The 113,817-nt window shown below is 69.7% G+C and carries 105 protein-coding genes (2 of these 105 cut by a window edge); 33 read left to right on the top strand and 72 right to left on the bottom strand.

Features of this window, described 5'->3' with window-relative positions:
- The 5 genes from OG984_RS23020 to OG984_RS23000 all read right to left on the bottom strand — a co-directional run.
- Positions 1-770: the 5' portion of an acyl-CoA dehydrogenase family protein gene (locus OG984_RS23020; RefSeq protein ID WP_008354678.1), read on the bottom strand. It extends 379 nt beyond the left edge of the window; 770 of the gene's 1,149 nt are visible here — the first part of the coding sequence; it begins with the start codon at positions 768-770; its stop codon lies off the left edge, out of view.
- Positions 771-831: 61 nt separating this feature from the next.
- Entirely contained in the window at positions 832-2,277 is a 1,446-nt protein-coding gene (locus OG984_RS23015) for an MDR family MFS transporter (protein WP_328528508.1), read from the bottom strand.
- Positions 2,278-2,320: 43 nt separating this feature from the next.
- Positions 2,321-3,514, bottom strand: coding sequence for a Fic family protein (locus OG984_RS23010; RefSeq protein ID WP_328528507.1), 1,194 nt, complete (start codon positions 3,512-3,514; stop codon positions 2,321-2,323).
- Between the two features lie 62 nt (positions 3,515-3,576).
- Complete coding sequence (locus tag OG984_RS23005; protein WP_328528506.1) at positions 3,577-4,293, bottom strand: hypothetical protein; 717 nt, start codon at positions 4,291-4,293, stop codon at positions 3,577-3,579.
- A 30-nt stretch (positions 4,294-4,323) separates the two neighbouring features.
- On the bottom strand, positions 4,324-5,025 hold the full coding sequence (locus OG984_RS23000) for an NAD-dependent deacylase (protein WP_328528505.1): 702 nt from the start codon (positions 5,023-5,025) through the stop codon (positions 4,324-4,326).
- A 178-nt stretch (positions 5,026-5,203) separates the two neighbouring features.
- Here OG984_RS23000 and OG984_RS22995 point away from each other — a divergent pair, with 178 nt between their 5' ends.
- Together OG984_RS22995 and OG984_RS22990 are read left to right on the top strand one after the other, a co-directional pair.
- On the top strand, positions 5,204-6,364 hold the full coding sequence (locus tag OG984_RS22995; RefSeq protein ID WP_328528504.1) for a beta-1,3-glucanase family protein: 1,161 nt from the start codon (positions 5,204-5,206) through the stop codon (positions 6,362-6,364).
- A gap of 75 nt (positions 6,365-6,439) precedes the next feature.
- Positions 6,440-6,850: a hypothetical protein gene (locus tag OG984_RS22990; RefSeq protein WP_328528503.1), complete on the top strand. Its 411-nt coding sequence runs from the start codon at positions 6,440-6,442 to the stop codon at positions 6,848-6,850.
- Positions 6,851-6,905: 55 nt separating this feature from the next.
- On the opposite strand, the gene OG984_RS22985 is transcribed toward OG984_RS22990, so the two are convergent.
- Positions 6,906-7,271 carry a DUF1330 domain-containing protein gene (locus OG984_RS22985; RefSeq protein WP_328528502.1) on the bottom strand — a complete coding sequence of 122 codons (366 nt, stop codon included), beginning with the start codon at positions 7,269-7,271 and terminating at the stop codon, positions 6,906-6,908.
- A 134-nt stretch (positions 7,272-7,405) separates the two neighbouring features.
- Between OG984_RS22985 and OG984_RS22980 the strand changes: the two genes are divergently transcribed.
- Entirely contained in the window at positions 7,406-7,963 is a 558-nt protein-coding gene (locus OG984_RS22980; protein ID WP_328528501.1) for a hypothetical protein, read from the top strand.
- A gap of 11 nt (positions 7,964-7,974) precedes the next feature.
- Here the strand turns inward: OG984_RS22980 and OG984_RS22975 are convergent, their stop codons facing one another.
- The 6 genes from OG984_RS22975 to OG984_RS22950 form a co-directional block, all read right to left on the bottom strand.
- Entirely contained in the window at positions 7,975-9,036 is a 1,062-nt protein-coding gene (locus OG984_RS22975) for a fatty acid desaturase family protein (RefSeq protein WP_328528500.1), read from the bottom strand.
- A gap of 5 nt (positions 9,037-9,041) precedes the next feature.
- Positions 9,042-9,872: an ABC transporter permease gene (locus OG984_RS22970; RefSeq protein WP_328528499.1), complete on the bottom strand. Its 831-nt coding sequence runs from the start codon at positions 9,870-9,872 to the stop codon at positions 9,042-9,044.
- 1 nt (position 9,873) lies between these two features.
- A complete protein-coding gene (locus OG984_RS22965; RefSeq protein ID WP_328528498.1) occupies positions 9,874-10,614 on the bottom strand; it encodes an ABC transporter ATP-binding protein in 741 nt (246 codons plus the stop codon).
- Positions 10,611-11,447: an alpha/beta hydrolase gene (locus OG984_RS22960; protein ID WP_328528497.1), complete on the bottom strand. Its 837-nt coding sequence runs from the start codon at positions 11,445-11,447 to the stop codon at positions 10,611-10,613. The genes OG984_RS22965 and OG984_RS22960 overlap by 4 nt, the downstream gene beginning before the upstream one ends.
- Positions 11,448-11,548: 101 nt before the next feature.
- Positions 11,549-12,211 carry a response regulator transcription factor gene (locus OG984_RS22955; protein WP_328528496.1) on the bottom strand — a complete coding sequence of 221 codons (663 nt, stop codon included), beginning with the start codon at positions 12,209-12,211 and terminating at the stop codon, positions 11,549-11,551.
- Complete coding sequence (locus OG984_RS22950) at positions 12,208-13,392, bottom strand: sensor histidine kinase (RefSeq protein WP_328528495.1); 1,185 nt, start codon at positions 13,390-13,392, stop codon at positions 12,208-12,210. The genes OG984_RS22955 and OG984_RS22950 overlap by 4 nt, the downstream gene beginning before the upstream one ends.
- Positions 13,393-13,531: 139 nt before the next feature.
- On the opposite strand from OG984_RS22950, the gene OG984_RS22945 reads away from it, so the two are divergent.
- The gene (locus OG984_RS22945) at positions 13,532-13,978 is read left to right on the top strand and encodes a hypothetical protein (protein ID WP_328528494.1); all 447 of its coding nucleotides are present in this window, start codon (positions 13,532-13,534) and stop codon (positions 13,976-13,978) included.
- Positions 13,979-13,981: 3 nt separating this feature from the next.
- Here the strand turns inward: OG984_RS22945 and OG984_RS22940 are convergent, their stop codons facing one another.
- Complete coding sequence (locus OG984_RS22940) at positions 13,982-14,446, bottom strand: SRPBCC family protein (RefSeq protein WP_328528493.1); 465 nt, start codon at positions 14,444-14,446, stop codon at positions 13,982-13,984.
- Positions 14,447-14,540: 94 nt separating this feature from the next.
- Between OG984_RS22940 and OG984_RS22935 the strand changes: the two genes are divergently transcribed.
- Positions 14,541-15,011, top strand: a complete 471-nt coding sequence (locus OG984_RS22935; protein WP_196872507.1) for a winged helix-turn-helix transcriptional regulator — start codon at positions 14,541-14,543, stop codon at positions 15,009-15,011.
- 51 nt (positions 15,012-15,062) lie between these two features.
- On the opposite strand, the gene OG984_RS22930 is transcribed toward OG984_RS22935, so the two are convergent.
- From OG984_RS22930 to OG984_RS22885, 10 genes are all read right to left on the bottom strand, one after another.
- Positions 15,063-16,364 carry an MFS transporter gene (locus tag OG984_RS22930; protein WP_328528492.1) on the bottom strand — a complete coding sequence of 434 codons (1,302 nt, stop codon included), beginning with the start codon at positions 16,362-16,364 and terminating at the stop codon, positions 15,063-15,065.
- A gap of 104 nt (positions 16,365-16,468) precedes the next feature.
- Positions 16,469-17,575 carry an NAD(P)-dependent alcohol dehydrogenase gene (locus tag OG984_RS22925; protein WP_328528491.1) on the bottom strand — a complete coding sequence of 369 codons (1,107 nt, stop codon included), beginning with the start codon at positions 17,573-17,575 and terminating at the stop codon, positions 16,469-16,471.
- Positions 17,572-19,056, bottom strand: coding sequence for an aldehyde dehydrogenase family protein (locus tag OG984_RS22920; protein WP_328528490.1), 1,485 nt, complete (start codon positions 19,054-19,056; stop codon positions 17,572-17,574). Before OG984_RS22920 ends, OG984_RS22925 begins: the two co-directional genes overlap by 4 nt.
- A 1-nt stretch (position 19,057) precedes the next feature.
- A complete protein-coding gene (locus tag OG984_RS22915) occupies positions 19,058-20,647 on the bottom strand; it encodes an FAD-binding oxidoreductase (protein ID WP_328528489.1) in 1,590 nt (529 codons plus the stop codon).
- Positions 20,648-20,778: 131 nt separating this feature from the next.
- Positions 20,779-21,777, bottom strand: coding sequence for an AraC family transcriptional regulator (locus tag OG984_RS22910; RefSeq protein WP_328528488.1), 999 nt, complete (start codon positions 21,775-21,777; stop codon positions 20,779-20,781).
- 16 nt (positions 21,778-21,793) lie between these two features.
- Positions 21,794-22,687 (bottom strand): 4-hydroxyphenyl-beta-ketoacyl-CoA hydrolase, encoded by an 894-nt coding sequence (gene couO, locus OG984_RS22905; RefSeq protein ID WP_328528487.1) that lies wholly within the window; start codon positions 22,685-22,687, stop codon positions 21,794-21,796.
- 7 nt (positions 22,688-22,694) lie between these two features.
- The gene (locus OG984_RS22900; protein WP_328528486.1) at positions 22,695-24,239 is read right to left on the bottom strand and encodes an acyl-CoA synthetase; all 1,545 of its coding nucleotides are present in this window, start codon (positions 24,237-24,239) and stop codon (positions 22,695-22,697) included.
- 35 nt (positions 24,240-24,274) lie between these two features.
- On the bottom strand, positions 24,275-25,174 hold the full coding sequence (locus OG984_RS22895) for a 3-hydroxyacyl-CoA dehydrogenase NAD-binding domain-containing protein (RefSeq protein ID WP_328528485.1): 900 nt from the start codon (positions 25,172-25,174) through the stop codon (positions 24,275-24,277).
- Positions 25,171-27,150 (bottom strand): acetoacetate--CoA ligase, encoded by a 1,980-nt coding sequence (locus tag OG984_RS22890; RefSeq protein WP_328528484.1) that lies wholly within the window; start codon positions 27,148-27,150, stop codon positions 25,171-25,173. Before OG984_RS22890 ends, OG984_RS22895 begins: the two co-directional genes overlap by 4 nt.
- Positions 27,147-27,932 carry a crotonase/enoyl-CoA hydratase family protein gene (locus OG984_RS22885; protein ID WP_328528483.1) on the bottom strand — a complete coding sequence of 262 codons (786 nt, stop codon included), beginning with the start codon at positions 27,930-27,932 and terminating at the stop codon, positions 27,147-27,149. The genes OG984_RS22890 and OG984_RS22885 overlap by 4 nt, the downstream gene beginning before the upstream one ends.
- Before the next feature lie 84 nt (positions 27,933-28,016).
- On the opposite strand from OG984_RS22885, the gene OG984_RS22880 reads away from it, so the two are divergent.
- The gene (locus OG984_RS22880; protein ID WP_328528482.1) at positions 28,017-28,436 is read left to right on the top strand and encodes a MarR family winged helix-turn-helix transcriptional regulator; all 420 of its coding nucleotides are present in this window, start codon (positions 28,017-28,019) and stop codon (positions 28,434-28,436) included.
- Between the two features lie 100 nt (positions 28,437-28,536).
- Here the strand turns inward: OG984_RS22880 and OG984_RS22875 are convergent, their stop codons facing one another.
- Positions 28,537-29,514 carry an EamA family transporter gene (locus tag OG984_RS22875; protein ID WP_328528481.1) on the bottom strand — a complete coding sequence of 326 codons (978 nt, stop codon included), beginning with the start codon at positions 29,512-29,514 and terminating at the stop codon, positions 28,537-28,539.
- A gap of 83 nt (positions 29,515-29,597) precedes the next feature.
- On the opposite strand from OG984_RS22875, the gene OG984_RS22870 reads away from it, so the two are divergent.
- On the top strand, positions 29,598-30,062 hold the full coding sequence (locus OG984_RS22870; protein ID WP_328528480.1) for an Lrp/AsnC family transcriptional regulator: 465 nt from the start codon (positions 29,598-29,600) through the stop codon (positions 30,060-30,062).
- 10 nt (positions 30,063-30,072) lie between these two features.
- On the opposite strand, the gene OG984_RS22865 is transcribed toward OG984_RS22870, so the two are convergent.
- Complete coding sequence (locus OG984_RS22865; protein ID WP_328528479.1) at positions 30,073-30,468, bottom strand: hypothetical protein; 396 nt, start codon at positions 30,466-30,468, stop codon at positions 30,073-30,075.
- A 140-nt stretch (positions 30,469-30,608) separates the two neighbouring features.
- Here OG984_RS22865 and OG984_RS22860 point away from each other — a divergent pair, with 140 nt between their 5' ends.
- On the top strand, positions 30,609-31,271 hold the full coding sequence (locus OG984_RS22860) for a TetR/AcrR family transcriptional regulator (protein ID WP_328528478.1): 663 nt from the start codon (positions 30,609-30,611) through the stop codon (positions 31,269-31,271).
- Here the strand turns inward: OG984_RS22860 and OG984_RS22855 are convergent.
- On the bottom strand, positions 31,247-32,014 hold the full coding sequence (locus tag OG984_RS22855) for a crotonase/enoyl-CoA hydratase family protein (RefSeq protein ID WP_328528477.1): 768 nt from the start codon (positions 32,012-32,014) through the stop codon (positions 31,247-31,249). The genes OG984_RS22860 and OG984_RS22855 overlap by 25 nt on opposite strands.
- Positions 32,011-33,636, bottom strand: a complete 1,626-nt coding sequence (locus OG984_RS22850; RefSeq protein WP_328528476.1) for an acyl-CoA dehydrogenase family protein — start codon at positions 33,634-33,636, stop codon at positions 32,011-32,013. Before OG984_RS22850 ends, OG984_RS22855 begins: the two co-directional genes overlap by 4 nt.
- A 91-nt stretch (positions 33,637-33,727) precedes the next feature.
- Between OG984_RS22850 and OG984_RS22845 the strand changes: the two genes are divergently transcribed.
- Positions 33,728-34,453: a PaaX domain-containing protein, C- domain protein gene (locus OG984_RS22845; protein ID WP_328528475.1), complete on the top strand. Its 726-nt coding sequence runs from the start codon at positions 33,728-33,730 to the stop codon at positions 34,451-34,453.
- 346 nt (positions 34,454-34,799) lie between these two features.
- Here the strand turns inward: OG984_RS22845 and OG984_RS22840 are convergent, their stop codons facing one another.
- The 3 genes from OG984_RS22840 to OG984_RS22830 form a co-directional block, all read right to left on the bottom strand.
- Positions 34,800-35,237, bottom strand: a complete 438-nt coding sequence (locus tag OG984_RS22840; RefSeq protein WP_328528474.1) for a nucleotide-binding protein — start codon at positions 35,235-35,237, stop codon at positions 34,800-34,802.
- Between the two features lie 107 nt (positions 35,238-35,344).
- Entirely contained in the window at positions 35,345-36,481 is a 1,137-nt protein-coding gene (locus OG984_RS22835; RefSeq protein ID WP_328528473.1) for a helix-turn-helix domain-containing protein, read from the bottom strand.
- A gap of 200 nt (positions 36,482-36,681) precedes the next feature.
- A complete protein-coding gene (locus OG984_RS22830) occupies positions 36,682-37,629 on the bottom strand; it encodes a 1,4-dihydroxy-2-naphthoyl-CoA synthase (protein WP_328528472.1) in 948 nt (315 codons plus the stop codon).
- 72 nt (positions 37,630-37,701) lie between these two features.
- On the opposite strand from OG984_RS22830, the gene OG984_RS22825 reads away from it, so the two are divergent.
- Genes OG984_RS22825 through OG984_RS22810 form a run of 4 tightly spaced genes read left to right on the top strand, consistent with a single transcriptional unit; the run spans position 37,702 to position 39,587 of the window.
- Positions 37,702-38,076, top strand: a complete 375-nt coding sequence (locus OG984_RS22825) for a MerR family transcriptional regulator (RefSeq protein ID WP_328528471.1) — start codon at positions 37,702-37,704, stop codon at positions 38,074-38,076.
- Entirely contained in the window at positions 38,073-38,408 is a 336-nt protein-coding gene (trxA, locus tag OG984_RS22820; RefSeq protein ID WP_328528470.1) for a thioredoxin, read from the top strand. Before OG984_RS22825 ends, trxA begins: the two co-directional genes overlap by 4 nt.
- A gap of 46 nt (positions 38,409-38,454) precedes the next feature.
- On the top strand, positions 38,455-38,916 hold the full coding sequence (locus tag OG984_RS22815) for a nitroreductase family deazaflavin-dependent oxidoreductase (protein WP_328528469.1): 462 nt from the start codon (positions 38,455-38,457) through the stop codon (positions 38,914-38,916).
- Between the two features lie 59 nt (positions 38,917-38,975).
- On the top strand, positions 38,976-39,587 hold the full coding sequence (locus OG984_RS22810) for an amino acid-binding protein (protein WP_328528468.1): 612 nt from the start codon (positions 38,976-38,978) through the stop codon (positions 39,585-39,587).
- 105 nt (positions 39,588-39,692) lie between these two features.
- On the opposite strand, the gene recD is transcribed toward OG984_RS22810, so the two are convergent.
- The 4 genes from recD to OG984_RS22790 form a co-directional block, all read right to left on the bottom strand.
- Positions 39,693-41,447 carry an exodeoxyribonuclease V subunit alpha gene (recD, locus tag OG984_RS22805; RefSeq protein ID WP_328528467.1) on the bottom strand — a complete coding sequence of 585 codons (1,755 nt, stop codon included), beginning with the start codon at positions 41,445-41,447 and terminating at the stop codon, positions 39,693-39,695.
- Complete coding sequence (locus tag OG984_RS22800) at positions 41,444-44,734, bottom strand: UvrD-helicase domain-containing protein (protein ID WP_328528466.1); 3,291 nt, start codon at positions 44,732-44,734, stop codon at positions 41,444-41,446. Before OG984_RS22800 ends, recD begins: the two co-directional genes overlap by 4 nt.
- Positions 44,735-44,736: 2 nt before the next feature.
- A complete protein-coding gene (gene recC, locus OG984_RS22795; protein WP_328528465.1) occupies positions 44,737-48,102 on the bottom strand; it encodes an exodeoxyribonuclease V subunit gamma in 3,366 nt (1,121 codons plus the stop codon).
- Between the two features lie 115 nt (positions 48,103-48,217).
- Complete coding sequence (locus tag OG984_RS22790; protein ID WP_328528464.1) at positions 48,218-48,637, bottom strand: hypothetical protein; 420 nt, start codon at positions 48,635-48,637, stop codon at positions 48,218-48,220.
- A 187-nt stretch (positions 48,638-48,824) separates the two neighbouring features.
- Between OG984_RS22790 and OG984_RS22785 the strand changes: the two genes are divergently transcribed.
- Positions 48,825-49,394 (top strand): hypothetical protein, encoded by a 570-nt coding sequence (locus OG984_RS22785; RefSeq protein WP_328528463.1) that lies wholly within the window; start codon positions 48,825-48,827, stop codon positions 49,392-49,394.
- A 26-nt stretch (positions 49,395-49,420) separates the two neighbouring features.
- A complete protein-coding gene (locus OG984_RS22780) occupies positions 49,421-50,764 on the top strand; it encodes a hypothetical protein (RefSeq protein ID WP_328528462.1) in 1,344 nt (447 codons plus the stop codon).
- A 55-nt stretch (positions 50,765-50,819) separates the two neighbouring features.
- On the opposite strand, the gene OG984_RS22775 is transcribed toward OG984_RS22780, so the two are convergent.
- The 3 genes from OG984_RS22775 to OG984_RS22765 form a co-directional block, all read right to left on the bottom strand.
- Positions 50,820-51,317: a PGPGW domain-containing protein gene (locus OG984_RS22775; protein WP_328528461.1), complete on the bottom strand. Its 498-nt coding sequence runs from the start codon at positions 51,315-51,317 to the stop codon at positions 50,820-50,822.
- A gap of 59 nt (positions 51,318-51,376) precedes the next feature.
- The gene (locus OG984_RS22770; protein WP_328528460.1) at positions 51,377-51,751 is read right to left on the bottom strand and encodes a DUF805 domain-containing protein; all 375 of its coding nucleotides are present in this window, start codon (positions 51,749-51,751) and stop codon (positions 51,377-51,379) included.
- A 167-nt stretch (positions 51,752-51,918) separates the two neighbouring features.
- The gene (locus tag OG984_RS22765) at positions 51,919-53,760 is read right to left on the bottom strand and encodes a phosphoenolpyruvate carboxykinase (GTP) (RefSeq protein WP_328528459.1); all 1,842 of its coding nucleotides are present in this window, start codon (positions 53,758-53,760) and stop codon (positions 51,919-51,921) included.
- Positions 53,761-54,092: 332 nt separating this feature from the next.
- On the opposite strand from OG984_RS22765, the gene OG984_RS22760 reads away from it, so the two are divergent.
- Together OG984_RS22760 and argJ are read left to right on the top strand one after the other, a co-directional pair.
- On the top strand, positions 54,093-54,554 hold the full coding sequence (locus OG984_RS22760; RefSeq protein ID WP_328528458.1) for a hypothetical protein: 462 nt from the start codon (positions 54,093-54,095) through the stop codon (positions 54,552-54,554).
- A 173-nt stretch (positions 54,555-54,727) separates the two neighbouring features.
- Complete coding sequence (argJ, locus tag OG984_RS22755; RefSeq protein ID WP_328528457.1) at positions 54,728-55,876, top strand: bifunctional glutamate N-acetyltransferase/amino-acid acetyltransferase ArgJ; 1,149 nt, start codon at positions 54,728-54,730, stop codon at positions 55,874-55,876.
- A gap of 63 nt (positions 55,877-55,939) precedes the next feature.
- Here argJ and OG984_RS22750 read toward each other — a convergent pair whose 3' ends face one another.
- The 10 genes from OG984_RS22750 to OG984_RS22705 form a co-directional block, all read right to left on the bottom strand.
- A complete protein-coding gene (locus OG984_RS22750) occupies positions 55,940-56,620 on the bottom strand; it encodes a sirohydrochlorin chelatase (RefSeq protein ID WP_328528456.1) in 681 nt (226 codons plus the stop codon).
- Positions 56,617-57,771 carry a uroporphyrinogen-III synthase gene (locus tag OG984_RS22745; RefSeq protein WP_328528455.1) on the bottom strand — a complete coding sequence of 385 codons (1,155 nt, stop codon included), beginning with the start codon at positions 57,769-57,771 and terminating at the stop codon, positions 56,617-56,619. The genes OG984_RS22750 and OG984_RS22745 overlap by 4 nt, the downstream gene beginning before the upstream one ends.
- Before the next feature lie 88 nt (positions 57,772-57,859).
- A complete protein-coding gene (gene nirD, locus OG984_RS22740) occupies positions 57,860-58,207 on the bottom strand; it encodes a nitrite reductase small subunit NirD (protein ID WP_328528454.1) in 348 nt (115 codons plus the stop codon).
- Positions 58,204-60,831: a nitrite reductase large subunit NirB gene (gene nirB / locus OG984_RS22735; protein ID WP_328528453.1), complete on the bottom strand. Its 2,628-nt coding sequence runs from the start codon at positions 60,829-60,831 to the stop codon at positions 58,204-58,206. Before nirB ends, nirD begins: the two co-directional genes overlap by 4 nt.
- Positions 60,828-62,363, bottom strand: a complete 1,536-nt coding sequence (locus tag OG984_RS22730) for an FAD-dependent oxidoreductase (RefSeq protein ID WP_328528452.1) — start codon at positions 62,361-62,363, stop codon at positions 60,828-60,830. Before OG984_RS22730 ends, nirB begins: the two co-directional genes overlap by 4 nt.
- Positions 62,360-64,459: a molybdopterin oxidoreductase family protein gene (locus OG984_RS22725; protein WP_328528451.1), complete on the bottom strand. Its 2,100-nt coding sequence runs from the start codon at positions 64,457-64,459 to the stop codon at positions 62,360-62,362. Before OG984_RS22725 ends, OG984_RS22730 begins: the two co-directional genes overlap by 4 nt.
- A 139-nt stretch (positions 64,460-64,598) precedes the next feature.
- Positions 64,599-65,336, bottom strand: a complete 738-nt coding sequence (locus tag OG984_RS22720) for an ABC transporter permease (RefSeq protein WP_328528450.1) — start codon at positions 65,334-65,336, stop codon at positions 64,599-64,601.
- Entirely contained in the window at positions 65,333-66,046 is a 714-nt protein-coding gene (gene ccmA / locus OG984_RS22715; RefSeq protein ID WP_328528449.1) for a heme ABC exporter ATP-binding protein CcmA, read from the bottom strand. The genes OG984_RS22720 and ccmA overlap by 4 nt, the downstream gene beginning before the upstream one ends.
- A 44-nt stretch (positions 66,047-66,090) precedes the next feature.
- The gene (locus OG984_RS22710; RefSeq protein ID WP_328528448.1) at positions 66,091-66,687 is read right to left on the bottom strand and encodes a TetR/AcrR family transcriptional regulator; all 597 of its coding nucleotides are present in this window, start codon (positions 66,685-66,687) and stop codon (positions 66,091-66,093) included.
- Positions 66,688-66,779: 92 nt separating this feature from the next.
- A complete protein-coding gene (locus OG984_RS22705) occupies positions 66,780-67,967 on the bottom strand; it encodes a heparan-alpha-glucosaminide N-acetyltransferase domain-containing protein (RefSeq protein ID WP_328528447.1) in 1,188 nt (395 codons plus the stop codon).
- Positions 67,968-68,041: 74 nt separating this feature from the next.
- Between OG984_RS22705 and OG984_RS22700 the strand changes: the two genes are divergently transcribed.
- On the top strand, positions 68,042-69,247 hold the full coding sequence (locus OG984_RS22700; RefSeq protein ID WP_328528446.1) for an MFS transporter: 1,206 nt from the start codon (positions 68,042-68,044) through the stop codon (positions 69,245-69,247).
- Between the two features lie 124 nt (positions 69,248-69,371).
- On the opposite strand, the gene OG984_RS22695 is transcribed toward OG984_RS22700, so the two are convergent.
- The 5 genes from OG984_RS22695 to OG984_RS22675 all read right to left on the bottom strand — a co-directional run bounded on the left by OG984_RS22695 (position 69,372) and on the right by OG984_RS22675 (position 73,625).
- Positions 69,372-70,142, bottom strand: a complete 771-nt coding sequence (locus OG984_RS22695) for a sugar phosphate isomerase/epimerase family protein (protein ID WP_328528445.1) — start codon at positions 70,140-70,142, stop codon at positions 69,372-69,374.
- Between the two features lie 9 nt (positions 70,143-70,151).
- Positions 70,152-71,108 (bottom strand): Ppx/GppA phosphatase family protein, encoded by a 957-nt coding sequence (locus tag OG984_RS22690; RefSeq protein WP_328528444.1) that lies wholly within the window; start codon positions 71,106-71,108, stop codon positions 70,152-70,154.
- 69 nt (positions 71,109-71,177) lie between these two features.
- Entirely contained in the window at positions 71,178-72,440 is a 1,263-nt protein-coding gene (locus tag OG984_RS22685) for an MFS transporter (RefSeq protein WP_328528443.1), read from the bottom strand.
- A gap of 163 nt (positions 72,441-72,603) precedes the next feature.
- On the bottom strand, positions 72,604-73,035 hold the full coding sequence (locus OG984_RS22680) for a YybH family protein (protein ID WP_328528442.1): 432 nt from the start codon (positions 73,033-73,035) through the stop codon (positions 72,604-72,606).
- Positions 73,032-73,625 (bottom strand): NADPH-dependent FMN reductase, encoded by a 594-nt coding sequence (locus tag OG984_RS22675; protein ID WP_328528441.1) that lies wholly within the window; start codon positions 73,623-73,625, stop codon positions 73,032-73,034. Before OG984_RS22675 ends, OG984_RS22680 begins: the two co-directional genes overlap by 4 nt.
- A gap of 138 nt (positions 73,626-73,763) precedes the next feature.
- Here OG984_RS22675 and sigJ point away from each other — a divergent pair, with 138 nt between their 5' ends.
- Positions 73,764-74,654, top strand: a complete 891-nt coding sequence (sigJ, locus tag OG984_RS22670; protein WP_328528440.1) for an RNA polymerase sigma factor SigJ — start codon at positions 73,764-73,766, stop codon at positions 74,652-74,654.
- A gap of 49 nt (positions 74,655-74,703) precedes the next feature.
- On the opposite strand, the gene OG984_RS22665 is transcribed toward sigJ, so the two are convergent.
- The gene (locus OG984_RS22665; protein ID WP_328528439.1) at positions 74,704-75,018 is read right to left on the bottom strand and encodes a hypothetical protein; all 315 of its coding nucleotides are present in this window, start codon (positions 75,016-75,018) and stop codon (positions 74,704-74,706) included.
- 9 nt (positions 75,019-75,027) lie between these two features.
- Entirely contained in the window at positions 75,028-76,452 is a 1,425-nt protein-coding gene (locus OG984_RS22660; protein ID WP_328528438.1) for an ATP-binding protein, read from the bottom strand.
- Positions 76,453-76,603: 151 nt separating this feature from the next.
- Here OG984_RS22660 and OG984_RS22655 point away from each other — a divergent pair, with 151 nt between their 5' ends.
- From OG984_RS22655 to OG984_RS22640, 4 genes are all read left to right on the top strand, one after another.
- Positions 76,604-77,365: a hypothetical protein gene (locus tag OG984_RS22655; RefSeq protein ID WP_328528437.1), complete on the top strand. Its 762-nt coding sequence runs from the start codon at positions 76,604-76,606 to the stop codon at positions 77,363-77,365.
- A gap of 78 nt (positions 77,366-77,443) precedes the next feature.
- Positions 77,444-78,100, top strand: coding sequence for a VOC family protein (locus tag OG984_RS22650; RefSeq protein ID WP_008354842.1), 657 nt, complete (start codon positions 77,444-77,446; stop codon positions 78,098-78,100).
- Positions 78,101-78,146: 46 nt separating this feature from the next.
- A complete protein-coding gene (locus tag OG984_RS22645) occupies positions 78,147-78,860 on the top strand; it encodes a class I SAM-dependent methyltransferase (RefSeq protein WP_328528436.1) in 714 nt (237 codons plus the stop codon).
- Positions 78,861-78,980: 120 nt separating this feature from the next.
- Positions 78,981-79,955 (top strand): IS481 family transposase, encoded by a 975-nt coding sequence (locus OG984_RS22640; protein ID WP_328528435.1) that lies wholly within the window; start codon positions 78,981-78,983, stop codon positions 79,953-79,955.
- Between the two features lie 13 nt (positions 79,956-79,968).
- Here OG984_RS22640 and OG984_RS22635 read toward each other — a convergent pair whose 3' ends face one another.
- A complete protein-coding gene (locus OG984_RS22635) occupies positions 79,969-80,811 on the bottom strand; it encodes a LysR family transcriptional regulator (protein WP_328528434.1) in 843 nt (280 codons plus the stop codon).
- A 101-nt stretch (positions 80,812-80,912) separates the two neighbouring features.
- On the opposite strand from OG984_RS22635, the gene OG984_RS22630 reads away from it, so the two are divergent.
- Positions 80,913-81,644 (top strand): SDR family oxidoreductase, encoded by a 732-nt coding sequence (locus OG984_RS22630; RefSeq protein ID WP_328528433.1) that lies wholly within the window; start codon positions 80,913-80,915, stop codon positions 81,642-81,644.
- A 99-nt stretch (positions 81,645-81,743) separates the two neighbouring features.
- Positions 81,744-82,499: a M15 family metallopeptidase gene (locus OG984_RS22625; RefSeq protein WP_328528432.1), complete on the top strand. Its 756-nt coding sequence runs from the start codon at positions 81,744-81,746 to the stop codon at positions 82,497-82,499.
- A 5-nt stretch (positions 82,500-82,504) separates the two neighbouring features.
- Here the strand turns inward: OG984_RS22625 and OG984_RS22620 are convergent, their stop codons facing one another.
- Positions 82,505-83,665, bottom strand: coding sequence for an NAD(P)/FAD-dependent oxidoreductase (locus OG984_RS22620; protein WP_328528431.1), 1,161 nt, complete (start codon positions 83,663-83,665; stop codon positions 82,505-82,507).
- 28 nt (positions 83,666-83,693) lie between these two features.
- Positions 83,694-84,731, bottom strand: a complete 1,038-nt coding sequence (locus tag OG984_RS22615) for a LacI family DNA-binding transcriptional regulator (RefSeq protein WP_328528430.1) — start codon at positions 84,729-84,731, stop codon at positions 83,694-83,696.
- A 123-nt stretch (positions 84,732-84,854) separates the two neighbouring features.
- Here OG984_RS22615 and radA point away from each other — a divergent pair, with 123 nt between their 5' ends.
- Both radA and disA read left to right on the top strand, forming a co-directional pair.
- On the top strand, positions 84,855-86,240 hold the full coding sequence (radA, locus tag OG984_RS22610; RefSeq protein ID WP_328528429.1) for a DNA repair protein RadA: 1,386 nt from the start codon (positions 84,855-84,857) through the stop codon (positions 86,238-86,240).
- An 88-nt stretch (positions 86,241-86,328) separates the two neighbouring features.
- A complete protein-coding gene (gene disA, locus OG984_RS22605; protein ID WP_328528428.1) occupies positions 86,329-87,411 on the top strand; it encodes a DNA integrity scanning diadenylate cyclase DisA in 1,083 nt (360 codons plus the stop codon).
- A 97-nt stretch (positions 87,412-87,508) separates the two neighbouring features.
- Here the strand turns inward: disA and OG984_RS22600 are convergent, their stop codons facing one another.
- The gene (locus OG984_RS22600; protein ID WP_328528427.1) at positions 87,509-88,231 is read right to left on the bottom strand and encodes a hypothetical protein; all 723 of its coding nucleotides are present in this window, start codon (positions 88,229-88,231) and stop codon (positions 87,509-87,511) included.
- Positions 88,232-88,311: 80 nt separating this feature from the next.
- On the opposite strand from OG984_RS22600, the gene OG984_RS22595 reads away from it, so the two are divergent.
- Positions 88,312-89,178, top strand: coding sequence for an A/G-specific adenine glycosylase (locus OG984_RS22595; protein ID WP_328528426.1), 867 nt, complete (start codon positions 88,312-88,314; stop codon positions 89,176-89,178).
- Between the two features lie 195 nt (positions 89,179-89,373).
- Here the strand turns inward: OG984_RS22595 and OG984_RS22590 are convergent, their stop codons facing one another.
- From OG984_RS22590 to OG984_RS22555, 8 genes are all read right to left on the bottom strand, one after another.
- Positions 89,374-91,959 (bottom strand): ATP-dependent Clp protease ATP-binding subunit, encoded by a 2,586-nt coding sequence (locus tag OG984_RS22590; RefSeq protein WP_008354870.1) that lies wholly within the window; start codon positions 91,957-91,959, stop codon positions 89,374-89,376.
- A gap of 214 nt (positions 91,960-92,173) precedes the next feature.
- Positions 92,174-92,497, bottom strand: coding sequence for a histone-like nucleoid-structuring protein Lsr2 (locus OG984_RS22585; RefSeq protein WP_328528425.1), 324 nt, complete (start codon positions 92,495-92,497; stop codon positions 92,174-92,176).
- Positions 92,498-92,618: 121 nt separating this feature from the next.
- Entirely contained in the window at positions 92,619-93,401 is a 783-nt protein-coding gene (locus OG984_RS22580) for a type III pantothenate kinase (RefSeq protein ID WP_328528424.1), read from the bottom strand.
- 11 nt (positions 93,402-93,412) lie between these two features.
- Entirely contained in the window at positions 93,413-94,342 is a 930-nt protein-coding gene (gene nadC, locus OG984_RS22575) for a carboxylating nicotinate-nucleotide diphosphorylase (protein WP_328528423.1), read from the bottom strand.
- Positions 94,342-96,054, bottom strand: coding sequence for an L-aspartate oxidase (locus tag OG984_RS22570; RefSeq protein ID WP_328528422.1), 1,713 nt, complete (start codon positions 96,052-96,054; stop codon positions 94,342-94,344). Before OG984_RS22570 ends, nadC begins: the two co-directional genes overlap by 1 nt.
- 9 nt (positions 96,055-96,063) lie before the next feature.
- Positions 96,064-96,489, bottom strand: coding sequence for an aspartate 1-decarboxylase (panD, locus tag OG984_RS22565; RefSeq protein ID WP_008354878.1), 426 nt, complete (start codon positions 96,487-96,489; stop codon positions 96,064-96,066).
- Positions 96,486-97,382, bottom strand: coding sequence for a pantoate--beta-alanine ligase (panC, locus tag OG984_RS22560; RefSeq protein ID WP_328528421.1), 897 nt, complete (start codon positions 97,380-97,382; stop codon positions 96,486-96,488). Before panC ends, panD begins: the two co-directional genes overlap by 4 nt.
- On the bottom strand, positions 97,382-98,302 hold the full coding sequence (locus OG984_RS22555) for a Rossmann-like and DUF2520 domain-containing protein (RefSeq protein WP_328528420.1): 921 nt from the start codon (positions 98,300-98,302) through the stop codon (positions 97,382-97,384). The genes panC and OG984_RS22555 overlap by 1 nt, the downstream gene beginning before the upstream one ends.
- 333 nt (positions 98,303-98,635) lie before the next feature.
- On the opposite strand from OG984_RS22555, the gene OG984_RS22550 reads away from it, so the two are divergent.
- From OG984_RS22550 to OG984_RS22540, 3 genes are read left to right on the top strand one after another with little or no spacing between them, the layout of a single operon-like run.
- Positions 98,636-100,051: a bifunctional cytidylyltransferase/SDR family oxidoreductase gene (locus OG984_RS22550; RefSeq protein ID WP_328528419.1), complete on the top strand. Its 1,416-nt coding sequence runs from the start codon at positions 98,636-98,638 to the stop codon at positions 100,049-100,051.
- A gap of 4 nt (positions 100,052-100,055) precedes the next feature.
- Positions 100,056-101,186, top strand: coding sequence for an acyltransferase family protein (locus OG984_RS22545; protein ID WP_328528418.1), 1,131 nt, complete (start codon positions 100,056-100,058; stop codon positions 101,184-101,186).
- Between the two features lie 9 nt (positions 101,187-101,195).
- The gene (locus tag OG984_RS22540; RefSeq protein WP_328528417.1) at positions 101,196-102,749 is read left to right on the top strand and encodes a class I SAM-dependent methyltransferase; all 1,554 of its coding nucleotides are present in this window, start codon (positions 101,196-101,198) and stop codon (positions 102,747-102,749) included.
- A 45-nt stretch (positions 102,750-102,794) separates the two neighbouring features.
- Here the strand turns inward: OG984_RS22540 and OG984_RS22535 are convergent, their stop codons facing one another.
- Positions 102,795-104,732 (bottom strand): glycosyltransferase, encoded by a 1,938-nt coding sequence (locus OG984_RS22535; RefSeq protein ID WP_328528416.1) that lies wholly within the window; start codon positions 104,730-104,732, stop codon positions 102,795-102,797.
- Between the two features lie 147 nt (positions 104,733-104,879).
- Between OG984_RS22535 and OG984_RS22530 the strand changes: the two genes are divergently transcribed.
- Entirely contained in the window at positions 104,880-107,225 is a 2,346-nt protein-coding gene (locus OG984_RS22530; RefSeq protein ID WP_328528415.1) for a hypothetical protein, read from the top strand.
- An 83-nt stretch (positions 107,226-107,308) separates the two neighbouring features.
- Here OG984_RS22530 and OG984_RS22525 read toward each other — a convergent pair whose 3' ends face one another.
- From OG984_RS22525 to OG984_RS22505, 5 genes are all read right to left on the bottom strand, one after another.
- Positions 107,309-110,863 (bottom strand): bifunctional glycosyltransferase/CDP-glycerol:glycerophosphate glycerophosphotransferase, encoded by a 3,555-nt coding sequence (locus OG984_RS22525; protein ID WP_328528414.1) that lies wholly within the window; start codon positions 110,861-110,863, stop codon positions 107,309-107,311.
- 164 nt (positions 110,864-111,027) lie between these two features.
- A complete protein-coding gene (locus OG984_RS22520; protein ID WP_328528413.1) occupies positions 111,028-111,414 on the bottom strand; it encodes a hypothetical protein in 387 nt (128 codons plus the stop codon).
- Entirely contained in the window at positions 111,414-112,160 is a 747-nt protein-coding gene (locus OG984_RS22515; protein ID WP_328528412.1) for an SDR family NAD(P)-dependent oxidoreductase, read from the bottom strand. Before OG984_RS22515 ends, OG984_RS22520 begins: the two co-directional genes overlap by 1 nt.
- Entirely contained in the window at positions 112,153-113,385 is a 1,233-nt protein-coding gene (locus OG984_RS22510) for an AMP-binding protein (RefSeq protein WP_328528411.1), read from the bottom strand. The genes OG984_RS22515 and OG984_RS22510 overlap by 8 nt, the downstream gene beginning before the upstream one ends.
- On the bottom strand, positions 113,382-113,633 hold the full coding sequence (locus tag OG984_RS22505) for a phosphopantetheine-binding protein (RefSeq protein ID WP_328528410.1): 252 nt from the start codon (positions 113,631-113,633) through the stop codon (positions 113,382-113,384). Before OG984_RS22505 ends, OG984_RS22510 begins: the two co-directional genes overlap by 4 nt.
- A 52-nt stretch (positions 113,634-113,685) precedes the next feature.
- Between OG984_RS22505 and OG984_RS22500 the strand changes: the two genes are divergently transcribed.
- A protein-coding gene (locus OG984_RS22500; protein ID WP_328528409.1) for a GNAT family N-acetyltransferase crosses the window boundary here: on the top strand, positions 113,686-113,817 show its 5' end (the start). It continues 405 nt past the right edge of the window; 132 of the gene's 537 nt are visible here — the first part of the coding sequence; it begins with the start codon at positions 113,686-113,688; the stop codon falls past the right edge of the window.

Genomic DNA, 113,817 nt, shown 5'->3' with positions numbered 1-113,817 from the left:
GCCTGCGCGATGTTGGCGACCGCGCACGAGACACGCTCCTGCGGGAGCTCCTCCATCATGTGGATGAAGCCGCGGTTGAGCTCGCCGATGATCTCGGCGTCGGTGACGCGTACGTTCTCGAAGAACAGCTCGGCGGTGTCGGACTCCTCCATGCCGACCTTGTCGAGCTTGCGGCCGCGGGAGAAGCCCTCCTTGGTCGCCTCGATCGCGAAGAGGGTGATGCCCTTGGCGCCCTTCTCCGGGTCGGTGCGGACCGCGGTGATGACCAGGTCGCAGGAGTAGCCGTTGGTGATGAAGGTCTTGGAGCCGTTGATGACCCACTCGTCGCCGTCACGGACCGCGGTGGTCTTCAGCGCGGCCAGGTCGGAGCCACCCGAGGGCTCGGTCATGCCGATGGCGAGCAGGATCTCACCGGAGGCCACGCCCGGCAGCCAGCGCTGCTTCTGCTCCTCGGTGCCGAGACGGACCAGGTAGGGAGCGGTGATGTCGGAGTGGATGCCGACGCAGGTCGGGTAGGCCGCGCCGATCTTGGCGAGCTCCTCGGCGAGGACCGCGTTGAAGCGGAAGTCGTCGGCACCGGCGCCGCCGTACTCCTCCGGGATCGCGAGCCCGAGGAAGCCGTTCTCGCCAGCCTCCAGCCAGAACTCGCGGGGCAGCGCCTTGTCGGCGATGTGCTTGTCGGTGTGGGGCTTGACCGAACGCTCCAGCCACTGCTGGACGGAGGCTCGGAAGTCCTCGTGGTCTTCCTCATAGTGGTCGCGCTTCAGCATGCATCGGAGTCTACGACGCAGTGGTTACTCGGTGGTAACCCTCTCAGGATGCAATCTGGACTCAGTCCTGCCGGATCCGAACCGGCGTACGCCAGGCCACCACCAGCAGCGGCACCGAGACGACCAGGCCGACGACGAAGACGACGTGCAGCGCCGGCGCGAGGACGTCAGCAGGCAGGGCTTCGAGCGGCGGCACCTCTCCCCCGGCGTACTCGCTCCTGACCAGCCCGTTCGCGACCGCACCGAAGAGCGCGACGCCCAGCGCCGAGCCGACCGAGCGGGCGAACATGTTGGACCCGGTGGCCACCCCGCGCACCTCCCAGTCGACCGCCGACCCGGCGGCGACGACGCCCGGGTTGACGGACCAGCCGAAGCCGAGACCGAGCACGAAGCAGGGGATCGCCAGGTGCCAGAACGACGAGTTCTCGCCGACCGTGACCAGCACGAACCCGCCGACGACGACCAGCAGCGCGCCGAGCCCCACCGCGACCCGGAAGCCCCTCACGAGGTAGATCCGGCCGGCCGTGGCAGCCGCGATCGGCCAGCCGATGCTCATCCCGGCGAGCGCGAAACCGGCCACCACCGCCGAGTGACCGAGCACGCTCTGGGCATAGAGCGGGACGTACGTCGTCAGCCCGAGCATCACGACCCCGACGATCAGGCTCGCGGCGTTGGCCGGCGCGAGGACTCGGTGGCCGAGGACCCACGGCGGCAGCACCGGGTCGGCGGCACGCCGCTCGACGAACCCGAAGGCGACGAGGGCGACGATGCCGACCGCGAAGATCAGGTAGGAGGGCGCGGACGACCAGGCCCAGGCGTGACCGCCCTCGAGCAGGCCGAGCAGCAGCGCGATGCCACCGACCGTCAGCAGCCCGGCACCGGCCCAGTCGATGGCGGTCGTCGCGGCCGGCCGGCGGTTCTCGTGGAAGTGGCGCAGGAGCCACAGCGCGACCGCCCCGATCGGAAGGTTGATCAGGAAGATCAGCCGCCAGTCGAGGTAGTCGGCGAAGACACCGCCGAGCGTTGGCCCGACGATGGCGGCGGTGGCCCAGACCGAGGCGACGTACGACGTCGCGACCGCTCGCTCCTCCAGCGTGTAGATGTCGGAGACGATCGTCATCGCCATCGGCTGGATCGCCCCGGCGCCGATGCCCTGGATCGCCCGGAAGACGATGAGCGCGGTCAGCGACCACGCCAGGCCGCACAGCAGCGAGCCGACCAGGAACGCCACGATCCCGGCGATCATCACCGGCTTGCGCCCGAGCCGGTCGGCGACCTTGGCGTAGAGCGGCGTGGTCACCGCGGTCGCCAGCACGTAGATCGAGAAGAGCCACGGGAACTGCTCGAAGCCGCCGAGATCCTTCACCACGCTCGGCACCGCCGTCGCCAGGATCGTCATGTCGATCGCGACCAGACTGAGCGACACCATCACCGCGAGCAGGATCGGCCCGCGTTCGCTACGAAGTCCTACCGAGCTGCGCGTTGGTCTGGTCGTCGAGGTGGGCACATTACTTAGCAATCCTCACGACCACCCATTCATTCCGAGGGGTTCATTCCTCCCGCGCGCGGGCCCCGATCCGTACGTCCAGATCGGCCAGCTCGTCGAGAATGTCGCCCGCGCCCCAGACCTGGTTGCGCGTGCGATTGGTGAGCGGTCGAATGACTCCTGCGCCACGGAGCCGGTCGATGACCCGATGGGTCGTCGCAACGGAGAGACCTAGATCCTCCTCGACATCCTCTGTGGTGACAACGGGTTCTGCCGCCAGCTTCTCCAGCAGCGACTCGGCCGCGCTGCCCCTGCTCGGCTCCACGCGCTCACGCCAGTCATTCGGCAGTTCGGCAAGCCTGGACGCCGTCACCTTCGCTTCCTCAGCGGCGGCGGTCGAAGAGGTCGCGATGATGCTGATGATCGACTCCGCGTCGCCTGCATGGAAGTCGTCCAGCGCCTGGAAGTAGGCGCTGCGCCGAGCCGCCAACGCAGAGGCAACGGGGACGGTCACCGAGCGAGCGATGCGGCGACGACGTACGACTGCCGCGGCAAGCGCTCGGCCGATGCGGCCGTTGCCGTCGGTGAACGGATGGATCGCCTCCAGTTGTGCGTGCGCGATCGCGGCCTGCGGAATCACGGCGAGGTCGTCGCGGGTCGCGAAAGCAATCAGATCTTCCATCAGACCGCCCACTCGGTCCGGGGGCGGCGGCACATAGATCGCGCCCCGGGGGGAGTGGTCACTACCGCCGATCCAGTTCTGCATGTCACGCCAGCGCCCGGCGTAGGGGCCGTCGATGGGGTCGTCACGCATCAGTCGTCGATGCGCATCCAACAGCGTCTCGAGCTCGAGCGGGCCCGAGACGAGCCGATCCAGAGCCCCGGTGGCACGGACCATCGAGAGCGCCGACGAGTTCGACTTCGCGCCATGGAGAGCGCGAACGTAGTCCTCGACCGAGGCGATCTCGTGCTCGATCTTCGACGACGCGATCGACTCGGCCCGCAGGAGCATCGTCGCCAGCGGGCGGAGCTGAGGGCCGTGTGTGGCATCCAGCGACGCGATCGCCCGAACAGCCTCGTCGCACTCAGCAGCCAGGCCGGGCGGAACGCTCAGGCTGATTCCGGAAATGCGCGCAGGAATGCTGACCGTCACCTCTGCCAGTCGACGGTCGTCGATGGTGCCGCCCTTGATGCTCTGGCGCCACGGCACGACGACACGCTCCGCTGCCGGAATCAGTGCCACACCGCGTTCGGTCATGAGACGAGCGTACTCACTATTCTCACATTTCTATGAAAAGTGAGAATAACGGCGGGCCGTTCTCACTTTTCCAGCTCGGCGAGGTCGAAGACCTCGCGCGGGGCGGGCTCCTCGACCTGGAACTCCTTGTCGAAGTCGGAGAAGGTGAGCTCGCCGGAGCTGCCCTGGGTCCACTTCACGATCCGGTGGGGCTCGGAGGCCAGCACGTACGTCCGGCTCTCGGTCTCGCCGTGGGTGACATCGAGGCGCACGGCAGGGCCGTCGGCGGCCATCGCCGGGCCGATCGCCTGGGCCTCGGCCTCGGCCGGGACCATCTGGGCGGTGAGACTGTCGATGCTGCAGAAGGCGCGCAGGCTGGCCATCTCGCCCTCGAGCTTCACCCACTTCTTGCCGACCCGCTTGGCGATGCGCTCACCCTCGCCCTTGGCCGGCGCGATCGCCTTCCAGAACTCCACGTCGCCCTGGTACCAGGCCGATCCGGCGATGGAGCGCAGCGAGATCTCGCCGTCGCCGATGCTGACCTTGCCGACGCAGCTGTCCTCGGCGGAGACGTCGAGGTCGACGGTGATCTTGGTGCCCTCCGGATCGAGCACGTCACCCTCGACATGGACGGTGCGGATGTCGTGCATCGCGGCGCGGGCGTCCTCGGCGATCTGGTTCCCGGGCTCCTTCGCGTAGTCGCGCGCCTGGGACAGTGTTCCCTCCCCCTCGCCACAGCCGGCGAGAGCGCTGGTCAGCGCGACGATGAGGGCGGTCGTGAGCACGGCTTGGCGAAACACCGGCCTATCGTGACAGAAATTACCTAGGGGTCAACGCGAGAGGGCCTGGACGTCGGCGACCCACTCCGGAACGAGCTTGCCGGCCGGCCCCTGACGGGCGTCGTGGAAGAGGTGCGAGGTCTCGGACGGGTCCAGGTTGAGCTCGAGCGTCTTGGCCCCGGCGAGGGCGGCCATGCGTACGAAACCGGCGGCCGGGTAGACGGCGCCGCTGGTGCCGATGGCGACGAAGAGGTCGGCCGCGACGAGTGCGCGCTCGATCAGATCGAGGTCGTAGGGCATCTCGCCGAACCACACCACGTCGGGCCTCAGGGCGTCGTTGCCGCAGCCCGGACAGGCGGGCGCATCGGCGAGGTCGTCGTCCCAGGCGAACCGGCCCTGACACGAGTCGCAGAGGGCCGAGAGCAGCTCGCCGTGCATGTGCACGACCCGGCGGGAGCCGGCTCGCTCATGGAGATCGTCGACGTTCTGCGTGACCACCAGCAACTCGTCGCCGAGGACCTGCTCGAGCCTGGCCAGCGCGATATGCGCCGGATTGGGCGCCACGGACCGCAGCTCCCGGCGGCGGTCGTCGTAGAACCGGTGGACCGTCGCCGGATCGCGGCGGAACGCCTCGGGGGTGGCCACCTCGTCGACGTGGTGCCCCTGCCAGAGCCCATCGGCGTCCCGGAAGGTGGCGAGACCGCTCTCAGCCGAGATCCCGGCTCCGGTGAGCACGACAACTTTCACAAGCATTCAGGCTAGCGAGGTTGACGAAACATCCGCTGCCCCCGAACCGCCGTTTTGGTCACTCGATCAGCCTTTGTGATCGAACCGACGCCGGCCCGATGCCGTCCGGCAGAGGTATGGACTTTTACTGTAAAGGCCCCTTACTGTAATTCGGGTTCCTACAGTTCCCCACTCGGGAGGTCCCATGCTGACCAGACGATCTGTACTAGCCGCCACCTCTGCCGCCTTCACCGTGCCGCTCCTCGGCGGGATCCCACGGCAGGCCCATGCCATGCGCCCACAGGGCGTGAGCGCGCAGGCCACGATCCAGCTCCGCTTCGTCAACCGGACCGGCGCCTACGACAACGCCTCCATCCACTTCTACGTCGTCGGCACCAACCTGGCGACGGGCGAGCAGTCCCGGGTCACCCCCGAGGGGGCGCTCGTGCCCGTCTCCCTCGCCGACAACGGCGCCGACGGCTACGCCGACTACGCGATCCCGTTCACCGGCAGCGGCGACACGCTCTCCCAGATCCCCGCCGACATGTCGGGTCGGATCTACTTCTCGCTCGGCGACAAGCTGAAGTTCAAGGTCAACGAGGGCAACGCGCTCGCCTACCCGGCGGCCTGGGTCGAGTCCGACCCCAGCTACGGCGTGCTGCACGACTGCGTCGAGTTCACCTACAAGAGCGGCCGGATCTACTGCAACACCACCATGGTCGACATGTTCAGCGTCCCGCTCTCGATCGCGCTGACCGGCGAGGAGTCGCCGACCACCGGCACCCTCGTCGAGGGCGGCCGCGAGAAGATCTTCTCGGCGGTCTCGGCCTCCCCCGACTTCGGCTCCCTCGTCGTCGACGACCGCCGGATCATCGCGCCGGGGCACGGGCTGGACGCCGGGAAGTTCTCCTCGACGTTCTTCGACTCCTACATCGACCAGGTGTGGTCGAAGTACGCCGGCGAGGACCTGATCGTCAATGCCAACAACACCACCTTCCGGGGCAGGGTCAGCGGCGACCAGTTCGTCTTCGACGGCGGCGTCAAGGCGTTCAGCCGGCCCTCGACCCGGGACGTCCTCTTCTGTGACGGCGCCCTGGCCGCCCCCAACGACGGGATCACCGGCCCGGTCGCCGCCGTGCTCGGCGCCAGCTTCAACCGGACAACGCTGCTCGCCTCCTCCGATCAGCCCACCGGCGACCCGGGCGGGTTCTACCAGGGCTCACGGGTCCATGCGTACTGCAAGGCGATGCACGACAACACGGTCGACGGGAAGGCCTACGGGTTCGCCTTCGACGACGTCGGCGGCTTCGCCTCGTACGTCGAGGACAACGCCTCCGAGATGACGGTGACGCTGACGCCGTTCTGACCGGCTTCCTCCCCTCTATCGGGGATCGTCGACTCGGCACCCCCAGCCCGCCACGAGGGCCCGTACGGTCGCTCCATGACGTACGTCGTCCTCGTGGCGTGGCTCGTCCAGGCAGCGGTCGGGGTTCTGCTGCTGACGGGCTGGCTCCGACGCGGCCGCGGCCGTGCACGGGTCGCCGTCACCCATGCGACGCTCTCCGTCCTCGGAGCGGCGTCCTGGATCGCGTACGTCCTGTCCGGACCGGTCCTGTGGGCCTGGGCCGCGTTCGCCCTCATCAGCATCGGCAACATCTTCGGCGACAGCATGCTGCTGCGGCGTACGCGGGCGATGGGCGGCAGCCACCTCTCGACGGTCAACGCCTACAAGCTCGCGCTGCGCTCGATCTTCGACGGCCGGCTGCCGGTCCGGGTCGGCTTCCATGCGCTGTTCGCCGGCGTCGTCTACTTCTCCACCCTGGCGATCTGCATCGTCGACACCGTCTCCTAGAAGCTGGGCCGAGCGACGCATTCGCCTACATGGCGCATCGCCGCGGTCGCGACACTCAGCCCCAGGGCACCGTCGCCTGGAGCACGGCCTCGCTCAACGCACGGGTACGCAGCTCGGTGACCTGCTGATACTCGGGGTCGGCGACCATCTGGCAGAACGCCTCCCGCGAGGGGTAACGCACGATCAGCACCGCATCCCAGGCCTGGCCGTCCTCAGCCACGAGAGCGGTCGAGCCGTCACCGGAGTACAACACCTCGCCGCCGTAGCGTGGCAGGAACGTCTTCCCGACGGCTTCCGCGTACTGGGCATAGAGCGCGCGCCCGCCCTCGGCGAAGCGGAGCAGGTTGAGCATCACCACCGGCCCGCCCGGGTCCTCCTCGACGTACCTCTTCAGGTCGCTACCACCTGGATCGACTGCCATGGGCGGATCGTCGCACGCGCGGGGTCCTGCCGCATCGGTCCGAGTGCACAGTCTCCTTCGGCGGCCATCGGAGCATCTGGCCAGAGCGCCGAATTCGGCCGCGCGGCGCGGGCCGCGGCCGGGATACTGATCCCATGGGTGCGGGCGGCGCGGTGCTGATCATCGTCGTCGGGGCGGTTTTGCTGTTCCTGGTTGTGGTCGCGCTCGTCCTGCTGGGGGCGGCCGCCGTGGTGCGGATGTCCGGAAAGAACCCGAAGTCGCTGGCCTGGACCGGGGTCGGCGTGCTCGCGGTCCCGGTGCTGTTCGTCGCCACGCTGGTCGCGTGGGCTCAGCTCGTCCGCGACCCCGACACCATCGAGCTCGACCTGCGCGAGCCGGTCCTGCTCTCCAGCCTGCCCGAGGACAACGAGGACTTCCCCGGGATGCGCGACTACGACAGCGAGCACATCGACCTGGTGCTGCCCGACGGCGAGCGGTTCGAGGCCGAGGTCGACGGGGTGCTGGTCTGGTCCGACGACGGATACGTCATCGGGGTCACCTTCGACCGGCGGGCCCGTGAGGAGGGCGAGATCGAGTCCCTCACCCGGAGGTGGGAGAGGGAGCTCGGTGGCGCCGGGACAGTCGAGGTCGATGCGGACTACTCCGATCACGGACGAGTCCGGGCAGCGGTGCCCGCCGATCCGACCCCATAGGGCCCAGCCGGTCAGCCCGTCCTGTTGGCCACGACGAACGGGCAGGCGAAGGGGTCGCGGTCGCCGAGGCCCACGCGGTTGAGGTAACGGACGACGATGGCGTACGACTCCAGGAGACCGGCCTCGGTGTAGGGGACGCCCTGCTCGGCGCAGTAGGCACGGACCAGGGGCTGGGCGCGGCGAAGGCTGCTGCTCGGCATGCTCGGGAAGAGGTGGTGCTCGATCTGCAGGTTGAGGCCACCCATGAGCAGGTCGACCCAGCGTCCCCCGCGGATGTTGCGGGAGGTCAGGACCTGGCGGGAGAGGAAGTCGATCCGGGTGTCGCGCGGGACCAGCGGCATGCCCTTGTGGTTGGGGGCGAAGCTGGCGCCCATGTAGACACCGAAGACGGCCAGCTGCACGCCCAAGAACGCCGCGCCGAGGCCGAGGCCCAGCACCGAGCAGACCAGCACCGGCCACCCGATCAGCCGCACTGCCAGAAGCGCTGCCTCCGTACGGCGATGCTTGAGGTCACGGTCCTTGACCACCGTGAGGACGGCGCCGAGGTGGAGGTTGACGCCCTCGAGGGTCAGCAGCGGGAAGAACAGCCATCCCTGCCGGGCGGTGAGCCACCGCTTGAGACCCTTGCGTCGCTCGACGTCCTCGGTGGTGAACAGCAGGACCGAGGGGCGGATGTCCTCGTCGGCGTCGACCTTGTTCGGGTTGGCGTGGTGGCGCGTGTGCTTCCGCATCCACCAGCCGTAGCTCAGCCCGACGACCAGGTTTCCGAGGAGGCGGGAGGCCCACTCGTTCTTCGGGCCCGAGGCGAAGATCTGGCGATGGGCGCCGTCGTGGGCGAGGAACGCGGTCTGGGTGAACAGGACCCCGAAGGCCGCCGCGACCAGCAGCTGCCACCAGGTCTGCCCGAGGGCGAGCAGGGCGACCAGGGCGAGCGCGAAGCCGGTGCCGAGGAGAGCCACCCGCCGGGCGTACGTCCTCGGGGACCGCTCCAGGAGACCCACCTGCCTGACGCGACTCATCAGCTCGGTGTAGGCGTTGACCTGACGGTGCGCCTGGGTGGGGAGCGTGGTCATCGTGGTCACCGCCCCAGCCGGCGCAGCCGGGCCATGGCCAGGGGCAGGCAGATCGCGATGATGGCGACCGGCCAGAGGACGGCCATGGTGAGGGCGTGCTCGCCGACCCAGGAGGCCGCCGGGACGGCCGTGTTGCCGAAGAGCTCGCGGGTGGCGATGACGGTCGAGGAGAGCGGGTTCCACTCGGCGGGGAGGGCCAGCCAGCCCGGCATCAGGTCGGTCGGCACGATCGTGTCGGCGACCATGGCGAGCGGGAAGACGAGCGCGAAGTACTTCATCGCCGCCTCGGGGCCGCTGACCAGCAGGCCGAGCAGGATGCCGACCCAGGAGAACGCCATCCTGAGGAGGATCAGCAGCCCGAGCGCGGCGATCACCGCACCGATCCCGAGGTGGGCCTGCCAGCCGAACAGCGTCCCGAGCGCGAGCAGGATGCTGAGCTCGACGACCGCCAGGATCACGTCGGCCAGGGCGCGCCCGGCCAGCACGGCCACCGGCGACATGGGGAGTGATCTCATCCGGTCCAGCACCCCGCCGCGTACGTCCTCGGCGACCGAGATCGTGGTGTTGCCGATGCCGAACGCCATGGTGAGCGCGAAGAGGCCGGGGAGCAGGAACTCGCGGTACTCCTCCCCCGGCACGTTCATCGCGACGCCGAAGGCCTCGCCGAAGACGAAGCCGAACATGGCCACGGCCATCACCGGGATCATCAGGGTGCCGAGGAGCTCGTCGGGGCGGCGTACGAGATGGAGGAGGTGGCGCTTGGCCACCACCCAGGTGTCGACCGTCGCCCACGTGATGCGTGATCCGTGGACGGTGGGTTCGGTCAATGTGGTCATCTCAGGCCCCCTCGGTGATCAGCAGGAACGCCTCGTCGAGGTCGCGGCCGCCGACGCTGGACTTGAGCTCGGCCGGCGTCCCCTCGGCCACGACCCGTCCGCGGTCGACCATCGTGATGCGTGAACACAGCCGGTCGGCCTCCTCCAGGTACTGGGTGGTGAGCAGCACGGTCGTGCCGGAGTCGGCCAGCTCGCGGACCGCGTCCCAGACCTCGATCCGGCTGCGCGGGTCGAGACCGGTGGTGGGCTCGTCGAGGAAGAGCACCCGGGGGCTGCGGATCAGGCTGACGGCCAGGTCGAGCCGCCTCCGCATGCCACCGGAGTAGCCGCGCACCGGTCGGCCGGCGGCCTCGACGAGGTCGAAGCGCTCGAGCAGCTCGTCGGCGCGGGCGCGGGCTTCCCGGGCGCGCATCCGGTACAGGCGGGCGAACATCTCCAGGTTCTGGCGGCCGGTCAGGACACCGTCGACCGCCGCGTACTGGCCGGCGATGCCGATCCGCGCCCGCACGCCGGCCCGGTCGCGGGCGACGTTGCGGCCGGCGACCCACGCCTGGCCGGAGTCGAAGCCGGCGAGCGTGGCCAGGATGCGTACGGTCGTGGTCTTGCCGGCTCCGTTGGGGCCGAGCAGGCCGTGGACGGTGCCGGCGGGGACGGCGAGGTCGATGCCGTCCAGGGCGGCGCCGCGGCCGGGGTAGCTCTTGCGCAGCCCCTGGGTCCAGATGGCGGGTTCGTCGGTGATCATGCTGCTGCCTCCATGTCCTTGGTGGGGATGCGTCGGGCGGCGACCCGGCCATCGGTGGTCGAGCTTGTCGAGACCGTGCTGGCCGGGGTCACCTCGTCGTAGCGGCCCAGAGCGATCCGGGCGATGTTGAGCAGCGACTCGCTGCCCTCGGCGTAGTAGCCGCAGTGGCCGGGGATGTCGCCGGTCCCGAAGCGGGTCGCGCCCAGCTCGGGGTGCAGCGGGCCGCGGCCCAGACCGAGGCGGCCGAGGCGTACCTGCGGGATCAGTCGGATCCGGTCGGTCTCGCCGTACGCCGCCCAGAGCCGGGTGCGTGACCCGAGCTCGGAGCGGTGCACCACGCCCATCCCGGGGCTGCCGAGCGCTACGCAGTCCTCGGCGCGGGCGCTGGCGAGGGCGAGGCCGGCGACGGTCGAGCCGTAGCTGTGGCCGACCAGGGTGAGATGGGCGGCGCGCGGCAGGTAGTGGGTGAGGGCGGCCAGGTCGCTGGCGCCAGCGTAGGCAGGCCCGTTGGTGATCGCGTTGTACCACTCCGGCGGCGAGTGGTAGCCCAGCCAGACCACCACTGCCGACCGGCTCTCGGGCGCGATCTCCTGCATCGTACGCAGCAGCAGCTGCCCCCGGGAGCGCGGACTGTGGGCCTCGGTGCTGGTGAAGTAGTTGCCGAGGTGGTGGCCGTTGCCGGGCACCAGGACCGCGATGTGGTCGGCGGTCACGACATCCCCGAAGACCTCCACGACCCGCGCCCCTCCGGGCGGGTCGCAGGCGAGGAGGCGGGGTCCGATGGTTCCATCGGCCTCGTTGAGGCCGTATCTGAGCGGCGTCACAACTGTCATGGCTGTGACGCTAGGTTTCAGGTTCCCCGCCGCACGTCACTCTGGGGAGCCAATCGACCCCCTACCGGGGTAGTGCGGGATGACCCTGAGGGCCGGTCAGGCTAGACGTGCGGCGCGACCAGGCCGCTCTCGTAGGCGAAGACGACGGCTTGGGCGCGGTCGCGGAGGCCGAGCTTGGCGAGGATGCGGCTGACATGGGTCTTCACGGTCTGCTCGGCGAGGAAGAGCTCGGCGGCGATCTCGCTGTTGGAGCTGCCGCGGGCGATGTTCTCCAGCACCTCGCGCTCACGCTCAGTGAGCTGCTTGAGGCGCGGGTCCTGCTTGCGCTTGCGCGGGGCGCGGGCGAACTGCGCGATCACCTGCCGGGTCACCGAGGGCGAGAGCAGGGCCTCGCCGGCGTGGACGACCCGGATCGCGGAGGCGAGCTCGTCGGGCGAGGCGTCCTTGAGGAGGAACCCGCTGGCGCCGAGACGCAGCGACTCGTGGACGTACTCGTCGGCGTCGAAGGTGGTCAGCATGACCACCTTGGTCTGGGCTGTGGCCGGGTTCTCGGAGAGCTGCCGGAGCGCCTCGATGCCGTCCATCACCGGCATCCGGACGTCCATCAGCACCACGTCGGGATGCGTACGCCGCACCACCTGCAACGCCTCGGAGCCGTCCGCCGCGGTGCCGACGACCTCGATGTCCGAATGGGTGCTGAGCAGCGCCACGAAGCCGGAGCGCACCATCTCCTGGTCGTCCACCACCACGATCTTCACCGTCACGGGGTCTTCCTACCGCGTTTGGCGGGCGTACGCACCGCGGTTTGGGCCGGGAGCCGGGCCGCGACGACGAACTCGCCGTCGATCGCTCCCGCGGTGAGGCTGCCGCCGACGGCGGCGGCTCGTTCGCGCATCCCGATCAGCCCGTGACCGCCGCCTGTGGACTCACCGGAGGCGGCGGCGCCGTCGAGCGGGTTGGCGATGCGTACGGTCAGGTCTTCTGCCTGGTCGATGTCGACGCTCACCGCCTCGTTGGGAGCGTGACGGCGGGCGTTGCTGAGCGCCTCCTGCACGATCCGGTAGGCCGCGGTGCCGACCTCGGGCGCCACGTCGGCGAGCTCCGGGAGGTCACCGCGCACCTCGACCCGCTGCCCGGTCCCGCGAGCAGACTCGAAGAGCTCACCCAGGCCGTCGATGCCCGGCACCGGGACCCGTCCCGACTGCCCCTCCTCGGTACGCAGCACGTCGAGCACCCCGCGCATCTGCCGCAGCGCCGAGGCCGCCAGGTCGGCGATCTCGGCGAACTCGGCCTCTGCCGCTGGGCTGACGTCGTCGACCCGGTGCGGCGCCGATCTGGCCTGCACGGTGATCAGCGACATGTTGTGGGCGATCACGTCGTGGAGCTCGCGGGCGATGCGTGCTTTCTCTTCGACCACCGAGCGGCGCTCGTGCTCCTCGCGCAGTGCGCTGCGGCTCTCCGAAAGCCGGCGGGCGACGGTGGCCAGCGCGCCGATCAGCAGCGCGAGCGAGGCGAAGTTGGCCACCTCCACGACCGAGGGGACGAAGTCGTTCCACGCCAGCCCGACCACGGCCAGAACGAGTCCCGCGGCGACCTGGATGCCCAGGGTGATCGCAGCCAACCGCCAGCCGGCGACCAGAGTCAGCACCAGCAGTACCAGCAGCTGGGTCAGCGTCGGCGGTGGCACCATCCACGGCCATCCTGGCGGGCTCTCCCTCGCGACCGCCAGCGCGGCCACGGTGACCGCGACCAGGGAGAGCCCTGCCGCCTCCACCGGACGCCGGAGCGCCAACGGGATCGAGCCGGCGTGCGTGACCCCGATCAGCAGGGCGACCCCACCCGCGACGTCCCAGGCGTCGGTCAGGATTGCCGCCTCCACGATCGCCAGCACGGTCGCGGCGACGTACAACGCCAGACGACCGCGGCCGAGCCAGGTCTTCAGCATGTTCAAGTAATACCAGGCACGAGAGCGCGGCCGGCGCGCGATTGACCGCTCGAGGAGTGGTCACTGTGGGCTCTCCCGAGTAGCTCCGGAGGGCCCATATCGACCACTCCTCGCCAGCGGATGTGGTGGACTACCCGCCGTGCTGCTGCTCATCCTGATCGTGATCGCCCTGCTGGCCGGCCTGGCGGCCCTCGTCGCGTACGGCGCCCTGACCGTCCGCGGACAGCGCAGGACGCTCGCGACGTTCCGGGCGACGGCCCACGCCTATTTCACCCGGCCGCAGATGGGGATGTGGAAGCTCGCCGCGACGATCCTCGTGGTGAGCCCCGATGAGGTGTCCGTCTGGAAGAGCGGCCCGGGACAGCCCACGCGACTGATCGCGCTCCCCGGACGGGGCGCGACCGTCACTGCCGCCGAGGTCAGGATCAACACCGCGCGGGTCGTCGAGGGATTCGTCATCACCTCTGCCGACGGCCGGAGCGTCCCCCTCACCCTGTGGCCCGAGCCGACGATGGGCGTCGCGAAGCCGCACACCGGCGCGCTGCTCGTCCGGACGATCGAGGAGATCCGGGGCATCCTCGCCTGAGCGTCACCGGCCGACGGCGGCCTTGTCCTCGTCCTGCGTCCGGATGGTGCCCTGACCGGACTCGATCCGGCCCTTGAGGCTGACGGTGATGTAGTGGGTCCAGGCGTCGTAGCAGACGTCGAAGCACTCGTCTCCACGCCCGAGTCCCTCGTGGGTGAAGGTCACGCGGGTCTGATCGCCATCGACGGCGATGTCGAAGCGTCCGGTCGTGCCGATCCACTCCTTCTTGTCGGCGATGAAGTCGAGGTAGCCGTCGGTGAACTCCCACACGACGCGCTCGCCCGGGACCAGCTCCTTGACGAGCTGCTTGGAGTAGTGGATGTCCGGCACCAGGTAGAACCACTCGGCCCCGACCTGGTCGGTGGGGCCGGCGATGTGGTGCCCCCACCAGGAACGTACGTCGTTGATGGCCTCGTACGCCTCCTGCGGCGTGGCATCGACGGTGAAGGTTGCGGTCAGGTCGCTCATGGTCTCCCCTTGGGATCGGCTGTGACTTGCATCATGCAAGCCCACCGTAGACACGACGACTTTCATCATGCAAGTGGTTTGTTAGAGTCGTCCCGTGCTCGGAAAGACGTACGACGGCCAGATCTGCTCCATCGCCCGCTCCCTCGAGGTCGTGGGCGAGCGATGGACCCTGCTGATCCTGCGGGACGCGATCTTCGCCGGCGTCACGCGCTACGGGGACTTCCAGCACAACCTCGGCATCGCCACCAACATCCTGAAGACGCGCCTCGCCACCCTCGTCGAGGCCGGGCTGATGACGCGCGACGACGCCGGCGACTACCGGCCCACCGCGATGGCCCAGGGCCTGCGGCCGGCGCTGATCGCGCTCACGGAGTGGGGCGACACCTGGTTCGCCCCCGACGGGCGGCCCATCGACTACCTGCACGCCGACTGCGGCGAACCGGTCCACGTCGAGACGACGTGCGAGCGGCACGGTGACGTCCCGCCCGAGCAGGTCGTGGTGCGTCCAGGGCCGGGCATGCCCGCCGAATACCTGGCGGCTCGCCGGCCGGCCCGGGACAGATGAGACAGCAGAGCCCGCCGCGACTCGCACGGCGGGCTCTGCTGCATGGGGACCTCAGGCGTCGACGAGCTCGCGGGAGCTGGTCTCCCCGAGCCGGGCCAGCGAGAACACGCTCAGCAGGCAGAAGGCTGCGATGACCGTGGAGAGCATGACGGTGCTCGCGCCGGCCTTCTGCAACGATGCGAACAGGAGCGGGGAGAGACCCGCGCCCATGCCGGCGAGCTGGTAGCCCAGCGAGGCACCGGTGTAGCGCGAGGAGGTCTTGAAGACCTCGCTCATCAGCGCGGCGAGCGGGCCGTAGAAGGCGGCATGGATGACCGACTGGCCGAGGACGACCGCCAGCACCAGCAGCGCGACCGACCCGCTGTCGAGCATCGGGAAGAGCAGGTAGGCGAAGACCGCAGTCGCGACGGCGGCAGTGAGCACGACAGGCCGACGGCCGACACGGTCACTGAGCGCGGACCAGCCGAGGATGCCGATGACCGCTCCGGCCGAGGAGACCGTGAGCGCGTTGAGCACCGTGGGTCGCTCGAAGCCGGCCCCGAGCGCATAGGCGATCAGGAAAGTGGTCAAGGTGCCCTGCACCACGAACGCACCGAGGCCGACCCCGACAGCCAGTAGGAGCGTACGCGGGTGCTCGCGGAGGACCTCCAGCAGCGGCGCCTTCGCCTCTGCCCTACGGTCCTTCATCGCCTCGAAGGCCGGCGACTCGGTGACGCTGAGCCGGATCCAGAGACCGACCCCGAGCAGGACGATGCTGAGCAGGAACGGCACCCGCCAGCCCCACGCGGTGAACTGCTCGGGCGTGGTGACCGAGGCCATCACCGCCATCACCGCGGTCGAGAGGACCATGCCGGCCGGGGCGCCGGCATTGGTGAACGAGGCCCACAGCCCGCGCCGGGAGGTGGCGTGCTCGGCGGTGATCAGCACCGCGCCGCCCCACTCGCCGCCGATCGCGACGCCCTGGACGACCCGGAGCAGGACCAGGAGAACCGGCGCAGCCGCCCCGATCTGGCCGTACGTCGGCAGGCAGCCGATCAAGAAGCTGACCACACCCATGATCAGCATGGTCAGGACCAGCATCTTCTTCCGGCCGAGCCGGTCGCCGAAGTGGCCGAAGACCACGCCTCCGAGCGGCCGCGCCAGGTAACCGGCGGCGAACGTGCCGAAGGACGCGATCGTGCCGGTGACCGGGTCGAGGTTGGAGAAGAAGACCTCGTTGAAGACCACCGCCGAGGCGGTGGAGTAGAGCAGGAAGTCGTAGTACTCGATCAGGCTGCCCGTGAAGCTGCTGGCGACGATCCGGCCCATCTGCGTGCGTGGACCGGTCGTGCTACCACCGGAGGTGAGGGTCATTGTGGGGGCTCCATTCAGGATTCCTGTTTATCAGGATTCCTGTCGATTCTGAGTGACCCACGTCACTCCTGTCAAGGAGCCCCCGCGACCGAATCGCGACCTGACTAGAAGGTGAGCACCGGCTTCACGGTGGCGCCCGAGACCATGTCGGCGACGGCCGTCTGGATCTCCTCGAACGGGTAGTGCCGAACCAGTCGTTCCAGCGGCATCCGACCGTCCGCGACCAGTCGCGCCAGCGCCGGGATCAGCGTGCGGGTCTCGGCGTCCCCGAGGGTGAGCCCGGTGACCCGCTTGCCGGGCAGCATCGTGTTGACGTCGACCCCGACCTCGGTGCCGAACGCAGGCGCCCCGACGATGACCGCGGTGCCTCTGGCCGCCAGGGCGTCGATGCCCTGCCGGAGCACCCCCGGGTTGCCGGTCGTCTCCACGACGCCGTCGGCGCCACCGCCCGTCAGCTCCGTGATGGCCGCGGTCAGGTCGCCGACCTGACCGGCTTCGACGACGTCGGTCGCGCCCAGCTCGCGCGCCAACTCGAGCCTCTCGGGCACGAGGTCGACGGCGACGATCCGGGTGGCCGGGGTCAGCCGCGCGGCCATGACCGCCGACAGGCCGACGGCACCCGCGCCGAGAACCACCACGGAGGAGCCGGGCCGCGGCGCGAGCACGTTCCAGACCGCCCCGACCCCGGTCTGCACACCGCACCCGAGCGGCGCGAGCAGGAACAGGTCGGCCTCCGGCCCGACACGTACGGCGCTGCGCTCGTCGACCACCGCGAGCCGGGAGAACGAGGACTGCCCGAAGAAGTGGCCGCCGATCGGCTCGCCGTCCCGCCGCACCGGCGAGGTGCCGTCCATCCGGGCGCCGCCGATGAGATTGGCGGGAAGCCAGACGTCGCAGTAGGCCGGGTGGCCGTCACGGCACTGGGCACAGCTCCCGCAGGAGCTGAACGACAGCAGCACCTGGTCGCCGGGTGCGAGGCTGCGTACGCCGGATCCGACCTCCTCGACCACACCGGCGCCCTCGTGCCCGAGCACGCCGTGGAGCGGGAACGGCAGTCCGCCGCTCGCCACGCCGAGGTCGGTGTGGCAGAGCCCGGCGGCGACCATCCGCACCAGTATCTCGTCGGGGCGGAGCGCGTCGAGCTCGACGTCTCCGACGGTGAAGGGCGCGCCGGCGGCCTCGACCACCGCGGCCTGGGTGGTGGTGTTCATGACTCCTCCTGGGCTGGGGTCGGAAGGGAGATGACGACAGATCGGGTCTTCGTGTACGCCTCGAGCGCCTCCGGGCCGTACTCACGGCCGAACCCGGACTGCTTGACGCCGCCGAACGGCACGGCCGGGTCGAGCATCGCCCAGTCGTTGACCCAGACGATGCCGGCGTCGAGCCGCTCAGCGACCCGGTGCGCCCGGGCGAGGTCCCGGGTGTGCAGGCCCGCGGCGAGGCCGTACGCCGTGGAGTTGGCGAGCGTGACGGCCTCGTCCTCGCCGGCGAAGGACTGCACGGTGAGCACCGGCCCGAAGACCTCCTCGTTGACGACCCGGGAGTCGGCGGGCAACCCGGTGATCACGGTCGGCTCGACGTAGAACCCGCCGGCGAGGTCGCCGGTCAGCTCGGGACGGCCGCCGCCGGTGACGATGCGGCCGCCTTCCTGACGGGCCAGGGCGACGTACTCCTCGACCTTCTTGCGGTGCTGATCGCCGGCCATCGGACCGATGACCGTGACCGGGTCCTGCGGGTCACCCAGAGGTACGCCGGGGACCGCCTGCCGCAGCACCTCGACCACCGCGTCGTGGACCTCGGCCGCGACGAGCAGCCGGGGACCGGCCATGCAGAACTGGCCGGTGTTGAACACGAACGCCTTGATGACGGCGCCCACGGCCGCCTCGATGTCGGCGTCCGCGAACACCAGGTGCGCGCCGTTGCCACCGAGCTCCATCGTGACCGGCTTCAGGTGCTCGCCGGCGACGCTCGCGGCCAGGCGTCCGACGGCCGTCGAGCCCGTGAACGCGATCTTGTCGACGCCGGGATGGCGCAGCAGCGCGTCGCCGGCCTCCGGGCCGGTCCCGGTCACGACGTTGAGCACGCCCGCGGGCACACCGGCGTCGACGAGCAGCCGGGCCATGAACAGGGCGCTCAGCGGGGTGTCGTCGGCCGGCTTGTGCACGACGGTGTTGCCGGCGGCCAGCGCGGCCGCGATCTTGCTGCTCGACAGGATGAGCGGGAAGTTGAACGGGGTGATCGCGCCGACCACGCCCAGCGGCTCGCGGCGGGTGTAGGCGAGCACGGGGATCGGGGTGTCCCGCACCGAGCCGTCGAGGGTCTGCGCCAGCGCGGAGCAGTACTCGAACTGCTGGGCCGCGGTCTCGACGTCGACGTGCCGCGCCAGCGTCACCGGCTTGCCGACGTCGCGGCTCTCGAGCTCGACCAGCTCGTCGGCCCGCTCCCGGATCAGGTCCGCGACCCGGTGCAGGATCCGGCCCCGCTCACGTCCGCTCATCCGCGGCCACGGGCCCTCGTCGAAGGCGCGGCGAGCCGCCGCCACGGCGGCGTCGATGTCGGTCGCGTCGCCGAGCGGCGCGGTGGTCAGCACGTTGCCCGTGCTCGGGTCGATGACGTCCATCCGGCGCTCGGCCGCCGAGGCGGTGTCGCGGCCATCGATGAACAGCTGCCGGTCCTCGTACGTCGCGGGCATCTCAGAGCCCCCTGCCGCGGTACTTCGCCGGCCAGACGCCGGACTTGCCGGGCGCGATCACACCCTGGGGGTCGAGTGCGTCCTTGATCGCCTCGTGGAACTTCAGCAGAGCGCCGTCGTTCCAGTCGAAGGTCGCCATCACGTCGTCCATCAGCGCGTTGTGGGTGCGGTACTCGCCGTAGCCCTCGGCGGCCGCCTCCTTGATCAGCAGGCGGGTCAGGTCGAGCGTCTCCTGGCGGGCGTCGGCGTCGTGGGTGTCGTAGAGGAACAGGCAGATGTGGTGCATCTCCCGCAGGCCGATGATGAACTGCGCGGCGTAGTCCTTGACGTACTCGTCGGCGCGGGCCTTGACCATCGCCGCCTGCCGCATCGCGTCCTTGCCCTCGGGAGCCGACACCGGCGAGAAGCCGATGTGGCCGCCGTGCGGGACGAAGTCGAGGACGGCGAGCTCGTCGAGGCTCGGGCGACCGTTGTTGATCTTGTGCCGGTCCTGCAGCACGTGCGCGCCGCGGTCGGTCGGGTCGTTGCGGTCCTCGTCGGTGAAGAACCGGGCCCCGGGGATCTGGAGGAAGGCCTCCTTGATCATGCCGAGATACAACTCGATCATCGCCGGCGGGCCGTAGACGGTGCCGTAGAAGTTCCAGTAGCCGAGGTCGAGCTCGGACTTCATCCGCTCGATCGCCTCCGCGGGCAGCGGGCCCTCGCCGTCGTACCACTCGCTGCGCTTCGAGACGGCCGCTGCGTCCAGGATGATGTTGCGGATGACCGGCACGTTCTGGATCGGCGCCATGTTGATCCGCAGCGGCAGCATCGTATCGACGATCTGCTCGAGGTCCGACTCGTTCTCGAACGTGATCAGGTACGTCGCCGAGGCCGGCGGGCGCTGCATCAGCGCGATCCCCATCTTGGTGACGATGCCCAGGTTGCTCTGCGTGAACAGGCCGTCGGGGAAGGGTCCGAAGCCGTAGGGGAACAGCTGCCAGGTGTTGCTGTCGGGCACGGCACCCATCCCGGTGCGCATCACCTCGCCCTGCGGCAGCACGACCTCGAGGCCGGTCTGCCACATCAGGTGGTCGCCGTACGGTGTGTAGCCCACGCCCCGGTCCAGGGTGTTGCCCACGACGCTGCCCCAGCCGAGGTCGGGGCAGTCGAGCATCAGGCTCGGCGCGTGCTCCTCGAGGTGGTCGTAGAGATCGAAGTACGTCACACCCGGCTCGACCAGCGCGTAGCCGTACTTCTCGTCGACCTCGATGATCTTGTTCATCCGGGCGCCGGTGTTCACCACGACCGATCCGGCGAGCCGGGGCGAGGCGCCGCCGTAGCCGTTGTTCTTGCCGGTCGAGATCGGCATCAGCGGGATGCCGTGCTCGTTCGCGACCCGGACGACCGCCTGGACCTGCTCCACGTCGGCCGGGGAGACGACCGCCGACGGCGCCTGGCCGTGGCCTTCGCCGACGGGGTAGGGATCGGCGTACGTCGCGAGCTCGGCGGGATCGGAGATCACCCACTCCGCTCCGACGACCGCCGCGAAGGCGTCGAGCGCGCGAGCGAAGTCCTGTTCGGAGACGTCGGGTGGCAAGGTGCGGGACATCGGGTCCTCCTAGTCGGTGTGACGGCTGTCACTCCGACGCTAGAGACCCTCCGGCCCGCCAGAAATGCGGAAGACGAACGGCTCTGTTCGCGATGCGAACGGTGAACTCAGCCGCTGAGCGAACGGCCGGCTCAGACTCTCCGCCGCAACGTCTGCGACGGCGTCTCGCCGTACGCCTCGCGGTACTGCGCCGCGAACCTGCCGAGGCTGAAGAACCCCCACCGCGAGGCCACCGTGGCCACGGTCGTGGCCTCGGCGTCGCTCGCGAGCAGCGCGTCGCGCACCCGCCCCAGCCGCACCTGCCGCAGATACCCGCTCGGAGTGGTCTCCAGATGCCGGGCGAAGCCCTGCTGGAGCGCGCGCACGCAGAGGCCGGCGTGTGCGGCCACGTCGTTGACCCCGATCGGCTCGGCGGCGTGCTCCTCGATGTAGGCGACCGCGGCGCGGATCGCGGCCGGACCGCCGGGGGCGGCCGGGTGTTTCAGCTCCTCGGCGTAGTTGTGCTCGTGGGCGTAGAGCAGGCCGGTGATGATGCTCTGCCCGAGCGACTCGGCGAACGGCGACGCGTCGAAGGCCGACCCGCCCGAGGTCGGCCCGCGTCCGTCCGCCAGGTCCGCATAGACCTGGTCGACGAGAACACGGGTCAGCTGCCACAGCTCCTGGCCGGGGCCGCGGTCCACCGCCAGGCCGGGCGCCATCTCGAGAGGGCTTCGCAGCGGGTGGCCCAGGAGTCGCTCGAGGGTGTCCTCGACGGCGAACCGGTCCAGCTTCACGGCCATGACGTCCTCGCCGCCACCCCATCCCTCCAGACGGGTCGGCCGGTGCGGGCTGTGCACCGCCGCCAGCGTCGGCGTCGCGATGACGGTGTCCTGACCGTAGGCGGTGCAGATCGCGCCGGTGACCGGGAGGTTGACCTGGTAGCCGTCGCGGAGCGGGCCGGTCTCGATCCGCACGGCGGACTCGTAGGCAAGCCTGCCGACCGTCACCGGGCCGAAGGTGCGTACGGCCAGGTGCACGCCGAACCGGTGGTCGCGGCCGGTGACCTCGACGTCATGGGGATAGAAGAGCTCGCCGCCGACCGACCGCGCCTCGTCGATGTCGGTGATGTCCGCGGAGATGGTGTGCGACATCGTGTCCTCCTGGTGGTCAGGATCCCAGTCCGAGCAGCCGGATCGCGTTCTCCTTCAGCAGCAGCGGACGGACCTCGTCCTTGATCTCGAGCCTCTCCAGGTCGTCGAACCAGCGAACGGGCGTGATGACGGGGAAGTCCGAGCCGAACAACACCTTACGTCGCAGCGGGCCGTTGAGCTGCTTGACCAGCTGCGGCGGGAAGTACTTCGGCGACCAGCCGGAGAGGTCGATGTGCACGTTGGCCTTGTGGGTGGCGATCGAGATCTGCACGTCGACCCACGGGACGGCAGGATGGGCCATCACGATCTGCAGGTCGGGGAAGTCGGCGGCCACGTCATCGAGGAGCAGCGGGTCGGAGTAGCGCAGCTTGATCCCGCGGCCGCCGGGGAGACCGGCGCCGATCCCGGTCTGGCCGGTGTGGAACAGGGCGATGACGCCGAGCTCCTGCAGGGTCGCCCACAGCGGGCGGTGCTCCGGGTCGTTCGGGGAGAAAGCCTGCAGGCCGGGATGGAACTTGAAGCCGCGTACGCCGTAGTCCTCGACCAGTTTCGTGGCCTGCTTCACGGCCGCGTTGCCCTTGCGGGGGTCGACCGAGCCGAACGGGATCAGCGCGTCGGCGTGCTCGGTCGCACGCTCGGCGATCTCCTCGCTCGACAGCGGCGGGTGATCGAGGCCGGTCGAGGCGTCGACGGTGAAGATCACCGCGGCCATGTCCCGCTCGCGGTAGTAGGCCGCGAGGTCGTCGACGGTCGGGGTGCGTGGGTGGTCGCCGCGGAAGTAGGCCGCCGAGGCGTCCATCAGCTCCTGGTCGAGCGAGAGGTGACCGTGGTGGTCGGCCTCGACGTGGGCGTGCATGTCGAGGGCGCGAATCGCGCCGGTGTCGATGCGTGGCTCGTAGCGCTTGGTCATGTCCTGGTCACTGTCCTTCCGGGGTGCCGTACAGCTCGCGCACCCGGGACTTCAACAGCTTCCCGGAGGCGTTGTGCGGGATCTCGTCGACGAAGACGACGGCCTTGGGGATCTTGTAGCGGGCCAGCCGTCCGTCGAGGTGTTTCAGCAGGTCGTCCTGGGTGAGGGCGGAGTCGGGTCGACGTACGACGACAGCTCGGCCGACCTCGCCCCAGCGCTCGTCGGGAACGCCGATGACGGCGGCCTCGGCGACGTCGGGATGGGTGTAGACGGCCTGCTCGACCTCGGCCGGGTAGACGTTCTCGCCGCCGCTGATGAACATGTCCTTGACCCGGTCGACCACGTAGAGGAAGCCGTCGTCGTCGAGCACCGCGACATCGCCCGTACGCAGCCAGGGCCCGTCGAAGGCAGCCTCCGTCGCCGCGCCGTTGTGCCAGTAGCCGGGGGTCACGTTGGGACCGCTGACGTGGACCTCACCGGGATGGCCGGGGGTGGCGTCCTCGCCGCCGGGGGCGACGACGCGTACGTCGGTGAAGAAGCAGGGGGTGCCGGCGGAGCCGAGCTTGTCGAGGCCGTCGCCGGCGCGCAGCATGGTCGTCCCCGGGGAGGCCTCGGTCAGGCCGTATCCCTGGATGATGTGCAAACCGCGGCTCTGCCAGGTGTCGAGCAGGGTGCGTGGGATCGGCGCGCCCCCGCTCAGGGCCGAGCGGAGGCTGTCGAGGTCGGCGCTCGCCCAGGTCGGCTCCTGGGCGAGGGCCTGGTACATCGAGGTGACGCCGAAGAGCAGGGTGACCCGCTCCCGCTCGATGGTGGCGATCGCCTTGGCCGGGTCGAAGCGGGCCGCGATCAGGGAGGTCCCGCCCTTGAGGAAGGTCGGCAGCAGCACCTGGTTGAGCGCGGCGGTGTGGAACAGCGGTGCGGTGACCAGGGCGATCTCGTCGGATCGGATGTCGACGTCGACGAGCAGGTTGAACGCGTTCCAGGCGATGTTGCCGTGCGTCAACATCACGCCCTTGGGGCGGCCGCTGGTGCCGGAGGTGTACTGGATCATGAAGACGTCGTCCGGGCCGACCTCGACGTCGATCCGGCCGGCCGTCTCCCCTGCCCGCTCCCCCGCCGGCTCGATGGCCAGCGTGTCCAGCCCGTGCCCGCCGGCAGCGTTGAACCGGTGGCTCGGCAGCCCGAGGGTCGCGACCGCCTCGGCGGAGACCGCCTCGTCGAAGTCGTCGGCGTGGATCAGCAGCGCGGGCTCGGCGTCGGTGAGGATCCAGGCCAGCTCGGGCGGCGCGAGGCGGGTGTTGAGCGGCAGGAAGACCGCCCCCAGCCGCGCGGTGGCGAAGAGCGTCACCGCGAGCTCGATCGAGTTCAGGCCGAGGAAGGCGACCCGGTCGCCCGTCGCGACGCCGCGGGCACGCAGCCCCCGGGCGACCGCCTCGACGAGGCGGTCGACCTCGGCGTACGTCACCACCGCGTCGTCCTGCACGAACGCCCGCGCGCCAGGGGTCATCCGGGCCCGGCGGGCGGGCCACGATCCGATGCCGCTGTCCAACATGTCGATCCTCGTTCGTCGTCTTAGGTGTGTGGGGCTCAGCTGAGCCCGAGGTCGGTCTTGATCTCCAGCAGTCGACGCAGCGCCTGGTCGCGGCGCACGACCAGGTCCTCGGCGGAGGTCCCGTCGAGCTCCTCGTCGACCCCGTCGACCAGCTTGTCGATCAGGCCGGCGGTGAGCTCGGGGTGACCCAGGTCGTCCCACCAGTCGACCATGGGCGGGCCGAGGTGCTCGAGCACATGGCCCAGCCCGCCCGGACCGCCCGAGAGATGCTGGGTGGCGAAGGGTCCGAGCAGCGACCAGCGCAGCCCCGGCCCGTCGGCGATCGCGGTGTCGATGTCGGCGACGGAGACGATGCCCTGGTCGACGAGGTGATAGGCCTCGCGCCACAGCGCCGCCTGGAGCCGGTTGGCCACATGGCCGGGCACCTCGCGGCGGATGCGGATGGGGCGTTTGCCCAGGTGGCGCAGGGTCTCCAGGGCAGCCTCGACGGCCTCGGCCGACGTCGCCGAACCGCCGACGACCTCGACCAGCGGCACCAGGTGCGGCGGGTTGAACGGGTGGGCGACCAGCACCCGCTCCGGATGCCGCGTGCAGGCGTCCTGGAACGTGCTCGGCATGAGCCCCGAGGAGCTGCTGGTCAGCACTACGTCGGCCGACGCCGCCGCGTCGAGCGCGGCGAAGATCTCGCGCTTGACCTCCAGCCGCTCGGGTCCGCTCTCGAGCACCAGGTCGGCGGCCGCGCCGAGGTCCTCGATGCCGTCCGCGAACCGCAGAGATCCCTCGGGAACCTGCGCGCGCAGCCGTTCCTCGGCCCCCTCGGCCGGATCCCAGGCGACCACGTCCAGTCCGTGCTCGAGCCCGAGGACCACCCAGCTGACACCGATCGCGCCGGTGCCGACGACCCCGAGCGTACGAACGTTCTCGCCGCTCCTCATGCGTCCACCTTCCGCAGGGCGCCGGACCTGGCCAGCGCGACGAACGGGTCGAGCGACGCCGGGTTCGCGAGGGCGTCCCGGCTGGCCACGTCCTCCATGCGGACCCCCTGCAGGATGCGCTTGGCCGGCAGCTCGAGCTTCTTGCCGGTGAGGTTGCGCGGCACCGCCGGCACCTCGATCACCTGGTCCGGGATGTGCCGCGGGGAGAGCGCGGAGCGCAGCGCACCGACCAGCCGGGCGCGGAGCGAGTCGTCGAGACGTACGCCCTCGTCGGTGACGACGAAGAGCAGCAGCTCACCGTTGCCCCCGTCAGGATCCTCGAGGTGGACGACGAGCGAGTCGGCGACACCGTCCACCTCCTCGGCGACGCGGTAGAACTCGGCGGTGCCGAGACGTACGCCACCGCGGTTGAGGGTCGCGTCGGAGCGGCCGGCGACGTGGCAGCTGCCGTTGTCGTGGAAGAGGATCCAGTCGCCGTGGCGCCAGACCCCGGGATAGTGGCCGAAGTAGGCCTCGCGGTAACGAGAACCGTCCTCGTCGCCCCAGAAGCCGACCGGCATCGAGGGCATCGGCGAGGTGATGACCAGCTCGCCGAGAGTGCCGGTGACCGGGCGGCCGGACTCGTCATAGGCGTGGGCGTCGACGCCGAGGCAGCGACCGGAGATCTCGCCGGCGTAGACCGGGAGCAGCGGGTTGTTCTGCACGATGCCGGAGCAGACGTCGGTGCCGCCGCTGCCGACGTTGATCTGGGCGTCGGGGAGCTGGTCGGACAACCAGGCGTAGCCCTCCGGAGGGAGTGGCGCACCGGCCGAGCCGAGGACGCGAATCCGCAGGTCACCGAGGTCCTTCAGCTCGAGACCCTCCTTGCGGCAGGCCATCACGAACCCAGGGCTGGCTCCCATGACCGTCGCCCCGGTCGACGCGGCGAGCCGCCACTGCCAGGTGAGGTCGGGGTGCATCGGGTTGCCGTCGACCATGACGATCGAGGAGCGCACCAGGAGCGAGGAGACCAGGGCGTTCCACATCATCCAGGCGGTCGTGGAGAACCAGAGCATCCGGTCCTGTGGCCCCATGTCCCACGAGAGCGCGTGGTTCTTGAGGTGCTCGAGCAGGATGCCGCCGTGGCCGTGGACGATCGCCTTCGGCCGGCCGGTCGTGCCGGAGGAGAAGAGCACCACCAGCGGGTGGTCGAACGGCACCGGCTCGAAGGCGAGTTCCGCCTCGTCATCCGCGTCGAGCAGGGAGGTCCAGGAGAGGGCGTCTTCAACCCGGTGTGCCCCGTACTCAACGTCGACCACGTGCCGCACCGACGGCAGCTCGGCCCGGATCTCGGCCACCTGGGAGCGACGGTCGACGTCCTTGGCGCCGTAGCGGTAGCCACCGGCGACCAGCAGCACGACCGGCTCGATCTGAGCGAAGCGGTCGATCACGCTGCGCGGCCCGAACTCGGTCGCACACGTTGCCCAGGTCGCGCCCAGGCTGGCGGTCGCGAGGTAGGCGACCAGGGCCTCGGGAATGTTGGGGAGGTAGCCGGCGACACGGTCGCCGCGGCGTACGCCCATGCCTTTCAGCGCCGCCCGCGCCCGGGCCACCTGGTCGCGCAGGTCGCCGAAGGTCAGCTCGACGTCGTCACGGGTCTGCGACCGGCCGAGCACCGCGACCCGGTCGAGATCGTCGTCGGTGCCGAGCGCGTGCTCGGCATAGTTGAGGGTCGCGCCCGGGAACCAGCGCGCGCCGGGCATCTCGCGGGATGCCAGGACGGTGTCGTACGCAGCGTGCGACCGCACCCCGAAGAACTCCCACACCGCCGACCAGAAGCCATCGAGGTCGGTCACCGACCAGCGCCACAGCTCCTCATGAGTCGTCATCTCCACGGAGCGCTCGCGGGCGAGCCAGGCCAGGAACTCACCGACGCGGGAGGCCTCGAGGATGTCCGCGGGCGGGGACCAGACGACGTCACCCTGCTCGATGCTCACTGGTCCGTCACCTTCTTGCCGCGGCCGTCGAGGAAGTCCTGCATCCGGCCCTTGGCGTCGTCGGTCCCCTGGGCGATCGCGGCCATCAGCGACTCCATCAGGAAGCCGTCTCGGGGGTTGGCCTCGGCGATGCGCGGCAGCGCCTGCACGACCGCGAAGTTGGTCTGGGGCGCGTTCTGCGCGATCCGGCCGGCCAGCTCGAGGGCGGTCTTGCGGCCCAGTCCATCGGCCACGGCGTACTGGCTCAGGCCCAGCGCCAGCCCCTCCTGCGCGTCGTAGCGACGGCCGGTCAGCATCATGTCGGCCATCCGTGGGACCCCGATGAGTCGCGGGACGCGCACCGAGGCGCCGCCACCGACGAAGAGCCCGCGCTGTCCCTCGGGGAGCGCGTAGAAGGTCGACTCCTCCGCGACCCGGACGTGCGCGGCGGCGGCGAGCTCCAGCCCGCCCCCGACCACGGCGCCCTTCAGCGCCGCCACGACCGGCACCGGCCCGAACTCGATCTTCTCGAAGACCCGGTGCCACATCCGCGAGTGGGCGACCCCGGCGAGGGTGTCACGCTCGGTCATCTCGGCCAGGTCGAGCCCGGCGCAGAAGTGGTCGCCGTCCGCGTCGATGACGACGGCACGTACGTCCGGTTCGAGACCGTCGAAGAACCGCTCGATCCCGAGCACCGCCTCGTCGCTGAGCGCGTTCCGCTTCGCCGGGCGGGCGAGGGTCAGCACCGCGATGTCGTCGATGCGCTCCGCCCGCAGGGCATCGGGCAGGGGGGTTCCGAGCATGATGAACTCCTCATGATTGACAGGAATCCTGATAATCTCAGAAGTAGTCGCCTCCCGCAAGCGCCGCGATGCTTGAATGACCGCATGACCGACGCACCCCTGCTGCTCTACGTCGTCAAGCAGCTCGAGCTCGCCACCCGAGCGCGGCTCGACGCCGTGCTGAAGGAATCAGGGGTCACCGCCCTGCAGTACACCGCGCTCTCGGTGCTCGAGCGCCGCCCCACGATGAGCGCCGCCGACCTCGCTCGCGCCTCGTTCGTACGCGCCCAGTCGGCCGCCGACCTCATCGGCGCCCTCGAGCGCCGCGGCCTCATCGAGCGCCGCACCGACCCCGACAACCGGCGTCGGATGCTGATCAGCCTCACCGCCGAGGGCCGCGCCTTCCTCGACACCTACGACCCGCGCGTCGAGGAGCTCGAGGAGCAGATGCTCGCCGACCTCGGCCCCGAGGACCGCGAGTCGTTCCGTACGTTCCTGGACACCGCTCGCCGAGCCCTGTCCTGAAATCCGCCGACCCGGCGCAACTGTCCCGCGAAAAGCGCCCGAGTCGGCGCGTCTGTCCCATGTCTGATCGAGGCTTGGGTCAGATGCGCCGACTCGGCGTTCAGATCTGAGCCAGACGCGCCGACTCGGCCTTGGATCTTGAGACATTCACGCCGACTCGACGCTGGATCGTGAGACTGTGGCGCCGGGTCGGCGACGAACTGCCGAAGGCGGCGACACCGACCACGACGAGCGCCAGAGCGACGGCGAGCCCGAGGCCGATCTGCTCACCGAAGATCGGGACCGCGACGACGGCGGTCAGCACCGGGCTGACCGCACCCCCGACCGAGGCCCGGCTGCTGCCGAGTGCCCTGACGGAGAAGGCGTAGCAGAGCGTCGACATCAGCCCGGTCCCGATGCCCTGGAGCACGGTGAGGGCGACCACGTCGCTGACCTCGGCGGTCCCGGCCAGCAGGTGCGACGGCATCGCGCCGGAGACCGCCAGGACGAGCGCGGCCAGGCTCGAGATCGTGCAGATCGCCACCACCATCTGCAGGAGCGTCAGGCTCGTACGCTGCAGGCCCGTCGTGAACACCGCCCAGGCGAACCCGCCGACGAGGAGCAGGCCGACCCCGCCGAGCGACGCGCCACCGCCGACCAGGAACCCGCTCACCACGACCCCCGCGGTGATGAGCCCCAGGGCCGCCAGCCGCCGCAGCGGCATCGAGGTACGGCCGCGTGCCATCGCGAGCAACGTGACGAACAACGGCACCGTGCCCGGGACCAGCATCCCCGTCAGCGCCGCGCTGGTCAGGTGGGCACCGAACGCGAAGACGAGGAAGTGCGGGAGCCCACCGACGAGCAGCAGGGCGAGGACCTCCGGTCGCTCGCGGCGTACGGCTCGGATCGTGCTCGGCAGCAGCGGGGCGAGCAGGACCACCGGCGTCACGAACCGGAGGAACGCGGCATCGGCGACGGTCAGGCTGGACCCGCCGATGCCGCGCGTGCTCAGCGCGAACGACGACCAGAGCACGACCGTCATCCCCAGTGCAGCCCACCCGGCCGGCACTGGCGTGCCGCTCTCCTGTCGCATCCCCATGTCGCGCCACGATAGGCAAATCCAAGGCGCACATGATTGCCGGATCTGCCATCCTCACCGCGATGAGTGGCAGAATCTGCCACATGCGCACGCTCGACGACACCGACAAGCACATCCTCTGGGAGCTCCAGCAGAACGGTCGCCTGACCAACCAGGAGCTCGCCGACCGCGTCGGCCTCTCCCCCTCGCCGTGCCTGCGCCGCGTACGAGCCCTGGAGGAGGCCGGCGTGATCAGCGGCTACCGCGCCGTCATCGACCCGCACGCCGTCGGCATGAACATCACCGCGTTCGTACGCATCAAGATGGCCACCCATACCAACGCCGCCGTCGAGGCCGTCGAGGAGCACCTGCGCGCCATTCCCGACATCACCGAGGCGTACGTCCTGGCCGGCGACCACGACTACCTGCTCAAGATCGTCACACCGTCCTTCGAGACCTACGAGCAGTTCCTGCGCGACAACCTCCGCACCATGCCCGCCCTGGCCTCGATCGAGACCACCTTCGCCTTCGGCAACACCAAGGAGAGCGCCCCGCTCCCGCTGGGGTGAGCGCCCGCGGTCAGGAGCTGGCTTCGCGGCCGGCCGGGGTGTCGACGTAGAGCCGCTCGAAAGCTCGCGCGGCGGCGTCGATCTGGGCTGCCATGCCGCGCAGGCCGCCGCGTCCGACCGCTCGCTTGGTCTCGCTCTCGAACAGCGCGCGCTCGTAGGCGGGAAGCATCCCGACCAGCCGCCGCCGAGCATGTCGTCCCGACCCCAGAGGCCGGATGAAGACCTCGACCAGGTCGTCCATCCAGTCCAGCTCGAACTCGACCAGGCAGTGCGGCATCGCCAGCCGGACCTCGGTGCGACCGACGCGGTCCACCTGCGTGTAGGTCGTCGGCGCGAAGCGGGACGCCACCGCGTCGGCGACCGCCTGGGATCGGCGCCTCAGAATGTCATTCCCCGTGCTCGACATCGCGCCTCCGCCCGAACGTGACCAGTGGTCACATGACCACCGGTCACAGACTAGGGGCGCGTTCGCAGCATGGTCAAGGGACCCGAGCGAAGCACGCTACGATGCGAGCGTCCAGCCATGAGAGGGGGCGGGTGGCGCCAGTGCCTACGCCGACCTGGGAGCGCCTCCCGGAGGCCAAACGCGATGCCGTGCGCCGGGCGGCCGAGGAGGAGTTCGGGGTCCGGGGCTACAACGCAGCCAGCCTCAACACGATCTGTCGTGAGGCCGGGATCTCCAAGGGCAGCCTGTTCCAGTACTTCCCCGACAAGGCCGACCTCTTCGTCCACCTGATCGCTCGGGCCAGCCACGACATCCGAGCGGCGATGGAGACGGCGAGCGCCGACTTCCCGTGGATGACCGACTACTTCGGCTCGGTCAACCTCCTCATGGATGCGTGGATCGACTACTTCTACGACCACCCACGCCACCGGCAGATGCTGGTCTCGGCCAACCTCGAGCACAACCCCGGAGCACTCGCCGCCGTCCGCGAGGCCGTCTACGTCGACTACCTCGAGGTCATCGGCGGCATGGTCGATCTCGGCATCGCCATCGGCGCGCTCCGCGAAGACACCGACCGCGACGCGCTCGTCGCCGCGATCATCATGCTGCTTCCCCACATCGCCCTCGGCCCTCACGTACGCGGCCTGGACCCGCTCCTCGGACTCGCCGGCTCCGACCGCGCCCACGCCATGTCCGGCGGCCGCCGGCTGATCCAGGTGCTGATGGGCCAGTACGTCACTCAGTCGGTGCCGAACGAACCGTGACGCCCGGCTCCGTCGGCGAAGCGCGTCGCACCCGCGACGGTGTCGGTGGTGACCGACACGACGCCGTGGCGGTACTCCGCGGCCAGCGCGTCCTGCTCGCTGAGCCCCTCCTGCTCCAGCACGGAGAGCCGATCGTGGCGCATGCAGGTCTGCGGGAACGCCGCGAGCTGGCGGGCCAGGTCCTGAGCTGCCGCGAGGGCCTGGCCGGGCGGGACGACGCGGTTGGCCAGCCCCATCCGTAGCGCCTCGTCGGCGCCGACGGGACGGCCGGTCAGGATCATGTCCATGGCGTTGCTGGTGCCGATCAGGCGCGGCAGCCGGACGGTGCCGCCGTCGATCAGGGGGACGCCCCAGCGCCGGCAGAAGACGCCGAAGACGGCGTCCTCCTCCATGACTCGCAGGTCGGCCCAGATCGCCAGCTCCAGGCCGCCGGCGACGGCATGACCGGCGACGGCGGCGATGACGGGCTTGCCCAGGCGCATCCGGGTCGGACCCATCGGGCCGTGCCCGTCCGGCTCGAACCGGTTCGGGTCCCCACCCGCGACCGCCTTCAGGTCGGCGCCGGCGCAGAAGGTGCCGCCCTCACCGTGCAGCACCGCGACGGCGGCAGCCGGGTCGGCAGCGAACTCCTCGAACGCGGCGACCAGGGCTTCGGCCGTCGCTCGATCGACGGCGTTGCGTACGTCGGGGCGGTTGATCGCGATCGTGGTGACCGGACCGTCCGTGGTGACGTCGACGGTCATGCCGGAAGCGCCCGCTCGAGGATGGCGTCGAGGTCGCCGCGCGGGGACAGCGTGCCGAACGCGCCGCCCCAGTCCCGGCCGAGACGCGAGGAGCAGAACGCGTCGGCGACGGCTGCCGGTGCGTGCCGGAGAAGCTGCGAGCCCTGGAAGACCAGGGCCAGCTGCTCGACGATCCGCCGCGCCCGGAGCTCGAGGTCGTCGAAGGAGGTGAACTCCTTCTTCAGCCGGTCCAGCGCAGCGTCGTAGCGGGCGTCAGCACCGGCGGCCAGCTCGGCCTCCGCCAGGAACGCATCCAGCGTGTGCGGCTCCTTCGCGAGCGCTCGCAGCGCATCGAGGGCCGCCACGTTGCCGGACCCCTCCCAGATCGAGAGCAGCGGCATCTCGCGATAGATGCGCGCGACGTCGAAGTCCTCGATGTAGCCGTTGCCGCCCAGGCACTCCAGGGCCTCGTTGACCATGAACGGCGCCCGCTTGCAGACGTAGTACTTCGTGACCGCCAGCGCGATCCGGCGCAGGGCGGCCTCGCCCTCGTCGCCGCGGATGGCCCGGTCGTTGGCACCCGCCAGCCGCAGCATCGCGGTCGTCGCCGCCTCGGACTCGACCTGCAGGTCGGCCAGGACGTTGCGCATCGCCGGCTGGTCGATCAGCAGCTTGCCGAAGGCCGAGCGGTGGCTGGCATGGTGCGCGGCCATGGTGAGCGCGGTGCGCATCCCCGCCGAGGAGCCGATCACGCAGTCGAGGCGGGTCATGTTGACCATCTCGACGATCGTGCGCACCCCGCGCCCCTCCTCGCCGACGAGCCAGCCGGTGGCCGCGTCGTACTCGATCTCGGAGGAGGCGTTCGACCTGTTGCCGAGCTTGTCCTTGAGGCGCATGAAGCGCATCGCGTTGCGCTCGCCGCCGGGCAGGACGCGCGGCACGAGGAAGCAGGAGACGCCGGCCTCGGTCTGGGCCAGGGTGAGAAAGAGGTCGCTCATCGGGGCGCTGGTGAACCACTTGTGCCCGCGCAGGACGTACGTCCCGTCGGTCTGCGGCGTCGCGGTCGTCGTGTTCGCGCGTACGTCGGAGCCGCCCTGCTTCTCGGTCATCGACATCCCGGCGATCAGACCGCGCTTGGTCTCGGGGTCGCGCAGGCCGAAGTCGTACTCCCGATTGGTCAGCAGCGGCTCGAACCGCTTCGCCAGGTCCGGGTTGGCCCGCAGCGCCGGCACCACGGCGTACGTCATCGAGATCGGGCAGCCGTGACCGGCGTCGACGTTCCAGGTGTAGAACTTCGCGGCCCGGGCGACATGGGCACCGGGCCTCTCGTCTGCCCAGGGCGCGGCGTGCAGACCGTGCTCGACCGCGGTCTGCATGAGCTGGTGGTACGCCGGGACGTACTCGACCTCGTCGACCCGGTGCCCGTAGCGGTCGTGCGTGTGCAGACGCGGCGGCACCCGCTCGGCGAGCCGTCCCCACTCCTGGGCCTCGGCGCTGCCTGCGAGACGGCCGAGCTCGTCGAGCTCCGGGAGCGCCCACGCGGCGCCCTCACGCTCGACGCCTTCCCGAAGGACCGGGTCGGCGGCCGTGTTGTGGCCCACCAAGGGCGGGACCTGGTTGAACACCTCGTGCGTGCTGGTCATGGGCCACCTCGTGTCAGCAGGATCGTCTGCTCATGACGTTACATAAATCGAGACAGTCGTGTCCATAGATGTTGCATGAGAAGATGCCGGGGTGGCTACCGCGCGCGACGAACTGGCTCCGCTCTCCGCTCGCTCTGCGCTGCTGAGCCTGATGCTCGGCGCCCACCCCGCCCCGCTGACCCCTGCCGACCTCGCCCGCGCCGGCCAGTTCCTCGGCATCGCCCCGGCGACCGTGCGCGTCGCGCTCACCCGCACCGTCAACGACGGCGACCTGCGCCGTACCGACGACGGCTACCGGCTCGGCGAGCGGCTCATCCAGCGACAGGCGCACCAGGACGAGGCGGTACGCGTGGCGGACAAGCCCTGGGACGGCTCCTGGGAGATGGCCGTCGTGGTCGCGTCCGGGCGCCCTGGCCCGGAGCGCGCGGTCCTGCGCGATGCCCTGAAGGCACACCGCCTCGCCGAGCTGCGCGAAGGCGTCTGGACCCGGCCGGCCAACCTCCGGCGCCCGCGCTTCTCCGACCCGGTGCTGCGTGGCTTCACGGCGACGCCGGAGCAGGATCCGATCGACCTGGCCGCCTCCCTGTGGGATCTCGGCGGCTGGGCACGCGAAGGCGAGCGTCTGCTCGAACTCCTGTCATCCACACCCCAGCCCACGCAGCGTCTCGCCGCGGCCGCCGCGATCGTCCGCCACCTCAGCGAAGACCCGCTCCTCCCCGTCGAGCTCCGCCCAGCGGACTGGCCGGCGGCAGCCCTACGCGAGACCTACAGCGCCTATCAACGTGAGCTGAGCGAGCTCGCCGCGCTGCCCTGCTGAGCGGACCGGATCACCCGTACTGGGAGTCGCCTCCGTCCGGTGGCCGGCTCTTGCTTGCCATCGCTGGAGTTCGCAGGCCCTCTCGTCAAATCTGCGGGAACGTGGACGCGGAGCCGACTGCTCAGGTGACCACGATCAGGCTGTCCGCCGCAGGCTGCGAGGCTTTGACTGTGCAGCGAACGCTGGGGCCCCCGTCGGCGACGACACTGAACACCTACAGCTATCTGTGGCCGACAGCGGAGGATCAGAAACGGGCGGCGACCGGAGACCTGACGTCAGGCGCTCAGGCACTACCGCACTTGCCGCACTCTTGATCGACTGAACTGCCCGGGCGGCGACTATAGCGTCACTCGTACTCGATCATGCCCTGCTCTAATGCCCAGGCACGGAACCCGCCTGGCCCGAACGGCAGGTAGTAGTCACCCATGATGAGGTCATCAGCCAGCTTCTCGACCATAGGCACCGTGAGCTGCCCGTCCCTAATGGCTTGACAGAGGAGCGCCAGAGTTGACGTAACCCGAAGGTCATCCTCCTCCGCGAGCGTTCTCGCGACACCGTCATCCAAAACGACCTCAAAGCCTCGTACTGCCCCAAGCGCCAAGACTCCGCACTCGCCGAGGTTGGCGTCGCCCACCACCAGGCGCGTCTCATATCGGGAGAAACTGGCCAGGAACGCGATATCAGCGCTGCGGTCGACGCGAATCCAGTCCGCCTCCAGTACTTCGTTCAGCACTGGAATCTCGTGTGACTGCCGACGGAGCTCACGCTCGACGCTCTCCGGCATGACGACCGCACGGTCCCCCGCCAAAAAGTGCAATACTCGCAGCCAACCTTGAACGGCGAAGTGCCTAAGCGGACCGGTGTCGAAGACCAGCGCATCTTTATCGACCATCAGGACACGAAGTTCCAGAGCTCGTCTTCTCTCCGGGTCCGCCTACTTGGAAGGTCCTCGTCTTCAAAGGTTCCACGTAGAAGTTCGAGTGCACGCTCGCGGCTGATTCGCTCGTCCCTGAAAGCCCGCAGTACGGCTTTTTGGTACGGAACGGCCAAACTGTGGCCCTCTAGATCTGAAGGGATGAGCAGGCCGAAGTCTACGATGTCGGCTTGGGTCGTGGTGACCGAGCGGACCGTCGCCGCCTCCTCGCTCCCGATGATCCCCAACTCTTGGAGCCTCCGCGCGAGGGTCGCCATGTCGACGCGGTACTCGCTGCCCATCTGGACGGCGACCTCTCGAAGGTCATACTTCGCAAACACTCGGTTCCAGGCCTCGCGAACCCCTCCTTCTGGCAGCAGCAGAGCCCGAGCGAATCGATCCAGTCGCGCCTCGATATCCCCGCCTTGTTGGTCCGCAACTCGCCAGTCGATCGTGTAGTCGTCCGCAATCAAGTAGTGGCCAAATTCGTGCGCGAGTGCCAAACGGCGCCGCCCGACCTTGTTGTAACTGTTGATGAGACTGACCCCCCCCTTACGAAGGAGGATGGTGCCGGCGTCTGCAGTGTCTGGACCTAGATCGGCGGCAAACGACAGAAGACCGACCGCAGACACTAATCCCACCAGATCTCGAAGAGGACCGTCCCCTTCGACACCGAGCAATCTCCTCGCCCGGGACGCCAAGGTTTCGGCCGCAGCCATGCTCGACGGTCGAGACAACGGCAACTCCGCGGTCCGCTGGTCAAGATCGTCGAGGCCCAACTCGGTGGGAGCGAGCGTCTGAATCAGCTCTACATCTGCGGCAAGGTCCGCGATCAGGCGATCTATGTTGGAATCAACGACCTCCAGCCCGCTTGCCGAACGATGCGATACAAGAGCCGGGGTCGGCTCCGCCAAGAACGTCGCCATCCGAACGCCGATCGCACGAGCGATGTCTGCCAACTCGAGTGCCGTGACCTTCCGAACGCCGCCCTCGATCTTGTTGACAGCAGTCCGGTCGAGATTGACCATGCTGGCCAACTCACCCTGTTTCAAGCCTGCGCGCTCACGAGCCTCACGCACGCGCGCGCCAAGGATCGTTTCGTCGAGTTCCGCCATGTGTGCGAGTTTCGCACACCTGCGGTGGACGTGCACTTTCAATCCACAAGGTGACAACCACCACCGGGCCACCCACGGCGCAGCCGCAACATTCTCTTGCCGTCACGACTGGCGCGAGCAAGACCGGATTCTTGTGGACTTTGCGGACCAGACGCGGACTCCTGAATCTCACCCTGGCTGGCCTGCGAGAACGCGGCGGCTCAGTAGTACCAGGGGTAGGGCGACCAGTCGGGCTCCCGCTTCTCCAGGAACTGGTCGCGACCCTCCTGGGCCTCGTCGGTCATGTACGCCAGGCGGGTGGTCTCGCCGGCGAACATCTGCTGGCCGACCAGACCGTCGTCGAGGAGGTTGAAGGCGTACTTCAGCATCCGCTGGGCGGTGGGCGACTTGCCGTTGATCTTGCGGCCCCACTCGAGGGCGACGTTCTCGAGCTCGGCGTGGGGGACGGCGCGGTTGACGGTGCCCATGCGGACGCCGTCCTCCGCGGAGTACTCCTCGGCGAGGAAGAAGATCTCGCGGGCGAACTTCTGGCCGACCTGGCGGGCGAGGTAGGCCGAGCCGTAGCCGCCGTCGAAGGAGCCGACGTCGGCGTCGGTCTGCTTGAAGCGGGCGTTCTCCCGCGAGGCCAGGGTGAGGTCGCAGACGACGTGGAGGGAGTGGCCGCCGCCCGCTGTCCAGCCGGGGACGACGCAGATGACGACCTTCGGCATGAAGCGGATCAGTCGCTGGCACTCGAGGATGTGCAGGCGGGCGAGCTTGGCCTTGTCGATCGGGGTGGGTTCCTCTGCGCCGGTCCGGCCGGCGGCGTACGCATCGGTCTCTTCGTACTGGTAGCCGGCCTTGCCGCGGATGCGCTGGTCGCCGCCGGTGCAGAAGGAGAACTTGCCGTTCTTCTCCGAGGGCCCGTTGCCGGTCAGGAGCACGCAGCCGACATCGGCGGAGGTGCGGGCGTGCTCGAGCACGCGGAGGAGCTCGTCGACCGTGTGCGGCCGGAAGGCGTTGAGCACGTCGGGGCGGTCGAAGGCGATGCGTACGGTGCCGTGCTCCTTGGCCCGGTGATAGGTCAGGTCGGTCAGATCCTCGAAGCCCTTCACCTCGTCCCAGCGGCTCGGGTCGAACGTGTCGGAGACTCCCTCGATTGCGCTCATGGGGTGAGGTTATCCGGCCGGATGGTCGCGGGCTTGACCTTGCCCCCAGGGGCAAGGTCTACCGTCGTACGCGTGCAGATCAAGGAGCTCGCGGATCGGGCCGGCGTGACGGTGAAAGCCGTGCGCTACTACGAGTCGCGCGGACTGCTCGCGCCACGGCGGGCGGGCAACGGGTATCGGGACTATGCCGATGTGGACGTGCAGGTCGTGCGGGAGATCCGGGCACTGCTGTCGCTCGGCCTCACCGCCGAGGAGACGCTGCCCTTCGTCGACTGTCTGCGCGCCGGAAACGACCGAGCTGACGTGTGTCCCGCCTCGCTCGAGGCGTATCGGCAGCGCATCGCCGAGATCGACCGGCGGGTCGCCGAGCTGACCGCCCTGCGCGGCGAGCTCGCCGGGCTGCTGCACGAAGCCGAGACCTATCACCCAGAAGGAGAGAAGCGATGAGTCAGACCACCGTGATCGAGGACATCACCGATGCCCGGTTCGTCGAGGACGTACTCATGTCCGAGACACCCGTGCTCGTGGAGATCTGGGCCGAGTGGTGCCCGCCGTGCCGTCAGCTCGCACCGATCCTCGAGAAGATCGCCGCGGAGCGGGTCGGGAGCCTGCGGGTGGCGAAGCTCAACCAGGACGAGAACCCAGCCACCTCCGCCGACTATCGGGTCATGGCGGTGCCGACGATGCTCCTCTTCCGGGGCGGTAAGCCGGTGCTCCAGATGGTCGGCGCACGGCCGAAGTCGCATCTCGACCGCGAGATCGACAAGGCCCTCGCCTGATCCGGGCCTCTCGGAATAGGTGCTGTGTCGTGGTGTTGTAGAGGGCATGACCGAACTGCAAGGTGAATACGTCCCGAGCACGGCCGACTGGGTGCGCGAGCAGGTTGCCGCGTTCGAGGCCTCCAACGGCGCCGAGGCCAACGTCCTCGAGCGCGACGGCAAGCCGATCATCCTGATCACCAACCGCGGCGCCAAGACCGGCGCGATCCGCAAGACGCCGCTGATGCGGGTCGAGCGCGACGGGAAGTACCTTGCCGTCGCCTCGATGGGCGGCAGCGACAAGAACCCGGCGTGGGTGGCCAACTTCCGCAAGTACCCCGACATGGTGCTCCAGGACGGCGGCAGCAAGAAGGCGTACGTCGCCCGCGAGCTCTCCGGGGCCGAGCGCGACGAGTGGTGGGACTACGCCGTGAAGACCTGGCCGACGTACGGCGAATACCAGCCCAACACGTCCCGGGTCTTCCCGCTCTTCCTGCTGGAGCCTGCCGGCGAACAGGTCACCAATTGACCGGTGTGTAACCGGGACAGTGCCACGGCTGTCGGTTCGCGGCGCTAGGGTCTATGGCCATGCCGTTCCTGCTACGCGTCGAGCTGCCTGATGTCCCGGGTTCACTCGGTCGCCTTGCCTCTGCCATCGGTGAAGCCGGCGGCGACATCGAGGCGATCGAGATCGTCGAGAAGAACAAGGCCGAGGGACTCGCCGTCGACGACGTGCTTCTCGAGACCTCTCCGGGCACGATGCCGGACTCCATCGTCTCGGCGTGCAACGAGCTCGACGGCGTGCAGGTCGTCTGGATCTCCCGTTACGCCGCCGGTGGCAACCTCTTCCTCGACCTCGAGGCGGTCGAGGACCTCACCGAGAACGCTCATGAGGCCCTCGACCGGCTCGTGGACGTCCTGCCCCTGACCTTCCGTGCCGACTGGGCCCTCCGCGTCCACCGCGTCAAGGGCATCGCCCGCTCCACCGACGGAGCGCCCGAGAACGTCCCCTTCATCGAGCTCGACCGGCCCGAGCGGATCGAGGTCGAGGGCGAAGACGAGAACATGTTCGCCGGCGCCCGCATCGACGGCAACGAGATCGTCATCATCGGCCGCCGTGGCGGCCCCGACTTCCTCGACTCCGAGCTCGCCCGCCTCGGCCACCTCGCCTCCCTCGCCACCTCCATCGCCCGGTCCTGACGCGCCGAGGCGTCACTCCTGCAGGCCGAGACGTCACGCCGGTCGGTCGAGTTGGCGCGCCGGTGCCAACTCGGCCGACGCGCGTGACGCCTCGGCGCGGGGTGGTCAGTGGCCGAGCCGCTGGCGGAGGCCGGAGGCGCGCTGGGCGCGGTGGGTGATCGCGGCGGTGACGGCGTCGGGGGTGCCGACGATGCGTACCCGCTCCTGGGCCCGGGTGACCGCGGTGTAGAAGAGCTCACGGGTGAGCAGGGGCGAGTCGTCGGGCGGGAGCAGGACGGTGACGGACCTGGCCTGGCTGCCCTGGGACTTGTGGACGGTCATCGCGTGCAGGGTCTCGATGTCGCCGAGTCTCGATGGCGCGTAGGTCGCACCGCCCGCGATCGCGACGCGGAGGTCTCCGGCGGCATCCTGGTAGGTGACGCCGGTGTCGCCGTTGAAGAGACCGAGGCCGTAGTCGTTGGCGGTGACGAGGACCGGGCGGCCCGGGTACCACTCGTGGCCCCAGCCGATGCCGAGCGGCTCACCGGTGGTCTCGGCGAGGCCACGCTCGAGCTGCCGGTTCCAGTGGGAGACGCCCCAGGGGCCGTCGCGGTGGGCGCAGAGGAGACGCGACTCGTCGAGCATCCGTACGCAGCTCCCCGCATCGCCCGCGAGCGCGGCCTCGTGAAGGGCGACGGCGTGCGTGACCAGGTCGCCCTCGACCGCGGCCACGCGGGCCTCGTCGGCGGGGTCGACGAGCTCGACCGCGGGATCGCCCGACTTCAGCACGGCGAGGGCCGCGTCGGCGTCGCCGTCCCGCAGCGCCGCGGCAAGGGCACCGATCGCGCCGCCGAAACGATGGGTGGTACGCAGCGCCGCGACGGCATCGGGCGAGCGCACGGCGAGGCCGGCGACGAGGTCGGAGAGCACCGCGCCGGCCTCGACGCTGGCGAGCTGGTCGGGGTCGCCCACGAGGATCAGCCGCGCCTCCGGACGCACCGCCTCGAGCAGGCGGGCCATCATCGTCAGCGACACCATGCTCGTCTCGTCGACGACGATCACGTCGTGCGGCAGTCGGTTGGTGCGGTGGTGCTTGAAGCGGGTCGAGGAGCCGGGTCGCCAGCCGAGCAGCCGGTGGAGGGTCGACGCGGTCAGACCGGAGAGGCGGGTGCGGTCGGCCGCGGTGAACTGCGGCGCCAGCTGAGCGCTCTCGACAGCCTCCTGCAACCGCGCGGCCGCCTTGCCGGTCGGCGCGGTCAGCGCGACCCGCAAGGGCGTCGGGGACTGCTCGGTGAGCAACGCCAGCAGCCCGGCCACAGTCGTGGTCTTGCCGGTGCCGGGGCCGCCGGTGAGCACCGTCGTCGACTGCCGGGCGGCGGCCAGAGCGGCGGCGCGCTGCTCGGCGTAGCCTTCCCCCGGGAAGAGCCGGCCAGCGCTCGCCTCCAGCAGCGCCTCATCGGCCACCGGGCGGGGCGAGGCCAAGCGGGCGAGCAGGTCGTCGCGTACCTGTCCTTCCTCGCGGTGATAGCGGTCGAGGTAGAGCAGGCCGTCCTCGACCTGCACCAGGGACTGCGCGGCGAGCGGGCTGCCGGCGACCGCCTCCAGCCAACCATCGACAGCCGGCCAGGGCAGCGTCTCCTCGGTGTCCCGCAGCGCGGCCAGGTCGACGCACACCGACCCGTGCCGGACCGCGCGGACCGCCAGCGCGACCGCCAGCCGCACCTCGTCACGCTCCTCGCCGGCGAGGGCGGCGGCGCGGGTCGCGACGTGTACGTCGGCGGCGGTCAGCACGCCTTCCTTGTTGAACGACTCCAGCAGACCGGTCGCGGACCGGGCCAGGCGTGCGTCGAAGGGGTCGTCGGACTCCCAGCGCTCGATCATGCGGCCGTGCCTCCATCCAGCAGGTCGGACAGCGCAACAGCCAGGGAGGCGGGCGGCTGCCAGGTGAAGACGCCGGTCGGGATGCCGTCGACGACGGGTGTGTCCGGGCCGAGCATCCCGCGGACATAGAGATAGAGCACGCCGCCGAGATGCTTCTCGGGGTCGTAGCCGGGCAGGCGCCAGCGCAGGAAGCGGTGGACCACCGCGGAGTAGAGCAGCGCCTGCAGCGGGTAGTGGGAGTGCAGCATCGCCTCGGCGAGCTTCGGCTGGGTGTAGTCCATCGCCTCCACGCCCAGGAAGTTGGTCTTGTAGTCGACCACGACGAACCGGCCGCTCGGCAGCCGCAGCACCACGTCGACCGAACCGGTCAGATAGCCCCGCAGCGACTGCTCGCCCAGGGGCGGAGCCTCCAGCCGGTCGGCGTACGTCACCATCGGGTCGTCCGCCGGGAGATGGGCCCGCAGCAACGGGGCGAGATCGCTCAGCCGTACGTCCGGTGCCCCGGGTCCACGCGAATCGCCGCCGGCGAGCGGGATCTCGAAGTCGAGCTCGCGCAGCCGGTCGCGCAGCGGGATCCGGGCCAGCGTCAGCCCGTCGGCCAGTGGGCCGAGCGGAGTCAGGTTGAGCGGCAGCATCGCGATCGCGAGGTCCTCGGCCGATGCCGGGACCGGCCACCAGCGCAGCTGCTCGCGAGTCTTCGTCAGCAACTCCTCGGCCAGGTCAGGGGCCTCGGGGTCGGTGTGCTCCAGGACCGCGTGGACCAGCGAGCCGAACCCGGCCCCCTTGGGCAGCTCCGCCATCGGCGAGAGGTGCTCCTCCGGGGTCTCGTCAAGCTCGACCAGCGATGGCGAGAGATCGACGTCCTCGGCGATCGGCTCGTCGTCAGTGCCCTCGACCTCCGGCTCCGAGGTCGGCGTGACGACCTCGTCGACCCGGATCAGTCCGGAGTAGGACGTACGCCGCCACTCCGCGTCCACCTCCCGTGTGAACGCCCGCGCGGCGAGGACGCCGGTCGTCTCCGGCCTCACGGACGCGACGGCCGTCGCCACGACCGACGGCTCGGCGGTCGGCCCGCCCATCTTCTCGATGAGTCCGAGCACCCGCTCGGCGTAGGCGTCGTCGAAGACCTCCTGCGACGGCGGCACCGCGGTGACCCCGGGCTGCCGCCCGAACAGCAGCCGGTGGAGTCCGCCGGTGGCGGTGTTGGCCGTCGGCGCCCACCAGGCGACGACCTGCGACTGGGCGCGGGTCAGTGCGACGTACAGGTCTCGAAGCTCCTCCCCCAGCTCCTCGTCCTGGTGTCGGGCCAGGTGCTGCGCCCACTGGGCACCGGTCCGGGTGACGTCGATCGTCCGCTGCCCGTCGGTGTCGTGGAAGCGGGCGACCTCGGGGTCGCGCACGAAGAAGTCGTAGGCGAAGGGCAAGTAGACGATCGGGTACTGCAGTCCCTTCGAGCCGTGCACCGTCACGATCTGCACCGCCGCGGCGTCCGAGTCGAGCCGCCGCGGCCGCTCGGTGGCCGCCGAGCGCCGCCGCTCGTCGCGGAACCAGGTCAGCAGCGCCGGCAGCCCGAGCGAGTCGCGCACGGAGATGTCGTGGAGCAGCTGGCCCAGATGACGTACGTCGGTGAGCAGCCGCTCCCCGTCGGTGCGCTGCAGCACGCGCGCGGTGAGGCCGCGCTCCTCCGCCGCCTCGATCAGGGCGGCGACCCCTCGGCCGCGCAGCAGCAGCGCCCAGCCGCGCAGGGTGTCGGCGATGCGGGAGGTCAGCGCCTCGCCGCCCGCGTCGAGCTCGGTCGCGGTGTAGCCGAAGAACACGCTCAGCCCGGCCGCCCGCACCAGCGGCGCCCGGTGGGGCGAGTCGAGCGCCTGCAGCAGCGCGTGCCAGTCCTCACCGGCGGGAGTCAGGAAGACGTCACCGCCGCCGGCCATCACCGCCGGGATGCCGTGCTCCTGCAGGACACGCTGGACCAGGAGCCCGTGGGAACGGATCGCGACGATGACCGCGATGTCCCCGGCCTGGACCGGCCGGTCGCACCAGGTGGCGTCCGAGCCGAGCAGCGCGGCGATGTCGCCGGCGAGATCCCGGGCGATGTGGTTGCGGGCGTCACCGGCGGTGATCATCTTGCCGCGAGTGAGCTTGAAGCCGTTGCGGCCGACCCGGCGGATGCGGAACGGCGAGGGATTCGGTGCGTTCATCAGCCGGGAACCGTCGTGATGTGCCTTCACGTCGTGGACGACGATGTCGGGAGAGCCGAGCGCCGCTCCGCGCAGGACCACCTGGAGCCGCTCGACCAGCGGTGCGTCGCTGCGCCAGTTGGTGTCGAGCGTCGCCTGCGTCTCGGCCGTCCGGGCGGCGGTCAGATAGGTGAAGACGTCACCGCCGCGGAAGGCGTAGATCGCCTGCTTCGGGTCGCCGATCAGGACCAATGTCGCGTGACCCTCGAAGGCCCGAGAAAGCACCTGCCACTGGACCGGGTCGGTGTCCTGGAACTCGTCGACGAGCACGATCCGCCAGCGCTGCCGCATCCGTGCCCGTGCGGGCGCGGAAGGATCCTCCAGGGCGACCGCGAGCCGGGAGAGCAGGTCGTCGTAGGAGAGGACGCCGCGCATCTGCTTGCGCCGGTCGACCTCGTCCCGCACCGCCTCCGCGAACCGCACCCGCGCACCGGCCACCGGGTCCTCTTCCGGCGCCGGAGCGATCCGCGACTGTGGGTCCTCGACCGCGGTGCGTGCCAGTCCGAGCGCGTCGTCGCGGTCGAACGGCGGGCGCTCCCGGGCCTCGCCGAACCACTTCAGATAGAGGTCGTCGACGACCTCGACGACCAGCTCGTCGAGCGACTCGACCAGCTCGGCGCCGGCGTCGGTGTCACCGGCCACGCCGAGCGATCGCAGCACCAGCTGGCAGAACTGGTGGGTGGTCGCGATCGTGGCCCCGTCGAAGGAGGCGAGCGCGTCGCGCACGCGCTCGTGGCGTACGCGGACCTCCTCCTCGGGCACGTCCAGCAGCAGCTCGAGGTGGGCGTCGAGCGGGCTCGGACGCTGCCCGGCGACCGCGGCCGCAAACGCGCGCTCGGCCTCGACCAGGTGGGAGCGCACCCGGTCGCGCAGCTCCTGCGAGGCAGCGCGGCCGAACGTGATCGCGAGGATCTCGTCGAGCGTCGCCTCCCCTTCGACGACGTAGCGGGTGACCAGGGCGCCGATGGTGAAAGTCTTCCCGGTGCCGGCCGAGGCCTCGATCAGCGTCGTGCCGGTCGGGAGCGGGCCGGTCAGATCGAATCCGTCCATGGTCACCAGCTCCCCTGCTCGGCCTGAAGCAACGGTGACCAGACCCGCATCGCGAGCGCGCCGAAGCGGGAGGTCTCGCCGTCGAACTCCTCGCCGGGCTCGGGTGGGTCGCCGAGACCCGGGATCCCGGACTTCGCACCCCAGGCCCGCACCTGCTCCACGTCGGACTCCTCGCCCTCGTACCGTCCGTCGTTCCACTCCCAGCCGGCCTTGTAGAGCGCATCATCGATGCCGGCCTGGGTGCGCCGCTGGCGGGCGTAGGCGAGCGACGTCTTCAGCGGCAACGGAAGCGGCGCGGAGAGCCCCTTGTCGCGCAACCGCACCAGGTCACGCAGCACGTCGATCGCGGTGTGGTCGAGCGGGCCGAGCTGGGAGAGTCCGAACGGCGTACGCGACCTGGAGTTGCCCGGGCGGCCCAGCGTCCAGGCGCTCCAGGCCCGGTCCTCGTCGGAGGCGGCCAGCGCGACCAGCTGCACCCACGACTCGATCCGCTGCTTCGCGCCCAGGCGGGAGTAGGTCACCGGCGCCAGCCGATCACCGTAGACCTGGGGCACGGTGCCGGTCAGGCGGCGTCCGTCGCCGAGGTCGACCTCGACGTCGACGGCGCGTGCCTGGCCGGTGGAGATGCCCGCGTGGCGCACCCGCAACGCCTCGGCGGCGATCGGCTTCGCCTTGGTGATCACGTCGGTGAGGATGCGCCAGCCGAGCCATTTCGGCGGAAGTACGCCGCGTCGCCACTCCTGCTGCGTCGCCTGCTCCTCCGACATCCCGGCGAGCAGATCGTGCAGCAGCCGGTCGCCCACCGACCACTGCCCCAGCCCGTCGAGCTCGACCGGGAGCGCCTCGGAGAGCGGGTCGTCGTCGCGGGGCAGCGCCAGCTCGAGCCGGTCCCGGAAGAACGCGCGCACGGGCGCACGGTAGAAGGCCAGCAGCTCCTCGAGCGTCACGTCGCCTGTCGTGGCCGGCGTCAGTGGGGCGGGCAGGAGCTCCGGCGGCTCGACACGGTCCGACACCGCGGCGAGAGCGCCGGCCTCGGCAGATCTGTCGAAGGAGAAGGAGTGTCCCGCCACCAGCGCACCTGGCGTCAGGTTGCGCGGGTCGAACGGCTGCAGCGGATGCCGGGTCGTCACGACCTCCTTCACCGGGCGCCCGTCGGCGGAGACCGCGGTCGCGTCCAGCGCGTCGAGCAGCTCCCCGAGCGGCACCGCGGGCGGCCGCGGCTGGCCCGAGTATTCGTTCGCCCCCGTGTAGGTCACCACCAGCGTCTCGGTCGCCGCCAGCAGCGCGTCGAGGAACAGCTGCCGGTCCTCGCTGCGCAGGTCGCGCTCGCCGGTCTGGGGATCGCGGGCGAGCAGGTCGTCGCCGTCGGTGATCCCGACCCTCGGGAACACCCCGTCGTCCATGCCGAGCAGGCAGACCACCCGGTGCGGCACCGACCGCATCGGCACCAGCGTGGACACCGTCAGCGTCCCGGTGCGGAAGTTGGCGCGCGTCGCCCGCCCGGCCAGCCGCGCCCCCAGCAGCGCCCGGACATCGGGCAGCCGCAGCTCATCGACCTCATGGCCTCTGGCGGCGTCCCGGACCCGGGAGAGCTCGCGCGACACCTGGCCCGACTGCCACTCGTCGTTGGCCGAGACCGACGTCAGCGCGGCGACACCCTCCTCGATCACCTTCAGCCAGTGCTCCAGCGGATGCACCCCGGCCAGCTCGTCGGTCACCTGCTCGAGGCGGTCGACGAGCTCGGCGAACCGCCCCGCCAGCTCGACCGAGCCACTGCCCACGTCGTCGAGCGGCAGTGTCGTGTCGAGCCAGGTCGCCGAGTCCTCGGACATCGCCACTCCGGTGAGGATCCGGTCCATCCCGAATCGCCAGGTGTTGGCGACGTACGTCTCCAGCCCGAAGGGCTCACGGTGCTCCGCGTCGAAGCCCCACCTGATCCCGGCGTCCTTGGCCCAGTCCTCGATCTGCTCCAGCGCATCGTCGTTGAGCCCGAACCGGCGCCGCACCGCATCGAGATGAGCGAGATCGAGTACGTCGCTCACCCCTGCCCGGCCGCCGGCCAGGTCGAGCAGCCTGGTGGCCACGTCCAGGAGCGGGTTCGTACGCGTCAGCGACCGGTCCGCCAGCTTCACCCGCAGCCGGTGAGCGGGGTGTCCGGTCTCGCCGATCATCTCGCCGAGCCCGAACCCGGCCTCGATCAGCGGCGCGAAGGTCTCGATGTCGGGGCACATCACCAGCACGTCCCGCGGCTCCAGCGTCGGGTCGTCCTCGAGCAGCCCCAGCAGCACCTCGCGGAGCACCTCCACCTGCCGCGCCTCGCCGTGGCAGGCGTGCACCTGGATCGAGCGGTCCTCCGGTGCGAGCACCCGGGCGGCCGCTTCCCCGACAGTGTTGCCACGGATGTCCGCCTGCAGCCACCCGAGCAGCCGGCCGTCGGTGTCGAACACACCGTCGGTGATCGCCTCTCCGGCGAACCCGTTCAAGGAGCGCTGCAGCTCCCGCGTATCCCGACCCTGTGTCGCCAGCAGCGGATGCCCGACCGCGTCGTGCGACCTGTCGGCGGTCCGGGCCACCGTCCCATCCAGCCCGGCGAGCGCCTCCCACAGGGCCTCCGAGGGATGCGGCAACCACAGGTGCACCTCGCGGTGCTCCCCCAGCGCCGCGACGAGCTCGACGTCGGTCGCCGACAGCCTCGTGTGCCCGAACAAGGAGACCCGCTCCGGCAGCTCGAACTCCCCCGGCGCCTCCTTCAGCTTCGCAACCGTCGCGGCCTGCCGCTCCACCGGCGTCGGTCCGCCGACCAGCCCGGCAACGGCTCGCCACAACGGCGGCTGCCACGCGAGGTCCTCGGCGATCTCCGCGCCGAGCCCGTCCGTGTCCCGCCCCGCACTCCAGTCGGCCACCACCGCCGGCCGCTGGTCCGCGTACGCAGCGAACAACCGCGCCAGCCTTCGGGCCAGCGCCAACCGCCGCCCCCGCCGACGTACGCCTTCCTCCGTCGTGTCCCCGTGGCCCAGATGCTGCGCGAGCGGCCTCGCCCACGCCTCGTCCAGCGACGCATCGATCGCCGCCAGCACCGGCCAGGTCAGCGACTCCGGCGCCCAGGGATCCTCGTCCCCCGTCCCCGCGATCTCGGCGAACAGCGACCAAGGCGTCCTGAAGTCGACCCCCGCGCAGATCCCGTCGGACCTTCCGTCAGCTGCCCCCAGCCGATGCGCCAGCCGCTGCGACAACCACCGCTCCACCCCCCGCGCCGGCACCACCACGACCTCGGTCGCGAACGGGTCCCCCAGCGGCACCGCAAGCAGCTCGCCGAGCGAGTCGGCGAGCAGATCGGTCCGCGGCGCGCGGTGCAGATGTACGACCACAGACCGCAACCTATCGGGAGGTACCGACAGGACACCTCAGGACTCCAATGAGCCATCAGAGCCCTCGTCGATACGCTCCAGGATGTGTACGAGTCCGACGTTAACTGCCGCTGGCTCAGCCCACGAACTTGAAGGTCGGCATCACCTGGTTGATCCACGCATCGATCTGCTTGCGGCTCGCCATCTCAACGCCGAAAGACCACGAGACCGTCACCTGGATGTCCCCGACAAGGGCTCCGTAGAGGTCATAGGTTCGGTTCTCACCTGTTCCACGGATGTGAAAAAACGTCGTTCCGCCGAACTTCACATCTTGAAGGCGCTCGATCTTCGAATAGTCACCGATAACGTTGTTACGGCTTTCCGTCGCGAGTTCGTCAGTGGTCAACGCCAACGTCGAGCCTGCATCGAGAAGGCCGAAGCCGGGCTCATTTCCTTGGTCGTCCTTCGGCGCACCCATGACCTGCGTGACTCCATCCTCCACGCGAACCGTCCAGTCCGGAGGTGTCTTGAACTGCGCGCCGCTGGTCTCGGCCACCTTCCAGTCAGACGCTGACTCAGTCGCCGGTTCAGACGGGGAAGGACTCTGCGTAGGCACGCCACCAGCCGTCGATTCAGGACCTGACGGATCGCCACCACCGCACGCCGTCGCCCCGAACCCCGTGACCAGGAGAGTTGCAACTGTCGCTATCACCACGAAGTTCGGTCGCGTCCGAGAAGTATTCATGCCGCAGAGGGTAGCGGCATCTTCTAAGCGAACCGTTCTCGGTCGACACCCCATGGGGTCTGCTGTTTACTTGGAGCAACATCCGGACACACTCGGGAGGCTGGCGATGACAGGGTCGCGCTCAACCGGGGTCAACAAGCCCCTCGTCAACAAGATCAAACAGGTTCTCATCGACGACACAGTCAAGATCGACAAGATCCACGTTGACAAGCCAAGTGCGGGCGCCCTTGGTGGCAGCAAGACAGGGCAGACCCTTGAAACCCTCATGAACTTGGCCACCGAGCGAATCAACTCCGCCCTGTCGGAAACGTCAAAGGCCATGGTGGCCTTCGTCGACGGGCTCGATGACGCCGTACGCTTCGTCGAAGACGCGGACGAGGATGCGAAAGTCGCTTTCGAAAAGGACATGGCAGCAGCCGTCGGCCTGATCAGCCAGCCATTCTTCGACAATCTGGCTAAGGATGCCCGGCTGAACCTCCCTGATATCGACCTCCCCTTCTTCCCGGACCTCGGAGCGCTGGAGGAAGCGGCTACCCGGGCGAAGTTCGGCCAGGACGAGGAAGGATGAGCACCATGGGTCCCAGAGGCACGATGATGAACATCCTCAAGGAGTACGTCGCGAAGGCTAATCCCGAGGACGTCAACGCTAGGTTGCAGGACTGGGAAACGGCACGGCGAGCCTTTCAAGACCTCGCAACTGACCTTGACCTGGCAGCGACGCGGGTGACGGAGGCGTTCGAGGAGACTTCCTTCACTGCGAGTGCTGCGCAGCAGGCGTTTCGAACCTCATCTACCAAGATGACCAGCAAGGTCCAGCAACTCACCGATGCCATCGCAGCACTCACTGAAGCCCAACTGACAACCAGCCAGGCGCAGAAGACACACGAAAAGCTCGAACAGACGCTTTCGTTCGAACCTGTCTCCGCGCCAGACGCGTCATCGTCTAAGTATGCCCAGTCCGGCCCGGGTATTGATACGGCCCAAGCAGTTCAGAACCAGAAGGCTCTTCAAGCTGATCGCAACGCCTACAACGCCCAGCAGGCAACGATCGCCGACGCCGAGGCTGCCGCTGCCAAGCAGATCGAGATCGTCGATCAGCAGAACTACACCTCCCAGCCCCCTGTTCGCGCCTTGACCGAGGAGCCCGGCACTCCGAACGATCCGGCCCCTCAGCCTCCCTCATCCCCCGGCTCCTACAGCGCGATCGCAGCATCGAAGGCCCGGATGGAGAAGTACAACTCCGGAACCCTCTACCCCGAGGGCTGGGGCCACGAGCTGATCGCCCAGGAGAAGGCGAACATCGCGGCGCAGGAGGCGGAGAACACGCCCGAGTGGAACGGCACCCAGTGGGTGAACGCCGACGGCTCGCCGGCGCCTTCGACGTCGTACGCGATGGTCGAGACGGCTGACGGGCTCGCGCCGCTCGCGGGCGGTACGGGCGGGATGACAGCGCTCGCGATCGGTGGCGGTGGGGCTCTGCTCGGGGCGGGCGTGGCCAAGGCTCTTGCCAGCAAGTTCGCAGCCGGGGCGTCGGCGAAGGCGGCGACGCCCGGAGCCACGTCGAGGTCCGCAGCCGCCAGGGCCGGCGCCGCTGGTGCCCGCGCGGGTGCCGGAGCCGGCGCCGGGGCACGCGGAGCCGGGGCAGGCGCGCGTGGTGCAGGCGCTGGGGCAGGTGCCCGCGGCGCTGGCGGGCGTGGCGCCCGAGGCGGTCCGACCGGAGCGGGGAGCCGCGGCGGGCGCGGCGGAGTCGGCGGGGCCGGCGGCCGGAGCGGCAAGAAGAACGACCGGCGCAACGGCCAGGACCAGGACTGGCAGGCCGACTACAGCGACGACTGGACCGAGACGGCGAGCGACGTCTTGGACCCCAACGCGGCCCGCGGCTGGACCCCGAACCCGCCACAGAGCGACGACACCGACAAGAACGGCCGGAAGGCCTAGCACCACTACGCGAAGAACCGACCGTCGAAGCCGACGGTCGGTTCTTTCGTGCGCGTCAGGCGACCTTGTTCATCTCGCCGGTGTGCTCGATGTCCTCGTCGAGCTGGTGGCGGGCGTCGGGGTGACCGTGGAAATGCTTGTAGGAGTAGCCGAGCACGGCGAGGGCGATGACGCAGGAGCCCAGCAGCGTGATGCCGGTCCAGTCGCCGCCGAGGAGCCAGAAGGACGCCTCGAGGGGCCACCAGTGAGGCGCGGGCGGGTTGATCAGGAAGACCACGCCGACAGCACCGATGGAGAGCGCCCCCAGGGTGGACAGGATGATCCGCGGCCAGGTCTCGACGCCCTCGGCGGCCCCGCGCAGGGCTCGGAGACGGACCGGCTCGACGTAGCGGCGGGCCCAGGCGTACTGGCGGGAGAGCACGGCAAGTCCACCGAAGAGCATCAGCAGCCCTGGGCCGGGCAGCACCATCGCGGCGATCCCGGCGACCACGAGCAGCCAGCCGAGGGTCTCGAAGGCGAGCCGCTTCGCGGCGGCTCCTGCGAGGGACTTCATGTCAATAGCCTGCCATTCGGGGACAACCCCGAGAACTACCAGGGGAATTTTACGAGGGGTCATGCGGCCAGGTCGTACTTCACACCCTCGGGGCTCGGGAACCTCAGCCACAGCACCGCGAGGACGATGTCACCGACGATCGGTACGACCAGGACCAGCTGCCACCAGCCGGAGCGGTTGATGTCGTGCAGCCGGCGCGCACCGAGCGCGATGGTCGGCAGGAACGCGACCAGCGCATAGAGACCGATCACGAGACTCACCACGTCGTTCCGTGCCAGGACGAGGACGATGAGCATCAGAAGGTTCACGAGCATCGGCCAGAGCAGTTCGGTGCGGCTGGCGCGACCCGAGAATGTCGCGTACTTCTTCCAGAACCGCGCGTACGCCTCGGTGATCGAGGCAGCACGAAGCGGCTGGCTAATGGGGATCGTCACGGGCAGGAACCTTAGGTGGCGGAGATCGACTGCGTAAATGTCTGGCCGGGCATCTGTCCCAGATCTAGACAAAGTTCATCTTCCCGTAGGAAACGGACGCACACGGAAACATCGAAGGGCGGCGTACGGAAGAGAATTCCGTACGCCGCCCCCGGCTGTGGTCTCGATCAGGCCTGAGCGGCCTCGTCGATGGCAGCAGCGACGCGCTTGTGCGCCTCCCAGATCTCCTCGGGCAGCTTGAACTGCTTGAGGTGCTCCTCGCGGAAGCCCATCTCCTGCTTCCAGCGGGCCAGGTCGAGGGTGAGGATCCGGTCGAGGTCCTTCTGCGGCAGCTCGAGGCCACGCAGGTCGAGCTCGTCCTCGGTCGGGATGATGCCGACGGGGCTCTGCTGGCCCTTGACCTCACCCTTCTTGAACTGCAGCAGCCACAGCAGCGCGCGCACGTTCTCGCGGTAGCCGGGCCACAGGAAGTGACCGTCGTCGGAGTCGCGCTGGAACCAGTTGACGTGGGCGAAGACCGGCTTGTCGCTGGCCTCGCCGATGATCTTCAGCCAGTGGCGGGCGTAGTCGCCCTCCTCGTAGGCGAGGAACGGACGCATCGACATCGGGTCGTAGCGGAGCACGCCCTCGAGGCCGTCGGCCGCGGCGGTCGCCTCGGCACCCAGGGTGAGGCCGTCGTAGACGCCCTCGGCCACGTCGGTGATCGCGCGGATCAGCGGCTCGCGGTCACGGGTGCGGCCACCGAAGATGATGGCGTCGATCGGCACACCGGCGGCGTCGTCGAAGTCGGGGGCCGCGTTGGGCACCTTCGAGATCGGCGTGGTGAACCGGGAGTTGGGGTGCGCCCACGGCTCACGGAGCTCGGAGTCGAGCCGGTCGGCGAGACGCTCGCCCTTCCAGTCGATCCAGCCGTCGAGGTCGTCCGGGTGGTGCTTGGTGAGCCCCTCCCACCAGACCTCCTGGGTCTTCTCGTTGTAGGCGACGTTGGTGAAGATCGCGCCCGAGCCCGGCAGGATCGCCTCGATGGCGCCCGGGTTGGTCTTCTCGTTGGTGTCCTTGGCGACACCGAAGACGCCGTTCTCCGGGTTGAAGGCGCGCAGCTTGCCGTCCTCGCCGACCCAGATCCAGGCGATGTCGTCGCCGTAGAAGGTGACCTCGTAACGCTCACCGAGGGCGTCGGGCGAGAGCGTCATCGAGAGGTTGGTCTTGCCGGAGGCCGAGGGGAAGCCGCCGACGACGTGGAAGTCCTCGCCGGTCTCCTTGTCCTTGATGCCCAGCAGCAGGAACTGCTCGGCGAGGAACTTCCCGGAGGCGCGGCCGTCGTAGCAGGCCTGGCGCAGGCCGTGGGCGATCTTGCCCAGCAGCGCGTTGCCGCCGTAGGAGGAGCCGAAGTGCAGGATCGTACGCTGGTCGGCGACCGTCGCGAACAGACGCTGGTCGTTGTCGGTCCCCTGCCCGAGGTTGGGCAGGTCGCCGGTCACGTGCACGGCACGGACGAACGAGTTCGGGTCCTCGAGGTTGTTGATGTAGTCGATGCCGACACGGGCCATCCGGATCATCTGCTGCACGACCGGACGGCTGTCGGTGAGCTCGACGCCGGCGGCGTAGGCCTCGAGCGGGCTGCCCGCGGGAGCCATCAGGTAGGGGATGACGTACATCGTCTTGCCCTTGGAGGCGCCGGTCATCCGCTCGGTGAGCGTCTTGACGGTCTCGTCCGCGGGCTTCCAGTTGTTGTAGACGCCCTTGTCCTCCGGGTTGGAGGTGGCGACCACGGTGCGCTCCTCGGAGCGCGCGGTGTCCTTGCTGTAGGAACGGCTGTAGTAGCGACCGCCCGTCACCGGGAGGAGCTCACCGGCCTCCAGCGACTCCTGGAGGAGCCGCTCGTCGTCGGCTGCGCTGACAACCTCGATCTGCTCGGCTCCGGTCACCCCTGCCCAGTAGGAGACATACTCCCGCACATGAGGATTCGTCAGCCCCGCCTCATCGAGGACCTTGTCCACGTCAACCATTCCGACACCCTTCAAAAGTTTCGCCGATTGCAGGCACGTTACCCCAGTTGAAGAGGCCTCCAACCGGGGTACCGTGCACCAGAGTGGGTCATCCATCACGGGCCTGGACAATTGATCGATCCAACCGCAGGCGATGTTCCGATAGCCGGTCCCGATACCCTCGTGACCCCCATGTTTAAGTGAGAAACGCCTCATTTCGGAGGCTCGTCCGTAATGTGGATGTGACGCCGATGTCGCATCGTGACACGAATTACATCTAAGGTTTCGCGGGTGATCCCCCAACACACTTCCGTTGAATTGTTTCAACTCCTGCGCGGTCCAGAGGTCGGCTGATGGACCTCATTCTCGGGACCTTCGCCGCGTCCTTCACCGGAGGACTCTTCCCCGTCATCAACTTCGAGACCTACCTCGCGGTGGCCGCCTCGAACCTGACCTTCTCGGCCCTCATCCTCGCCCTGGTGGCGGGAATCGGCCAGACCAGCTCCAAGGTCCTCTGGTACTACGCCGGCCACGGCACCACCTCTCTCCCCTTCGTCCGCAAGAAGATGGCTTGTGAGAAGTGGCAGCAGCGGATGGCGAAGTGGGAGCGGCGTACGCAGGGCCGGCCCGCCTACGCCGGCGGCCTGCTCGCGGTCGCCGCGCTCAGCGGCCTGCCGCCGCTGGCGATCCTCGCGGTGGTCTACGGCTCGCTCAAGGCCAACCTGATGCTCTTCGTCGGGATCACGTTCGTGGGTCGCGTACTCCGCTCGTGGATGATCCTCGAGGCGGCCGCGTTCGCCTGGTTGCGGACATAGGCCGCGGGCCTAGGGATACCCGGTCGACCGGGTATCCCTGGGCTTGACGGGCACTGAAACACCCTCCAAGTCCAGGAAGTGCCCGTCCGGTACGCCACACCGTCTCGCGATGCGGCCGGCCACGAGCGCGAGACTCGTCGTGCGACGCCAACCGACCGCCATAGAATCCGGCTATGTCGCAGCCTGCTGGATTCGTCGGAGTCACCGCCAACCTCGGTCTCAAGGAGGGCGCTGACGACTTCGCCGTCGTCGCCGCCCCCTCGGGCCCGGTCACGAGCGCGGCGGTCTTCACCCGATCCCGCTTCGCCGGCGCCTCGGTGCTGCTCTCCCGATCCTCGGACCTCACCGCGTTCCGCGGGATGGTGACGATCTCGAAGAACGCCAACGTCGCGACCGGCCCGACGGGCGAGGCCAACGCCCTGGAGGTACGCCGCCTGGCGGCCGAGATCGTCGGGGTCCGCCCCGAGGAGCTGCTGGTCGCGTCGACCGGCGTGATCGGTGTGCAGTACCCGATGGACGTGCTCACGCCCGCCCTGGAGAAGCTCGCCGGCACCGCCGGCGAGGCCGACTTCGAGGCCGCCGCGGCGGCGATCATGACGACCGACACGATCGCCAAGATCGAGACCCGGACCGTCGGTGGGGCGACCATCGTCGGCATCGCCAAGGGCGTCGGGATGCTCGAGCCCGACATGGCGACCATGCTGACCTACTTCTTCACCGACGCCGAGGTGTCCGCCCCCGATCTCGACGCGGCCTTCCGCCGGGTCGTCGACCGCACCTACAACGCCGTCTCGATCGACACCGACACCTCGACCTCCGACACCGCCGCGATCTTCGCCTCCGGGGCGGCGGGCGCGGTCGACCTCGCCGAGTTCGAGGCGGCGCTCTACGACGCCGCGCTCGCCCTGGTGAAGAAGATCGCCTCGGACGGCGAAGGAGCCTCGAAGCTGATCACGGTCTCGGTCGGCGGCGCCCGCGACGACGCCCAGGCCAAGCGGGTCGGCAAGGCCATCGTCAACTCACCGCTGGTCAAGACCGCCGTCCACGGTGCCGACCCCAACTGGGGCCGGGTCGCCATGGCGATCGGCAAGCTCCGCGAGGAGACCGACATCTCCCCCGAGCACGTCCGCATCGCCTTCGGCGGCACCGAGACCTACCCCGCCCAGGTCTCGGCAAATCTATTGGCGGATTTGTCGACTTATCTGTCTGGCGACGAGGTCTCGATCGAGGTCGACCTCGGCATCGCCGAGGGAGAGTTCACGGTCTACGGCTGCGACCTCACCGACGGCTACATCCGCATCAACGCCGACTACACGACCTGACAGTCTTTTCGCTGGTCGAGCCGCGAGGCCGGCTACGGCGGCTCGACCAGCGGGGGACGGCGTCTACCCGACCCGCGCTTGTCCGCCGCCGACCTCGCCGATGAGATCGGAGGCGCGGCGTACGACCAGCTCGACGACGTCGGGATGCGGACCGATGACGTCGGCGACGGTCTCCGCACCGGCGGCCTCGGCACGGGCGCGGACCATGTCGGAGAAGAAGCCGGGGGCGAGCAGGTAGGGCGAGACGGCGTCGCCGGGACGTACGACCTCGCCCAGGGCCGGAGCGCCGGAGCCGGAGACTGTGGCCACGCGGACGGGACCGCCCCAGACCTCCTCCAGCAGCGCGCCCGCCGTCGCGATGTCGGCGCGCGCGTCCGGGTCGTTGGACCCGGCGGCGACCAGCACCACCGGCCGGCCGGGCGTGACGCCGGCGGAGACCAGCCGGGAGACCTGGGCCGAGGCCAGCAACGGGTCGGGCCCGAGCGCGCGACCCATCGTCACCGGCAGCCCCTCGGCGGCCTGCGGCAGGTCGACCTTGATGTGGTAGCCGGTCGAGAGCAGCAGCGGGACCACCACGGATGGCTGCCCCTCCGCCAGGACATCGGTCAGGAGCGGCTCGCAGAGCTCGACGTACGCAGCCTTCGACTCCATCGCGAGCACACGGCCTGCGCGCTTGGCGATGATCGAGGCGACGGCGTTGCCGAGCAGCTGCCGGGTCCCGTGGGCGGCGACGACGAGTCTCATGAGGCCACCGCCAGCCGATAGCCGCGCTTGACGACGGTCTGGATCGTCTTCGTGCCCAGCGCCGAGCGGAGCCGGGCGACCGCCATCTCGACCGCGTGCTCGGAGCCGGCCGTGCCGGAGGGGAGCATGGCGAGCAGGGCCTGCCGGGAGACGACGTTGCCGGGGTTGGCGACGAGCGCGCCCAGGACGGCGGCGGGGGCCGGGGAGAGCTTGACCTCGGCTCCGTCGAGGATGACCGCGTCATCGTGGAGCAGCAGCTGGTGACCGCCGACCAGCTCGATCATCAGTCCGGAGCGACGTAGCGGCAGCTCCGTCTCGAGCATCTTGACCATGGCCGCGGTGCGGGAGCGGTCGGGGACCATCGTCGGCACGCCCCACATCTCGAAGGCGGCGGCGGTCACCGGACCGACGCAGGCCGCGACGACATCGGCCTGGAACGCCGCCACGACCTCGTCGCGCAGGCCGACCGAGCCGGCCGCCTGCATGAACGCGGCCACGGCCGGCGCGGAGGTGAAGGTGACCGCGTCCAGCTCACCGTCGGCCAGGACCTCGACCAGCCGGAACATCGGCTCGGGGTCCGAGGCCGACTCGACCCGGTAGACCACCACGTTGATGACCTCGGCACCCTGCCGGGTCAGTGCGTGCGCGACCATCGACAGCGACTGGCCGTGCTCCTGCACCACGATCCGCTTGCCGGTCAGGTCGCGGCCGCGCAGGTGCTCCAGGACGTCGTCGAACTCCTCCGACTCGGGTGCCCACAGCTCCCGCAGGCCCCGTCGCCGGAGCGCTCCGACCGACTTCGGTCCGCGTGCCAGTATCTCGGCGCCGCCGAGCGTCTCCAGCAGCCGGTCGAGCAGCCCCCACTCCTCGGCCGCGTCGAACCAGGTACGCATCCCGATGCCGGTCGTCGCGAGGAACATGTCGATCTTCTGGCCGATGATCTGCTCGGTCACCGCGCGCAGCGCACCGGCGTCGACCCGGTTGGGGTCGACGGAGAGCGCGGGCGCCCAGACCACCTGGGAGCCTCGCCTCTCGAGCAGGTTGATCTGCTCCTCGGCCTTCCGCGCCGCGGTCACCCCGACGCGGAAGCCGCTCAGCGCGCCACTGTCCACATCGGAATCGTAGATCTCCTGAGCATTCTGCACCGCCATGCTTCCACCTTGCGGCGGCAGCGTTTCGTCGTACGCGGGCTGCTCGATCGTCGGCGCTAACTTTCGCTCACGGCCTCACAGGCGTGATCTACCCCCGGCGGGCCCCGATGCGGACCTCGCCGTCGACGACCTCGACCTCGTAGGTCGCGACCGACACCGACGGGTCGTCGAGGCACAGACCGGTCTCGAGCGCGAACGGCTGCTTGAGCAGGGGCGATGCGACGAACGGCACCTCGCCACGCGTGCCGACGATGCCCCGGGCGAGCACCGAGGCGTGGCCGTACGGATCGAAGTTGGAGAGCGCGAAGACGCGGTCGTCGAGGGTCCGGAAGACGGCCACGGCCTCGCCCCTGACCAGCGCAGCGATGCCGGTCTCGGGGTCGATGTCGTCGAGGCGACAGACGGAGATGTACGTCTGGGTCTGCGTCTGGGTCATCGCGACTCCTCCAGGTTGGGTGCGCCGACAGGGATGGTGGCACCGAGCCCCACCGGTCCGACAACAGCCGGGCCGTCAGCGACGTCCGGCACGATCTGGCCACGGGTGGACCCGAAGGAGATGTTGGGGTCCGGGATCTCGGGGGCGTTGACGAAGGAGACGAACCGCTTGAGCTTCTCCGGGTCCTCGATCGTCGCCTTCCACTCGTCGAAGTAGCCGTCGACGTGCGTGGCCATCGCGGCCTCGAGCTCGGTGCCCAGGCCGAGGACGTCGTCGACCACGACCTCGCGGACCCGGTCCAGGCCTCCGTCGAGGGAGTCGATCCAGGTCGAGGTGCGCTGGAGGCGGTCGGCGGTACGCACGTAGTACATCAGGAAGCGGTCGAGGTAGCGGACCAGCTCCTCGGTGCTCAGGTCGCCGGCGAGCAGCTGGGCGTGCGCCGGGATGGCGCCACCGTTGCCCCCGACGTACAGGTTCCAGCCCTTCTCGGTGGCGATGACACCGAAGTCCTTGCCGCGGGCCTCGGCGCACTCGCGGGCGCACCCGGAGACGCCACCCTTGAGCTTGTGCGGCGAGCGCAGCCCGCGGTAGCGGGTCTCCAGCATGATCGCGAGGCCGACGGAGTCCTGGACGCCGTAGCGGCACCAGGTCGAGCCGACGCAGGACTTCACGGTCCTGAGCGACTTCCCATAGGCATGGCCGGACTCGAACCCGGCGTCGACCAGGCGCTTCCAGATCGCGGGCAGGTCCTCCATGCGGGCGCCGAACATGTCGATGCGCTGGCCACCGGTGATCTTGGTGTAGAGGCCGAACTCCTTGGCCACCTCACCGATCACGATCAGGCCCTCGGGCGTGATCTCACCACCGGGGATACGCGGGACGACCGAGTAGGAGCCGTTCTTCTGGAGGTTGGCCAGGTAGGCGTCGTTGGTGTCCTGGAGCTTGCGGTTCTCCTTCGCCAGCACGTGCCCGTTGAGCTGGCTCGCCAGGATGCTCGCGACGGCGGGCTTGCACAGGTCGCAGCCGCGGCCGGTGCCGTGGGCCTCGATGATCTCGTCGAAGGTCTTGTAGCCGTGGATCAGCACCACGTCGAAGAGCTCGGCGCGGGTCATCTTGAAGTGCTCGCACAGCGAGGTGTCGACGGTCTTTCCCTGGGCGGTGAAGTAGTCCTCGACGATCTTCTTCACCTGCACCTTGCAGGAGCCGCAGGTGCTTCCCGCCTTGGTGGCCTTGGTGACGTCCGCGGCGCTCTCGCAGCCGTTGTCGACGGCCGCCTCGATGTCACCGCGGGTGACGTTGTTGCACGAGCAGATCTGCGCCTCCGGCGGAAGCTGGATCCCTCCCCCACCGCCCGTGGACTGGGGGAGGATCAGCTCCTCCGGGTTCTCCGGAAGCGTCATGCCCGAGGCGACCATCGGCCGGAGCAGCCCGTAGGCGCTCGCGTCGCCGACCAGCACGCCGCCGAGCAGGCGGGTGCCGTCCTCGCTGATCACCAGCTTCTTGTAGACGCCCGCGACGGCGTCGGAGTAGGTGAGCTCGAGGCACTCCTCGGTGGTGCCGTGCGCGTCACCGAAGCTGGCGACGTCGACGCCGAGCAGCTTGAGCTTCGTCGACATGTCGGCACCGGTGAAGGTGCCGGCACCGCCGAGCAGGGCGTCGGCGACGACCTCGGCCATGTCGTAGCCGGGGGCCACCAGGCCGTACATCTTCCCGCCGGGGGCGGCACACTCGCCCACCGCCCACACGTGCGGGTCGGAGGAGCGGCACTGCTCGTCGACGAGCACGCCGCCGCGCTCGGCCAGGTCCAGGCCGGCCGCGCGGGCCAGCGCGTCCCGCGGCCGGATGCCGGCGGAGAAGACGACCATGTCGACCGCCAGCGGCTCCTCGACGTCCTTGAACTTCAGCGCGCTGACCCTGCCGTCGAGGATGCCGTCGGCGTCCTCGTCGACGACCGCGATCTCCTCGATCGAGTCCGGCGAGATCGATTCCGTCATCACCCCGGTGTGGACGGTGAGGCCGAGCTTCTCGATGTGACGCTTCAGCGTGTTGCCGCCGGCGTCGTCGACCTGGACGGCCATCAGCCGGGGCGCGAGCTCGACCACATGGGTCTCGACCCCGAGCTGGTGCAGCGCGTTGGCGGCCTCCAGCCCGAGCAGGCCACCGCCGATCACGGCACCGGCCTTCGCGGTCTTCGCAGCCTCCCGGATCGCCTCGAGGTCCTCGATCGTGCGGTAGACGAAGACGTTCCCGAGCTCCGAGCCCGGCACCGGCGGCACGAACGGTGCCGCTCCGGTGGCGAGCACCAGCTCGTCGTACGCCATCTCCTCGCCGTCGGCGAGCATCACCGTCTGGGCCGCCGGGTCGATCTCGACGACGCTCGTGCCGGTGCGCAGCGTGACCCGCGGGTCCTCGTACACGCCGGAGGGTAGGAAGGAGAGTGCCTCGGCGCCGACCTCGAAGAAGCTGGTGAGGGCGACCCGGTCGTACGCCGGACGCGGCTCCTCACCGAAGACGACGATGTCGTGGGTCTCGGTGAGACCGCGCTCGATGGCGGCGGTCACGAAGCGGTGACCGACCATGCCGTGGCCGACCACGACGACCTTCTTGCGGAGGTGAGGGCTCATGATGTTGTTCCTTCCACACTGAGCTGCCCGTTACTGATCTGGCTGGCACTGATCTGGCTGGCACTGATCTGGCTGGCACTGATCTGGCTGGCGTTGAGCTGGCTGCCACTGGGCCGAGTCGCCAGAAGCTGACGTACGGTCGGCGCGCAGCCGCCGCAGCCGGTGGTGGCGCGGGTGGTGTCGCGTACGTCCTCGAGGGACCGGCACGCCCGGATCCGGCCGGCGCTGACACCGGCGCAGGCGCACACCTCCGCGTCGTCGGGGAGCTGCGGGATCCCGGAGCCCGACGAGGACGGCTCGGGCAGCAGCAGCTGTCCGGCCTCGTGCTCGCCGAGGACGGTCTGGCGGTCGAAGGCCTGGGTGATCAGGCCGACCCGGCTCAGGTCACCGACGAGGGCGCCGGCGACGATGCGGCCGTCGCGTACCACCAGCTTGCGGTGGGTGCCCTTGATCGGGTTGGCGATCTCGACGACCTCGCCGGTCTCGTTCTCGGGCTCGCCGAGGACGCAGACATCGAGGTCGGTGGCGCGCAGGCGGGCGACGACGCGGTGTCCCTCATAGGCCGCCTGGTTACCGGCGAGGACCTCGGCGAGGACACCGGCCTGCTCCCAGGCCGGGCTCACGAAGCCGGTGGTCGTCGCGTTGTGCTCGGCGCAGTCGCCGATCGCATAGACGTCGGGGTCGTCGACGCTGCGGAGCTGGTCGTCGACGACGATGCCGCGGTTGACGGTGAGCTCGGCACGACGGGCGAGGTTGGCGCGGGGGCGGCCGCCGGCGGTGAGCACCACCAGGTCGGTCTCGAGGGTGTAGCCGTTGTCGAGCTTGAGGCCCTCGTCGGTCAGCCGGGTCGCCCGGGCGCCGAGGTAGACCTGGGTGCCGAGCTTGGCCATCGACCGCTTCAGCACCTTGCCTGCCGACGCGTCGACCTGGCTGCTGAGCAGGTGGTCACGACCCTCGACGATCTCAGTCTCGATCCCGCGCACCGCGAGGGCGCGGGAGACCTGGAGCCCGAGCAGGCCACCGCCGACGATCACCGCGCTCCGCGGGTGGTCGTGCAGCGTGTCGAGCAGCCGCGCGCAGTCGTCGAGGCTGCGGAACGCCTGCACCCGCGGGTCCATCGAGCCGTCCATCCGCACCACGCCGCGGATCGGCGGCAGGCTCGGGATCGCCCCGGTCGCCAGTACGACGGCGTCGTAGGGGATCCGCGTCCGGTCGGCGAGCTCGACCGTCTTGGTGTCGCGGTGGATGTCCACGACGAGGCTGTTCAGGCGGAGGTCGACCCCGCGGTCGGCGTACCACTGCTTCTCGCGCAGCGCGAGCGCCCCGGGGCGGTGGGTGCCCTCGAGCACCGCGGAGAGCAGGATCCGGTTGTACGGCACGTGCTGCTCCTCCGCGAGCACGGTCGTCTGCGGGCCGAGGCCGCGCGCGACCAGTCCCTCGACGAGCCGGGCCGCGGCCATGCCGCCACCGATGATGACGATCCGCTTCCCGGTCGTGGGCTCGGTCGTGGGCTCGCTCATGGGCTCGCTCATGCGCTCACCGCCGCGGCACAGACCTTGAACTCCGGCATCCGGCTGGAGGGGTCGAGGGCGTCGTTGGTGAGCTTGTTGGCGCCGACCCAGTGGAAGGGCACGAAGACCGTGTCCGGGCGGATCGTGGTCACGATCCGCGCGGGCGCCTTCATCTCGCCGCGCGGGGTGCGGACGACGACCGGGTCACCGTCGTGCGCCCCGACGCGGTCGGCCAGCAGCGGGTGGAGCTCGACGAAGGCGCCCTCGTCGGGGAGGTCCTTGATCCGTCGGGTCTGGGCACCGGACTGGTACTGCGCGAGCACCCGGCCGGTGGTCAGGTGGAGCGGGTAGTCGGCGGTCGGCTGCTCGGCCGCGCCGCGGTGGTCGACGTCGATGAAGCGGGCCCGGCCGTCGGCGTGGAAGAAGGAGTCGGCGAAGAGGCGCGGGGTGCCCTCGGTGTCTTCCGGGCAGGGCCAGAAGACGCCGTCCTCCTCGCGGATGCGGTCGTAGGTGATGCCGCTGTAGTCGGCCTTGCCGCCCTTCGTGGCGGCTCGGAGCTCCTCGAAGATCTCCTCGGGGTCGGTCGACCAGGTCGGTCCGGGTAGTCCAGGGAGTTCCGGTCGGTCTACCGGTGAGTAACCGACGGAAACTCCCTGGACTACCCCGAGACGAGCCGCCAGTCCCGCGATCACATCCAGATCGGAACGTACGCCGTCCGGCGGGGTGACCGCCGCCTGCCGCAGGATGACCCGACCCTCGAGGTTGGTCATGGTGCCGGTCTCCTCGGCCCACTGGGTCACCGGCAGCACCACGTCTGCGAGCGCGGCGGTCTCGCTCATCACCATGTCGGCGACCACGAGCAGGTCGAGGGACGTCAGGCGCGAGGTGATGTGGGTGGCGTTCGGGGCAGAGACCACGATGTTGGAGCCGAAGACGAGCAGGCTCTTGGGGCCTTCGGGGGTGCCGAGCGCGTCCAGCAGCTCGTAGGCGGAGCGGCCCTTGCCGGGGATGGTCTCCGGGTCGACACCCCAGACCGCTGCGACGTGCGCGCGGGCCGCAGGGTCGTCGATCATCCGGTAGCCGGGAAGCTGGTCGGCCTTCTGGCCGTGCTCGCGGCCGCCCTGGCCGTTGCCCTGTCCGGTGAGACAGCCGTAGCCGGCGTACGCCTTGCCGGGCATGCCGAGGGCGAGCGCCACGTTGAGCCAGGCCAGGACGGTCGCGGTGCCCTGGGCGTGCTGCTCGGCGCCGCGGGCGGTCAGGACCATGACCTTCTCCGCGTTCGCCAGCAGGGAGGCCAGCTCGCGCAGCTGCGCGGCCTCGACCCCGCTGACCCGCTCGACCATCTCCGGCCACCAGGCAGCCACGGAGCGGCGTACGTCCTCGAAGCCTGTGGTCCGCTCGGCGATGTAGTCCTCGTCGACGGCGCCGGCCGCGTCGAGCAGGTGCAGGACCCCGAGCGCGAGGGGCAGGTCGGTGCCGGGGACCGGCTGGAGGAAGAGGTCGGCACGCTCGCCGGTCGGGGTCAGCCGCGGGTCGATGACGACGACCTTGCCGCCGTTCTCGCGCAGCCGATCGAGGTGACGGGCCGCCGGCGGCATCGTCTCGGCCAGGTTGGAGCCGACGAGCACGCAGACGTCGGTCCGCTCGATGTCGGCCAGCGGGAACGGCAGCCCGCGGTCGACGCCGAAGGCCTGGTTGCCGGCCGAGGCCGCGGAGCTCATGCACCAGCGGCCGTTGTAGTCGATCTGGGAGGTGCCGAGGGCGACCCGGGCGAACTTCCCGAGCTGGTAGGCCTTCTCGTTGGTCAGCCCGCCACCGCCGAAGACCGCGTTCGCGTCGGCGCCGTGGGCGTCGCGCAGGTCGGCGAGCTTCGAGGCGATCAGGTCGAGGGCCTCGTCCCACGTCGCCGCGGTCCACTCCCCCGTCGCCCGGTCGCGCACCATCGGCGTCGTCAGCCGCTCCCGGCTGCCGCGCAGCCCGGTCGCCGTCCATCCCTTCCGGCACAGAGCACCCTCGTTCACCGGGAACGAGCGCTCACTGACCTCCAGCCGGGGACCCTTGCGGACAAGGGTCATCCCGCACTGCAGACTGCAGTAAGGACAGTGGGTGTCGGTCACGCGTACTCACACCGTTTCGGGTCGGGGGTGGGCGACCTCTACATTCCGGTGTCAACGTTTCGCGCCGATCGGCTCTCGGTACCCCTTCCGTCAACTTCCTCTCACCACCTCACAGATGGTGCGGTCGAAGCGGCTGTGATCAGGGAGTACGCCGCCGCAGCGTCGCCGAGCCGAGAGCGAGGCCGGCCACGACGAACCCGCCGACGACGGCCAGGTCGGTCCAGACGTCGCCGGTCTCGGTGGAGGTGACCAGGTGGGTCATCGCATCGACGGCGTAGGAGAGCGGGAGTACGTCGGAGATGGCTTCGAGGACCGTCGGCAGCGAGTCGCGCGGCACCAGCAGCCCGCACAGCAGGATCTGCGGGACCACGATCGCCGGCATGAACTGCACCGCCTGGAACTCGGTCGTGGCGAAGGCCGAGACGAGCAGCCCGAGCGCGGTGCCGAGGACGGCGTCGACGATCGCGACGACCACGAGGAGGGCGACCGAGCCGGTGATCTCCAGCCCGAGGAGACCCACGCTGACCGCGACGGCAACGGCCGACTGCACGGCGGCCAACAGCCCGAACGCGAGCGCGTAGCCGAGCAGGAAGTCGCCCTTGCCCAGCGGCATCGCGAGCAGCCGCTCGAGCGTCCCGGAGGAGCGTTCGCGCAGCGTGGTCACCGAGGTCACCAGGAACATCACGATGAACGGGAAGATCGCCAGCAGGGCCGGGCCGATCCGGTCGAAGATGGGTGCGGGCGACTCCTCGTACATCCACCACAGCAGCGACATCAGCAACGTCGGCAGGACCACCAGCATCACCAGGGTGCGGTGGTCGCGCCGGATCTGGGCGAGCACCCGCCCGGTCACCGCGAGGGTCCGTCGAAGGCTCATCGCACTGCTCCCTTCACCAGGGCCAGGAAGGCCTGCTCGATGTCGTCGGCGCTCGCCTTCTGCTTGATCTCCGCCGGGCTGCCGTCGGCGAGGAACGCCCCCTCGCGCATCAGCAGCAGCCGGTCGCAGCGCTCGGCCTCGTCCATCACGTGGCTGGAGACGACGACCGCGGCACCCGCGGCGGCCAGGTCCCGGAACGTGTCCCACAACTGCTCGCGCAACACCGGGTCGAGCCCGACGGTCGGCTCGTCGAGCACCAGGAGCTCCGGCGAGCCGAGCAGCGCGGCGGCGAGGCCGACCCGTGAGCGCTGACCTCCGGAGAGGTCACGTACGACCTGGTCCTTGTGGTCGGTCAGGTCGACCGTCTCGATGGCGGCGGCGACCGACGACCGCGGCGCACCGAGCACCCGGGTGAAGAACCTCAGGTTCTCGGTGACCGTCAGGTCCTCGTAGACGCTGGCGTCCTGCGTGACGTAGCCGATCCGCGGGCGCAGCGCCGCCGAGCCCGCCGGGCGGCCGAGGACCGTGAGCGACCCGGTGACCTTCGCCTGCACGCCGACCATGGCGCGCATCAGCGTCGTCTTGCCGCACCCGGACGGTCCGAGCAGCCCGGTGACCTCACCTGCCCGGATGGAGAAGTCGAGGCCATGGAGGACCTCGCGCTTCCCGCGTACGACTCGGAGACCTGATGCCTCCACCACGTTATTCATCACATGATGAAATGTGGCACGACGCGGCGTCGCGCGCAAGAGGACTACGGCAAAGGCCCGGTCAGATAGCCCTGGACCACCGGCGCGTACGTCGCGACCAGCGTTTCCGCGGGCGCCGAGGCGAGCGGCTCGATGCGGGCGATGTAGCGCAGCGCGACCAGCCCGACCAGCTGCGAGGCCACCAACGTGATCCGTCGCTCCGGTTCATCGAGCTCGAGCGCCTCGCTCACCGGGCCCAGGATCAGCCTGCCGAAGGCGTCCGGCACCAGAGCCTTCCCTTCCGGCTCGAAGGCGCTGCGCATCAACGCCATCAGCGGGAGCCGGGACTCCTCGTCGTCCCAGACACTCAGGAGGAGACGTATGAGCCGCTCCCCCACAGCGTCGCGACCCCCGGCAGCCACCACCGGCACGACGTCTCGAGGGTCGACCCGCAGCTCCAGCGAGGCGACGAAGAGGTCCTCCTTGGTGCCGAAGTAGTGGTGTACCAGAGCGGAGTCGACGCCGGCCTCGGTCGCGATCCCGCGGACGGAGGTCGCGGCGTACCCATGCTGCGCGAAGCGCTGCCGAGCCACCGCCAGGATCGCCGCTCGTGTGTCCGGTGAACCGGGCCTGCGCCCTCGCCGCGGTGCCGTCGTGCTCATGCGACCACCTCCGTAGCGCAAGCGCGAGAATACGGACGCGGTCGCCTGATGCGCTGACGGTTCACTCGCTGACGCTCGCTCACGAGAGCACGCTAACCCGACGGCGTCCGCTCGGGGCGGGGCTCCGTGCGGCGCAGCCACGCCGCGGGGCGGCCGACGACCCATTCGAGCGGTCCCGGGCGACCCCAGGCAGTGACGGCGGCGCCGATCGCCAGCACGACGAGCACATGCAGGACGTACGTGTCGGGGGTCTCCTGCGGCCAGACCGCATCGGTCCTCATCACCACGTGCAGCGTGTAGAGGGTGAGGGTCATCGTGCCGGCGCCGAACAGCACCGCCATGCCGGTGCGCCACCGGGACGGCAACCGCAGCGCGATCATCTGGCAGGCGCCGATCGCGAACATGGAGCTGCCGATCGTCTGCGCCAGGTCGAACGGCGTGGACGAGTGCGGCGCGACGACCAGCAGCCACTGCCAGCCGTCGGCCGGCGTCTGCCCGTAGAGGCCGTGGCTCATCGAGGTCAGCGCATCGTCGATGTCCATCCCCGGGTATTCGCGCAACAGCACCTCGGCCACCGACGGCAGCCGGGTCAGCCTTCCGGACAGCCAGGTGGCCGAGACCGAGATGATGACACCGCCCGACCAGAGCATCGAGACCACCAGCCGGTTGCGCAGGTCGATGCGGCCGATGGCCATCCCGATCAGCAGGTAGGCCAGCCACGGGACGGCCGGGTAGTAGCCGGTGAAGAGCAGCTCGGCGAGCAGATGGCCGGGTTCGATCAGATGGGACGGCTCCGGGCTGTCGAACTGTCGCGGCGGCAGCATCGGCCGGACGACCTGCGCCAACAGCGGTCCGAGGACGGCCCAGACCACGCCGAGCAGCCACAGCCACCGCGCCCGCAGCCCGAGGAACGGGATGGCGATCAGGAACAGCACGCCGTAGTAGGTCAGGATGATCGCGATGTTGGTGCCGAGCGAACCGAGCACCAGGCCGAGCGCGGCGATCAGCACCGCCCGCGCGGCCAGGCCCAGCGACCGTGAGGCGAGCACCCGGCCCCGCACCGGGTCCTGACGACCGGTCATCAGCGCCAGGCTGACCCCGGCGAGCACCGCGAAGAGCGCCGCGGACCGGCCGCCGGCCACGGCCTGGATCCTGGTCAGCTCGCCGGTCGCGTCGACCGGGTCGAGCACGTGCGTCGCCATCATCCCCAGCAGCGCCAGGCAGCGCGCCACGTCGACACCGACGAGACGCGTCGAGAGTCGATCGGTGAGCGCGGACATCGCCCCAAGAGTAGAGATATCTCACGCAGCCCGCGGGTTCACCCACCCACAAGACCTGCTTTACCGTGGGAACGATGTCCGTAGATACCGCCCTGACCCGCTCGTGGGTGGGACACGATGCCGGCAGCAGCGGCTATCGGCGCGTCCTGATCGGCCTCTTCGCCGCCGGGATCGCGACCTTCGGGCAGATGTACTCCACCCAGGGCATCCTCCCCACCGTCGCGCACGCGCTCGAGGTCAGCGAGGCCTCAGCCGCGCTCACCGTCTCCACCGCGACGCTGGGGCTGGCGGTCAGCGTCCTCGGCTGGTCGTGGGTCGCCGACCGCATCGGCCGGGCTCCGGCGATGAAGATCGCGCTCTCGATCTCCCTGGTCCTCGGCCTGCTCACCCCGCTCGCCCCCGGCTTCACCACGCTCCTCGTCCTCCGCAGCCTCGAAGGCCTCGCGCTCGGCGGCGTACCGGCCCTCGCGGTCGCCTACCTCGCCGAAGAGATCCACGTACGCCACGTCAGCCTCGCCGCGGCCATCTACATCTCCGGCACCACCGTCGGAGGCCTTCTCGGGCGGGTCATCACCGGCCCGTTCGCCGACCTCGGTGGCTGGCGGCTGGGCGTCACCGCCGGCGGCGTCCTGTCCGCGATCGCCGCGATCATCGCGATCACCCTGATCCCCCGCGCCCAGGGGTGGGTGCGCCCCACCGGCAAGCCCGCGACGTCCGTACGCGACGGGGTGCTCGCCAACCTCCGCGACCCGGGCATGCTCGTCCTCTACGGGCAGGCGGCACTGCTGATGGGCGGGTTCGTGGCGACGTACAACTATCTGGGGTTCCGCCTCGAGCGCGACCCCTTCGGACTCCCCGTGGCGATCTCCAGCCAGATCTTCTTCGCCTACCTCGGCGGCACCGTCTCCTCCTCCGTCGCCGGCCGCCTGGCCGCCACGCACGGGCGACGAAAAGTGATGCTGACCTGCGTCGTCATCACGATCGTCGGGGTCGCGATGACCTTCCCGGACAACCTCGCGATGGTCCTGACCGGCCTCTTCGTCCTCACCACCGGCTTCTTCGGCGCCCACGGCGTCGCCTCGGGCTGGGTCGGCGCCCGCGCGAAGGTCGGCAAGGCCCAGGCCAGCGCCCTCTACAACCTCTTCTACTACGGCGGCTCGAGCCTCTTCGGCTGGCTGCTGGGCTATGCGTACGTCGTCGGCTGGTGGGGCGTCGCCACCGCCGTCCTCGCCCTCGCCCTGACCTCGCTGACCTGGTCCTGGCTCGCCGCTCGCGACTGACCCGTCTCCCGTCGGTCGAATGGTGAGACGCGCGGGGGAACTGGGTGGGCACTTCGTGGACTTGGTGGGTGTTTCAGTGCCCGTCCAGCCCAGGGATACCCGGCCGACCGGGTATCCCAGCCAGTCAGTCCTGGAAGTGTTTCCGCGCGAACTCGAGCGACTCGCGGAGGTCGGCGACGCGCTCGGCGCGGGAGCGGGCTCGCCGGGTGTTGATCTCGAGGACGATCTCGCCGTCGAAGCCCGAGCCGGCCAGATGGCGCAGGAACCGGTCGGCGCCCATGTGACCACGGCCGGGAACGAGGTGCTCGTCCTTGGCCGAGCCGGTGCCGTCGGTGAGGTGGATGTGGCGCAGCCGCGGGCCGAGCCGCTCGGCCATCTCGATGACGTCGTCGCCCGCGATCGCGGCGTGGGAGAGGTCGATGGTGGTGTTGGCGTACTCCTCGGTCGAGGGGTCCCAGTGCGGCAGATACATCGGCGTCGAGCGCCGGGCCGCCCGCCACGGGTACATGTTCTCCACCGCGAACCGGAGCCCGGTCGAGCGCTCCAGCGTGGCGATCCCGTCCACGAACCCGGCCGCGTACTCGCGCTGCCAGCGGAACGGCGGATGTACGACGACCACCCCTGCCCCGACCTCGGCGGCCATCTCGGCGGACCGCTCGAGCTTGCCCCAGGGCTCGAAGCCCCAGACCTGCTGGGTGAACAGCAGCGTCGGCGCGTGGATCGCGACGATCGGCAGGCCGTGGTGCTCGGCGAGCTGCTTGACCGCATGCGTCTGCTGCGACAGCGCATCGATGCCCACCATGATCTCGACCCCGTCGTAGCCCACCTCCGCGGCGTACGTGAAGGCGTGGGCGGTCGACTCGGGATAGGTCGAGGACGTCGACAGCGAGATCATCGGGGTCTCCTATTCGGACCTGCCGAGATCGGAACTTCCGATGAAGGACAGGTGGTCGAGACGGTCGAGGATCAACCCCTCCCGCAGCGCCCACGGGCAGATCTCGAAGGCCTCCAGGTCGAAGATGTCGAGGCACGCCTCGGCGACCAGCGCACCGGGCACGATCTGATGAGCCCGCGAAGGGCTGACCCCGGGCAGCTCGGAGAGCTCCTCGAGCGACATCTCCAGCAGCTTCGGGATCCAGCGGCGCAGCTCGGCCAGCGGCAGCTGGCGGCGTACGCGCAGCCCCTCGCCGCTCGGGGCGGCACCACAGATGCGCGCCAGCGAGCGGAACGTCTTCGACGTCGCCACCGCCATGTCCGGATGACCGTCGCGCAGGATCCTGCCGGCGTCCTCGGCGATCGCTGCGCGGATCATCCGGCGCAGCTCCCGCAGCTCCTCCTCGGCCGGCCGGTCGCCGAAGTAGCTGCGCGCGAGCCGGCCGGCGCCCAGCGGCAGCGACCAGGCGACGTACGGCTGCTCGTCGAGTCCGGCCGCGATCTCCAGCGAGCCGCCGCCGATGTCGAAGACGGCGAGCCGGCCGGCCGACCAGCCGAACCAGCGGCGTACGGCCAAGAAGGTCAGCCGCGCCTCGTCGTCGCCGGGCAGGACCTCGATCTCGACCCCGGTCTCGGCATGTACGTGGTCGAGCACCTGCTGCGAGTTGCCGGCATCGCGCACCGCCGAGGTGGCGAACGCCAGCGTCTCCGAGACGCCCTTCTCCTCCCCGACCCGCACCGACTCGCGGGTGAACTCGGTCAGCGCCTCGACCCCCGCCTCGGTCACGTCGCCGGAGGCGTCGAGGTGCTCCGCCAGCCGCAGCGGCTGCTTGAACGAGAACGCCGGCAGCGGGGCCGCCCCGCCGTGGGCGTCGACCACGAGCAGGTGTCCCGTGTTCGATCCGATGTCGAGTACGCCCAGACGCATGGGTCTACGCTACTTCGCCGCGACGCCCCGCGCGCACGCAGTGTTCCAATGCTCGCTGTGCGGACGACGTCAGCGCCCGGCCGTGGCCGCGGCGCGCTCGGAGCTCCCGGCGGGAACGGAGACGGCAGGCTCCCCGATCCGGGCGTTGACGGCCCCGGCCACCACGACCACCAGCGCGGCCGCAGCAGGCAGGAGCAGGGCCGCGTCGGTGCCCCAGCGCTCGGCGATGTCGCCGGTGACCGCGGAGGCCAGCGACTGCCCGAGGATCACGGCGGAGCCGAGCATGGTCATCACCGTGGCGGATCGGCCGACCGGGCTGCGGCGGGCGCCGAGGCCGTACTGGGTGACCAGGGTCGGGCCGATGCCGAGACCGATGACGAGCAGCGCGAGGACCATCCCGGTCACCGAGGAGACGCCCGGCAGGGCGAGGGCACCGGTGAGCATCACGCCGCCGAAGACGAGCCAGCGTGCGGTCGCGGTGAAGCCCACCGGGAAGACGGCGACGCCCAGCGCCAGCGCGGCAGACCCGACGCCCATCGCGGCGTAGACCAGGCCAGCCTGCTCCGGGCGGCCGTGGTCGGCCATGAACGCGGTCAGCGAGGTGAGCATCGAGCCGAAGAAGAGGCCGACGCCGAGGATGCCGACCACGATGACGACCACACCAGGGCGGGCGAGCTCGCGCAGGGACCCCGCGGCCGGCGTACGTCCGGCGGAGACCTGTGCGGTCGCGGCGCTCGGGTGGAGGGCGAAGGCGGAGACGAAGGCCAGGGTGAGCGCCGCCGCGGCGACGACCGGCGCCCACGGGTCGACGGCGACGGCGAGGACGCCGGCGACGACCGGACCGACGATGAAGACGATCTCGTCGGCCGCGGACTCGTAGGCCATCGTCGAGTTGAGCACCCGGACGCGACGCCCGGGGACGACGTACGCGGAGATGATCGCCACCAGCCGCGACCGCGACAGCGGCGCGATCTGCGGGGCGGTCGCGCCGACCAGGAAGGCCACGGCCAGCACCGCCACGTCGGGCAGCGGGCTGTAGACGACCCAGGCCATCGCGCCGAGCGCCGCGGTGCTGGCGACGCTGACCGCCAGCAGCACCCGACGCTGGCCGAACCGGTCGACGGCGGCACCGAGGATCGGACCACACACCGCGGCACCGATCCCGACCATCGCCGAGTTCAGACCGCCGAGCGCCAGCGACCCACGGCCCGCGACGACCAGGGTCAGCACCCCGACGACCATCATCGCGTACGGCAGCCGCGCGACCAGCGCGAGCGGGAAGTACGTCCCTCCGACGGCGCGCACCAGACTCTGCTCGCGCTGCTCTGACATCTCTTTCGAACCTCCCGCTGCGAACCGCGGCTCTGTGCCGCCTTGGTCCGCCGGCGGGGCCAGCGCGAGGTGATACACACATCGGACACGGAGCGGTCGCTCCGCACCTACAAGGATACGCCGCTCGCGTCACCCCTCCGGAATCGCCGCAGAGTCGTCTTGGTCACGGTTCCAGGTCGACCACACCCCTGCCGCTGAGGATGTCGAACGGCACCGAGACCTGGTCGTGCGTGATCACCCAGGTGCCGTCGATCCGGCGCAGCCCGTACGTGACCCGCACCCACATCCCGGACGTGGCGGCGCCGTTCTTCATGGTCCCGCTGAGCCGGCCGAAGGCATGCCCGAACGCCACATCACCGCCGATCGTGAGCGCCAGGTCCCGGAGCTCGTAGTCGACCGTCTCGAAGACCTCGAAGACCCTCGACCAGTTCGCGAGCTTCGCCTCGATCCCGACGTGCTGGATCGGCGGCTCCACGTCGAAGGAGACGACATCGGGTGCGTACGGCTCCCGCAGGATGTCGAGGTCCTTGGCCCGCAGTCCCTCGATGATCCGCTCGATCCGGCCGCGGATCGCGGCCTCGTCCACGGCGCTCATGACCGCGCTCCCGAAGCGCCGACCAGGCCGTCGGTGGCCCGCAGCGGCGCGAGCGCCGTGCTCCATGCGACGACCTGGTCGAGCATGGCGGTCAGCGCGACGGCGTGACGATCCCCGGGCACGAACGTGGCATGGTTCTCGAAGTCGGTGAAGAGCGAGAGCTCCACCAGACGGCTCACGTCGGCCATGCCGAGCGTGCCGCACACCGTACGCAGCTGGGCGACCGCCCGCGCACCGCCGCTCACTCCGTACGAGACGAAACCGACCGCCTTGTTCGTCCACTCCGCGCAGGCGTGGTCGATGGCGTTCTTCAGGACGCCGGGCATGCCGCCGTTGTACTCCGGGGTCACGATCACGAAGCCGTCGAACGGGGCGATCCGCGCGGCCCAGTCACGGGTGTGCTGGTTCGCCGACGGCCCGAACATCGGTGGGACCGGCTCGTCGAGGTGCGGGAGCGGGTGGTCGACCAGGTCGATCAGCTCGAAGGTCGCGTCGTCGCGGCGCGAGGCCAGGTCGTGGACCCAACGGGCGACCTGTGGGCCGTTCCGCTGGGGGCGGGTGCTGCCGAGGATGATGCCGATGCTGATCACGTACGTCTCCTTGTCGGGTTTCCGGCGGGTGTGCTGCCCCTCCGACGACGCAGGCGACCGAAGTGTCAGGCCGGTCTCACAGATCGGGTCGCTGTTTCGTCGGACCGGTTGTAGACATGCAGACCGAAGGGAGCCGCCATGACCGACCCGCACCTCGCCGAGGTGATCGGTGAGCGCCGCCAGCTCATCAACCTCGCCTACCGCCTGCTCGGCTCGCTCGCCGAGGCCGAGGACGCGGCGCAGGAGACCTACACCCGCTGGTACGCACTCACCGAGCAGCAGCGGGAGGCGATCGACAACCCCGGCGCCTGGATGACGACGGTCGCGAGCCGGATCTGTCTCGATCTGCTCGGCTCCGCACGAGCCCGGCGGGAGCACTACGTGGGCGACTGGATCCCGGAGCCGGTCCCCGGCGGCTGGCTCGACGGCCCCGGCTTCGCTCCGGCCGATCCCGCCGACCGGGTCACCCTCGACGAGTCGATCAGCATGGCCTTCCTGGTCGTGCTGGACTCGATGACCCCTGCCGAGCGGGTCTCCTTCGTCCTGCACGACATCTTCCGCTTCACCTTCCCCGAGATCGCCGACATCGTCGGGCGCACTCCGGCCGCCTGCCGCCAGCTCGCCTCCAACGCCCGCCGCCGCATCGACACCTCCCGCGACCACTCGGCCACCGAGCGCGCCGACCTTGTCCGCAGCTTCAAAGAGGCGTGGGAGTCCCACGACATCGAGGCCCTCGTCGGCCTGCTCGACCCGCAGGCGGTCGCCACCGCCGACGGCGGCGGCCTGGCCCTGGCCTTCCTCGAGCCGATCAGCGGCGCCGAGCAGATCGCCGGCGCCTGGATGGATATCGCCGCGCGCGCCCCCGAGGTGACGCTCCAGGAATGTCTCGTCAACGGCCAGGCCGGCCTCGTCGGCCAGGTCGACGGCGCCACCGTCTCCGTCTACGCCTTCGACGTCGCCGACGGCCGCATCACCCGCATCTGGGCCGTACGCAACCCCGAGAAGCTCGGTCCCTGGCGATCCGAATGATCCCCTCATGCCACATATGAGGTGCAGACCACCGAAACACAGGTTCGGTTCAGCGCAGGGGCTGCCACTCCGACCGTTCAAACTCAACACCAAGAGCGACCATGAAATTCTCTGGCGTTGCCCCAGCGTCGGCCGCGACAGCGAGACTGAGAAGGTCGGGCGAGTTGTGACCACTGCCAATCATCGCGACGTCACCTGACTCGATCCGAAAGGCAGCGATCTCCACCTGAAGACCGTCGAATTCCACGACCTCGAACGCGAGCCCGATGGCCGCAAGATCAGCCTTGCTGACGTTGAACGCCGCGATCTCTCCCCACCTCACGTGGTCGACATCTGCCCAGGCAAGTGCAACAAACCGGCTCACGACGTCCCCCTACGTTGCCTCGTACGTGGTCTCACGCCCTCGTCCACCCGACACCACCGTCGCCATCCGCTTCTCGCGCAGCGCGGTGAGAGCCCGTCGCACGACCGTCGGAGACAGACCGGTGCGCTCGACGAGGTCAGCCACTCCGACCTGACCGCCCTCGATCAAAGCTGTCAAGACTTGCTGCTGCTTTGCACCGATCAATTCGACCATTGTCGTGGGGGTCCGTGGCGCCCTGTGCCTCGTCGCCTTCACAATGGCGGTGAACTGAATCCCGGTGTCGACAAATGTTGGACGGGGAAGGCCCTGACCATCGAGCTCGGCGTTGACTCGGATCAGACCTGACGCCAATGACTCGACGACTCGGACACCGCCCGGCGCGGAGACATTGACGCCGAGAGCAACCAGCTTCGCGTTCCTGGAACGGCTGATCGCCTCGCGACCGAGCCGTTCAACCGTGAGCCCGTAGAGACCACCAGGGTTGGTGATCACCAGGCGATCTCGGTAGATGCGGAGGTGGATCGCGATCCCCTCCGACCAGGGCGCCAGGTCTCTGTGGACGAGCGCGTTACCGACCAACTCACGGATCACCGAAACGGGGAACGCAGGTACGTCCCTCAGATGGCCGTCCGGCCCGGAGACCATGACGTAGTCGACGTTCTGGGTGACCCAGTCGACTGCAGATGCGAGCATGCGCGGTATCGAGCCACTCAGAGACTTGGCATTTCGGAACGATCCATCGGGCTCAACCCGAGCGACGTGCACCACGAGTCGAGAGAACCAGGTCTGGGGATACTCGCCGAGCATCATCAAACCTGCCACTGTCAGCTCCCCTGCCCCCGTGACGACTCCACCGTGTCTGAGCAGGTCCTCGTCATCGAACCGCCCCAACCCGCTCGGATCTTCCCGCCTCACTGTGTCGCTCCAAGCAGCCACAGCAGACGCCTCGAGATCAGCGACGGACGTACCCGGAACCGGAGCCATATCGAAGTGCGGGGCCGCGCGGTTGCTCAGAAAGCCCTGACGTTCGAGGTCCGAGAGCTGGAAGTCGCCGTCATAGCTGCGCACCCATGACTTGCCCGACACGTGAGTGCAGGGCTTGAAGGCAGCATCACACTCCCCCACCTCTGCGACCACGACGGGCTTCGAGTCGACCACGGCATCGGAGATCGAGATACGGACGTGCGGCGTGAAGTCCTGGGCCTCGTTTCCGAGTCGCTGCTTGAGCTTCTGTACGTCGTAGACGCCTGTCGGCGTGAACCCGCGTCGCTCGTCCAGGCCGAACACGATCGCGCCGCCTCCTGGTGTGTTGGCGAGAGCGCCTAGCGACTCCAACGTCGTCGACGGGTAGCCACCGGCAGCTGACTTGACCTCGATGGCGGCCGTGTCGCCTCCAGCGAACCTGAGCGTGCGCAGGATCTCCTCGATGTCCATCCGTGCCTCCCGAAGACAGTTGTACGTCAAATGCACCTCAAATGTACTCAGCGAGGTACATTTGAGGTGCATTTGACGTACAACTGCGCGCCGCACCCGCCAGAGAGGCTCACATGCGAGCCGCCCACGCTCCGCGACGTAGGCTTGCGAGATGCCCGAGGTACCCCTGGATTTCCCGCGCGCGTGGGTGGAGTTCGTCAACCCCGACGACCCGGACGAGCGGATGCGATGCGACCTGACCTGGTTGACGTCGGCCTACTCCTGCATCTTCGGCAACGGCTGTCCGGGGATGTTCAAGAGCTCGCCGGACGTGGGGTGCTGCACGCTCGGGGCACACTTCGCGGACGAGGAGGACGAGGCGCGGACGGCGGGCTTCGTCGCCGAGCTGACGCCGGAGATCTGGGAGCAGCACCCGGGACGCACGGTGGAGACCGACGACTGGGTCGAGCTCGACGAGGACGGCGAGCGGAAGACCCGGGTCACGGAGTTCCGTGGGCAGGAGTCGTGCGTCCTGGCCAACCGGCCGGACTTCCCCGGCGGTTCGGGCTGCGCCCTCCACATCCTGGCCGCGAAGGAAGGCCGCGAGCACTTCGAGACGAAGCCGGACGTGTGCTGGCAGCTGCCGATCCGGCGTACGTTCCGGGATGTCGAGCTCACCGACGGGACGACCTACACCGAGGTGACGATCACCGAGTACGACCGGCGCGGCTGGGGGCCGGGCGGCCACGACCTCGACTGGTACTGCTCCGGCAACACCGAGGCCCACCTCGCCGTCGAGCCCGTCTACCTCACCAACGCGGCCGAGCTGACCGAGCTCATGGGCAAGGCGGCGTACGCCGAGCTCGTCCGTCACTGCGAGGCGCATGTCCGGTCGAGGTCCGCGCTGGCGCTCCATCCCGCCAGCCCGCGCTGAACCCCCGGGTGTATCTCGACATCAAGAGATAGCGACCCTGGATTGGTTTCTCTCTCAGGGAGAGTTCAGAATCGTTACATGCGCCTGGACCATGTTTCGTACGCTGCAGGACCCGATGGCTTGGTACAGACCGCCAAGCAGCTCGGTGAGCTGCTCGGCCAGGAGTTCGTCGACGGCGGCGTCCACCCCCGCTTCGGCACCCGCAACTACATCCTCCCGATGCGTGGCGGCCTTTACCTCGAGGTCGTCGAGGCGCTCGAGCACCCGGCCAGCGACAAGGCCCCGTTCGGGCAGGCCGTCAAGGCCCGCTCCGCACTCGGCGGCGGCTGGATCGGCTTCGTCATCGGCGTCGATGACATGACCCCGATCGAGGAGCGGCTCGGCCGCAAGGCTGTCCCCGGCAACCGCCACCTCCCCGACGGCCGCGAGCTCCACTGGCAGCAGATCGGCATCAACGGCCTGATCGCCGACCCGCAGCTGCCCTACTTCATCAAGTGGGAGACCCCCGAGCTCCACCCCGGCAACGCCGGCTCCGACATCACCCTCACCGACCTCGAGATCTCCGGCGACCCCGAGCGGGTCAAGGACTACCTCGGCGACGAGCTGAAGGAGCGCGTCGACCCGTGGACCGGCAAGCCCGCCGAGAACGTTCACATCGACTGGGTCGCCGAGCACGGCACCCCGGGCCTGCTGGCCGCCAAGTTCGTGACCCCGCGCGGCGAGGTCCGGATCTGACCCGGCGCGGGTGGTCGAGCTTGTCGAGACCCCCCGTCGAGGAGACATGAGCCGCGTTGACCTCCCCGGCGCTACAGGCGCGATCCCGTCCCCCAACATCTGGAACCACACCGCGACGTACGAGATCGAGAACCGTGCGCTCGACCCGCACGGCCGGCTCTGGTCCGCGATGGCCGAGGTGGCACCCTGGGCCGGGCGGGACGTGCTCGACCTCGGTTGCGGGACCGGTTTCTACCTGCCGAGGTTCGCGGAGACCGCCCGCACCGTCACCGGCATCGAGCCGCACCCGGACCTGGTGACGCTGGCCCGGCGGCGTACGAAGAAGCTCGAGAACGTCACCGTCCACAACGGCGTCGCGCAGCAGCTCCCGCTCCCGCCCTCGTCGGTCGACGTCATGCACGCCCGCTGGGCCTACTTCTTCGGTCCCGGCTCCGAGCCGGGACTCGGCGAGCTGGACCGGGTGATGCGCCGCGGCGGTGTGGCGATGGTGATCGACAACGACGGCTCACGCTCGACCTTCGGCGGGTGGTTCCGCCGCGGCTACCCGAAGGTCCCGCCGCCCGACGAGCAGGAGCGGTTCTGGTCGATGCACGGCTGGACGCGCGTCCCCGTCGACATGGACTGGTCCTTCGCCTCGCGCGCCGACCTGGAGGCGGTCGTCCGCATCGAGTTCGACCCCGCGACTGCGGCCGCGATCCTGGAGGAGCACCAGGGGACGTACGTCGACTACGCCGTCAACCTCTGGTGGAAGCGCTTCTGATCAGCAGAGCTAGATGTACTCGGCCATGAGGTTGGTGACACTCCGGGTCGGTTGTTGACGTAGCGAAGACCTCCGGGTGCGGTGGTTGCTGTCTAGGTCATCCACCGTCCGGAGGTCTTCGTGTCCCACCGTAATGCCCGGCTGAACTTTCGTGGCCGGCAACTCTTGGTCCAGCGAGTCGTCGAGGACGACTGGGCCGTCGCGCACGCAGCCAAGGCCCAAGGCGTCTCGCGCCAGTGCGCGCACCGCTGGATCGCCCGGTTCCGTGCCGAAGGCGAAGCCGGTCTACACGACCGGTCCTCGCGTCCCCACCACTGCCCGAATCAGACACCGGCCGAAGTCGAGGAAGCGATCGTGGTCAAGCGCCACCAAGAGCGCCGCGGCCAGGACTGGCTCGGGCCCGAACTCGGTGTCCCAGCACGGACCGTGGGCCGGGTCCTACGCCGCCACCGCGTCCCGTACCTGCGTGAGTGTGACCCGTTGACCGGGGAGGTCATCCGGGCCTCGAAGACCACCACGGTGCGCTACGAACGCGACCGGCCCGGTGAGCTGGTCCATGTCGACGTCAAGAAGATCGGCAAGATCCCCGACGGCGGCGGCTGGAAGGCCCACGGCCGTCAGATGGGGTCAACCTGGGCCAAGAAACAGGCCCGGATCGGCTACGACTACGTGCACTCGATGGTCGATGACCACTCCCGAGTGGCCTACTCCGAAATCCTGCCCGACGAGAAAGGCCCCACCTGCGCAGGGTTCATCCGCCGGGCCGCCGACTACTTCGCGGCCCACGGCATCACCCGCATCGAGCGGGTCATCACCGACAACCACTTCTCCTACCGCAGATCCAACGACGTGGCTGAGGCGATCACCACGCTGGGAGCCAAGCACAAGTTCATCAAGCCCCATTGCCCCTGGCAGAACGGCAAGGTCGAAAGATACAACCGCACCCTGGCGACCGAGTGGGCCTACCGCCAGGTCTACCTCACCAACACCGACCGAGCCGCCGCGCTTTCCCCATGGCTCGAGTGCTACAACACTGTTCGACGCCACAGCGCACTCGCAGGACTCCCACCGATCAGCCGACTGTCACCAACGTGATGGCCGAGTACAGCTAGAGGCGGGTCGCGGTCTGCACCAGCGTGGCCAGGGCGAGCGAGCGGCTGTGCTGCGGCCAGGCGATGACGGTGGTGACCTCGGGGGCGTCCACGACCGGGACGGTGGCGACGCCGTGATGCTGCTCGGCGCGCGCCGACTCCGGAAGGAGCGCGTACGCCCGGCCGAGCCCGATCAGCTGATAGAGCTGCGCCGAGTCGCGGACCTCGGGGCCGGGGCCGTCGGCGTAGCCGCCGCCTGACGGCCAGCGCATCGGCGGGAGACCGGGGATGTCGTCGAGGTCGGCCAGCGTCAGCTGTGACCGGGTCGACCACGGATGACTGGAGGGCAGGACCGCGACCTGGCCCTCGGTGAGCAGGTCTTCGGAGTCGAGCCCGTCGACGGAGTCGAACGGACGATGCAGCAGCGCGACGTCGGCCCTGCCGTCGCGGAGCCTCGGCCCCTGCTCCCCGATGCCGCACAGGTCGACCTCGACCCTCACCGACCCCGGCTCCGCGGCGTAGGCGTCGAGCAGCTTGGTCAGCAGCTCCGTCGAGGCTCCGGCCTTGGAGACCAGGACCAGACCCGGCTCGGCACCGTCGCCGGTGGCGCGACGGGTGCGGCGCTCGGCCGCGTCGATCGCGTCGAGAGCGGCGCGAGCCTCGGCGAGGAGAACCCGGCCGGCGTCGGTGAGCGTGACACCCCGGCTGTTGCGCTCGAGCAGCGGGCCACCCAGACGCCGCTCCAGCTGGCTGATCGCGCGTGACAGCGGCGGCTGGGCGATCCCGAGGCGAGCGGCCGCACGGCTGAAGTGAAGCTCCTCGGCGACCGCGACGAAGTAGCGAAGCTCCCGGGTCTCCATGGTCTCAACCCTAGCTCCGACCTGGGAACATACCTGAGCGGTATAGGTGGCGACCAAGGTGATATTGGAGTGTTCCGCGGGCCCTGGCCAGGCTGGAGGACATGAGCGAGAACACGATCGCGCTGGTCACCGGCGCCAACAAGGGAATCGGCTACGAGATCGCCGCGGGCCTCGGTGCGCGCAGCTGGAAGGTCGGCGTCGGCGCCCGTGACGACGCCCGTCGCGAGGCGGCCGTCGAGAAGCTGCGTGCGAACGGCGTCGACGCCTTCGGGGTTCCGCTGGACGTGACCGACGACGCCAGTGTCGCGGCCGCGACCCGGCTGATCGAGGAGGAGCACGGCGGCCTGGACGTACTCGTCAACAACGCCGGCGTCACCGGCGGCATGCCGCAGAACCCGACCGAGATCTCGATCGACCAGATGCGGGTCGCGGTCGAGACCAACGTCTTCGGCGTCGTCCGGGTCACCAACGCGATGCCGCCGTTGCTGCGACGCTCCGCCGCACCGCGGATCGTCAACATGTCCAGCAGCGTGGGCTCCCTCGCCCGGCAGACCTCGACGGACGACCCGCTCGCCGTGGGGCCGATCTCGGTGGCGTACAGCCCGACGAAGTCCTACCTCAACGCCGTCACGATCCAGTACGCCAAGGAGCTGCGCGACACGAACATCCTGATCAACCTCGGCTGCCCCGGATTCGTGGCCACCGACCTGAACGGCTTCCGCGGCGTACGCACGCCCGAAGAGGGCGCCCGGATCGCGATCAGCCTGGCGACCCTGCCCGACGACGGTCCGACGGGCGGTTACTTCGAGGACGCCGGCGTCATTCCCTGGTGATTACATTCACGCGAAATCCAAGTACACGACGTCAAAGGAGGCCACTCTAGGGAGCGACTCGGGTCCTCTCGGACCTCTCGGAAGATAGGAGCTCCACAGATGCGCCTCACCCCACGCCGCCTCGGCACGGTCATCGGTTCCCTCCTCGTCACGTTGGCGACCAGCCTGGTCGCCATCACCTCCACGGCCGCTCCCGCTCAGGCCGACGCCTGCTACACCTGGAGCGGCACGCTTCAGCAGGGGTCCACGGGCAACGCGGTCACCCAGCTGCAGATCCGGGTCGCCGGGTGGGCGGCCACGGGCACGGTCTTCTCGATCGACGGGTCCTACGGACCGGCGACGACGACCGCGGTCCGCAACTTCCAGGCCGCCTACGGGCTCGCCGCCGACGGAGTCGCGGGCGCGAACACGTTCAACAAGATCTACGCGCTGCAGGACGACGACTGCACCCCGATCCACTTCTCGTGGAGCGAGGTCGACGACGTCTGCTACGGAGGCTGGCCGACGCCGATCTCCGGCGTGACGATCACGCAGGTCAAGGCCAACCTGATGCAGGCCATGTGGCGCGCCGAGGCGATCCGGCACCGGCTCGGCGACAACCCGCTGCGGGTGACCTCGGCCTACCGCTCGAAGGCGTGCAACGACGCCGTCGGCGGAGCCTCCAACAGCAACCACCTCTACGGCCGGGCGATGGATCTGGTGCCCGGCAGCAGCGCGACGACCATGTGCGGCATCGCCCGTGCCTCACGCCAGTCGTTCCCGCAGGTGCTCGGGCCGGGCTACCCCGACCACAGCGACCACATCCACCTCGGCATCCAGTCGAGCGTCTACCACAGCGCCTCGCAGTGCTTCTGAGCTGCTCAGGGTGACTCGGTGAGCTGGTCGGGATCGGCATCGGTCCCGACCAGCTCGCGGAGCTTGTCGTTGACGTCCCAGATCCCGACGTTCATCCCGGCGGTGACGGTGGCACCGCGCCGCCAGTAGGCGATGAACTCGTCACCCTCGGTGTTCCCGCGGAGGATCACCTCGTCCTCGGGGGCGGAGCGGCCGACGTACTCCATCGAGAACTCGAACTGGTCGGTGAAGAAGTAGGGCTGCCAGTCGTAGGCGCCGTCCTTGCCCAGCATCGACCGGGCCACCAGCCGACCCTGTTTGATCGCGTTGTCCCAGTGCTCGACCCGCAGCGGGCCGAGCGCGGTGTGCTTCGCGAGCGCGACGTCGCCCGCGGCGAAGACGCGCGGATCAGACGTACGCAGCCGCTCGTCGACCACCACGCCGTCGCCGACCTCGAGACCCGCGTCCGCGGCCAGGCTCGTGGCCGGTGCCGCACCGACGGCGACGAGCACGATGTCGGCGGCGATCTCGCCGGCGCTGGTGCGTACGAGACCGGGCTCGATCGCCTCGACCGTCGTCCCGGTGTGGACCTCGACCCCATGACGGGTGTGGAGGGCGGCGACGTGCTCGGCGAGCGTCGGGCCGAGGACGTTGAGCAGCGGCTGCGCGGCCGCCTCGAGCACGACCGCCTTCCCGCCGAGCGCGGTCACCGACGCCGCGACCTCGAGCCCGATCCAGCCGCCGCCGACCGCGACCACCCGGGTGCCGGGCTCGATCGCCTCCTTGAGGCGGCGGGCGTCCTCGACGGTGCGGAGGGTCATCGCGTTCTCGACGCCCGGGATCGGCGGCGTCTTCGGGTCGGCCCCGGTGGCCAGGAGCAGCTGGTCGAAGGGCAGTTCCTCGCCGTTGTCGAGCGTGACGGTGCCGCCGTCCAGGTTCAGGGCGGTCGCGGTGGTGCCGGTCAGGACGGTGACGTCCTTCTCGGCGAACCACGCCTTGTCGTGGGAGAGCTTGAACTCCTTGGCTCCGGAGAGGAAGTCCTTGGAGAGCTGCGGGCGCTCGTAGGGCAGCTCCGGCTCCTTCCCCACCAGGGTCAGGCGGCCGGCGTACCCCTCGTCGCGAAGGGCCTCGATGGCGCTGACAGCCGCGAGACCAGCACCGATGACGACGATCTGCTCAGTTCCCATGACGCCATCGTCCCGCGGATCGGTCTGGCTATGAAGACCCGCGGACGGTCAGGGCCGGTTTCAGCATCACGCCGGGCGCGGCGTAGGACGGAGTGGCCAGCAGCTCCTCGAGCGCCTTGACCAGCTCGCGCGCGGCCTCCTCCAGCGGAGGACGTACGGACGTGATGCCCGGCGGCACCGTCTGCGCGACCTGGGAGTCGTCGAACCCGACGACCGCGACATCCTCACCGAGCCGCAGGCGCCGCTCGAAAAGGGAGTGGAGCACGCCCATCGCCAGCGTGTCGGAGGCACAGACCAGCGCGGTCGGCTCGGTCTCGTCGAGGATCGCGTCGGCGGCGGCCTTGCCCGAGCTGATCGAGTCCTCGGTGCGCGAGGCCAGCCCGGTGGTCGAGAGGCCGTGGGTGTGCATCGCGTGGATCCAGCCGCTGCGCCGCTCCTCACCGAGGAGGGAGTCCTTGTGCCAGCCGATCCAGGCGATCTTGGAGTGGCCGCGCTCGATCAGGTGCTCGGTGGCGATCTCGGCACCGTAGGCGAGGTCGACGTCGACCCAGGGGTGCTTGGCGTCGGGCTGGGTCCAGGGGCGTCCGAAGGAGACGAACCGTGCGCGCCGGGACTGCAGCCAGGTCGTCTGCTGGCCGCCGAGGTGGGTGTCGGTCACCACGAACGCGTCGACCGCCGTCGACCTGAGCAGCTCGTCGTAGCCGTCGAGCGGGTCGGCAGGGTCTCCGTAGAAGAGGAGCACGTGATAGCCGGTCTCGGCCGCGGCCTCGACGAAGGTGTGCACGAACCGGTCCATCATCGCGTTGGCCGTGCCCTCCTGGAGGGCGGGCATCCTCAGGCCGATCAGATGGCTGGCTCGTGTCCGCAGGCTCCGGGCCGCACGGTTGGGCTGGTAGCCGAGCTTGTCGATCGCGTCCTGAACGCGGGCCAGGGTGTCGGCGCGCAGCAGGTCAGGGTTGTTGACCGCGTTGGACACGGTCTGGCGGGACACGCCGGCCAGCTCCGCGACGTCCGCCAGGGTCGGCGGAGCGGCCGAGATATGACCGCCGGAACGCGGCACCGCCACGCTCTGCCTCCCTTGATGCCGATGTGGAACTCTGGATCGTTCCAAGCCATGGTAACGACTGCCGGCCCCTGGGGACGCTTTAGGCCCCATTCCTTGTCGGTGCCTTGGTCTAAGTTGCTGGCCATGGCTACCGCACGATCGTCCAAACGCGCCACCTACCGCTGCTCGGAGTGCGGCTGGGAGACCGGGAAGTGGGTCGGTCGCTGCGGCGAGTGCCAGGCCTGGGGGTCGGTCGCCGAGACGGCGGCCCCGATCGGACGTACGCCGGCGGCCCCCGTCTCCACCGCCGCGGTGCCGATCGGGAAGGTGTCGGTGACCGAGTCGGAACGGCGTACGTCGGGGGTGCCGGAGCTCGACCGGGTGCTCGGCGGCGGGCTGGTGCCGGGGGCCGCCATCCTGCTGGCGGGCGAGCCGGGCGTCGGGAAGTCGACGCTGCTGCTCGAGGTGGCGGCGCAGACGGCGCGCTACGGACGCCGGGCGCTCTATGTGACGGGCGAGGAGTCCGCCTCGCAGGTGCGCCTGCGGGCCGACCGGACCAACGCGATCCAGGACGAGCTCTATCTGGCCGCCGAGACCGACCTCGGTGCCGTGCTGACCCACATCGAGGAGACCCGGCCCGACCTGATCGTGGTCGACTCGGTGCAGACCATCGGCGCCTCCGGGGTCGAGGGTGTTCCCGGTGGCGTGACCCAGGTGCGCGAGGTGGCGGCGGCGCTGATCCGAGTCGCCAAGACCCGCAACATCACCACCGTCGTGGTCGGCCACGTGACCAAGGACGGGGCGATCGCCGGGCCGCGGGTGCTGGAGCACCTGGTCGACGTGGTCCTCCACTTCGAGGGTGCCCGCGACTCCCGGTTCCGGATGGTGCGGGCGATGAAGAACCGCTTCGGCCCGGTCGACGAGGTGGGCTGCTTCGACCTGTCCTCGGAGGGCATCGTCGCGGTCACCGACCCGTCCGGGCTCTTCGTGGAGACCCATCACGTCTCGGTACCCGGCACGTGCGTCACCGTGACGATGGAGGGGCGCCGCCCGCTGCTCGCCGAGATCCAGGCGCTGACCGTGCTGGGTGCGGAGGAGCGGGCGAAGCGTACGACCTCGGGGTTGGACGGCTCCCGGCTCGCGATGATCCTCGCCGTGCTGCAGCGACACGCACGGGTCGGCCTCTCGGGCCGTGACGTGTTCGCCTCGACCGTCGGCGGGGCCCGGATCAGCGATCCGGCCGCCGACCTGGCGATGGCGCTCGCGGTCGCCTCCAGCCACACCGGCACACCGACGCCACGCGGGGTGGTGGCACTGGGGGAGATCGGCCTGGCCGGCGAGCTGCGGCGGGTGCGCGATCTCGACCAGCGGCTCTCTGAGGCGGCGCGGCTGGGGTTCACCGTCGCGGTCGTCCCAGCCGACCCGGGCACTCCGGTGCCCAACCGCCCCAATGAGCGCGATGTCGACGGCATGCGTGTCTTTGAGGTCCACAGCATCAGTGCCGCGCTGGAATTCCTCCGCTTGGTGTGATCGGCTTGGGGACTCGTGGCCGATCGTTCTCGGCATTACGGTTGGATCCACGGTTAGAATCACCCCATCCCACTCCGAAAGGAATCTCGTGCCCGCCGACCGCACCGCGGACTCACTCCGACTGCGCGAGACGCTCGCTCTGATCGCGCCCGGAACACCGCTGCGTGACGGGCTCGAGCGCATCCTTCGCGGCCGCACCGGCGCGCTGATCGTGCTCGGCCACGACAAGATGGTCGATGCCATCTCGACCGGTGGTTTCACGCTGGACGTGCCGTTCACCTCCACCGGCCTGCGCGAGCTCGCCAAGATGGACGGGGCGATCATCGTCGACGACTCGCTGAGCCGCATCGTGCAGGCCGCGGTCCACCTGATGCCCGACCACACCATCCCCTCGACCGAGACCGGCACCCGGCACCGCACCGCCGACCGGGTCGCGAAGCAGACCGGTCACCCGGTGATCTCGGTGTCCCAGTCGATGCAGATCATCGCTGCGTACGTCGGACAGACCCGCCACGTCCTGGAGGACTCCGGCCAGATCCTCTCCCGCGCCAACCAGGCGCTGGCGACGCTGGAGCGCTACAAGCTCCGACTCGACGAGGTGGCGTCCACCCTGTCGGCGCTGGAGATCGAGGACCTTGTGACCGTGCGCGACGTCGCCGTCGTCGCCCAGCGCCTCGAGATGGTCACCCGCATCGCCCGTGAGATCGAGGACTACGTGCTCGAGCTCGGCACCGACGGCCGGCTGCTGTCCCTCCAGCTGGAGGAGCTCATCACCGGCGTCGACGCTGAGCGCGAGATGGTCATCCGCGACTACCTCCCCCGCGGCCGCCGCGCGCGTTCGCCTGAGGAGCTCCTCGCCGAGCTCGAGGCGCTCAACTCCGCAGAGCTCGTCGACCCCGCCGCCACCGCCCGGGTCCTGGGCCTGACCACTTCGGATGCGTTGGACGGCGCCGTCGCCCCGCGCGGCTACCGCCTCCTCGCGAAGGTCCCCCGGCTCCCACCCGCCGTGGTCGACCGCCTCGTCGACCACTTCGGCACCCTGCAGAAGCTCCTCTCCGCCAGCGTCGACGACCTCCAGGCCGTCGAGGGCGTCGGCGAGCTCCGCGCCCGCTCCGTCCGCGAGGGCCTCTCCCGCCTGGCCGAGTCCACCATCCTCGAACGCTACGTCTGACCCCTCGCCGAGTCCTGAGTTCTGGCGGCTGAATCTGCAGTTGTGGCGAACGAAACTGTCGTTTCGTTCGCCACAACTGCAGATTCGGCTGCCGGTTCTACCTGTTCGGCACCGGAGAATCGGGTTCCGTACGCGACAGGGCGCTGCCCGGCTTGTAGAGGCCGAACGTGGCCGATGACGGTTCGCCACCGAGGGCGGCGGCGACGATCACGAAGAAGTTCGGCTTCACCCACGGGCCGTGACCGGTGCACTCGCCGGCGACGACCCGGCGGCCGGTCCAGGTCAGGGGCAGCGTGGTGACGACGTCGCGGCGTACGACGATCTCCTTGGTCGGCACCGCCTTGGGACAGTCGACCGTCGACCAGACCAGGTCGCCACCCTTCTGCGAGATCCGCACCTGCAGCGCGTCCGCGGAGAGCTTCCAGGTGCACGCGGTCGCCTTCACGGTGCGCAGCTGCAGCGGGATGGTGACGTTGTCGTAGGAGTAGCCGTCGGTGACGGCGGGCTCGACGACGATGTCGGAGGGCGAGCACTCGCCGGTGGGCTCCGGCGGCGCGCTGCTCTTCGGCTTCGCGGGCTTGTTACCGCCCGCCTTGCCCGCCTTCTTCGAGGGCTCCGCACTCGGCGTCGGCGTGACCGTCACGGTGGCGGTGGGCTGGTCAGCCACCGGCTTCGCGGTGTCGTCCGACCCGTCGGACCCGCTGAGGAAGAAGCGCGAGATCCCGACGATCAGGAGCATGACGATGCCGAGCACCGCCAGCCTCCGACGCCAGTAGACCGAGGCCGGCAGTCGTCCTCCAGTCCTTCTCGCACGGGCCATAGGCGACACCGTAATGACCCTTCGCCCAGGTTTCGGGGTGCCACTCCGTGACAATACCTGTCGCACGGCACAATCGGGGTGTGACCGAACTCCACGACGCCGTTCTGGACTGGTACGACGCCAACGCCCGCGACCTCCCGTGGCGGACCGCGACCGCGACTCCGTGGTCGGTGATGGTCAGCGAGTTCATGCTCCAGCAGACCCCTGTCTCCCGGGTGCTCCCCGTCCACGAGGCGTGGCTGGAGCGCTGGCCGACCCCTGCCGATCTGGCCGCAGAGCCGACCGGCGAGGCTGTCCGCGCCTGGGGCCGCCTCGGCTACCCCCGTCGAGCCTTGCGCCTGCACGCCGCCGCCACCGCGATCGTCGAGCAGCACGGCGGCGAGGTGCCCGACTCCTACGACGAGCTGATCGCGCTCCCCGGCGTCGGCGACTACACCGCGGCGGCCATCGCCACCTTCGCCTACGGCAAGCGCCACGTGGTCCTCGACACGAACGTACGCCGCGTCTTCGCCAGGACGCTCAGCGGTGTCGAGTTCCCCGCACCGTCGGTCAACAAGGCCGAGCGCGAGCTCGCCGCCGGCGTACTCCCCCACGACGAGCCCACCGCCGCCACCTGGTCGGTCGCCGTCATGGAGCTCGGCGCCCTGGTCTGCACCGCAGCCGGGCCATCCTGCGCTCGCTGCCCCGTCGCGGACCTGTGCGCCTGGCGCGCGGCCGGCCACCCCGCGTACGACGGACCTCCGCGCAAGGTCCAGACCTGGGCCGGCACCGATCGCCAGTGCCGCGGCCGGCTTCTGGCCGTGCTCCGCGACGCCGACTCCCCCGTCCACCGCAGTCGCCTCGACGTCGTCTGGTCCGACGAGACCCAACGCAAACGCGCCCTGGAAGGCCTGTTGAAGGACAATCTGGCCGCCGAGGTGGAGCCGGACTTCTTCGCCCTCCCCTAACCTCCAGCCGACCTTCAGCCGAAACTGCAGAAATGGCGGACGAAACTCTACTTTCGTCCGCCACAACTGACGTCTCGTCCGCCACAACTGACGTCTCGGCCGCCACAACTGACGTCTCGGCCGTTTTTACTGCCCACTCGGCGGGGATAAAGCGACGCCCCGGCCTAAACGGCCGGGGCGTCGCCTTTGAACGGATTACTCCGAGTCGGGCTTCGGCTTCTCGATGTTGATCGGCTCATCCTGGTCGGGGAGCTCGATATCGGTCACCGTCGCGCCCTCGAGAGGAGGGACGTCCGGGATGGAGGAACGCTTCTGACCCTCGAAGGTGAACTTCGCGGCCGGGCCCTCTCCCTCGACGTCGACCACGACGATCGAGCCGGGGCCGATGTCGCCGTAGAGCATCTTCTCGGCGAGCACGTCCTCGATCTCGCGCTGCACCGTGCGGCGCAGCGGACGGGCGCCCAGGACCGGGTCGAAACCGCGCTCGGCGAGCAGCTTCTTCGCGGCCGTGGTGAGCTCAATGCCCATGTCGCGGTCCTTGAGGCGGATCTCGACGGCACCGATCATGTTGTCGACCATCGCGATGATCTGCTCCTGCGACAGCGGCGGGAACACGATGACCTCGTCGACACGGTTGAGGAACTCCGGACGGAAGTGCTGCTTGAGCTCGTCGGAGACCTTCGACTTCATCCTCTCGTAGGACCCCGCCTTGTCGCTGGCCTGGGAGAAGCCCAGGTTGACCGACTTGGCGATGTCTCGGGTGCCGAGGTTGGTGGTCATGATGATCACGGTGTTCTTGAAGTCGACCACGCGGCCCTGGGAGTCGGTCAGGCGACCTTCCTCCAGGATCTGCAGCAGCGAGTTGAAGATGTCCGGGTGAGCCTTCTCGACCTCGTCGAAGAGGACCACGGAGAACGGCTTACGGCGCACCTTCTCGGTGAGCTGGCCACCCTCCTCGTAGCCGACGTAGCCCGGAGGCGAACCGAAGAGCCGCGAGACGGTGTGCTTCTCGCCGAACTCCGACATGTCGAGCTGGATCAGCGCGTCCTCGTCGCCGAAGAGGAACTCGGCGAGCGTCTTGGACAGCCAGGTCTTACCGACACCGGACGGACCGGCGAAGATGAACGAACCGCCGGGGCGCTTCGGGTCCTTCAGACCGGCACGGGTGCGTCGGATGGCACGGGACAGGGCCTTGACCGCCTCGTCCTGGCCGATGACGCGCTTGTGGAGCTCGTCCTCCATGCGCAGCAGTCGCGCGGACTCCTCCTCGTTGACCTGCACGATCGGGATGCCGGTCGCGACGGCGAGAACCTCGGCGATGAGCTCCTCATCCACCTCGGCGACCTCGTCCATGTCGCCGGCACGCCAGGCCTTCTCACGCTCGGCCTTCTTGGCGATGAGCTGCTTCTCCTCGTCGCGCAGACGGGCCGCCGCCTCGAAGTCCTGGCCGTCGATCGCGGCCTCCTTGCGCTGGCGCACGTCGGCGATCTTGTCGTCGTACTCCCGCAGGTCGGCAGGGGCCGTCATCCGGCGGATGCGCAGACGCGAGCCGGCCTCGTCGATCAGGTCGATCGCCTTGTCCGGCAGGAACCGGTCGGAGATGTAACGGTCGGCCATGGTGACCGCAGCGACCAGGGCCTCGTCGGTGATCGTGACCCGGTGGTGGGCCTCGTAGCGGTCGCGGATGCCCTTGAGCATCTCGATCGCGACCGCGATCGTCGGCTCCGGCACCTGGATCGGCTGGAAACGACGCTCGAGAGCGGCGTCCTTCTCCAGGTATTTCCGGTATTCGTCCAGCGTCGTCGCACCGATGGTCTGCAGCTCACCGCGAGCCAGCATCGGCTTGAGGATCGAGGCGGCGTCGATCGCGCCCTCGGCCGCACCGGCGCCGACGAGGGTGTGGATCTCGTCGATGAACAGCACGATGTCGCCGCGGGTCTTGATCTCCTTGAGCACCTTCTTGAGGCGCTCCTCGAAGTCACCGCGGTAACGCGAGCCGGCGACCAGCGCACCCAGGTCGAGGGTGTAGATCTGCTTGTCCTTGAGCGTCTCGGGCACGTTGCCCTTGACGATGTCCTGGGCCAGCCCCTCGACGATCGACGTCTTGCCGACGCCGGGCTCACCGATCAGGACCGGGTTGTTCTTCGTACGCCGCGACAGCACCTGCATCACGCGCTCGATCTGGCCTTCCCGACCGATGATCGGGTCGAGCTTGCCCTCGCGGGCGTCCTGGGTCAGGTTGCGGCCGAACTGGTCGAGCACGAGGCTGGAGGAGGGCGCCTCGGTCGAAGTCGTGCCGGTCGACGCGGTGGCGCCGGAGGTGCCGGCCTGGCCCTCCTTGCCCTGGAAGCCCGAGAGCAGCTGGATGACCTGCTGGCGGACCCGGTTGAGGTCGGCGCCGAGCTTCTGCAGCACCTGGGCGGCAACGCCCTCGCCCTCACGGATCAGGCCGAGCAGGATGTGCTCGGTGCCGATGTAGGAGTGGCCGAGCTGCAGCGCCTCGCGCAGGGACAGCTCGAGCACCTTCTTGGCACGCGGCGTGAACGGGATGTGCCCGGACGGTGCCTGCTGGCCCTGGCCGATGATCTCCTCGACCTGGTTGCGGACCGCCTCGAGCGAGATGTCGAGGGACTCGAGGGCCTTGGCAGCGACGCCTTCTCCCTCGTGGATCAGGCCGAGCAGGATGTGCTCGGTCCCGATGTAGTTGTGGGAGAGCATGCGGGCCTCTTCCTGGGCCAGCACGACCACCCGGCGGGCTCGGTCAGTGAACCGCTCGAACATGTACGCATCTCTCCTAAGAATTCTGGGGCGTCACCAAGATTCAACCCCGCAGACAGCCTACGCGTTCCCGACAACACAACGCGATCCGTGCGCTGAGAGCGAACACGCGTTCCGTACCCCGGACAGCGCCGCCCACACCGGCGGGCACACAAACGCGGCTGCCGCGCCCCGGAGGGCACGGCAGCCGGTCGTTCGGTGCGGCGAGATCCGCCGGTCAGTGAGCCGCTTCGAAAGCGGCCCGGACGTCGGCCGGAATGCGGCCACGGTCGGGCACGGTGTAACCGTTGGCCTTTCCCCACTCCCGCATGACCTTCGGGGTCGACCCGCCGGCGGTGGGAGCCTTCTTGGCGCTGCCGCGTCGGCCGCTCACCTTCTGGGCGTGACCGATGAAGAGCGCGAGAGAATCACGCAGCTTTGCCGCATTGGCGTCGCTGAGATCAATCTCGTAAGAGGTGCCGTCCAGGGCGAAAGACACCGTCTCCGCAGCTTCCGAGCCGTCGATGTCATCCTCGAGGATGATCTGAACCTTCTTAGCCATGTTCCTACCTTCACTGCTCTTCACCCGGAAACGGGCCGAATATAGGCCCCGCGGTTAAGCGAGATGCGCATAGCATTACATATCATCCAGATGAATCAACAGGGTGGCATACCGAAAAACGCTAACGGCCGACATTCCTCTGGAATATCAGTTCCAGACCTTGCATCGTCAGCCACGGAGAATGCACCGAGAAGCATTTACTCTCACCGAGAACGAACTCCGCGAGATAGCCGGTCGCAATCACCGCAACGTCGTCCGCGGGCACACCCAGCTCGGCAATGATCCGGGCGACCAGACCCTCGACCTGCGCCGCGACTCCGAACACCATTCCGGACTGCAGGGCCTCGACCGTGTTCTTGGCGATCACCGAACGCGGCCGGGCGAGCTCGACCTTCCGAAGCTGCGCGCCGCGCCGGCCCAGGGCCTCGAGGGACAGCTCGATGCCCGGCAGGATCGCACCGCCGACGTACTGCCCCGCGGCGTTGACGACGTCGAAGGTCGTCGCCGTGCCGCGGAAGTCGACCGCGATCGCCGGGCCGCCGTGGAGCGCCACGGCCGCGACCGCGTTGGCGATCCGGTCGGTGCCGACCTCGCGCGGGTTGTCCATGAGGATCGGGATGCCGGAGCGTACGCCCGGCTCGACCACCACGCTCTCGACCGAGCCGAGATGGCGGGCGATCATCTCGCGCCACTCGTGCAGGACCGCGGGCACGGTCGCGCACACCACCACGCCGTCCACGCTCGCCACCAGCGCATCGCCGAGAATCCCCCGCAGCAGCGCCCACCATTCGTCGGCGGTGCGGTGCTCGAGCGTGGAGACCTTCCAGTCGGCGGACACGACGCCATCGGCGATCAGCCCGAGAACCGTGTGGCTGTTGCCGATGTTGACAGCGAGCAGGGACATGGCGGGTCGCCTCAGCCCTCGGACAGGTCGAAGCCGATGTCGAAGACCTTCACCGAATGGGTCAGCGCGCCGACGGAGAGATAGTCGACACCGGTCTCGGCGACCTCCCGGGCCCGGTCGAGGGTCAGCCCACCGGACGCCTCGAGCACCGCACGTCCGGCGGTGATCTCGACGGCCTCCTTCATCATCGCGGTCGACATGTTGTCGAGCATGATCCGGCCGCAACCGGCGGCGAGCAGCGCCTCGAGCTCCTCGAGCGTGGTCACCTCGACCTCGATCGGCACGTCCGGGTAGGCGAACTTCACGGCCTCGTAGGCCTGCACCGCGCCGCCGGCGGCGACGATGTGGTTGTCCTTGACAAGCGCCATGTCGCACAGCGACATCCGGTGGTTGGCGCCCCCGCCGCAGCGCACGGCGTACTTCTCCAGGGACCGGAAGCCCGGCAGCGTCTTGCGGGTGTCGAGGACCTGCGCGCCGGTGCCCTCCAGGGCCTCGGTCCAGGCCGCGACGCCGGTGGCGACGCCGGAGAGGTGGGAGGCGTAGTTGAGCGCCGTACGCTCCGCGGTCAGCAGCCCGCGGGTCGGCCCGGCGATCCGCATGATGACGTCGCCGGCCTTCACCTTGGAGCCGTCCTTGACGCGGTCGGTCACCGTGACCGAGTCACCCATGACGTACGCGAAGACGAGCTCGGCCACGCCGAGGCCGGCCACCACGCCGTCCTCCCGGGCGGCGAAGACGCCGATCCCGGTCGAGTCGGGGGCGATCGTGGCCACCGACGTGACGTCCTCGCTGGGCATCTCACCGGGAGCGGCCGAGGGCAGATCCTCGTCGAGGGCGAGCTCGACGGCGTCGTAGACCTCGCCGGCGTCCAGGCCGGCCTTGGTCAGCTCCTCGCGCAGCGACTGCGGGATCTCGTCGAAGGGCACGCGTCGGATGGTCATCAGGCTCCTGCCATGGTTGTGGTGGTGCGGTCGGTCGCTGGGGCCGGGGTGAAGCTGACGACAGTCTCGCCGTCCCGGAGCCGAACGTCGAAGTGGCCGGCGAACCCGGCGTCGTCGCGCTCGGCGAAGTCCTCGCGCCAGTGGGACCCGCGGGTCTCCTCGCGCAGCAGCGCGGACTTCGCCAGGGCGAGGGAGACGGTCAGCAGGTTGGTCGCCTCCCAGGCGGCGGGGTCGATCTCGGTCGCGGCGGTCGTGCCGAGCTCCTCGAGCTCGTCGAACGCCTCGGCGAGACCGGTCGCGTTGCGGAGCACCCCGACCTTGGTCGTCATCGTCTCCTGCAGCTGCTTGAGCGCGGTGCCCGGGACGAGCGGGCGCCCCGTGCCGGCACCCGGCTCGGGATCCTCCAGCTGACGCAGCTCACCGGGCAGCACCTCTGCGATCCGGCGGGAGAACACCAGCCCCTCGAGCAGCGAGTTGGAAGCGAGCCGGTTGGCGCCGTGGACGCCGCTGCAGGCGACCTCGCCGGTGGCGTAGAGCCCGGGTACGTCCGAACGACCCCACAGGTCCGTGCGTACACCGCCGGAGGCGTAGTGGCACGCCGGGGCGACCGGGATCAGGTCGACGGACGGATCCACGCCGTGCGAGAGCAGCGAGGCGAGGATGTTCGGGAAACGGCGCTCCCAGAACGCCCGGGTGGCTGAGGTCTCCTCTGCGGTGATCTCGACAGGCTCGATCACCGGACGGCCCAGATGACGGGCGTCGAGCCACATGTTGGGGTGGCCGGTCTCGAGCATCCGCTTCATGATCGCCTTGGAGACGATGTCGCGCGGCGCCAGGTCCTCGAGCTCGTGGACACCCTCCATGAGCCGGTTGCCGTCCCAGTCCACCAGGAAGGCGCCCTCGCCGCGTACGGCCTCGGAGATCAGCGGCTGCTGGCCACGGGAGTCCTCACCCAGATACATCACCGTGGGGTGGAACTGGACGAACTCCAGGTCGCGCAGCGTCGCACCGGCCCGCAGCGCGATCGCCATCCCGTCGGCCGTGGCGACCGCGGGGTTGGTGGTCTGGGAGAAGACCTGGCCGAGGCCGCCGGAGGCGAGGACGACAGCCCGGGTACGCACGATCCCGACACCGTCCGCATCGCCCTCACCCATCACATGGATGGTCAGGCCGGCGACGCCGCCGTCGGCGGCGGTCAGCAGGTCGACGACCATCGCGTGCTCGAAGACCAGGATCTCCGGAGCGCGCCGGACCGCCTCCATCAGCGCGCGCTGGATCTCGGCGCCGGTCGCGTCGCCGTCGGCGTGCGCGATCCGGTCGCGGCGGTGACCGCCCTCCCGGGTGAGGGACAGGTTGCCCTCGGGGTCCTTGTCGAAGTCGGCGCCCCACTCGATGAGCTCGCGCACGGCCTCGGCGCCCTCACCGACCAGGACACGTACGGCCTCCAGGTCGCACGCCCCGGCGCCTGCCACGAGCGTGTCGACCTCGTGCTGGTCGGGGGTGTCACCTTCGCCGAGCGCGGCCGCGATGCCGCCCTGGGCCCACTGCGTCGAGCCGGCCTGAAGCACGTCCTTGGTGACGACGGCGACCCGCTCGACCTGGTCCTTCAGCCGCAGCGCCGCGGTGAGCCCGGCGATCCCCGAGCCCACCACGATCACGTCCGCCCACTCGGTCCAGCCCGGATCACGGGCGGAGAGCAGCTGCATGTTCATAGCCGCACGCTACTGCGTGAGAACGAGCGGTCCACGCATCTGGTCGGTCCCTGGAACCGGCTCGCTCCGGTCGGAGCCGAGCGCGACGATGTGGTTCGCCTCGTCGACGTGGACGACGTGCGGCTCGAACGCCTTGGCCTCCTCGGTGGTCATCTGCGCGTACGCGATGAGGATGACGAGGTCGCCGGGGTGGACCAGGTGGGCGGCGGCGCCGTTGATCCCCAGGACGCCCGACCCGCGCTCGCCCGCGATCGTGTAGGTCTCCAGGCGGGCACCGTTGGTGATGTCGACGATGGAGACCAGCTCGCCGGGAAGGATGTCCGCGGCGTCGAGGAGATCTGCGTCGACGGTCACCGAGCCGACGTAGTGGAGGTCTGCCTGGGTGACCGTGGCGCGGTGGATCTTGCCGGTCATCATGGTGCGCAGACGAGTCATCGGGATGCTCCGATCGTGAGGCTCATGTTGTCGATGAGTCGGGTCGTGCCGACCCGGGCGGCGATGAGGATCCGGGCTTCGGTGCCCGGCTCCGGTTCGGTGGGCAGCGCCGCCAGCGCGGGGTCGGTGACCACGAGGTAGTCGAGGTCGACGCCCTTCGAGCGACGCAGCTCGGCGCGAGCCGCCTGGAGCGCGGCCTCGACGCCGTGCGCGGCCTCGACCTGCGCGGCGTAGAGCGCCCGCGACAGCGTCGTCGCCTCCTCCCGCTGCTCGGGCGAGAGGTAGCGGTTGCGCGAGGAGAGTGCCAGGCCGTCGGGCTCGCGCTGGGTCGGGGCACCGACGACGTCGACGCCGAGGCACAGATCGGCCGACATCCGGCGGATCAGCGTCAGCTGCTGGTAGTCCTTCTCGCCGAAGACGGCGACATCTGGCTTGACCAGCCCGAACAGCTTCGCGACGACGGTCAGCACGCCGCCGAAGTGGCCCGGCCGGGTCTTGCCCTCGAGCACGTCGGCGAGCGGACCGGGGGCCACCGTGACCTGCGGGTCGCCGCCGGGGTAGACCTCGTCGACCGAGGGCGCGAAGACGACGTCGACGCCCTCGCGCTCGCAGACCTCCAGGTCCGCCTCGAGCGTGCGCGGGTAGCGGTCGAGATCCTCGCCCGCGCCGAACTGCAGCGGGTTGACGAAGATCGACACGACGACCGGACCGTCACCGACCCGCTCGCGGGTGACCCGCATCAGCGACGCGTGGCCCTCGTGGAGCGCGCCCATCGTGGGCACGAACCCGACGGGGGTGCCGTCACGACGGGCGGAGTCGAGGAGCTTCGCGAGCTCCTCACGAGTAGAGGCGAGCTGCGTCGAAGCGGAGCCCGAGACAATGTGCGCGGTCATCACTGGTTCCAGAGGTGGACGGGACGCGGCAACGGCTGCACCGCGGTGCGGTCGGCGGCATCGAGCAGGTTCTTGATCTTGAGCGCCCGGAGCGGCAGCAGCCGCCCGTCGGAGACGGCCCGGTCGAGCGTGGCTCGCGCCATCGAGACGTACGAGGCCAGGGTCTGCGGCGCGTTGGTGCGGATGTCGTCGAGGTGGGCCGCCACCGTGCCGGCGTCACCGCGGACGATCGGGCCGGTCAGCGCCGCGTCGCCGTGGTCCAGGGCGTTGTCGAGGGCGGCGGTCAGCAGCGGACGGAGCGTCCCCGCGGGGTCGGTGGCACCGGCGGCGGCGAGGATCTCCATCGCCTCGGTGACCAGGGTGACCAGGTGGTTCGCGCCGTGCGCGAGCCCGGCGTGGTAGAGCGTCCGCATCTCCTCGGGCACCCACATCGGGTTGCCGCCGAGATCCTGGACCAGCGCCTCGGCGAAGGCCCGGTCGGCGGGAGAGGCGGCGGTCAGCCCGAAGACGCAGCCCGAGAGCCGGGCCAGGTCGACAGAGGTGCCGGAGAACGTCATCGCCGGGTGGACGGCCATCACATGGGCGCCGATCGCGGCCGCCGGCTCGAGGATCGCCAGGCCGTGGCGGCCGGAGGTGTGGGCGACGTACATCCCGGGGCGGATCGCGCCGGCGTCGGTCATCGTCTGGACGACGTTGCCGAGCATGTCGTCGGGCACGGTGAGCAGAAGGAGGTCGGACGCACGGGCGACGGCGGTCGGCTTCTCGACCGGGACGCCCGGGAGAAGCGAGGCGATGCGTGCGCGAGAGGCGTCGGACTCTCCGGCGACCGCCGCGATCTCATGACCGGCGGACCGAAGCGCTGCAGCAAGGACGGCTCCGACGCGACCCGCGCCGACGACGCCCACCCTGAGTGGGTTCATGGTTGTAGACCTTTCGTTCCAGTCCCTCCGACCACTCCCCCTTGTGAGCGGAGCCGGGTTGGGTACCAGACGTTGTGCCTGCCTGCTCAGCCACCGTGACCGAGCCGTACTGCTGACGGCTTCGCTTGAGCTCAGCCGAAACAAAGGTACGCCGCCCGACACTCTTCTGAAACATCAAGATGCCGTGACTGCGATCACACCAGGCGCCAGGCTGCCGCGGATCACACGCTGAACCAACGGCTGGGTATCACCTCTCCCCCAGCATTGGAGTCAATCGCGCGCGACGTGGAAGAATCCACCCCTCCTTGTCATCTATCAAAGGGTCAGAGTTCAGTGCTTCGTAACGTTGCCGTGCTGCTTGCCGGCGGTGTGGGCTCCCGCGTGGGTCTCGACATCCCGAAGCAGCTCATCAAGATCGCCGGGATGCCCATCATGGAGCACACCCTCGGCGTGCTCGACCGCCACCCGGAGATCGACGAGATCATCATCCTGATGGCTCCCGGCCACCTCGACGCGGTGCACGCGATGACCCGCGACGGCCGCTACCCGAAGGTCTCCAAGATCCTCGAGGGCGCCGAGACCCGCAACGAGACGACCAAGCGCGCCCTGGCCGCCCTTCCCGAGGGCGAGGACTGCAACGTACTCCTCCACGACGCCGTGCGTCCGCTGCTCAGCGAGGAGGTGATCACCGACTGCTTCAAGGCGCTGCTGACCTACCAGGCCGTCGATGTCGCCATCCCCTCCGCGGACACGATCATCGAGCTCAACGACGACAACACCATCGCGCAGATCCCGGACCGCTCGCGGCTGCGCCGCGGCCAGACGCCGCAGGCCTTCCTCGCCTCGACCCTGAAGCGTGCCTACGAGATCGCCGACCAGGACCCGGAGTTCAAGGCGACCGACGACTGCAGCGTGGTGCTGAAGTACCTCCCCGACACCAAGATCTGGGTGGTCGACGGCCACGAGCAGAACATGAAGGTCACCGAGCCGATCGACGTCTACATCGCCGACAAGCTCTTCCAGCTCACCGCCCAGCAGCAGTTCCCGCAGAGGTCCGAGGCCGACTACCGGTCCGCGCTCGAGGGCAAGAACATGGTTGTCTTCGGCGGCAGCTACGGCATCGGCGCCGACATCGCCGAGCTGGCCGAGTCCTACGGCGCCAACGTCGCCTCCTACAGCCGCTCGGCCACCAGCACCGACGTCGCCAAGCGGGCCGACATCGTCGCCGCGGCGGCCGATGCCGGCAAGCGCTTCGGCTCGATCGACTTCGTGGTCAACACCGCGGGCGTGCTGCCCCGTGGTGAGCTCGCCACCGTCTCGGAGGAGACGATCTACAGCGCGACCGAGATCAACTACATCGCGCCGGTGCTGATCGCCCAGGAGTTCTTCCCCTACCTCGCCCGGGCGAAGGGCTCGCTGCTCTTCTTCACCTCGAGCTCCTACACCCGCGGCCGCCGCGGCTACGCGCTCTACTCCTCGGCCAAGGCGGCCACGGTCAACCTGACCCAGGCGCTCGCCGACGAGTGGGCCGACCAGGGCGTACGCGTCAACGCGATCAACCCCGAGCGCACCGCCACCCCGATGCGCACCAAGGCGTTCGGCCAGGAGCCGTCCCACACCCTCCTGGAGTCGAAGGCCGTGGCCCGGGCGTCGCTGGACACCCTGATCGCGTCGAGCACCGGCCACGTCATCGACCTGCGCCGCATCGACCCGATCCAGGAGGCCCTGGACGCCGCGGCGGGGAACTGACCCGATGACGAGCGCCCCGACCGTCCCGGCCGACACCGCCCCCGCCGACACCCCCGCACCCAAGCCCAAGAAGCCCGTACGCCGCCCCCGGCTCGGCGCGCTCGACGCGCTCCGGTTCATCGCGGCAGCGGTCGTCGTGGGCTATCACCTCACCGGCATCGCGACGCCTTACTGGGGTCTCGACCCGCACGAGGTGTTCCCGACCCTCAACCACGTCACCCGCTACGGCTACCTCGGCGTGGAGCTGTTCTTCATCATCAGCGGCTTCGTGATCCTGATGACCGCCTGGGGACGTGACCTGCCCGGTTTCGTCTCCTCCCGGGTCGCCCGGCTGTTCCCGGCCTACTGGGTCGCGGTGGTCATCACCCTGATCCTCCAGGCCTACTGGAAGGGCGGCCGCGACCAGGGATTCGTCGGCGGCCTGATCAACATGACGATGACCCAGGACGCCTGGGACGTACTCAGTGCCCAGGGCGCGTTCTGGACCCTCTGGATCGAGCTCAAGTTCTACCTGCTGATCGGGGTCTTCCTGCTCGTCGGGATCACCAAGCAGCGAGTCATCGCGGTCGCGTTCCTGTGGCCGCTGCTGGCTCAGATCGCCCGGGCGACCGACTCCGGCGTGCTCAACTCGCTCCTGTTCGCCGAGTACGCCCCCTTCTTCGCGATGGGCATGGCGCTGTTCCTGATCTACCGGTTCGGCAACTCGTTCGTCGCCTGGCTGGCGGTGATCTACAACGTGATCCTGGGCATCCGCCAGGCGACGGAGTACGCCGACCGGGCCACCGAGCTCGTCGGCGCCACCGTCTCGCCGCTGGTCACCGGGTTGGCGATCGTCGCGTTCGCAGCGCTCGTCTGGCTCGTCTCCGCCGGCCCGCTGGGCCGGGTGGAGGCGCGCTTCCTGACCACGCTCGGCGCGCTGACCTACCCGCTCTACCTGATCCACGCGCAGTTCGCGTTCTGGGTGATCGACACGTTCCACGGCCGCTATGACGAGTACGTCGTGCTGGCCGCCGCCGTCGCGACCGCCCTCGTGCTGGCCATCGCGCTCCACTACCTCGTCGAGCGGCGCCTCCACGATCCGGTGCGCGACGCCGTCTTGCGCGGTTTGCGAGAGACTCCGACGCCGGGGCGCTAATGTCGCTCCATGCGGCTCCTGGTCAGGCCGGATCGCAGCAGCACGGCTCGACCCCGGCACATCAATCCATCCCGAGTGCGGCTCCGTCAGGAGATGGCACGCTTCGCCAAAGGCACCAAACGGGGCATGCGAGTCCTCGACGCGGGCGCCGGACGCTCGCCCTACCGCAAGCTGTTCAAGCATGCCCACTACGAGGCCGCTGACTTCGCTCAGCTGGACTCGTCGTACGCACCTCTGGACTACGTCTGCGACATCACCGACATCCCGGTCGATGACGGCCGCTTCGACCGGGTGATCTGCAACCAGGTCCTCGAGCACGTGCCCGAGCCGGAGAAGGCCATCGCGGAGCTGCACCGCGTGCTGAAGCCGGGCGGGCGCATCTTCCTCTCGGCGCCACTCTTCTTCGCCGAGCACCAGAAACCCTACGACTTCTTTCGCTACACCCAGTTCTCGCTGCGGAAGATGTTCGAGGAGGCCGGGTTCGAGATCGCCCGGATGAACTGGCTCGAGGGCTACTTCGGGACGGTCGCCTACAGCTACCAGATGATGGCGAAGAACCTCCCCGCCGGCGTCGACGAGCTCCGCGGCCGGGGTCTGCGCTGGAAGCTCGCCTACATCGCCCCGATCGTGCTCCTCAACCGCAAGCTCGCAGTCCGGCTCAGCCGCATCTACGCACGGTTGGAGATCTCCGGCCGCCGCTACGAGCGTGGCATGCCGAAGAACTACGTCGTGGTCGCCCGCAAGCCCGAGACGGCTACGCCGGGCACGCCGAAGCCACCGGCCGTCGAGGCGAAGGCCGCCGCGACCACCGCCGAGCTCGAGGCCGAGGTCGCCAGGCTGAGGGCGGAGACCATCCGCACCCGGGAGTCCGTACGCGACCCGCTGGCCGACCTCGCGCTCCCCGCCGAGGTCCGCACCGTCCTCGACGGCGTCCGCGCCGAGCACCTCACCTACCTCAAGCCCGAGAACCTCGAGGTGCTGGCCCGCCAGGTCCTGGACGCGGACCTCCACGACCGGCCCGGCCTGATCATCGAGACCGGGGCGGCGCTCGGCGGCTCCGCGATCACGATGGCGGCGGCGAAGGACCCGAAGCGGCCGATGCGGGTCTACGACGTCTTCGGGATGATCCCGGAGCCCTCCGAGCGCGACGGCGAGGACGTGCACAAGCGCTACCGCAAGATCGTCAGCGGCACCTCGAAGGGGATCGGCGGGGAGACCTACTACGGCTATCGCGACAACCTCTACGACGAGGTGAGCGACTCGTTCGTCCGGCACGGGATCGACCTGGCCGAGCACAACGTCGAGCTCGTGCAGGGCCTGTTCCAGGACACCCTGAAGATCGACGAGCCGGTGGCCTTCGCCCACCTCGACGGCGACTGGTACGAGTCGACGATGACCTGCCTGGAGCGGATCGTCCCCCACCTGGTCGTGGGCGGACGGATCGTGCTCGACGACTACTTCCACTACAGCGGATGCCGGGACGCGGTCGACGAGTACTTCCAGGACCGGCCCGGGTTCAGGCTGGAGCGACGTACGAAGCTGCACGTCGTCCGCACCATGTAGGAATACCCGGTTAACCGGGTATTCCTACAGGCGGATATCGCGGGCTCAGCGCCGCTGCAGGTGCAGCACGTCGTTCGGCCCGAACGACACCTCGAAGTTCGGGCGTACGTCACGGGGCCGGCCGAGCTTGGTCTGCCAGCTCCAGTTGTGGACGGTGAACCGGAGCCGCAGGTCCAGGTTGCGCGAGTCCTCGGAGAACTGCTCGAAGACCTCCGCGAGGTCGAACCTGGAGGCGAGCCGGAAGGCGCCCCGACCCTCGGGTGAGACCTCGAGCGGCAGCGAGGCGACCTCGCCGGTCTCGTTGCAGACGGCGTCGAGGGTGACGATCCGGTCCGCCATCACGCCCTTCGGCCACTCGCCCATCACGTGGAGCGTGGCGTCGAAGCGGAGCGTACGGGAGTCACGGAAGGCGGCCGAGCTCGCCTGGGTGCGGCCCAGACGGCTGGCCGGGCCGGGCAGGCGGTTGGCGACGCCCTCGGGCATCGGCCGCGCCCAGCCGAGGGCGTGGACGTCGAGCCGGGCACGGGCCTTCTCGATCCGGCCGGGACGCTGCTCGACCGCACCCTCGAAGGCGACCCGCCAGTCCTCGAGGAAGGCGCGCCAGGTGTGCTTGCTCGCCTTCTCCAGCGCCTTGCGGGACATCTCGGCCACCATCTCGGGGGCGTCGATCATCCGGATGCAGCGGTCGGCGACGGCGTCGATGTCCTCCGCCTCGACGATGAAGCCGTCGACACCGTCGCTGATCTGCTCGCGCGGACCGTAGTTGATGTCGTAGCTGACCACCGGGCAGCCGAAGGAGAGCGACTCCAGGGTCGCCAGCGGATAGCCCTCGTTGACGCTGGTCATGATGAAGCCGGTGGCGTGCAGCAGCGCCTCCTTGGCCCGCGGGTCGTGACCCATGAGCTGGACGTTCTTGCCGACGTCGAGGGTCTCGATCAGGTCCGCCAGCGGCTTGTAGAGCTTGCCGTCGCCGTAGATCTGGAACTTGGCCTCGGGCCGCTTCTCGATCACCTTCGCGAAGGCCTTGATGGCGTGCTCGAGACGCTTCTGCGGCTCGAGCCGGGCGACCGTGACGAACGTCGCCGGCTCCCGCTCGGGCATCGTCTCGGGCAGCTCCGGCAGCTCGACCGGGTTGGGCACGACGAACCGGTGCGAGGTCGAGCCGTAGCGCATCGCGATGTGCTCGGACTGACGATGGGTCAGGTTGACCAGTGCGTCGTACTCGTGGATGTTGTCCAGCAACGGGGCGTACTTCCCCGAGAGCTGGGAGTTCCAGCGCCGCTCCCTCACCACGTGGTTGTTGTGCATGAGGTGGAGGAAGTAGAAGCGGTCGTCCTGGCGCGGCATGACGTCACGGAGCGCGAACCGGGAGTCGGTCACCATGAAGACGCGCTCGGCGTCACCGGCGAGGATCTCGAGCCAGTGCCACAGCCAGCCGCCGACGGCCTCCCAGGACCGGATCGGACGCCCCTCGGCGTCGGTGAGGATGTAGGGCACCCGGGACGCGGCCGGGGCACCCGGGCCCGGCGCCCGCAGGTAGATCGACCCGTCGGCGCGACGGTAGTCGCGCGCCAGGTCCTTCCCCGACTGGGAGTGGGCGGTGTAGTAGACGGTGCCGTCCGGATGCAGCACGTCCGACGTGGTCGTGCCGGGCACCTCGGCCAGTCGCCCGCCGAGCGCGGCGACGGACTCGTCCGGCGCGTCCGTGGGGGTGTGCTGGCGGTACCACTCGTAGAGGTTGAGCAGCTCCATACCCTCGATCAGCTGGCCCGACTCGCGCAGCACCTCGCGCACCTCGTCGTAGACGGGCTTCGACTCGGTGGTCAGCAGCGTGGTCGGGATCCCGGTGTACTGGGTGATCAGGCGGTTGCGCATGATCATCGCCCGGGTCTGTCCACCGAACTTGGTCGCGATCTCGTTGCACATCGTGAGGTAGCGGCCCTCAGGGAGCGCGACCTGCTCGCGGGGGTTGGGGATCGGCATGCGCAGAGGTTAGTCGGCGTCTTTGGGGATTGCCGATTCTTCGGGCAGGATATCCCGTCTGGATCATAGGGGGGAACGCGTGAACGGACCGCTAACAACGCGGCTCCGCCCAACGACAATGCGTCGAACCATCAATGAAGGAGTCCCATGGCCAGCCCAGCTCGACGACTCGCTCGCCAGCTGCTCCCCGAGCGCCTGCGTCAGAGCCTGACCGCCCGGGTCCCGTCCATCTCGGAGGGCACTCCGCAGGAGTCGAAGCCGGCTCCGATCTCCATCGAGGTCGAGCCGCTCGTCGTCACCGCTGACCTCGACGGTGCGGTCGCCGCCGCCGGTGGCGGATTCTACGAGCGCGCCTGGGCCCTCTTCCAGGGCATCCCGGTGGAGAAGTGGGCCGCCACGGCCGCCGACGAGTACGTCATGTCCGGGCTCCACGTCGACCCCGACGCCACCCGCGCGACCCTGCGCGACCTGGCCGAGTCCGGCGCTGCGTACGTTCCGGGGCGGGCCTGGCTGGCGATGACCAGCCGCGTCTTCGGCTTCGGCGACCAGGAGCTGGCCCGCAGCCTCTACGCCCGGCTCGACGAGGCCGTCGGCGACGGCACCAAGGGCGACACCAAGTGGGTCGTGGAGAGCCGCGACTGGCTGCGCTCGTGGGTGGCGGCCGACAACGACGAGCCCGACGGTCCTGCAGTTCCGGAGGGCACCGTCTCCTACGCCGTCGTCGACTACGGCCACCCCGGCCGCTCCCGCGCCTCGGCAAACATCGGCGACCACGTCCAGACCCTCGCATCCCTCGGTCACGTGGTGCGCCACAAGGACCTCGAGTTCACCGGCGAGTCCGAGCTCGACGACCTCGCCGAGCGGCTGCGCGAGCGGGTCCGCCCCGAGCGCGTCCGCGAGGGCCTCTCGGCCAAGGTCCAGCTGATGACCCTGCAGCGTGACGCGTCGATGTACCAGCCGGTCCCGAAGGACACCTGGATGCTCGGCTTCGGGTGGTACATGCACCCCATCTTCGAGATGCGCTACGGGATGCCGTTCCACAAGAACCTGCGCCCGATCTTCGTCTCGTTCCACTGCAGCACCCGGGCCATGATGACCGACGAGACGATCGAGTACCTGAAGAAGTACGCCCCGATCGGCTGCCGCGACTGGACGACCGTCGACATCCTGCTCTCCGTCGGCGTGCCCGCCTTCTTCTCCGGCTGCCTCACCACCACGGTCTCGACCGTCTTCCCCGACGCGGACGAGCTGCCCGGCCCGGACGCGCCGGTCGGCTACGTCGACGTCTTCGACGGCTCCATCCCCGAGGGCGCTCCGACCTACGCCCAGGGCGGCCTCGACGAGGTACGGTTCCGGCCGTTCGTGCGCAACATCGACGACGCGATCACGATGCTCGAGGGCTACCGCCGCGACCACCAGAAGCTGGTCACCAGCCGGCTCCACTGCTACCTGCCCGGTCGCAGCATCGGGATCGACATCGACTTCCGCCCGAAGAACCTCTCCGACCCGCGCTTCGCCGGCCTCAACCCGCTCACCCCGGACGAGTTCGACGGAATCCGGGAGAGCATGAACGACCGGCTCGAGAAGATCCTCACCAAGATCTTCTCCGGCGCCGGCGTCGAGGAGGTCTACGAGCAGTGGCGCGAGATGAACGCCGCCGAGGTCGAGGTCGCGCGTCAGCGCCGGGCCGGTGCCCGCAAGGTCGGTGAGCTGGTCAGCTCGATCGCCGAGGACGTACGCAGCAACCCGGTCAACACCCCGGAGCAGGTGCCGGCCGACGCGATCCACGTCGCCGTCTCCGCACGCCCGAAGCAGCGGCCGAAGCTGCGCCGGCTGATCAAGTCCATCGCGGCCCACTCCTCGCGTCCGGTCCACCTGTGGGTCCAGACCGGCGGCACCGACCTGCGGCTCGACGAGCTCACCCGGCCGGGGATCACCCTCAGCGCGCTGGACGTGTCCGGCTTCGACGGGATCAAGCAGCCTGACGGCAGCCTGCTCCCGATCGGCCAGCTCGAGCGGCTCGTGGTCGCCGACCTGCTCCCCGACGTCGACAAGCTCGTGATCCTTCCGGTCTCCGCCGTGCTGACCGAGGACATCGCCGGCCTGGCCGACACCGACCTCGAGGGCAACCTGCTGGCTGCCACCGACGTCGTCGGCACCCGGGGGGTCAGCGGCTTCCAGCAGATCCACGCCGCGGCCAACAAGCAGGCCGAGCGCACCACCGAGGCGGCCGAGCTGCGTCGTGACGGCCACCAGCGGCACGCCTTCGACTTCGACGCCTTCGACATCGAGGTGCTCGTGCTCGACGCCGCGCAGTGGCGCGACAAGGGGCTGCTCGCCTCGCTGGCGCCCTACGTCGAGACCTACGGGATGACCTACCGCAACGTGGTCCTGCTCGAGGTCGGCCCGCACCGCGCGGTGCTCCCGGAGCGCTGGAACGCGATCCCCGGCAAGACCTCGGTGGCCGAGCCGGCTCTGGCCAGGCTGCCGTGATCCTGGGCTGATCCCGAACAGACAGCGATGGCGCGGTCCCCGCAAGGGGTCCGCGCCATCGCTGTCTGTGTGGGAGAAAGCCCTCAGGGCTTGTCGAAGAACCTCTCGACGACCCGCTCGGTCGCCTTGCCGTCCTGGGTGTACTGGTACTTGGCGTTGAACGCCGCGATCCGGTCGCGGTGCTCGGCCTCGAGCCGGTCCAGGTCGGACAGGGCCGCGACCACCTCCTCGGCGGTGTCGAGCATCGGCCCCGGGGCGGTGTCGGCGTAGTCGTAGAGGAACCCGCGGATGCCGCCGGTGTAGTCGGACAGGTCGGGCACCAGGAACACCATCGGCCGCCCGGTGAGGGCGAAGTCGAAGCGCAGGCTGGAGTAGTCGAGCACCGCCGCGTCGGAGGCCAGGATCAGGTCGTTGATCTCCGGGTAGTCGGTGACGTCGATGATCCGGGCGGTGCGCTCGCTGCGCTCGCTGCCCTTCGAGTTGAACCGGTGGCCGCGCAGCAGGATGACGTACTCGTCGCCCAGCGCCTCGCTGGCCGCGACCACGTCGAGGTGCTCGACCATCTTCGCCGAGCGGTAGTTGAGCGCCAGGTGGTCCCGCCAGGTCGGGGCGTAGAGGATCACCTTCTGGTGGGAGCCGATGCCGATCAGGTTGCGGGTACGCTCCCGGTCCTCCTTCGCCGAGGGGCCGACCAGCGCGTCGTCGCGCGGATAGCCCTCGCTGTGGATCGGGCCGTCGTAGGCGTACTCCTCGCGGTAGTAACGGTCCATCTCCGGAGTCGGCGTCAGGATCAGGTCCCATCCGGCGGTGGTCCGGTCGAGCTCGGCCTCGCAGCGCAGCGGCGAGAACATCTTGGCGCGCCACATGCGCAGGCCCATCGACTTGGCGGGGTAGCCGTGGAAGGTCTGCAGGAACCGCTGGCCCTCCCGCTTGCGCCACCAGCGGTCGAAGTCGATGTTCTGCACGAGGTATTTCGCGGTGCCGATGACGCGATACCACTCCGGGCTCTGCAGCACGACCGGGACGCCGCCCTCGGGAACCCGGGAGGCGTGGTCGGCGATGCCCCAGTAGAGGGTGAGGTCGGGGCGGGTGCGACGCAGGTGCTCGTGGATCGCGAGCTGGGAGTCGGTGGCGGTCGAGCCGGCGTAGGTCGAGAGGTAGACCGCAGACTCGTCGAGCGGCTCCTCGGCCGCCAGGACGCGCTCGCGGGCGAGGTTGTGGGCGTAGCTGCCGGCGTGGTCGACGGGGATCGGTGGCTGCAGGGTGATCCCCGGACCGTTGCCGTTGACCGGGCGCAGCCGGACCTCGTCGCTGACCTGGAAGTCGGCCTGGTGCTCGAGGAACGCGGTGGTGTGGCGTACGTTGCCCGTGCGGTTGGCGCCACAGGTGAGCTGGAACTGGTAGACGCCGCTGGGCAGGACGGACTCGCCCAGGCCCCACTCGTCCCAGCGCAGCGAGAAGACGACCTCGAACTCGGCGGATCCGGTGTCGATCTTGACGGTCTCGCGGTGTCGCGAGCCGGCGAGGGTGAGCCGGGCGTGCTTCGGGATCGAGCCGAGCCAGTGGCCGCGCACGGTGATGCGGCCTTCGCCGAGCTCGACGCGGTCGAGCGCGACGGTGTCGGCGACCTCGATGATCGAGGCGAAGCCTCGGCCGTCGCGCGAGGCCAGCACGCTGCCACCGCGCTCGCCGGTCCACGGCTCGCCCACCGGGTCGGTCCAGACGATCCGGCCCGTGCGGCCGTCATGGAGCGTCTCCAGCCGCCAGGCGGCGGGCGCACCGGGCTCGACGGCTCCGTGGGCAGGCAGGGTGAGCGTGACCTTGCCGTCCTTGACCGGCGCCTCGATGCGTACGCCGCCACCGATCGCCCGCACGGTCTGCGGGAGCTCGCCGGCCAGGGCCAGGGCCACGGTGCGGCCGTCGACCTCCACCTTCCCCAGGGAGGTCGGCTCCGTCGGGACGGCGCGGAAGCTGAGCTCGTCGAGGAACCGATCGCAGGCCACGGACAGGCCGGAGGAGGTGTGGGTCCGCGGCCGGTAGCGGGTCGCCAGGTTGCCCGCGGGGCCGCGGGTGTCGATCTGCACCTCGCTGGTGGTGCGGACGACGCCGTCGACGTCGACGGTGACCTCGAGATGCCAGCGTCCGGCGGTGAGCAGGCTGAGGTCGATCTCGGTCCGGCACCCGCCGGGGCGGTAGTCCTGGTATTTGTGGCCGACGGTCATGTTGGCCTGCGCGTCGTAGCGCGGGGTCACCGTCAGGTCGATGGGGTCGGGGAGCACCGTGTCGGGGTCGCTCGCGAAGCCGTCCTCGTCGTCCATGTCGACCAGGTCCGGCACCAGGCGTGCGGTGACGACCGGGGTCGCCTCGGCGAGGTCGACCAGCTCGATCCGAGCCACCAGATCGACCTCGACCCGGTCGGAGTCGAGGGGACGTACGTCGCGCACCAGCACCCGCGCAGGCGTCTCGTGCACGTTGAGCGTGGTCACGGCCTCGGGCAGGTCGGTGTCGGGGAAGATCCCGTGGACCTGGCCGCCGGCGACCCGGGTGCGCAGGTTGCCGCGCTCGAACCAGCGCGACGCGACGAACGCGGTCAGCTCCTCGCGCTGGTCGGCGAGGAGGTAGGTCAGCCGGGCGCGCACCTCGACCGGCAGCTTGAGCCACACGTCCGGGGAGACGTCGTGCTCGATCTCGACGACGAGGTCGCGCAGGCTGGTCCACTGCTCGGCGCTCATCCGCTCGACGTCACCGAGAATGGTGTTGGCGCGGCTGGCGAGCTCGCCGAGCGCCCAGTGGTCGCGCAGGTCGGAGGCCAGCTCGCCGATCGCGACCCAGGTCGACCGGGTCTGCTCGATCCACTCCGCCATGCCGAGGGTCTGGTCGTGGAGCTGCTCGACCGGGGTGCCGTCGGCGCGGTCCATGTCCACGCACACCGGCGCGGTGACCACGTCGAAGCGGTTGGCCTTCAGGTAGCCGTCGAATCCGACCGCGGCGGCGCCACCACGACCGCCGAAGCTGAAGCCCTGCTGGCGCCAGAACGAGGTGCGGAAGAGGCGGTTGCTCACCCCGACGTCGCTCAGCGCCACCGGGAACTCCTCCAGGGTGAGGCCGGAGCGGTTCTGCGCGTGCACGAGGTCGTAGGTCGGCACCACCGGCGGGGAGAGCCGCTGGCGGCTCTCGATGCGGCCGACCGCGAGGTCGGAGCCGCTCCGCTCCAGGGAGGTGACCAGCGTACGCATGGCGTTGGGGGTGAGGAGGTCGGCGGCGAGCAGGAAGCAGACGTACTCGCCCCGCGCGGCGCGACCGCCGTGGTCGCGGGCCTCGGCCTGCGTCGCCGAGCTCTCCAGCAGCCGCAGCCGGTAGTCGTCGGGGATATCCGCGAGGATCTGGTCGCTCACCACGCTGGCCTGGCCATAGGGAGCGATGAGGATGTCCAGCGTCGTGTGGGTCTGCTCGCGCACCGAGAGGAGCGACTCGGCCAGATACTGCTTGTCCTGGTCGGTGACCGTCACCACGACCGAGACGAGCGGGCCGCGCTCGTGGCCGAGAACGCGATGCCCGGCGTCACGAGCCAGTCGACGGATACCTTGTGGCATCCTTCGTTCGGCGCGACGCAGGACGTCGACGATTCCCTGACCCATGCACATTCCCTCTCGGTTCGGGGGTGCCCCGAATGACGTCCCCGCGAATCTGATCGAACCCAGAGGTTACAGGCGGACGAACGTTCTCCCGCACTCCGGCCGATACCCCACGGGGAACCACGACCGGTCGGACGACCCGCCGGTAACACCGCCCCCGACCACCCTCATCGCCCGAATCCGGGCTCTTCACCCTCGAGCCGGCCGACCGACACCACGATGCCACCCGGCATCCGAAGGGTGCTCAAGCGCATCCCTGACGGCGGCCCGCCGCCCGTGCGGAGCTCGTCGGTCATCAGGTCCACCAGGTCCACGACGCCGCGGCCGGTGAGCTTGGCGACGCACTCCGCCCGGGTCCATCGCTCCCAGAACCCATCGACGCCGAACCGCCTCGCGAGGGCCGCCGGGACCGTACGCTCCACCTCGCCGTCGACCGCCACCGGGACGTCGTAGGAGCCCGTCCAGGCGATCACCCGGCCGTCGTGGAGGTGGCTGCGAGCGCGATATCCCGCGAGCTCGGCATCGCTGCCGACGCTGAGGAGGCCACGCAGCATCAGATCGAGCCGCCGCCGTCGATGACGATCGACTGGCCGTTGATGTTGGTCTGCTCGAGCAGCAGCATCCGCACGGTCGGCACGACGTCCTCGGGCGTGGTCATCGCACCCGAGGGCGTACGCCGCGCGATCGACTCGAGCTGGTTCGCCCCGAGGACCGCCGACATCTCCGAGGCGAAGAACCCGGGAGCGACCGCGTTGGCCAGCACCCGGCCGCCGAGCTCACGGGCCAGCGAGCGGGTCGCCGCGTCGAGGCCTCCCTTGGTGGCCGAGTAGGCCACCAGGCCCTGGTAGCCGCGCTGGCCGCAGATCGAGGTCACGTTGACCACCCGGCCCTTGAGGCCCTTGCCGATCAGGCGGCGCAGCACGAACCGGGTCAGCACCAGGGGCGCGGTCAGGTTGGTCTCGATGATCTGGGCGATGCGGTCCGAGGAGGTGTGCACGTGCAGCGAGTCCTGGCCGATCGCCGCGTTGTTGACCAGCCCGTCGATGACGCCGAGCCTCGTCTCGACCTCCTTGACGAACGCCTGGGCCGCCTTCTCGTCGGTCACGTCGACCGAGCCGAAGTGGGTGGCCTCGGGATATTTCTCGGCCAGCTGGTCGAGCTCGGGGGTCACCGTGCGCGCGAAGGCCGCGACCTTCACGCCGCGCTCGAGCAGGTCGGCGACGATGGCGAGACCGAGGCCTCGCGAGGCACCTGAGACCAGCACGACGGAGGCAGGCGGGAACAGAGTGGAATCAGACATCGCTCTTCAGCGTCTCCTTGGCCGGGATCTCGGCGAGCATCTTGATGCGCCGCGGCACGGCGTACTCGGGCAGCCGCTCGGCCGCCCAGCGGGTCAGGTCGTCGGCGTTGACGTCGGAGTCCTGGTCGGCGACCACGTCGGCGACGACCATGGTGCCGACCAGCGGCGCCTTCCGGCCACGTACGGAGGCCCAGGCGACATCGGGGTGGGACTGCAGCAGGTCGCGTACGGCACCGGCGGACACCTTCGAGCCGCCGACGTTGAGCTCGTCGCGGTCCAGGCGACCGGTCACCAGGACCCGGCCGTCCTCGATGCGGGCGGCGTCGCCGGTGCGTACGGCGCCGGCCAGCTCGGTGCCCGAGGCTTCGACGCCGTGGTGCGGCGAGGTGATCACCAGCTCACCGTCGACGACCGACAGCCGGGGCCGGCCGGGGACGTCCCGGTCGAGCCACTCCTCCGGGAACCCGGCTCGGCCGTCGTGGACGACGATCGAGGCGCCGACCTCGGACGAGGCATAGATCCAGGAGACCCGTGCGTCCGGGAAGACCTCGGCGAGCTGCGACAGCACCGCCTGGTCGACCGGCTCGCCACCGAGCGTGACCTGCTCGAGCGGAAGCCTGCTCAGCTCGGCGCCGTGGCGCATCAGCGTGCGCCGCCAGAACGTCGGGGTCCCGGACACCGCGGTGACGCCGTGCTCGAGCGCGGGCACCACCCAGTCGTCCAGAGCGGCCGGGTCGGCCGGGTCGACCAGCACCAGGTCCTGGGCGGGCACGCCCAGGCCCAGGGTGATCACCTGCCACCAGGCGTAGGTGCCGGGCGAGTAGGGGCACAGCCAGGTGCGCGGAGCCAGCTCGCCGGTCACCGTCGAGAGCGACGCCAGGGTGTGGCCGACCCGCTTGGGCCGGCCGGTGGACCCGGAGGTGAGCAGCCAGACCCGGCCGTCCTCGGCCGCGCGGTGACTCGTCGCCACCTGGACGTCGTCCCCGGCGACCAGGTCGAACCCCGCCCCACGCAGCTCATCGGCCAGCGCCTCGTCGACCCGTCCGGCGGCCACGACGAGCAGCTCACCGCCGTCCTCCAGCGCAGCGACCGCGGGCAGCGCGTCGACGCTGTGCGCCACCACGTGGGCCGTCGGCGCCGGTCGCGGGGCAGCCTGCCGGACGAGCTCACCCCAGGTCGTACGCATCCCCGTCCGGGCGTCGACGACGAGGTTGTCGGCGATCACTGCTCCTGGATCTCCACGAGCAGGTCGAGCACGTCTGCGATGGTCTCGATCGAGCGGAGTCCGGCCGCCTCGAAGTTGAGCTCGTCGCCGATCTCGTCCTCGACCCGGAGCGCGAGCTCGGAGAAGTCGAGGGAGCGGAAGCCGATGTCGGCCAGCTTCGCGGTGTCGTCGGCGGGCAGGGTCTTTCCCTGCACGGCCAGCACCTCGCCCATGAGCTTGCGGACCGCCGGTCGGTCAAGAGTCTCCATGGCCTCGGACCATATAACGTCAGGGCGCATCCCCCGACGTCTGAGGAGACCGATGTTGAGACGGGCGACCGACACCGACCTGCCGAACATGCTGGCGTGGCGCAACCAGGAGGCGAACCGGTCGGTGAGCATCAACCAGCATGTGATCACCGCCGAGGAGCACGCCGCCTGGTGGTCGCGGGTC

The sequence above is a fragment of the Nocardioides sp. NBC_00368 genome, assembly GCF_036090055.1.
Classification (GTDB): Bacteria; Actinomycetota; Actinomycetes; order Propionibacteriales; family Nocardioidaceae; genus Nocardioides.
Note: the sequence above shows the minus strand (reverse complement) of the source record. Positions and strands in the feature narration are given on the sequence as shown.

Coding starts and splice junctions, on each gene's coding strand:
- OG984_RS22700 (WP_328528446.1), top strand. CDS start 68,042: ATGTCCGTAGATACCGCCCTGACCCGCTCGTGGGTGGGACACGATGCC.
- OG984_RS22800 (WP_328528466.1), bottom strand. CDS start 44,734: ATGGACGGATTCGATCTGACCGGCCCGCTCCCGACCGGCACGACGCTG.
- OG984_RS22745 (WP_328528455.1), bottom strand. CDS start 57,771: ATGGCGGTGCAGAATGCTCAGGAGATCTACGATTCCGATGTGGACAGT.
- OG984_RS22900 (WP_328528486.1), bottom strand. CDS start 24,239: ATGTTGGACAGCGGCATCGGATCGTGGCCCGCCCGCCGGGCCCGGATG.
- OG984_RS22720 (WP_328528450.1), bottom strand. CDS start 65,336: ATGAGCCTTCGACGGACCCTCGCGGTGACCGGGCGGGTGCTCGCCCAG.
- ccmA (WP_328528449.1), bottom strand. CDS start 66,046: ATGAATAACGTGGTGGAGGCATCAGGTCTCCGAGTCGTACGCGGGAAG.
- OG984_RS22785 (WP_328528463.1), top strand. CDS start 48,825: ATGCCGCAGAGGGTAGCGGCATCTTCTAAGCGAACCGTTCTCGGTCGA.
- OG984_RS22580 (WP_328528424.1), bottom strand. CDS start 93,401: ATGTCCCTGCTCGCTGTCAACATCGGCAACAGCCACACGGTTCTCGGG.
- OG984_RS22765 (WP_328528459.1), bottom strand. CDS start 53,760: ATGGTTGACGTGGACAAGGTCCTCGATGAGGCGGGGCTGACGAATCCT.
- OG984_RS22660 (WP_328528438.1), bottom strand. CDS start 76,452: ATGGACATCGAGGAGATCCTGCGCACGCTCAGGTTCGCTGGAGGCGAC.
- argJ (WP_328528457.1), top strand. CDS start 54,728: ATGTCGCAGCCTGCTGGATTCGTCGGAGTCACCGCCAACCTCGGTCTC.
- OG984_RS22875 (WP_328528481.1), bottom strand. CDS start 29,514: ATGGGGATGCGACAGGAGAGCGGCACGCCAGTGCCGGCCGGGTGGGCT.
- OG984_RS22545 (WP_328528418.1), top strand. CDS start 100,056: ATGACGAGCGCCCCGACCGTCCCGGCCGACACCGCCCCCGCCGACACC.
- OG984_RS22555 (WP_328528420.1), bottom strand. CDS start 98,302: ATGAACCCACTCAGGGTGGGCGTCGTCGGCGCGGGTCGCGTCGGAGCC.
- sigJ (WP_328528440.1), top strand. CDS start 73,764: ATGACCGACCCGCACCTCGCCGAGGTGATCGGTGAGCGCCGCCAGCTC.
- OG984_RS22685 (WP_328528443.1), bottom strand. CDS start 72,440: ATGTCAGAGCAGCGCGAGCAGAGTCTGGTGCGCGCCGTCGGAGGGACG.
- OG984_RS22730 (WP_328528452.1), bottom strand. CDS start 62,363: ATGAGCGAGCCCATGAGCGAGCCCACGACCGAGCCCACGACCGGGAAG.
- OG984_RS22870 (WP_328528480.1), top strand. CDS start 29,598: ATGCGCACGCTCGACGACACCGACAAGCACATCCTCTGGGAGCTCCAG.
- couO (WP_328528487.1), bottom strand. CDS start 22,687: ATGACCAAGCGCTACGAGCCACGCATCGACACCGGCGCGATTCGCGCC.
- OG984_RS22995 (WP_328528504.1), top strand. CDS start 5,204: ATGCTGACCAGACGATCTGTACTAGCCGCCACCTCTGCCGCCTTCACC.
- recD (WP_328528467.1), bottom strand. CDS start 41,447: ATGATCGAGCGCTGGGAGTCCGACGACCCCTTCGACGCACGCCTGGCC.
- OG984_RS22780 (WP_328528462.1), top strand. CDS start 49,421: ATGAACATCCTCAAGGAGTACGTCGCGAAGGCTAATCCCGAGGACGTC.
- OG984_RS23010 (WP_328528507.1), bottom strand. CDS start 3,514: ATGACCGAACGCGGTGTGGCACTGATTCCGGCAGCGGAGCGTGTCGTC.
- OG984_RS22810 (WP_328528468.1), top strand. CDS start 38,976: ATGCCGTTCCTGCTACGCGTCGAGCTGCCTGATGTCCCGGGTTCACTC.
- OG984_RS22975 (WP_328528500.1), bottom strand. CDS start 9,036: ATGACCACGCTCCCCACCCAGGCGCACCGTCAGGTCAACGCCTACACC.
- OG984_RS22990 (WP_328528503.1), top strand. CDS start 6,440: ATGACGTACGTCGTCCTCGTGGCGTGGCTCGTCCAGGCAGCGGTCGGG.
- OG984_RS22920 (WP_328528490.1), bottom strand. CDS start 19,056: ATGCCCGCGACGTACGAGGACCGGCAGCTGTTCATCGATGGCCGCGAC.
- OG984_RS22885 (WP_328528483.1), bottom strand. CDS start 27,932: ATGCTCGGAACCCCCCTGCCCGATGCCCTGCGGGCGGAGCGCATCGAC.
- OG984_RS22835 (WP_328528473.1), bottom strand. CDS start 36,481: ATGGCGGAACTCGACGAAACGATCCTTGGCGCGCGCGTGCGTGAGGCT.
- OG984_RS22625 (WP_328528432.1), top strand. CDS start 81,744: ATGCGCCTCACCCCACGCCGCCTCGGCACGGTCATCGGTTCCCTCCTC.
- OG984_RS22965 (WP_328528498.1), bottom strand. CDS start 10,614: ATGATCACCGACGAACCCGCCATCTGGACCCAGGGGCTGCGCAAGAGC.
- OG984_RS22855 (WP_328528477.1), bottom strand. CDS start 32,014: ATGACCGTCGACGTCACCACGGACGGTCCGGTCACCACGATCGCGATC.
- OG984_RS22980 (WP_328528501.1), top strand. CDS start 7,406: ATGGGTGCGGGCGGCGCGGTGCTGATCATCGTCGTCGGGGCGGTTTTG.
- OG984_RS22630 (WP_328528433.1), top strand. CDS start 80,913: ATGAGCGAGAACACGATCGCGCTGGTCACCGGCGCCAACAAGGGAATC.
- OG984_RS22880 (WP_328528482.1), top strand. CDS start 28,017: ATGACCGACGCACCCCTGCTGCTCTACGTCGTCAAGCAGCTCGAGCTC.
- OG984_RS22985 (WP_328528502.1), bottom strand. CDS start 7,271: ATGGCAGTCGATCCAGGTGGTAGCGACCTGAAGAGGTACGTCGAGGAG.
- OG984_RS22505 (WP_328528410.1), bottom strand. CDS start 113,633: ATGGAGACTCTTGACCGACCGGCGGTCCGCAAGCTCATGGGCGAGGTG.
- OG984_RS22590 (WP_008354870.1), bottom strand. CDS start 91,959: ATGTTCGAGCGGTTCACTGACCGAGCCCGCCGGGTGGTCGTGCTGGCC.
- OG984_RS22750 (WP_328528456.1), bottom strand. CDS start 56,620: ATGAGACTCGTCGTCGCCGCCCACGGGACCCGGCAGCTGCTCGGCAAC.
- OG984_RS23000 (WP_328528505.1), bottom strand. CDS start 5,025: ATGCTTGTGAAAGTTGTCGTGCTCACCGGAGCCGGGATCTCGGCTGAG.
- OG984_RS22530 (WP_328528415.1), top strand. CDS start 104,880: ATGGCCAGCCCAGCTCGACGACTCGCTCGCCAGCTGCTCCCCGAGCGC.
- OG984_RS22635 (WP_328528434.1), bottom strand. CDS start 80,811: ATGGAGACCCGGGAGCTTCGCTACTTCGTCGCGGTCGCCGAGGAGCTT.
- OG984_RS22705 (WP_328528447.1), bottom strand. CDS start 67,967: ATGTCCGCGCTCACCGATCGACTCTCGACGCGTCTCGTCGGTGTCGAC.
- OG984_RS22655 (WP_328528437.1), top strand. CDS start 76,604: ATGCCCGAGGTACCCCTGGATTTCCCGCGCGCGTGGGTGGAGTTCGTC.
- OG984_RS22850 (WP_328528476.1), bottom strand. CDS start 33,636: ATGACCAGCACGCACGAGGTGTTCAACCAGGTCCCGCCCTTGGTGGGC.
- OG984_RS22620 (WP_328528431.1), bottom strand. CDS start 83,665: ATGGGAACTGAGCAGATCGTCGTCATCGGTGCTGGTCTCGCGGCTGTC.
- radA (WP_328528429.1), top strand. CDS start 84,855: ATGGCTACCGCACGATCGTCCAAACGCGCCACCTACCGCTGCTCGGAG.
- OG984_RS22865 (WP_328528479.1), bottom strand. CDS start 30,468: ATGTCGAGCACGGGGAATGACATTCTGAGGCGCCGATCCCAGGCGGTC.
- OG984_RS22950 (WP_328528495.1), bottom strand. CDS start 13,392: ATGCTGAAGACCTGGCTCGGCCGCGGTCGTCTGGCGTTGTACGTCGCC.
- OG984_RS22930 (WP_328528492.1), bottom strand. CDS start 16,364: ATGACCCTCACCTCCGGTGGTAGCACGACCGGTCCACGCACGCAGATG.
- OG984_RS22585 (WP_328528425.1), bottom strand. CDS start 92,497: ATGGCTAAGAAGGTTCAGATCATCCTCGAGGATGACATCGACGGCTCG.
- OG984_RS22690 (WP_328528444.1), bottom strand. CDS start 71,108: ATGCGTCTGGGCGTACTCGACATCGGATCGAACACGGGACACCTGCTC.
- OG984_RS22600 (WP_328528427.1), bottom strand. CDS start 88,231: ATGGCCCGTGCGAGAAGGACTGGAGGACGACTGCCGGCCTCGGTCTAC.
- OG984_RS22840 (WP_328528474.1), bottom strand. CDS start 35,237: ATGCCGGAGAGCGTCGAGCGTGAGCTCCGTCGGCAGTCACACGAGATT.
- panD (WP_008354878.1), bottom strand. CDS start 96,489: ATGACTCGTCTGCGCACCATGATGACCGGCAAGATCCACCGCGCCACG.
- nirD (WP_328528454.1), bottom strand. CDS start 58,207: ATGACCCAGACGCAGACCCAGACGTACATCTCCGTCTGTCGCCTCGAC.
- OG984_RS22570 (WP_328528422.1), bottom strand. CDS start 96,054: ATGAACATGCAGCTGCTCTCCGCCCGTGATCCGGGCTGGACCGAGTGG.
- OG984_RS22515 (WP_328528412.1), bottom strand. CDS start 112,160: ATGTCTGATTCCACTCTGTTCCCGCCTGCCTCCGTCGTGCTGGTCTCA.
- OG984_RS22830 (WP_328528472.1), bottom strand. CDS start 37,629: ATGAGCGCAATCGAGGGAGTCTCCGACACGTTCGACCCGAGCCGCTGG.
- OG984_RS22650 (WP_008354842.1), top strand. CDS start 77,444: ATGCGCCTGGACCATGTTTCGTACGCTGCAGGACCCGATGGCTTGGTA.
- trxA (WP_328528470.1), top strand. CDS start 38,073: ATGAGTCAGACCACCGTGATCGAGGACATCACCGATGCCCGGTTCGTC.
- OG984_RS22535 (WP_328528416.1), bottom strand. CDS start 104,732: ATGCCGATCCCCAACCCCCGCGAGCAGGTCGCGCTCCCTGAGGGCCGC.
- OG984_RS22775 (WP_328528461.1), bottom strand. CDS start 51,317: ATGAAGTCCCTCGCAGGAGCCGCCGCGAAGCGGCTCGCCTTCGAGACC.
- OG984_RS22540 (WP_328528417.1), top strand. CDS start 101,196: ATGCGGCTCCTGGTCAGGCCGGATCGCAGCAGCACGGCTCGACCCCGG.
- OG984_RS22645 (WP_328528436.1), top strand. CDS start 78,147: ATGAGCCGCGTTGACCTCCCCGGCGCTACAGGCGCGATCCCGTCCCCC.
- OG984_RS22680 (WP_328528442.1), bottom strand. CDS start 73,035: ATGAGCGCCGTGGACGAGGCCGCGATCCGCGGCCGGATCGAGCGGATC.
- OG984_RS22960 (WP_328528497.1), bottom strand. CDS start 11,447: ATGACAGTTGTGACGCCGCTCAGATACGGCCTCAACGAGGCCGATGGA.
- nadC (WP_328528423.1), bottom strand. CDS start 94,342: ATGACCATCCGACGCGTGCCCTTCGACGAGATCCCGCAGTCGCTGCGC.
- OG984_RS22760 (WP_328528458.1), top strand. CDS start 54,093: ATGGACCTCATTCTCGGGACCTTCGCCGCGTCCTTCACCGGAGGACTC.
- OG984_RS22710 (WP_328528448.1), bottom strand. CDS start 66,687: ATGAGCACGACGGCACCGCGGCGAGGGCGCAGGCCCGGTTCACCGGAC.
- OG984_RS22910 (WP_328528488.1), bottom strand. CDS start 21,777: ATGTCGCACACCATCTCCGCGGACATCACCGACATCGACGAGGCGCGG.
- panC (WP_328528421.1), bottom strand. CDS start 97,382: ATGACCGCGCACATTGTCTCGGGCTCCGCTTCGACGCAGCTCGCCTCT.
- OG984_RS22695 (WP_328528445.1), bottom strand. CDS start 70,142: ATGATCTCGCTGTCGACGTCCTCGACCTATCCCGAGTCGACCGCCCAC.
- OG984_RS22525 (WP_328528414.1), bottom strand. CDS start 110,863: ATGGGTCAGGGAATCGTCGACGTCCTGCGTCGCGCCGAACGAAGGATG.
- OG984_RS22815 (WP_328528469.1), top strand. CDS start 38,455: ATGACCGAACTGCAAGGTGAATACGTCCCGAGCACGGCCGACTGGGTG.
- OG984_RS22940 (WP_328528493.1), bottom strand. CDS start 14,446: ATGAGCGACCTGACCGCAACCTTCACCGTCGATGCCACGCCGCAGGAG.
- OG984_RS22895 (WP_328528485.1), bottom strand. CDS start 25,174: ATGAGGAGCGGCGAGAACGTTCGTACGCTCGGGGTCGTCGGCACCGGC.
- OG984_RS22970 (WP_328528499.1), bottom strand. CDS start 9,872: ATGACCACATTGACCGAACCCACCGTCCACGGATCACGCATCACGTGG.
- nirB (WP_328528453.1), bottom strand. CDS start 60,831: ATGAGCCCTCACCTCCGCAAGAAGGTCGTCGTGGTCGGCCACGGCATG.
- OG984_RS22915 (WP_328528489.1), bottom strand. CDS start 20,647: ATGTCCCGCACCTTGCCACCCGACGTCTCCGAACAGGACTTCGCTCGC.
- OG984_RS22925 (WP_328528491.1), bottom strand. CDS start 17,575: ATGAACACCACCACCCAGGCCGCGGTGGTCGAGGCCGCCGGCGCGCCC.
- OG984_RS22520 (WP_328528413.1), bottom strand. CDS start 111,414: ATGCTGCGTGGCCTCCTCAGCGTCGGCAGCGATGCCGAGCTCGCGGGA.